General features: G+C 72.0%; 75 protein-coding genes, 5 tRNA genes and 2 pseudogenes. 62 read left to right on the forward strand and 20 right to left on the reverse strand.

Annotated features, from left to right (window positions below; all coding sequences use genetic code 11):
- Positions 1-111: 111 nt before the first annotated feature.
- Positions 112-2676 carry an aminopeptidase N gene (gene pepN, locus ACFWIC_RS23740; protein WP_380364226.1) on the reverse strand — a complete coding sequence of 855 codons (2565 nt, stop codon included), beginning with the start codon at positions 2674-2676 and terminating at the stop codon, positions 112-114.
- Between the two features lie 230 nt (positions 2677-2906).
- On the opposite strand from pepN, the gene ACFWIC_RS23745 reads away from it, so the two are divergent.
- Complete coding sequence (locus ACFWIC_RS23745) at positions 2907-3539, forward strand: DsbA family protein (RefSeq protein ID WP_329883936.1); 633 nt, start codon at positions 2907-2909, stop codon at positions 3537-3539.
- An 88-nt stretch (positions 3540-3627) separates the two neighbouring features.
- On the opposite strand, the gene ACFWIC_RS23750 is transcribed toward ACFWIC_RS23745, so the two are convergent.
- Complete coding sequence (locus tag ACFWIC_RS23750) at positions 3628-5034, reverse strand: amino acid permease (protein ID WP_380519974.1); 1407 nt, start codon at positions 5032-5034, stop codon at positions 3628-3630.
- 277 nt (positions 5035-5311) lie between these two features.
- Between ACFWIC_RS23750 and ACFWIC_RS23755 the strand changes: the two genes are divergently transcribed.
- The 4 genes from ACFWIC_RS23755 to ACFWIC_RS23770 all read left to right on the forward strand — a co-directional run bounded on the left by ACFWIC_RS23755 (position 5312) and on the right by ACFWIC_RS23770 (position 8816).
- Positions 5312-5926 carry a biotin transporter BioY gene (locus ACFWIC_RS23755; protein WP_380519975.1) on the forward strand — a complete coding sequence of 205 codons (615 nt, stop codon included), beginning with the start codon at positions 5312-5314 and terminating at the stop codon, positions 5924-5926.
- 135 nt (positions 5927-6061) lie between these two features.
- Positions 6062-6553, forward strand: a complete 492-nt coding sequence (locus ACFWIC_RS23760) for a ribose-5-phosphate isomerase (protein WP_329885115.1) — start codon at positions 6062-6064, stop codon at positions 6551-6553.
- A gap of 323 nt (positions 6554-6876) precedes the next feature.
- Complete coding sequence (locus ACFWIC_RS23765; protein ID WP_329885116.1) at positions 6877-8106, forward strand: PP2C family protein-serine/threonine phosphatase; 1230 nt, start codon at positions 6877-6879, stop codon at positions 8104-8106.
- A 515-nt stretch (positions 8107-8621) separates the two neighbouring features.
- Positions 8622-8816, forward strand: a complete 195-nt coding sequence (locus ACFWIC_RS23770; protein ID WP_329885117.1) for a hypothetical protein — start codon at positions 8622-8624, stop codon at positions 8814-8816.
- Positions 8817-8921: 105 nt separating this feature from the next.
- Here ACFWIC_RS23770 and ACFWIC_RS23775 read toward each other — a convergent pair whose 3' ends face one another.
- Positions 8922-9731, reverse strand: a complete 810-nt coding sequence (locus tag ACFWIC_RS23775; protein WP_380519976.1) for a DUF6348 family protein — start codon at positions 9729-9731, stop codon at positions 8922-8924.
- Positions 9732-9949: 218 nt separating this feature from the next.
- Here ACFWIC_RS23775 and ACFWIC_RS23780 point away from each other — a divergent pair, with 218 nt between their 5' ends.
- The gene (locus tag ACFWIC_RS23780; RefSeq protein ID WP_329951467.1) at positions 9950-10501 is read left to right on the forward strand and encodes a hypothetical protein; all 552 of its coding nucleotides are present in this window, start codon (positions 9950-9952) and stop codon (positions 10499-10501) included.
- 99 nt (positions 10502-10600) lie between these two features.
- On the opposite strand, the gene ACFWIC_RS23785 is transcribed toward ACFWIC_RS23780, so the two are convergent.
- Positions 10601-10671 (reverse strand) — tRNA-Gly (locus tag ACFWIC_RS23785).
- 144 nt (positions 10672-10815) lie between these two features.
- Between ACFWIC_RS23785 and ACFWIC_RS23790 the strand changes: the two genes are divergently transcribed.
- The 8 genes from ACFWIC_RS23790 to ACFWIC_RS23825 all read left to right on the forward strand — a co-directional run bounded on the left by ACFWIC_RS23790 (position 10816) and on the right by ACFWIC_RS23825 (position 20931).
- Positions 10816-10889, forward strand: a tRNA-Pro gene (locus tag ACFWIC_RS23790).
- Positions 10890-10988: 99 nt separating this feature from the next.
- Positions 10989-12476, forward strand: coding sequence for an MDR family MFS transporter (locus ACFWIC_RS23795; protein WP_329951468.1), 1488 nt, complete (start codon positions 10989-10991; stop codon positions 12474-12476).
- Positions 12477-12732: 256 nt separating this feature from the next.
- Positions 12733-14130, forward strand: coding sequence for a trigger factor (tig, locus tag ACFWIC_RS23800; protein ID WP_329885121.1), 1398 nt, complete (start codon positions 12733-12735; stop codon positions 14128-14130).
- 310 nt (positions 14131-14440) lie between these two features.
- Positions 14441-15058 (forward strand): ATP-dependent Clp protease proteolytic subunit, encoded by a 618-nt coding sequence (locus tag ACFWIC_RS23805; protein WP_380360698.1) that lies wholly within the window; start codon positions 14441-14443, stop codon positions 15056-15058.
- A gap of 50 nt (positions 15059-15108) precedes the next feature.
- Complete coding sequence (locus ACFWIC_RS23810) at positions 15109-15771, forward strand: ATP-dependent Clp protease proteolytic subunit (protein ID WP_329885122.1); 663 nt, start codon at positions 15109-15111, stop codon at positions 15769-15771.
- 296 nt (positions 15772-16067) lie between these two features.
- The gene (gene clpX, locus ACFWIC_RS23815) at positions 16068-17357 is read left to right on the forward strand and encodes an ATP-dependent Clp protease ATP-binding subunit ClpX (protein ID WP_329885123.1); all 1290 of its coding nucleotides are present in this window, start codon (positions 16068-16070) and stop codon (positions 17355-17357) included.
- Positions 17358-17507: 150 nt separating this feature from the next.
- Positions 17508-20147, forward strand: a complete 2640-nt coding sequence (locus ACFWIC_RS23820) for a valine--tRNA ligase (protein WP_329951469.1) — start codon at positions 17508-17510, stop codon at positions 20145-20147.
- Between the two features lie 262 nt (positions 20148-20409).
- Positions 20410-20931 (forward strand): hypothetical protein, encoded by a 522-nt coding sequence (locus ACFWIC_RS23825; RefSeq protein ID WP_329885125.1) that lies wholly within the window; start codon positions 20410-20412, stop codon positions 20929-20931.
- A 31-nt stretch (positions 20932-20962) separates the two neighbouring features.
- Here ACFWIC_RS23825 and ACFWIC_RS23830 read toward each other — a convergent pair whose 3' ends face one another.
- The 3 genes from ACFWIC_RS23830 to ACFWIC_RS23840 all read right to left on the reverse strand — a co-directional run bounded on the left by ACFWIC_RS23830 (position 20963) and on the right by ACFWIC_RS23840 (position 25346).
- Positions 20963-22495, reverse strand: coding sequence for a chitinase (locus tag ACFWIC_RS23830; RefSeq protein ID WP_380519977.1), 1533 nt, complete (start codon positions 22493-22495; stop codon positions 20963-20965).
- A gap of 160 nt (positions 22496-22655) precedes the next feature.
- Positions 22656-23816: a non-hydrolyzing UDP-N-acetylglucosamine 2-epimerase gene (gene wecB / locus ACFWIC_RS23835; RefSeq protein WP_380360687.1), complete on the reverse strand. Its 1161-nt coding sequence runs from the start codon at positions 23814-23816 to the stop codon at positions 22656-22658.
- Between the two features lie 96 nt (positions 23817-23912).
- Positions 23913-25346 carry a glycosyltransferase family 2 protein gene (locus ACFWIC_RS23840; RefSeq protein WP_329951472.1) on the reverse strand — a complete coding sequence of 478 codons (1434 nt, stop codon included), beginning with the start codon at positions 25344-25346 and terminating at the stop codon, positions 23913-23915.
- Positions 25347-25520: 174 nt separating this feature from the next.
- Here ACFWIC_RS23840 and ACFWIC_RS23845 point away from each other — a divergent pair, with 174 nt between their 5' ends.
- The 8 genes from ACFWIC_RS23845 to rodA all read left to right on the forward strand — a co-directional run bounded on the left by ACFWIC_RS23845 (position 25521) and on the right by rodA (position 34349).
- The gene (locus ACFWIC_RS23845; RefSeq protein ID WP_329951473.1) at positions 25521-26912 is read left to right on the forward strand and encodes a folylpolyglutamate synthase/dihydrofolate synthase family protein; all 1392 of its coding nucleotides are present in this window, start codon (positions 25521-25523) and stop codon (positions 26910-26912) included.
- Positions 26913-26914: 2 nt separating this feature from the next.
- A complete protein-coding gene (locus tag ACFWIC_RS23850; RefSeq protein WP_329951474.1) occupies positions 26915-27265 on the forward strand; it encodes a DUF4233 domain-containing protein in 351 nt (116 codons plus the stop codon).
- Between the two features lie 115 nt (positions 27266-27380).
- A complete protein-coding gene (gene ndk, locus ACFWIC_RS23855) occupies positions 27381-27794 on the forward strand; it encodes a nucleoside-diphosphate kinase (protein WP_329885131.1) in 414 nt (137 codons plus the stop codon).
- 311 nt (positions 27795-28105) lie between these two features.
- Complete coding sequence (locus ACFWIC_RS23860) at positions 28106-29131, forward strand: rod shape-determining protein (protein ID WP_327683829.1); 1026 nt, start codon at positions 28106-28108, stop codon at positions 29129-29131.
- Between the two features lie 89 nt (positions 29132-29220).
- Entirely contained in the window at positions 29221-30174 is a 954-nt protein-coding gene (mreC, locus tag ACFWIC_RS23865) for a rod shape-determining protein MreC (protein ID WP_329885132.1), read from the forward strand.
- Between the two features lie 3 nt (positions 30175-30177).
- Positions 30178-30822 (forward strand): rod shape-determining protein MreD, encoded by a 645-nt coding sequence (gene mreD, locus ACFWIC_RS23870; RefSeq protein WP_329885133.1) that lies wholly within the window; start codon positions 30178-30180, stop codon positions 30820-30822.
- A 60-nt stretch (positions 30823-30882) separates the two neighbouring features.
- Positions 30883-33153, forward strand: a complete 2271-nt coding sequence (gene mrdA / locus ACFWIC_RS23875) for a penicillin-binding protein 2 (protein ID WP_380519978.1) — start codon at positions 30883-30885, stop codon at positions 33151-33153.
- Positions 33150-34349: a rod shape-determining protein RodA gene (rodA, locus tag ACFWIC_RS23880; protein WP_329885135.1), complete on the forward strand. Its 1200-nt coding sequence runs from the start codon at positions 33150-33152 to the stop codon at positions 34347-34349. Before mrdA ends, rodA begins: the two co-directional genes overlap by 4 nt.
- Positions 34350-34443: 94 nt before the next feature.
- Here rodA and ACFWIC_RS23885 read toward each other — a convergent pair whose 3' ends face one another.
- Positions 34444-35097, reverse strand: coding sequence for a nitroreductase family protein (locus ACFWIC_RS23885; protein ID WP_329885136.1), 654 nt, complete (start codon positions 35095-35097; stop codon positions 34444-34446).
- A gap of 50 nt (positions 35098-35147) precedes the next feature.
- Entirely contained in the window at positions 35148-35654 is a 507-nt protein-coding gene (locus ACFWIC_RS23890) for a MarR family winged helix-turn-helix transcriptional regulator (protein WP_329951476.1), read from the reverse strand.
- Between the two features lie 138 nt (positions 35655-35792).
- On the opposite strand from ACFWIC_RS23890, the gene ACFWIC_RS23895 reads away from it, so the two are divergent.
- Positions 35793-36950 (forward strand): SGNH/GDSL hydrolase family protein, encoded by a 1158-nt coding sequence (locus ACFWIC_RS23895; RefSeq protein WP_380519979.1) that lies wholly within the window; start codon positions 35793-35795, stop codon positions 36948-36950.
- A gap of 111 nt (positions 36951-37061) precedes the next feature.
- Here ACFWIC_RS23895 and ACFWIC_RS23900 read toward each other — a convergent pair whose 3' ends face one another.
- On the reverse strand, positions 37062-38351 hold the full coding sequence (locus tag ACFWIC_RS23900; RefSeq protein WP_329885139.1) for a M14 family zinc carboxypeptidase: 1290 nt from the start codon (positions 38349-38351) through the stop codon (positions 37062-37064).
- 677 nt (positions 38352-39028) lie between these two features.
- Between ACFWIC_RS23900 and ACFWIC_RS23905 the strand changes: the two genes are divergently transcribed.
- A complete protein-coding gene (locus ACFWIC_RS23905) occupies positions 39029-40972 on the forward strand; it encodes a TIGR03960 family B12-binding radical SAM protein (protein ID WP_380519980.1) in 1944 nt (647 codons plus the stop codon).
- Between the two features lie 293 nt (positions 40973-41265).
- Here the strand turns inward: ACFWIC_RS23905 and ACFWIC_RS23910 are convergent, their stop codons facing one another.
- Positions 41266-41562 (reverse strand): hypothetical protein, encoded by a 297-nt coding sequence (locus ACFWIC_RS23910; RefSeq protein WP_380519981.1) that lies wholly within the window; start codon positions 41560-41562, stop codon positions 41266-41268.
- Positions 41563-41848: 286 nt separating this feature from the next.
- Here ACFWIC_RS23910 and ACFWIC_RS23915 point away from each other — a divergent pair, with 286 nt between their 5' ends.
- Positions 41849-43381: a YDG/SRA domain-containing protein gene (locus ACFWIC_RS23915; RefSeq protein WP_380519982.1), complete on the forward strand. Its 1533-nt coding sequence runs from the start codon at positions 41849-41851 to the stop codon at positions 43379-43381.
- A gap of 95 nt (positions 43382-43476) precedes the next feature.
- On the opposite strand, the gene ACFWIC_RS23920 is transcribed toward ACFWIC_RS23915, so the two are convergent.
- Positions 43477-44190 carry a creatininase family protein gene (locus tag ACFWIC_RS23920; protein WP_380519983.1) on the reverse strand — a complete coding sequence of 238 codons (714 nt, stop codon included), beginning with the start codon at positions 44188-44190 and terminating at the stop codon, positions 43477-43479.
- Positions 44191-44451: 261 nt separating this feature from the next.
- Between ACFWIC_RS23920 and ACFWIC_RS23925 the strand changes: the two genes are divergently transcribed.
- The 4 genes from ACFWIC_RS23925 (at position 44452) to ACFWIC_RS23940 (ending at position 47942) form a co-directional block, all read left to right on the forward strand.
- Complete coding sequence (locus ACFWIC_RS23925) at positions 44452-44778, forward strand: hypothetical protein (protein WP_380519984.1); 327 nt, start codon at positions 44452-44454, stop codon at positions 44776-44778.
- Between the two features lie 116 nt (positions 44779-44894).
- Entirely contained in the window at positions 44895-45062 is a 168-nt protein-coding gene (locus ACFWIC_RS23930; RefSeq protein WP_380519985.1) for a hypothetical protein, read from the forward strand.
- 162 nt (positions 45063-45224) lie between these two features.
- The gene (locus ACFWIC_RS23935; protein ID WP_380519986.1) at positions 45225-45509 is read left to right on the forward strand and encodes a hypothetical protein; all 285 of its coding nucleotides are present in this window, start codon (positions 45225-45227) and stop codon (positions 45507-45509) included.
- Between the two features lie 381 nt (positions 45510-45890).
- Positions 45891-47942 carry a hypothetical protein gene (locus ACFWIC_RS23940; RefSeq protein WP_380519987.1) on the forward strand — a complete coding sequence of 684 codons (2052 nt, stop codon included), beginning with the start codon at positions 45891-45893 and terminating at the stop codon, positions 47940-47942.
- Positions 47943-48289: 347 nt separating this feature from the next.
- On the opposite strand, the gene ACFWIC_RS23945 is transcribed toward ACFWIC_RS23940, so the two are convergent.
- Entirely contained in the window at positions 48290-49033 is a 744-nt protein-coding gene (locus tag ACFWIC_RS23945; RefSeq protein ID WP_380520001.1) for a GntR family transcriptional regulator, read from the reverse strand.
- A gap of 280 nt (positions 49034-49313) precedes the next feature.
- On the opposite strand from ACFWIC_RS23945, the gene ACFWIC_RS23950 reads away from it, so the two are divergent.
- The 4 genes and pseudogenes from ACFWIC_RS23950 to ACFWIC_RS23965 all read left to right on the forward strand — a co-directional run bounded on the left by ACFWIC_RS23950 (position 49314) and on the right by ACFWIC_RS23965 (position 52302).
- Entirely contained in the window at positions 49314-50615 is a 1302-nt protein-coding gene (locus ACFWIC_RS23950) for an FtsK/SpoIIIE domain-containing protein (protein ID WP_380519988.1), read from the forward strand.
- Positions 50615-50806, forward strand: coding sequence for a hypothetical protein (locus ACFWIC_RS23955; RefSeq protein WP_320440943.1), 192 nt, complete (start codon positions 50615-50617; stop codon positions 50804-50806). Before ACFWIC_RS23950 ends, ACFWIC_RS23955 begins: the two co-directional genes overlap by 1 nt.
- Positions 50807-50963: 157 nt before the next feature.
- Positions 50964-51641: pseudogene (locus ACFWIC_RS23960) on the forward strand (replication initiator); the annotation flags it as partial.
- Positions 51642-51726: 85 nt separating this feature from the next.
- Complete coding sequence (locus ACFWIC_RS23965; protein ID WP_380519989.1) at positions 51727-52302, forward strand: replication initiator; 576 nt, start codon at positions 51727-51729, stop codon at positions 52300-52302.
- An 84-nt stretch (positions 52303-52386) separates the two neighbouring features.
- Here the strand turns inward: ACFWIC_RS23965 and ACFWIC_RS23970 are convergent, their stop codons facing one another.
- Positions 52387-54000, reverse strand: a complete 1614-nt coding sequence (locus tag ACFWIC_RS23970) for a recombinase family protein (RefSeq protein ID WP_380519990.1) — start codon at positions 53998-54000, stop codon at positions 52387-52389.
- Positions 54001-54355: 355 nt separating this feature from the next.
- Between ACFWIC_RS23970 and ACFWIC_RS23975 the strand changes: the two genes are divergently transcribed.
- From ACFWIC_RS23975 to ACFWIC_RS24020, 10 genes are all read left to right on the forward strand, one after another.
- Entirely contained in the window at positions 54356-55156 is an 801-nt protein-coding gene (locus ACFWIC_RS23975) for a TIGR03936 family radical SAM-associated protein (protein ID WP_355401727.1), read from the forward strand.
- 396 nt (positions 55157-55552) lie between these two features.
- Positions 55553-59245, forward strand: a complete 3693-nt coding sequence (locus ACFWIC_RS23980; protein ID WP_380519991.1) for a ribonuclease E/G — start codon at positions 55553-55555, stop codon at positions 59243-59245.
- 219 nt (positions 59246-59464) lie between these two features.
- Positions 59465-59782, forward strand: a complete 318-nt coding sequence (gene rplU / locus ACFWIC_RS23985; RefSeq protein WP_329885143.1) for a 50S ribosomal protein L21 — start codon at positions 59465-59467, stop codon at positions 59780-59782.
- Positions 59783-59794: 12 nt separating this feature from the next.
- Positions 59795-60052 (forward strand): 50S ribosomal protein L27, encoded by a 258-nt coding sequence (gene rpmA, locus ACFWIC_RS23990; protein ID WP_209416555.1) that lies wholly within the window; start codon positions 59795-59797, stop codon positions 60050-60052.
- A 112-nt stretch (positions 60053-60164) separates the two neighbouring features.
- Positions 60165-61643 carry a GTPase ObgE gene (gene obgE / locus ACFWIC_RS23995; RefSeq protein WP_380519992.1) on the forward strand — a complete coding sequence of 493 codons (1479 nt, stop codon included), beginning with the start codon at positions 60165-60167 and terminating at the stop codon, positions 61641-61643.
- Between the two features lie 254 nt (positions 61644-61897).
- Positions 61898-63034, forward strand: a complete 1137-nt coding sequence (gene proB / locus ACFWIC_RS24000; protein ID WP_329885146.1) for a glutamate 5-kinase — start codon at positions 61898-61900, stop codon at positions 63032-63034.
- Positions 63035-63176: 142 nt separating this feature from the next.
- Positions 63177-63701, forward strand: coding sequence for a hypothetical protein (locus ACFWIC_RS24005; RefSeq protein WP_329885147.1), 525 nt, complete (start codon positions 63177-63179; stop codon positions 63699-63701).
- 101 nt (positions 63702-63802) lie between these two features.
- Entirely contained in the window at positions 63803-65125 is a 1323-nt protein-coding gene (locus ACFWIC_RS24010) for a glutamate-5-semialdehyde dehydrogenase (RefSeq protein WP_329951483.1), read from the forward strand.
- Positions 65126-65273: 148 nt separating this feature from the next.
- Complete coding sequence (locus ACFWIC_RS24015) at positions 65274-65861, forward strand: hypothetical protein (RefSeq protein ID WP_329951484.1); 588 nt, start codon at positions 65274-65276, stop codon at positions 65859-65861.
- A gap of 124 nt (positions 65862-65985) precedes the next feature.
- Positions 65986-67074: a hypothetical protein gene (locus ACFWIC_RS24020; RefSeq protein WP_329951485.1), complete on the forward strand. Its 1089-nt coding sequence runs from the start codon at positions 65986-65988 to the stop codon at positions 67072-67074.
- 78 nt (positions 67075-67152) lie between these two features.
- On the opposite strand, the gene ACFWIC_RS24025 is transcribed toward ACFWIC_RS24020, so the two are convergent.
- Positions 67153-68253 carry a M48 family metallopeptidase gene (locus ACFWIC_RS24025; RefSeq protein ID WP_380519993.1) on the reverse strand — a complete coding sequence of 367 codons (1101 nt, stop codon included), beginning with the start codon at positions 68251-68253 and terminating at the stop codon, positions 67153-67155.
- A gap of 299 nt (positions 68254-68552) precedes the next feature.
- Here ACFWIC_RS24025 and ACFWIC_RS24030 point away from each other — a divergent pair, with 299 nt between their 5' ends.
- The 8 genes from ACFWIC_RS24030 (at position 68553) to ACFWIC_RS24065 (ending at position 73303) form a co-directional block, all read left to right on the forward strand.
- Positions 68553-68699: a hypothetical protein gene (locus ACFWIC_RS24030; protein WP_329885152.1), complete on the forward strand. Its 147-nt coding sequence runs from the start codon at positions 68553-68555 to the stop codon at positions 68697-68699.
- Between the two features lie 185 nt (positions 68700-68884).
- Positions 68885-69043 carry a hypothetical protein gene (locus ACFWIC_RS24035; protein WP_327676842.1) on the forward strand — a complete coding sequence of 53 codons (159 nt, stop codon included), beginning with the start codon at positions 68885-68887 and terminating at the stop codon, positions 69041-69043.
- Positions 69044-69196: 153 nt separating this feature from the next.
- Positions 69197-69829: a nicotinate-nucleotide adenylyltransferase gene (nadD, locus tag ACFWIC_RS24040; protein ID WP_329885153.1), complete on the forward strand. Its 633-nt coding sequence runs from the start codon at positions 69197-69199 to the stop codon at positions 69827-69829.
- 18 nt (positions 69830-69847) lie between these two features.
- Entirely contained in the window at positions 69848-71743 is a 1896-nt protein-coding gene (locus tag ACFWIC_RS24045) for a LytR C-terminal domain-containing protein (protein WP_380519994.1), read from the forward strand.
- A gap of 128 nt (positions 71744-71871) precedes the next feature.
- The gene (gene rsfS / locus ACFWIC_RS24050; RefSeq protein WP_329885155.1) at positions 71872-72342 is read left to right on the forward strand and encodes a ribosome silencing factor; all 471 of its coding nucleotides are present in this window, start codon (positions 71872-71874) and stop codon (positions 72340-72342) included.
- The gene (locus ACFWIC_RS24055) at positions 72339-72986 is read left to right on the forward strand and encodes a histidine phosphatase family protein (RefSeq protein ID WP_329885199.1); all 648 of its coding nucleotides are present in this window, start codon (positions 72339-72341) and stop codon (positions 72984-72986) included. Before rsfS ends, ACFWIC_RS24055 begins: the two co-directional genes overlap by 4 nt.
- Positions 72987-73120: 134 nt before the next feature.
- A tRNA-Ala gene (locus ACFWIC_RS24060) sits at positions 73121-73193 on the forward strand.
- 37 nt (positions 73194-73230) lie between these two features.
- Positions 73231-73303 (forward strand) — tRNA-Ala (locus tag ACFWIC_RS24065).
- 169 nt (positions 73304-73472) lie between these two features.
- Here the strand turns inward: ACFWIC_RS24065 and ACFWIC_RS24070 are convergent.
- A complete protein-coding gene (locus ACFWIC_RS24070) occupies positions 73473-74462 on the reverse strand; it encodes a helix-turn-helix transcriptional regulator (RefSeq protein WP_380519995.1) in 990 nt (329 codons plus the stop codon).
- Positions 74463-74565: 103 nt separating this feature from the next.
- On the opposite strand from ACFWIC_RS24070, the gene ACFWIC_RS24075 reads away from it, so the two are divergent.
- The 8 genes from ACFWIC_RS24075 to ACFWIC_RS24110 all read left to right on the forward strand — a co-directional run bounded on the left by ACFWIC_RS24075 (position 74566) and on the right by ACFWIC_RS24110 (position 87655).
- Positions 74566-76038, forward strand: coding sequence for an MFS transporter (locus tag ACFWIC_RS24075; RefSeq protein ID WP_380519996.1), 1473 nt, complete (start codon positions 74566-74568; stop codon positions 76036-76038).
- A 206-nt stretch (positions 76039-76244) separates the two neighbouring features.
- Positions 76245-76317: transfer RNA gene (locus ACFWIC_RS24080), tRNA-Ala, on the forward strand.
- A gap of 151 nt (positions 76318-76468) precedes the next feature.
- Positions 76469-78100: a hypothetical protein gene (locus ACFWIC_RS24085; RefSeq protein ID WP_380519997.1), complete on the forward strand. Its 1632-nt coding sequence runs from the start codon at positions 76469-76471 to the stop codon at positions 78098-78100.
- 451 nt (positions 78101-78551) lie between these two features.
- Positions 78552-81461 (forward strand): leucine--tRNA ligase, encoded by a 2910-nt coding sequence (gene leuS / locus ACFWIC_RS24090; protein ID WP_380353931.1) that lies wholly within the window; start codon positions 78552-78554, stop codon positions 81459-81461.
- 433 nt (positions 81462-81894) lie between these two features.
- A complete protein-coding gene (locus tag ACFWIC_RS24095; RefSeq protein WP_380519998.1) occupies positions 81895-82686 on the forward strand; it encodes a hypothetical protein in 792 nt (263 codons plus the stop codon).
- 53 nt (positions 82687-82739) lie between these two features.
- Positions 82740-83585: a DegV family protein gene (locus tag ACFWIC_RS24100; RefSeq protein WP_380353935.1), complete on the forward strand. Its 846-nt coding sequence runs from the start codon at positions 82740-82742 to the stop codon at positions 83583-83585.
- 273 nt (positions 83586-83858) lie between these two features.
- Positions 83859-84983: a helix-hairpin-helix domain-containing protein gene (locus ACFWIC_RS24105; protein ID WP_380519999.1), complete on the forward strand. Its 1125-nt coding sequence runs from the start codon at positions 83859-83861 to the stop codon at positions 84981-84983.
- A 302-nt stretch (positions 84984-85285) separates the two neighbouring features.
- The gene (locus ACFWIC_RS24110) at positions 85286-87655 is read left to right on the forward strand and encodes a ComEC/Rec2 family competence protein (RefSeq protein ID WP_380520000.1); all 2370 of its coding nucleotides are present in this window, start codon (positions 85286-85288) and stop codon (positions 87653-87655) included.
- Positions 87656-87866: 211 nt separating this feature from the next.
- On the opposite strand, the gene ACFWIC_RS24115 is transcribed toward ACFWIC_RS24110, so the two are convergent.
- Positions 87867-88160: a hypothetical protein gene (locus ACFWIC_RS24115; RefSeq protein ID WP_329885164.1), complete on the reverse strand. Its 294-nt coding sequence runs from the start codon at positions 88158-88160 to the stop codon at positions 87867-87869.
- A 71-nt stretch (positions 88161-88231) separates the two neighbouring features.
- Between ACFWIC_RS24115 and holA the strand changes: the two genes are divergently transcribed.
- Complete coding sequence (gene holA / locus ACFWIC_RS24120; protein ID WP_329951496.1) at positions 88232-89230, forward strand: DNA polymerase III subunit delta; 999 nt, start codon at positions 88232-88234, stop codon at positions 89228-89230.
- A gap of 140 nt (positions 89231-89370) precedes the next feature.
- Here holA and ACFWIC_RS24125 read toward each other — a convergent pair whose 3' ends face one another.
- From ACFWIC_RS24125 to ACFWIC_RS24135, 3 genes are all read right to left on the reverse strand, one after another.
- Positions 89371-90057 (reverse strand): hypothetical protein, encoded by a 687-nt coding sequence (locus ACFWIC_RS24125; RefSeq protein ID WP_329885166.1) that lies wholly within the window; start codon positions 90055-90057, stop codon positions 89371-89373.
- Between the two features lie 503 nt (positions 90058-90560).
- Positions 90561-90830, reverse strand: a complete 270-nt coding sequence (gene rpsT, locus ACFWIC_RS24130; RefSeq protein ID WP_329885167.1) for a 30S ribosomal protein S20 — start codon at positions 90828-90830, stop codon at positions 90561-90563.
- 180 nt (positions 90831-91010) lie between these two features.
- The gene (locus tag ACFWIC_RS24135; protein ID WP_329951497.1) at positions 91011-91316 is read right to left on the reverse strand and encodes an antibiotic biosynthesis monooxygenase; all 306 of its coding nucleotides are present in this window, start codon (positions 91314-91316) and stop codon (positions 91011-91013) included.
- A 283-nt stretch (positions 91317-91599) separates the two neighbouring features.
- On the opposite strand from ACFWIC_RS24135, the gene lepA reads away from it, so the two are divergent.
- Together lepA and ACFWIC_RS24145 are read left to right on the forward strand one after the other, a co-directional pair.
- The gene (gene lepA / locus ACFWIC_RS24140) at positions 91600-93468 is read left to right on the forward strand and encodes a translation elongation factor 4 (RefSeq protein ID WP_329885169.1); all 1869 of its coding nucleotides are present in this window, start codon (positions 91600-91602) and stop codon (positions 93466-93468) included.
- A gap of 76 nt (positions 93469-93544) precedes the next feature.
- Positions 93545-94327 (forward strand): annotated as a pseudogene (locus tag ACFWIC_RS24145) (IS30 family transposase); the annotation flags it as partial.
- Positions 94328-94422 lie beyond the last annotated feature (95 nt).

Raw genomic sequence — 94422 nt, forward strand, 5'->3', positions numbered from 1 at the left:
CGGCCTCTACCAGAAGGCCACCGGCACCGTGCCGGACCGCTCCTACATGGAGATCACCGCCCTGCCCGTTCAGCACGTCCGGCCCCTCGGGTGCCGGTGCGGGAGCGGCCCTCAGACCCGGTCGCAGGCCTGCGCCCGCAGCGCCCGGGCCAGGTCGTCCCGGCGCTCCAGCACCAGCCGCCGCAGCGCGGGCGCCGCGTCCGGGTGGCCGGCGAGCCAGCCGTCCGCCTCGGCCAGCGTCGCCTCGCTCACCTGGGCCTGGGGGAAGAAGCCGCCGACGATCCGCATGGCGATCTCGATGGTCCGGTCGGCCCAGATCCGCTCCAGCAGCTTGAAGTAGGGCGCCGCGTAGAGCGAGGTCAGGTCGCGGTGCCCGGGCAGCGCGAAGCCGGCGATGTTGGCCTCGACCAGGGCGTTGGGCAGCTCGTCCGAGTCGATCACGGCGGACCAGGCGGCGGCCTTGGCCTCCGGGGTCGGCCGGGCGGCCAGGCACTGGGTGTGCTGGCGCCGGCCGCTGGCGGTGTTGTCGGTGGCGAGCTCCTCGGCGAGTTCCTCGTCGGAGGCCTGGCCGGCCGCCGCGAGCGCCAGCCAGAGCGCCCAGCGCAGCTCCTGGTCGACCTCCAGCCCGTCGATCCGGGCGGTGCCGGCCAGCAGGCCGCGGACCAGGCCCAGGTGCTCGGAGCCGTTGGCGGTCTGGGCCAGGAACCGGGCCCAGGCCAGCTGGTGGTCGCTGCCGGGGGCGGCGGCGCGCAGTTCGCGGAGCGCGCCGTCGGCGAGGAGGCGGCCGCCCTCGCCGCGCCAGGCCGGGTCGGCGTACAGGTCGACGGCGCTCTTGGCCTGGCTGTGCAGCGACTGCAGGACGCCGATGTTGGCCTCCTGGCCGGCGAACCGCAGGACGAGCGCGATGTAGTCGCGGGCCGGCATCAGGGCGTCGCGGGTGAGGTTCCAGACGGCGGACCAGGCGAGCGCGCGGGCCAGGTCGTCCTCGATGTCGCCGAGGCCGGCGCGCAGCGTCTCCAGCGATTCGGCGTCGAAGCGGATCTTGCAGTACGTGAGGTCGTCGTCGTTGAGCAGGACGAGCGCGGGCCGGGCCAGGCCGGTGGCCTCGGCCACGACGGTGCGGGCCTCGGTGACGTCGAGCTCGATCCGCCGGGTGCGGACGAGGGCGCCGTCGGCGTCCCGGTCGTAGAGGCCGACCGCGATGCGGTGCGGGCGGAGCACCTCGCCGTCCTGGTGGATGGCGAGTTCGGTGATCCGGCCCTCGGCGTCGACGGTGACCTCGGGGGTGAGCGCGTTGACGCCCGCGGTCTGCAGCCAGGCGGCGGCCCAGGACTTGAGGTCGCGGCCGCTGGTCTCCTCCAGGATGTCCAGCAGGTCGCCGAGTTCGGTGTTGCCGAAGGCGTGCCGCTTGAAGTAGCGCCGGGCGCCCTCGAAGAACGCCTCCGAACCGGCGTACGCCACCAGCTGCTTGAGCACCGAGGCGCCCTTCGCGTAGGTGATGCCGTCGAAGTTGAGCTTGGCGTCCTCCAGGTCGCGGATGTCCGCAGTGATCGGGTGGGTGGTGGGGAACTGGTCCTGTCGGTAGGCCCACGCCTTGCGCTGGTTGGCGAAGGTGACCCACGCACCCGAGTAGCGGGTCCGCGCGCCGACCAGGCCGTACGAGCCCATGAAGTCGGCGAAGGACTCCTTCAGCCAGAGGTCGTCCCACCAGCGCATGGTGACCAGGTCGCCGAACCACATGTGGGCCATCTCGTGCAGGATCACGTTGGCCCGGCCCTCGTAGGCGGCGTCGGTGACCCTCGAACGGAAGACGAACTCCTCGCGGAAGGTGACGCAGCCGGGGTTCTCCATCGCGCCGATGTTGTACTCGGGGACGAAGGCCTGGTCGTACTTGCCGAAGGGGTACGGGTAGTCGAACTGCTCGTGGAAGAAGTCGAGGCCGAGCTTGGTGACGCCGAGGATCTCGTCGGCGTCGAAGGAGGGGGCGAGCGAGCGGCGGCACATCGCCGAGAGCGGGATCTCCAGCACGGTGCCGTCGGCGAGGGTGCGGCTGTAGTGGTCGCGGGCGACGTGGTACGGACCGGCGACCACGGCGGTGAGGTAGGTGGAGATCGGCCGGGTCGGCGCGAACTCCCAGGTGCGCGCGGCACCGTCCTCGGTGACGTTCTCGTGCGGCGCGTTGGACCAGACGTTCCAGGCGGCCGGCGCGGTCACGGTGAAGGTGAACGGCGCCTTCAGGTCGGGCTGCTCGAAGGTCGCGAAGACCCGGCGGGCGTCGGCCGGCTCGTAGTGGGTGTAGAGGTAGGTCTCGCCGTCGACCGGGTCGGTGAACCGGTGCAGGCCCTCGCCGGTGCGGCTGTAGGCGCAGTCGGCGTCGACGACGAGGACGTTCTCCGCGGCGAGGCCGTCGAGGTGCACCCGGGCGCCGTCGAAGGCGGTGGCGGGGTCGAGGGCGCGGCCGTTGAGGGTGACGGCGCGGACGCCTGCGGCGAGCAGGTCGAGGAAGGTCGACGCCCCCGGCTCGGTGCAGCGGAAGGCGACGGTGGTGGTGGACCGGAAGGTCGCGGCCGCGGGGTCGGTGGCCGAGGTCACGTCCAGCCGGACCCGGTACGCGTCCACGCCCAGGATGCTGGCCCGCTGCTGGGCTTCGTCGCGGCTCAGGTTCTTGCCCGGCACGGCGGTACTCCTTTGTCCGGCTCGCACGGTGGTGCGGTCTTCGGCGGTGCGGTTGGTGCGGCGCTGTGGTGTCGCGGGGGCATCCTTTCACGCCCCTCACGTCGGTACCATTGCACAACTCGGGTCGGCGGCCCGGAATCAGCGGTGTCGGGCGGGCGTTGGCGCTGGGTGGGATGCCCCGTGCGGGCCCGCACCACCGACTTCCGGATCTCTCTCGAAGGACGACAGCCGTGACGACTGCCGCTGAGCGCAAGACCGCCGACTTCTGGTTCGACCCGGCCTGTCCGTGGGCCTGGATGACGTCCCGCTGGCTGATCGAGGTGCAGCAGCTCCGCCCGGTGGACGTGAACTGGCACGTGATGAGCCTGTCCGTGCTGAACGAGCACCGCGACCTGCCGGAGAAGTACCGGGAGCTGCTGGACAACGCGTGGGGCGCGGTGCGGGTCTGCATCGCCGCCGCGCAGCAGCACGGCGACGAGGTGCTGGGCCGGCTCTACACGGAGCTGGGCACCCGTTTCCACAACCAGGGACTGCCGCAGAACCGGGAGACCGTCGAGGCGGCGCTGGTCGCGGCGGGTCTGCCGGTCGAGCTGGCGGACGCGGCGGACACCGACGCGTACGACGAGGCCCTGCGCGCCTCGCACAAGGAGGGCATCACGCTGGTCGGCGAGGACGTCGGCACCCCGGTGATCGCGGTCGAGGGCGCCGACGGCGAGCGGGTGGCGTTCTTCGGTCCGGTGGTCACCCCGATACCGCGCGGCGAGGCGGCGGCGCGGCTCTGGGACGGCACCCTGCTGGTCGCCGGCACCCCGGGCTTCTACGAGATCAAGCGGACCCGTACGGCCAGCCCGTCCTTCGAGTAGGCCGCACCCGCGTACGACGAGGGCCCGGAACCGCGTTCGCGGCGGTTCCGGGCCCTCTCCGTGTCCTGCGGCCGGGTCGGCCCCGCGGTCAGCCGCGGGCGGCGTCCCGGCGCTGCTTGAGCAGGCCCGCCCCGCTGAGCAGCGCGACCAGCACGCCGGCCGCGTACAGCTGCTGGCGGTTGCCCTCGGTGGTGGTCATCAGGGCGAGGATGCCGACCACGGCGGCCATCGCCACCCAGGTCAGGTACGGGAAGCCCCACATCTTCACGGTGAGCAGCTCGGGCGACTCGCGCTCCAGCCGGCGGCGCATCCGCAGCTGCACGAGGCAGATGAAGAGCCAGACCACCAGGATGGCGACGCCGGTGGTGTTCATCAGCCAGGTGAAGACGGTGTCCGGCCAGAACTTGGAGGCCAGTACGGCGCCGAAGCCGAACAGGCAGGAGGCGATCACGGCCAGGCGCGGCACTCCGCCGCTGACCTTGGCCAGCGCCTTCGGGCCCTGACCGCGGGCGACCAGCGAGTAGGCCATCCGGGAGGAGCCGTAGATGTTGGCGTTCATCGCGGAGAGCAGGGCGATCAGCACCACGATCTCCATGATCGTCCCGGCGCCGGGCACGCTCAGGTGTTGCAGCACGGTGACGTAGGGGCCGTTCTCGACGACCGACGGGTCCTTCCACGAGACCAGGGTCACGACCAGCGCCATCGAGCCGATGTAGAAGATCGCGATCCGCCAGACCGCGGTGCGCACCGCGTTGGCGACGTTCTTCCGGGGGTCCTCGGACTCGGCCGCCGCGATGGTGACGGTCTCCAGACCGCCGTAGGCGAAGACGGAGGCGAGCAGGCCGACGATCAGGCCGTCGATCCCGTTGGGCAGGAAGCCGCCCTGGCCGGTGAGGTTGGCGGTGCCGGGGGCGCCGGGGCCGAGCACACCGGCGATGCCGAGCCCGCCGAGCACCAGGAAGGCGAGGATCGCGGCGACCTTGACGGCGGCGAACCAGAACTCGAACTCGCCGAAGTTCTTCACCGCGGTGAGGTTGCTGGCGCAGAAGAAGACCATGAACAGGGCGACCCAGACCCAGGCGGAGACACCGGGGATCCAGCCGTTGACGATGCGCCCGGCGGCGGTGGCCTCGGCGGCGACGCCGCAGCAGAGCATCACCCAGTACATCCAGCCGGCGGTGATCCCGGCCCAGGGGCCGATCTCCTTCTCGGCGTGCACCGAGAAGGAGCCGGAGGCCGGGCGGGCGGCCGACATCTCGCCGAGCATCCGCATGATCAGCATGACCAGCAGGCCGGAGAGGACGAAGGCCAGGATGATCGCCGGACCGGCCGCCGCGATTCCCGCGCCGGAGCCGACGAAGAGGCCGGCGCCGATGACCCCGCCGAGCGCGATCATCGAGAGGTGGCGCTGCTTGAGCCCGTGGGAGAGCTGCTGGCCGCCGGCCGGGGGAGCGGGCGTGGTCCCGGGCGCCGGGGGCGCGGAGGTACAGGCCATGGGGAAGGGATCCAGACTGTTCGACATGCGGTGCGAGTTGCCCAATATCCGGTGACAAGGCTGTCCATGCCAAGGATGCCCCGATCCGGACCAGTATGCGGACCGGATCGTGACGCAGACCTTCGCCGTCCGTCACGTTCCGTCGCTCCCGGAGGCCGGACCCGACAAGGCGGGTGGCCGGGGCTTTGTCCGGATCCCTGACGGTGCCCGGCGTGATCGACGCGTAGGTTCACAGGTGTTCACTCACCTGAACGGACGAACCGAGGAGACAAGCCCGATGGCCACCGCCAGCACCCCGACCGCCGGTACCCCCACCCTGAACCGTGCCGTCCTCGCCGATCTGCTGCCCGCCGGGGGCACCCGGCTCGGCACCCAGGCGCGCGACCTGGCCCTGGTGGCCGGCGGCGCCGCGCTCACCGGACTGGCCGCCCAGCTGTCGGTGAACGTCGCAGGCTCCCCCGTGCCGGTCACCGGCCAGACCTTCGCCGCCCTGCTGGTCGGCACCGCGCTCGGGGCCCGGCGCGGCATCGCCTCGCTCGCCCTCTACCTGCTCGCCGGCATGGCGGGCCTGCCGTGGTTCGCGCAGACCGCCTCCGGCTGGTCGATCCCCTCGCTCGGCTACCCGATCGGCTTCGTGCTGGCCGCGGGCCTCGTCGGCGCGCTGGCCCGCCGCGGCGCCGACCGCTCCCCGCTGCGCACCGCGGCGGCGATGGTCCTCGGCAGCCTCGCGATCTACGCCGTCGGCGTCCCGTACCTGGCCTTCGCACTGGACGTGTCGCTGGGCCGCGCCGCCGAGCTCGGCCTCTACCCCTACCTGGTCGGGGACGCCCTGAAGGCCGCGCTGGCGGCCGGCGCCCTCCCGCTGGCCTGGAAGCTGCTCGGCCGCCGGTAGGGGAACCGGGACGCCGGTCGGCGACCGCGTCGCCGGCGGGGAACCGACCGCCACCGGGAACCGACCTGCCGGTTCCGTCCGGCTCGTCCGGCCCCCTGCGGAGCCCGGGTCCACCCGCATGCCACACTCATGGGCATGCGCGTGTACCTGGGCTCCGACCATGCCGGATACGAACTCAAGAACCACCTCGTGGAGTGGCTGAAGGAGGCCGGCCACGAGCCGGTCGACTGCGGGCCGCACATCTACGACGCCCTTGACGACTACCCGCCGTTCTGCCTGCGCGCCGCCGAGCGCACGGCCTCCGACAAGGAGGCGCTGGGCATCGTGATCGGCGGCTCGGGCAACGGTGAGGCGATCGCCGCCAACAAGGTCAAGGGCGTCCGTGCGGCGCTGGCCTGGAGCGAGCAGACCGCCGCTCTCGGCCGCGAGCACAACAACGCCAACGTGATCTCCATCGGTGGCCGTATGCACACCCAGGAGGAGGCCACCCGGTTCGTCGAGGTCTTCCTCGGCACCCCGTACAGCGGCGACGAGCGGCACACCCGCCGGATCGACATGCTGAGCGTCTACGAGATCACCGGGGAGCTCCCGCCGATCCCGGCCCACCACCCGCAGCAGGAGGGCTGACCCCTCCCGCCCGTCCCCCCGCAACCCTCCCGGCGACCGGCCGCGCCCCGCAGGCGCGGCCGGTCGCCGTACGTTCGGGACCCGCGAGCCCCTGTGTGATCGGCCACAGCACCCGCCCCGGTGCACAGCGCGCCACAGTGCCCGCACGCGGGGCGCGTGCGCCGCGCGGGCGGTTCGTACGCCCAACCGGCGCACGCCTCCTGACGCACCGGTCGCCGCCCGCCGCAATCGGCCGAAACCCGCTGACGGGCCCGCGGCACGGCGAAGCCGCCCGTGTCCTGGCCGTCGACGCCGACCGCGACCGCTGGATATGGTCGGTCCCCATGGCTGGCAGACCGCCGGGCTCACCGCCCCAGACGACTGCGACGAGGCCCGGCGCCGCCACGGCGTCCGACCCCGTGACGGCCCGGTTGCGCAAGAGGCTCCGCCGGGTCCGCCGAAGGCTGCGCACCGCCGGGGTCGACTACTTCCGCGGCGGCGCCGCCGACTGGCCGGTGCTCTGCGCGCTCGCCCTGCTGGTGCCGCTGCTGATCCTGCTCAACATCTGGTGGCCCGCCTGGGCCCCGCCCACCGCCCTGGTGCTGCCGATCCTGGCCGCCGCCCTGCTGCTGCGCCCCGGCTCCCTGGTGGTGCTCTACGCGCTGGCCGCCCTGGGCCTCTCCGCCGAGTCGGTGATCCACACCGGGCAGCGGGTGGCCAGTGACAACCCCGAGGCCTACACCTACGGGGTCACCCCCGGCGCCGCCCTGGTGGTCGGCGCGGCCGGGGTCGGCGGTCTGCTGCTGGCCCAGTTCCGCAGCCGGGTCGGCGTGCCCTGGTGGGGCGGCTCGACCATGCTCTTCGACCTGCGCGAGCGGCTTCGGGTGCAGAGCCGGGTGCCCCGGCTGCCGGACGGCTGGCACGCCGACATGGCGCTGCGCCCGGCCGGCGGGCAGTCCTTCTCGGGCGACTTCGTGGTCGCCGACCGGACCGGCCCGGGCCGGCGGGTGCTGGAGGTCGTCCTCGCGGACGTCTCCGGCAAGGGCATGGACGCCGGCTCCCGGGCGCTGCTGCTCTCCGGCGCCTTCGGCGGGCTGCTCGGCTCCCTGCCCGCGCACGACTTCCTGCCCGCCGCCAACGGCTACCTGCTCCGGCAGTCCTGGGAGGAGGGCTTCGCCACCGCCGTCCACCTGGTGCTGGACCTGGACACCGGGGAGTACGAGCTGCTCTCGGCCGGACACCTGCCGGGGATGCAGCGGCTGGCCGGCGCCGGCCGCTGGGACCTCAAGGAGGCCGCGGACGGCCCGGCGCTCGGCATCTACGACGGCGCGAAGTTCGAGGGCGTGCGCGGGCGGCTGAACCGCGGCGACGTCCTGATGCTCTGCACCGACGGCATGGTCGAGGCGCCCGGCCGGGACCTCTCCGAGGGCATGGACCGGCTGATGGGCGAGGCGGACCGGCTGGTGCCGGGCAGCGGTCCGGGCACGGGCGGCGGAGCGGCCGCCCGGCTGATCGAGACGGTCGCCCGGGACATCAACGACGACCGTGCGGTGCTGCTGCTCTGGCGCGACTGACGGCCCGTCGCCCGGCCCCGGGCGAGGTCGCGGGCACCGTCGCGCGGAGGCACATGCCAACGGCAGCTGCTGTCAAGCCTGGGAGCTGATCTTCGGCCAATTCCGGTGCCCCGGCGGCAGAGCGGACCAGCGGGTTCCGGTCCGGCCCCCCGGACGTTTCCCGGCCGCTCAGCGGTGCCCCGCCGATGATTCGTCAGAACGTCTCGACTATCGTCTCGGTCGGCGGAAACTCGTCTCGCATCGCAGGATATCGGCGTTCGGCTGACAGTCAGACCTTTACGCAATCGGCACGGTCGACCACACTGAGTCCGGGCGGGACTGTTCAGGATTCGGGGGATGGGGGGCGTCACATGCGGCACGACGGGCACCGTGCGGCCGTACCGGGCTCCTCCTCCGGCCTCGACGTGCCGGGCGATCTGCCGTTCCGCCTCGGGACCGTCGGACAGGCCGGGGTCCGGCTTCGCAGGGGCTGTCAGCCGGTGGCACCCCGATACGAATCGAGGAAGTGAGTCCGGGTGGCACTCTCCGTCTCCGCTCTGGTCCTGTTCGGCATCGTCTGCTTCATCTTCATCCGCAACAAGCAGCTGAAGACTGGGCACTTCATCCTGGCCGCGCTGTTCGGGTTCATGCTCAACCAGAGCACGGCCGCCAAGCCGATCCAGGACTTCCTGGCGCAGGTCGCCAAGTCCATCTCCAACATCGCCAGCTGACCCGGGTCGGCCGACGCAGGCCGATCCGACGCGGCCGGTCCGACGCATGCCCCTGGCCGCGTCCGGGTCCGGACGCGAGCCGGTGGGCCGAGGAGCGGCCGTCCGTCAGCGGCCGGCGCGTCTCGCCTGCCGCCATCGGGCGAACAGGCCCTGCGGGCGCGCCGCCGCCACGGCCGCCGGCCGGGCCGCCGCGACCTCGCCGGCACCGGCCGGCGCGGCCGTCGGCACCGCCGTGCCCTGGGCCGTCAGCACCGCGAACAGTCGCGCCCAGCACAGCCGTTCGCCGCGTGGCCAGTCCAGCGCGCGCAGCGCCGCCGATGCCGCCTCGGAGACCTCTCCGTCGACCCGGACCTCGGCGACGTCGTCCCCCGCCTTGCCGCCCAGGAACAGCTTGACCCCGTGCGGCCTCCGTCCGCCCCGCCCGTCCGGTCCGCCCAGCGCGGGCAGCAGGGCGGGCGCCAGCGCCGGCAGGACCCGGTGCTCGGCCAGCCAGCCGGCCAGCCGCTCGTTGCCGAACCCGAACACCGCCGCCGGTCCCTGGACGGCGTGCCAGCCGGGCAGCTCGGGATGGTCGGCGTGGTCGCCGTGCCTGCCGCCGCCCTCCCGCAGCTCGACCATGGCCGAGGCGGTCGTGGTCGCCCACATCCGCACCGCGCTGTCGAGCTTCTCCTCCTCGGTCTTGCCGAGACCGGCCGTGCAGTCCCAGACCACCGGCGCGTCGGCCCGGCCGAGTTCCAGCACGTAGCCGAGGTCGACATGGCCGGCGCCCTCGCCGCCCGGGTGCTCGCGGACGGCGACCGCGGTCGTCCCCGGGCCGCGCACCACCTCGCCGTCGACGGTGAACTGCTGCCCGAGGCGCCCCATCTCCCGGACCACGGATCGCTGTATGACGGCCAGTCGGTCCTGAGGGCGCACGGGGACTCCTCCACTCTCGGGCTCCGAACGTCGCGAACCTCCGTCGAACTGCTTTCGAACGCCGCCGAGGCTATCGGCCCGGAGGCTCCCCGGGAAACCGCACCGCGGCCGCCGCCGGCCCGGGGCCGAGCCCCCACGAGGCGCGCTCCGGTCGCAGAAATGCCCCCTATGCACCATTTTGGGTAGCGGAAACCATCGGCCCCGCCGGGAGAACCCGCATGCCCCGCACCGAACTGACGCCGCCTCCTGTCCTGTTCGCCCCGGACCGGCCGACCCCGGGCGGCTCCGGCCTGGTCGCCGAGATCGAGGCGTACCTGGCCACGCTGCCCGCCCCCGCGCGCACGCCGGTCCCGTACGTCTGCCCGCTCGGCTCCGCGCTCCGCCCCTGGTACGCGGGGCACCGGGTGCCCCGGGCCACCCTGCTGGACCGGGCGCTCCGCCGCCCGCCCCGCCCCGCGCCGGTGACCGCCGCCGAGCACCTCGGCCTCGCCTCCCGGTACATCGCCGCCCACGGCTGGCTCCAGGGCGCGATGTGGGACGCGGACGGCCGGGTCTGCCTGCTCGGTGCGCAGGCCGCCGTCCTGGCCCACGGCTTCGGCACCCCGGCGACGGTCCGCACCGCCCGGGTCCAGTTGATGGAGGTCCTGCACGCCACCGGTCGTCCGGTGAACTCCCCGGACGAGTACAACGACCGGCCCGCCACCCGGCAGTCCGACGTCCACCGGCTGCTCGACCGGGCCGCCGCCCGGGCGGCCCGGCTGGGCCTCTGACCCGCGGTCGGGAGGGGGGAGGGCCCGCGCGCGGGGCCCGCCGGGGTACGCGAACGGCCCCGGAGCGATGCGGGGCATCACTCCGGGGCCGGACTTCTGAGCGGGCGACGAGAATCGAACTCGCGTGACTAGTTTGGAAGACTAGGGCTCTACCATTGAGCTACGCCCGCGCGATCCCCCGGCCGTTGCCGGACGGAAGGTCGGGAACAGCGTACCTGGTTCGGTCGGCTGCGTGCACACCACATTCGTTTCGGGGGCTCGGAATATCTCGCCGAACCGGCAGGGCACGGCGTGTACGCTTCCTCTCGGCACCACGGGGTGTGGCGCAGTTTGGTAGCGCGTCCGCTTTGGGAGCGGAAGGCCGTCGGTTCGAATCCGGTCACCCCGACAGTGCGCAGGGTCTCGTCGTCGACGAGGCCCTGTTGTCGTTTCCGGGTCCCGTCCGGCATCGTGGGTGGTTGATTTTTCATTTATCCAGGAGCCCTCGATGCGCAGCCCGACACGGACGAACCCGGCGCGGATGAACCCCAAGATCGCGGTCGGCGTCGTCTTCGTCGCCGCGCTGTTCATGTCGATCATGGACACCACGATCGTCAACGTGGCCCTGCCCGCGATCGGCCGCGAGTTCGGCACCGATCCGGCCGGAGTCGGCGTGATCAACGTCGGCTACCTGGTCAGCCTGGCCGTCTTCGTCCCGCTCTCCGGCTGGCTCGGCGACCGGTACGGCACCCGCCGGGTCTTCCTCCTCTCGCTGGCCCTGTTCACCGTCGCCTCGCTGCTCTGCGGTGCGGCCGGCTCGATGACCTCGCTCACCCTGTACCGGGTCCTCCAGGGTGCGGCCGGCGGCCTGCTCACCCCGGTCGGGATGACCATGCTCTTCCGGGCCTTCCCCCAGGAGGAGCGGATGCGCGCCACCCGGGTGCTGATGCTGCCGACCGCCGTCGCCCCCGCCGCCGGGCCGGTGCTCGGCGGCTGGCTGGTGGACGGCTGGTCCTGGCACTGGGTCTTCATCGTCAACGTGCCGGTCGGCCTCGCCGCCCTCGTCTTCGGCGTGCTCTTCCTGCCCGACTACCGCGCCGAGCGGGTCGGCCGGTTCGACGCGGCCGGTTTCCTGCTCTCCGCCGTCGGCTTCGGCGCCACGATGTACGCGCTCTCCGAGGGCGCGTCGGAGGGCTGGGGGAGCGCACGGATCCTCGTCTCGGCGCTCGGCGGGCTGTTCGCGCTCGTCGCCCTGGTCGTGGTCGAGCTGCGCCGCCCCGAGCCGATGCTCGACCTGCGGCTCTTCCGGGACCGGATCTTCCGCACCACCAACCTGCTCTCGCTCTTCTCCGGCGCGGCCTTCCTCGGCATGCTCTACCTCTTCCCGCTGCTCATGCAGGACGCGCTCGGCATGGACGCCCTGCACAGCGGTCTGATGGTGTTCCCGGAAGCGCTCGGTGTGATGCTCGCCTCCCAGGTGGCGGGCCGGCTCTACCCGCGGTTCGGCCCGCGCCGGCTCCTCGTCGCGGGCGCCGCCGTGGTGTCCGGCTGCCTCGCCCTGATGGCCGCGATCGGGCCGGAGAGCAACCTCTGGGCCGTCCGCGTGCTGCTCTTCGTCACCGGTTTCGCGATGGCGCACGTCTTCATGCCCTCGCAGACCGCCGCGTTCTCCACCGTCGCCCCGGCCGACACCGGCGCCGCCTCCACCCTCTACAACGCCCAGCGGCAGCTGGGATCGGCGCTCGGTGTCGCCGTCCTCGGCACCGTCCTCACCGCCGTCGGACCGTTCGCCGTGAACGCCTCGGGTACGCCCGTGGCGAACCTCGTCGCCTACCGCGCGGCCTTCCTCACCGCCGCCGGGCTGGCCCTGCTGGCAGCCCTGATCGCCTTGCTGGTGCGGGACTCCGACGCTGCGGCGACCATGCGTCCGGCCCCCGGCCGGGAGGGTGCGGGTCCCGCCCGGGAACCCGCCCCGGAGCCCGTCGGCAGGGCCTGAGCGGCCCCTGGCGGCGTCGCCCTGGCGTCCGCCTTTCGTGGTACCGGTAGGATGGGGCGCTGGCGGTAGTCCCTGCGGCGTCCACCCAGGTCAACCGCATGAGGGCGAGGAGTCACGCTCACCGTCCACCCCCCACGGGAGATGCAGCTCCAACCGCCCATCGCCCGTCTCGCCCGATCCGTCCGCTTACCGGCCCCAGGCCGGTGGCCGGGGAGGGCGGAGACAACCTGACCGCAAGCCCATAGGAGACCCAACCGTGAAGAGCGCCGTCGAGACTCTGAACCCGACCCGGGTTCGACTCACCGTCGAGGTGCCCTTCGAGGAGCTCAAGCCCAGCCTCGACGCGGCGTACAAGAAGATCAACCAGCAGGTCTCGGTCCCGGGCTTCCGCAAGGGCAAGATCCCGAACCGTGTCATCGACCAGCGCTTCGGCCGTGGTGCCGTGCTGGAAGAGGCCGTCAACGACGCCCTGCCGCGCTTCTACACGCAGGCCGTCGACGAGGGCAAGATCGAGGTCCTCGGCCAGCCCGACATCACCAACATCGAGGGTGTCGAGAAGATCGCCGACGGCGGTGACCTGAAGTTCACCGCAGAGGTGGACATCCGCCCGGAGATCACCCTTCCGGACTTCTCGACCATCGAGGTCACCGTCGACCCGATCGCGGTCACCGACGAGGACATCGACAAGTCCCTGGAGCAGCTGCGCGAGCGCTTCTCCTCGGTCAAGGACGTCGAGCGCGCCGCGGCCGACGGCGACACCGTGGTCGTCGACCTGGAGGCCAAGGTCGACGGCGAGGTGCCCGATGACGGCACCGCCGCCGGCGTGAGCTACGAGATCGGCTCGGGCCGTCTGATCGACGGCATCGACGAGGCCGTCATCGGCCTGGAGGCCGGTGGCACCGCCACCTTCTCCACCGAGCTCAAGGGTGGCACCCAGGCGGGCAAGACCTCCGAGGTCACCGTCACCGTCACCGCCGTCCAGGAGAAGGAGCTGCCGGAGCTGGACGACGAGTTCGCCCAGCTGGCCAGCGAGTTCGACACCCTGGAGGACCTGCGTGGCGACTCCCGCAAGCGCCTGGAGCGCATGAAGGAGTACGACCAGGCCACCCAGGCCCAGGAGAAGGTGCTGGACGCGCTGCTCGGCCTGGTCGAGATCGAGTTCCCGGAGAAGCTCCTCAAGGACGAGATCGAGACCCGCAAGCACAACCTGGAGCACCACCAGCTGGAGCCGATGGGCCTCGACCTCAAGACCTACCTGGAGACCCAGGGCAAGTCGGAGGAGGAGTACCTCGGTGAGCTGGAGGAGCAGGCGAAGAAGGGCATCAAGACCCAGTTCGTCCTGGACCAGATCGTCGCCGACGAGGAGCTCAACGTCTCCCAGGAGGAGCTGACCGAGCACCTCATCCGCCGTGCCGCCGGTTCGGGCCTGACCCCGGACCAGTTCGCGCAGCAGGTCGTCCAGGGTGGCCAGGTGCCGCTGCTGGTCGGCGAGGTCGCCCGCGGCAAGGCGCTGGCCACGGTGGTCGAGGCCGCCAAGGTCGTCGACACCGAGGGCAACGAGATCAACTTCGACGACGACGAGACCGACGAGTCGGCTCAGACCGTCGAGGCCCCGGCCGCCGAGGCCGAGGCCGAGGAGAAGACCGAGGCCTGACCTCCCCGGTCGCCCTGAGGCGCGACAGCGGGCCCGGACGCCGTACGGCGTCCGGGCCCGCTGTGTTCCCGGCCGCGCCCGCGGCGTTCCGTGCCGCGTTCCCGGTGCCGCCGGGCCCGTCGGGCGTGAACCCTGCGCTCACAGCGAACAGTTCTGCGTGAGGGATTCAGTGGCCCGGCCTGCGCGTTAGGGTCCATGGACAGCAACAATCACGACGTGATACCCGGAAGCTGTGCGACACCGTGACGGTCGCGGAGCGACCGTCCAAATCGACTGAGCAGGTGGCTAAGTGACGTACCCGCAGATGCAGATGCCCGGCCCGATGGCGCCGCACGCCGCCTCTGGTGACGTGCTGGGCGGCCTCGGCGACCAGGTCTACAACCGGCTGCTCAACGAGCGGATCATCTTCCTCGGCCAGCAGGTCGACGACGACATCGCCAACAAGATCACCGCCCAGCTCCTGCTGCTGGCCGCGGACCCGGACAAGGACATCTTCCTCTACATCAACTCCCCGGGCGGCTCGATCTCGGCCGGCATGGCGATCTACGACACCATGCAGTACATCAAGAACGACGTCGTCACCATCGCGATGGGCATGGCCGCCTCGATGGGCCAGTTCCTGCTGACCGCGGGTGCCAAGGGCAAGCGCTTCTCGCTGCCCAACGCCAACATCCTGATGCACCAGCCCTCCGCCGGCCTCGGCGGTTCGGCCACCGACATCCGCATCCAGGCCGAGCAGCTGCTCCGCACCAAGAAGCGGATGTCCGAGCTGATCGCCTTCCACAGCGGCCAGTCCTTCGAGCAGATCACCTCGGACTCCGACCGTGACCGCTGGTTCACCCCGGAGGAGGCCCTGGAGTACGGGCTGATCGACGCGATCATGCACAGCGCCGCGGACGTCCCCGGCGGCGGCGGCACGGGCGCCTGAGCCTGGCCCACGAGACCACAGCCACAACGCTCCGGAGGACAAGAACCCCCATGAACATCCCCAGCCTCTCCAGTGCCAAGGCGCGCGTCGAGGACATGCGAGCCGAGGGTCGCTACATCGTCCCGCGGTTCGTCGAGCGCACCTCGCAGGGCATCCGCGAGTACGACCCGTACGCCAAGCTGTTCGAGGAGCGCATCATCTTCCTCGGCTCGCAGGTGGACGACGTGTCGGCCAACGACATCATGGCGCAGCTGCTCTGCCTGGAGTCGATGGACCCGGACCGCGAGATCCAGATGTACATCAACTCGCCCGGCGGCTCGTTCACGGCCCTGACGGCCATCTACGACACCATGCAGTACGTCAAGCCGGACATCACCACCGTCTGCATGGGCCAGGCGGCCTCGGCGGCGGCCGTGCTGCTGGCGGCCGGCACCCCCGGCAAGCGGATGGCGCTGCCGAACGCCCGCATCCTGATCCACCAGCCGTACACGGAGACCGGCCGCGGCCAGGTGTCCGACCTGGAGATCCAGGCCCGGGAGATCTTCCGGATGCGCGAGCAGCTGGAGGAGATGCTGTCGAAGCACTCCAACAAGTCGGTGGAGCAGGTCCGCGACGACATCGAGCGCGACAAGATCCTGACCGCCGAGGAGGCCGTCGAGTACGGTCTGATCGACCTGGTCATCTCCACCCGCAAGGCCTCGCTGACCTCCTGAGGCCGGCAAGGGTCCCGCTCACCCGGCACCGGGCGGGCGGGACCGCGAGGACGGAGCTCCTGGGCGGGGCGTGCGGCAGGTCCGCGCGCCCCGCCCCGGCACACCGGCGGCTCCCGCAACGGCATCTGTTCGGTATCAATTCGCCCAGGGCGTAGGGCAGACCCGGCGAAGAGGACGGAATCAGCGGCTCGGCAGAGTACCGTCGGATAGCGAGACCGATTCGCCGTCGGCGTCGACGGTCCACAGCACCAGGCCCCGGAACCCCCGCGGGGCCCCTGGCGAAGGGGAAGCACCTCGTGGCACGCATCGGAGACGGTGGCGACCTGCTCAAGTGCTCGTTCTGCGGCAAGTCGCAGAAGCAGGTGAAGAAGCTGATCGCCGGCCCAGGCGTGTACATCTGCGACGAGTGCATCGACTTGTGCAACGAGATCATCGAGGAGGAGCTCGCCGAGACCTCCGAGGTGCGCTTCGAGGAACTGCCGAAGCCACGCGAGATCTACGAGTTCCTGGACCAGTACGTGGTCGGCCAGGATCTCGCCAAGAAGGCGCTGTCGGTGGCCGTCTACAACCACTACAAGCGGGTCCAGGCGGGTGAGGCCGGCCGCAGCGGCGGCAACGGCCGCGAGGACGCCATCGAGCTGGCCAAGTCCAACATCCTGCTGCTCGGGCCGACCGGCTCCGGCAAGACGCTGCTGGCGCAGACCCTGGCCCGGATGCTGAACGTGCCGTTCGCGATCGCCGACGCCACCGCGCTGACCGAGGCCGGGTACGTCGGCGAGGACGTCGAGAACATCCTGCTGAAGCTGATCCAGGCGGCGGACTACGACGTCAAGAAGGCCGAGACCGGGATCATCTACATCGACGAGATCGACAAGGTCGCCCGAAAGAGCGAGAACCCGTCGATCACCCGTGACGTCTCCGGCGAGGGCGTGCAGCAGGCGCTGCTGAAGATCCTGGAGGGCACCACCGCCTCGGTGCCGCCGCAGGGGGGCCGCAAGCACCCGCACCAGGAGTTCATCCAGATCGACACCACCAACGTGCTGTTCATCGTGGGTGGCGCGTTCGCCGGCCTGGAGCGGATCATCGAGGGCCGGGCGGGTGCCAAGGGCATCGGCTTCGGCGCCACCATCCGCTCCAAGCGCGAGGTGGACTCGAGCGACCACTTCCGTCAGGTGATGCCGGAGGACCTGGTCAAGTTCGGCATGATCCCCGAGTTCATCGGCCGCCTCCCGGTGATCACCAGCGTGCACAACCTGGACCGCGAGGCGCTCCTGCAGATCCTCACCGAGCCGAAGAACGCGCTGGTCAAGCAGTACCGCAAGCTCTTCGAACTGGACGGCGTGGAGCTGGAGTTCTCCCGGGACGCGCTGGAGGCGATCGCCGACCAGGCGATCCTGCGCGGCACCGGCGCGCGCGGTCTGCGGGCCATCATGGAGGAGGTGCTGATGTCCGTGATGTACGAGGTCCCCTCGCGTCAGGACGTCGCCCGCGTGGTGGTGACCGGGGACGTCGTCTCCAAGCACGCCATCCCCACCCTGGTGCCGCGCGACATGATCAAGCGGGAGCGGCGCGACAAGAGCGCCTGACCTGCCGCACGTCGTCGGCCGGGGGCCCCGGAACCGTTCACGGTTCCGGGGCCCCCGCCGTGCGGTCCGGGCCGCTCCGGGGGCCCGTCCCGGCGCCCCCGGGGGAAAGCGGTTCGTAACCCGGTTCCCGGACTACGTAAACTGTCCGTCGTGACCGACACCACGAACCAGCGCCCCGCGAGTACGCCCGCCGGGGACGAAGCAGCCACCCTCCCGACGACCTACGCTCCGGCGGACGTAGAGGGCGAGCTGTACGAGCGCTGGGTAGAGCGCGGTTACTTCACCGCCGACGCCAAGAGCGACAAGCCCCCGTACACGATCGTCATCCCCCCGCCGAACGTCACCGGTGCGCTGCACCTGGGCCACGCGTTCCAGCACACGCTGATGGACACGCTGACCCGGCGCAAGCGCATGCAGGGTTTCGAGGTCCTCTGGCTGCCCGGCATGGACCACGCCGGCATCGCCACCCAGAACAAGGTGGAGCAGCAGCTCGCCGAGTCCGGCCTCTCCCGGCACGACCTGGGCCGCGAGGCCTTCGTCGAGAAGGTCTGGGAGTGGAAGGAGAACTACGGCGGCCGGATCCTCGGCCAGATGCGCCGTCTCGGTGACGGCGTGGACTGGTCGCGCGAGCGGTTCACCATGGACGAGGGTCTGTCGCAGGCCGTCCAGACCATCTTCAAGCGGCTGTTCGACGACGGCCTGATCTACCGCGCCGAGCGCATCATCAACTGGTGCCCGCGCTGTCTCACCGCGCTCTCCGACATCGAGGTCGAGCACGAGGAGGTCCCCGGCGAGCTGGTCTCGATCCGCTACGGGGACGGCGCGGACTCGATCGTCGTCGCCACCACGCGGGCCGAGACGATGCTGGGTGACACCGCCGTCGCGGTCCACCCGGAGGACGAGCGGTACAGGCACCTGGTGGGCCGCACCATCAAGCTGCCGCTCACCGACCGGGAGATCCCGGTCGTCGCCGACGAGCACGTCGACCCGGAGTTCGGCACCGGTGCGGTCAAGGTGACCCCGGCGCACGACCCGAACGACTTCGCCATCGGCCAGCGCCACGACCTGCCGAACCTGAGCATCATGGACGAGCGCGGCGCGATCACCGTGCACGGCCCCTTCCTCGGTCTGGACCGTCTGGAGGCCCGCTCGGCCGTCGTCGGCGCGCTGCGCGAGCAGGGCCGGATCGTCGCCGAGAAGCGCCCGTACATGCACGCCGTCGGCCACTGCTCGCGCTGCCACACCGTGGTCGAGCCGCGGCTGTCGCTGCAGTGGTGGGTCAAGGTCGCCCCGCTGGCCCAGGCCGCCGGCGACGCGGTCCGTGACGGCAAGGTGGAGATCCACCCGAAGGAGCTGGAGCGCCGCTACTTCGACTGGGTCGACAACATGTACGACTGGTGCATCTCGCGCCAGCTCTGGTGGGGCCACCGGATCCCGGTCTGGTACGGCCCGGACGGCGAGGTCGTCTGCGTCGGACCGGACGAGGAGCCGCCGACCGGCGAGGGCTGGCACCAGGACCCGGACGTCCTGGACACCTGGTTCTCCTCCGGTCTCTGGCCGTTCTCGACGCTCGGCTGGCCGGAGCAGACCCCGGACCTGGAGAAGTTCTACTCCACCGACGTCCTGGTCACCGGCCACGACATCATCTTCTTCTGGGTCGCCCGGATGATGATGTTCGGCCTGTACGCGATGGACGGCCAGGCGCCGTTCAAGACGGTCGCCCTGACCGGCCTGGTCCGTGACGAGTTCGGCAAGAAGATGTCGAAGTCCTCCGGCACCGCCGTCGACCCGCTGGACTGGATGGACGCCTACGGCGCCGATGCCGTCCGCTTCACCCTCGCGCGCGGCGCCAACCCGGGCGCCGACGTGCCGATCGGCGAGGACTGGGTCAAGGGCTCGCGGAACTTCTGCAACAAGATCTGGAACGCGACCCGCTTCGCGCTGATGAACGGCGCCACCGTCGAGGGCCCGCTGCCCGCGCCGGAGGAGCTGACCTCGGTCGACCGCTGGATCCTCTCGCGGCTCAACGCGACCGTGGCCGAGGTCGACGCGCTCTACGACGACTACGAGTTCGCGAAGGCCTCGGACGCGCTCTACCACTTCGCCTGGGACGAGGTCTTCGACTGGTACGTCGAGCTCTCGAAGACCACCCTGGCCAAGGGCGGCGCGCAGGCCGACGCCTCGCGCCGGGTGCTCGGCGAGGTCCTGGACGTCACGCTGCGGCTGCTCCACCCGATCGTCCCGTTCGTCACCGAGGCGCTCTGGACGACGCTCACCGGGGCCGAGTCGCTGGTCGTCACCGAGTGGCCGAAGGACGCCGGTTTCCGTGACGCCGGGGCCGAGGCCGAGGTCGCCACGCTCCAGCAGGTGGTCACCGAGGTCCGTCGCTTCCGTTCGGACCAGGGCCTCCAGCCGGCGCAGCGGGTCCCGGCCCGGCTGGACCTGGAGGGCACCGTGCTCGCCGTCCACGAGGACGCGATCCGGGCGCTGCTGCGGCTGACCGTCCCGGAGGAGGGCTTCGCGGCCACCGCCTCGCTCCCGGTCGCCGGCGCCACCGTGGCGCTCGACCTGTCCGGCACCATCGACGTCGCGGCGGAGCGCAAGCGCCTCGCCAAGGACCTCGCGGCCGCCGAGAAGGAGAAGGCCCAGACGGGCGCCAAGCTCGGCAACGAGGCGTTCCTCGCCAAGGCGCCGGACGACGTCGTCGCCAAGATCCGGGTCCGGCAGGAGGCCGCCGGGGCCGACATCGCCCGGATCACCGCCCAGCTCGCGGCGCTGCCGCAGGGCTGATCCGGACGCGGATCCCGAGGAGCCGTGCCCCGCCGACGCGGGGTGCGGCTCCTCCGTTTTTCCGGACGTCGGGTAATCGTGCGTCCCAATAGCCCAATCCCCTTGCTCCCTTCCGGCGAATATTCATCCTGGACCGGGTGAGGTCCCTTTCCGCCCGAATTCATTCCGCTCTTGCCCGCGCGCGTTCGCGGAAGTTGGCAGGTGGGATGTGTACGGTGTGCTTCGAGTTCCGCAGAGCCGAGGAGCGACGGGAGGGTGTGGCGTGGTGGTGACCGAGGAGTTGGTCGACGAACTGCCTGCCGAGGTGGTCGAGGAGGCCAAGGCGAGGGCAGCGGTGCTGCTGCTCGCGTTCCGGCACGGGAACCAGCTCGCGTTCGACCACGCGCTGGACCGGCTGTTCGAGGAGCAGGCCGAGCGCGAGGTGACCACCCTGCTCGCCTGGATCGCCGCCGAGGCCGTCCGCAAGGCCTACGCGCCCGAGGTCGGTGACCGGGTGCTGCGCGCGATGGCCCGGCGGGCGCCGCGGGACACCGGCGCGGTGGAGGTCGACGAGGAGAGCGTGGACGCGGCCCGGCTGATCGAGGCGGTCGCGGCCGGTGAGGTGGCCGAGGTCCGCGGCCTGGTCGCGGCGACCCCGGACACCACGTTCCTGCTCGGCGGCCTGCTCCAGGGCGTCGCGATGATGCTGCCGCTGCTGCCGGAGGGCGAGCTGGCCGAGATCACCGCCGAGCTGCGGCGCCGGCACGGCGGCGCCGAGATCCCGGAGGCCCGGGCCGGGGGCTGAACCCCGGCCCGGGCCCGCCGGACGGGGCAGGTTACGGCATCGCGTGCAGGTGCGAGCCGACGGTGGTGGCGATTCCGCCGCCCGCCTTGGCGTCCCAGTTGGTCGACCAGGTCATGGCCCCGCCGATCCCGGGCCACTTGGTGTCGGGCTTGAAGGTGCCGCAGCCGGTGCCGGCGGCCAGGCAGTCCAGCGCGTTGTTGACCACGCTCGGGCTGACGTACCCGCCGCCGGCCGCGCTGGTGGACGCGGGGACGCCGAGCCCCACCTGGTCGGGCCGCAGCCCGCCCTTGAGCTGGATGCAGGCCAGTGCGGTGAGGAAGTTGACGCTCCCCTGCGAGTAGACCTGGCCGTCGCAGCCGAGCATGGCGCCGGAGTTGTAGTACTGCATGTTGACGATGGTGAGGATGTCCTTCACGTTCAGCGCCAGCTTGAAGTACTCCATCCCGGTCGACTGCATGTCGATGGTCTGCGGCGCCATGGTGAGCACGAAGCCCTTGCCGGCCTTCGCCGCCAGGCTGTGCAGGGCCTGGCCCATGTAGGTGGCGCTGACGCCGTTCTCCAGGTCGATGTCGACGCCGTCGAAGCCGTAGGTCTGCATCAGCGACCAGGCGGTGTTGGAGAAGTTGGTCGCGGACGCGGCGCTGTTGACCGAGACCGTGCCCTTCTCGCCGCCGACCGAGAGGATCACCTTCTTGCCGGCCGCCTTCTTGGCCGCGATGTCGGCCTTGAACTGGGCCTCGGTGTAGCCCCCGAGCCTGGAGGAGAGGACCGGGTCCAGGGTGAAGCTGAGCCCGCCGGGCGTGCTGGTGGCGTCGGCGAAGGAGACCGCGATGATGTCGTACGCGGCCGGGACGTCACTGATCCGCTGCACGGTGGCGTTGTTGTCGAAGTTCTGCCAGTAGCCGGTCAGCAGGTGCTTGGGCCCGGGCCGGGTGGGTGTGACGGTGGGCGTCGGCGTCTCGGTCGGTGTCGGCGTCTCGGTCGGCGTCGGGGTCGGGCTCGCGGTGGTGGGGGTGGGAGTGGGCTTGGGGTCGCCGGGGCCGAGCAGTGAGACGTCGTCGGCCAGGAACGCCGGCTGCCCGTACCAGCCGTGCAGGTAGACGGTGACGCTGGTGGTGCCGGCCCCGGTGGTGAAGGTGGTGCTGAGCTTGGACCAGCCGGTGCCGCCGGGGGTCCAGGTGCTCGGGTCGGTGCCGCCGGTGCCGCGGGCGCCCAGGTAGATGTACGAGCCCTGGACCCAACTGCTCAGGGTGTACGTCGAGGAGGGCTTCACGGTGACGGTCTGGCTGCACTCGCCGGTGGCGCTGTTGCCCGGGGTGGAGCGCAGTGCGGCCGAGCCGGAGTGCACGGTGGCGGTCTCCGTCGCGCCGGAGGAACAGGTCCAGCCACCGAGGTGGTTGGCGTCCTCGAAGCCGCCGTTGGTGATCAGTTCGGCGGCGTCGGCGGCGGCGTGCGCACCGGTGCCGCCGGCGAGGACCAGTCCGCTCAGGCCCACCGCGATCGCGCTGGCGCCGGCGAGCAGGGAATACACGGCGCGTGGGCGCCGGTGTCGGGCAAGTGGCATGACTCCATCTCCTGTGGGGGAGGCCGTCGGCTCCTGTGGGGGAGAGCCGTCCGGGTGTCGATGGTGCGCGTGTGGGAGCTACCGACAACTCAAGTCCCTGTCGGGGAAGGAGACTTGCCTCACAAGGTGGAGTAGACCAATCCGCCTGTCAAGAGGACGGTCAGGCGGCGGCCGCGACCTGCGGCGATGCCAGCCGCGCGGTCAGCCCGGCGATCCGGGTCGAGGCGAGTCCGTCGCCGTAGGGGCTGGGAGTGGCCGCCAGCCGGGCGAGCCGCTCGGGGGTGTCGGCCAGCCAGGCGCGGGCCGCGCCGCCGAGCTCCTCGCCCGGCCGCACCAGCGCGGCGAAGCCGGCGTCGACCGCCTCCGGCCGTTCGGTGGAGCGGCGGACGACCAGCAGCGGGCGGCCGAGCACGGTGCACTCCTCCTGCACCCCGCCGGAGTCGGAGACCAGCAGCGCGGCGTGCCGGGCCAGACCCAGGAAGTCGCCGTAGCCGACCGGTCCGGTGACGGCCAGTCGCTCCAGCAGGGCGTCCAGCCCGAACCGCTCGACGGCGGCGCGGGTGCGCGGGTGCATCGGGAACAGCACCGGGGTCCCGGCCCGGGCGATCCGGTCCAGCTCCCCGAGGACGGCGCCGAGCGCCCCGGCGGTGTCGGTGTTCTCCGGCCGGTGCACGGTGGCCAGCACGTAGCCGTCCTCCTCGACGCCGTGCCTGGCGAGCAGCGCGGCCCGGGTCCCGGCGTCGGGCAGCTGACGGCGGACCACCTCGACGACGGTGTTGCCGGTGAGGGCGATCCGCTCCTCGGCCAGTGACTCGGCGCGCAGGTTGGCGGCGTTGTCGGTGGTGGCGGCGCAGAGCAGGTCGGAGACGTGGTCGACCATCACCCGGTTGTGCTCCTCGGGCATCGCCCGGTCGAAGCTGCGCAGCCCGGCCTCGACGTGGACCAGCGGGATCTCCCGGGCGTTGGCGGCGAGCGCGCCGGCCAGGGTGGCGTTGGTGTCGCCCTGGACGACGACGGCGGCCGGACGGTCCTCGGCGAAGGCGGCGTCGAGCTGGCCGAGGGACTGGGCGATCTGCCCGGCGCGCGGACGGCCGCCGACCCCGGTGAGCAGTTCGGGGCGGGGCAGGCCGAGGTCGCGCAGGAAGCGGCCGGACATCGCCTCGTCCCAGTGCTGGCCGGTGTGGACCAGCCGGGTCGCCGGCCCGAGCTCGTGGATCAGCGGGGCGAGCTTGACCAGCTCGGGGCGGGTGCCGAGGACGACGGCGACGCTGCCGGGGGCGAGCGGGCGGGCGGCGGGATTCGGCGGGAGGCACGAGGACATGACGGGAACTCCGGGGTCGGGCCGGGCGGGCGGCGAGCGGTCGGGGCGGGCGAGCGGTCGGGCGGCGAGCCGGAAACGTCGGGTCGGCGGCCGGGGTCAGGATTCGAGGGCGGTGGGCGCGCCGAGCGCGACCTTCTCCGCGTTGCGCCTGGTCTTGGCCCAGCCGTTGCGGCCGAGCAGCACCCGGACGGCGGCCCGGGCCGCGACCGCGAACAGGTGGTAGGCGTAGAGCCAGACCAGGACGCCCCAGAGCAGACCGGTGAGCCGGCTGCGGTCGGGGTGGACGAGCCGGCGGTAGGCGAAGCCCCAGAAGAGCATCGGCAGGGTGGCCAGTACGAAGGCGAGCACCATCCAGGGGCCGAAGCGGAGCTGGAACTCGGCGGTCTCCTCGGGGAAGAGCACGAGGCCCGCCGTGGTGATCGCGATCGACACCGGGGTGAGCACGACCAGCAGCACGCAGACCACGGGCTGGAGGAAGGTGTAGAGCACCTCGGCCTTGCCGGCGGGCCGGTAGTGCGGGGAGCGCAGGACCCGGCCGGTGTAGCGCAGGCACTGCATGTTGCCCTGGGCCCAGCGGGTGCGCTGGGTGAGGAAGCGCCGGTAGGAGACCAGGGCCTCCTGGGAGACGGCGGCCTCGGTGACGTGGGTGAGCCGCCAGCCGGCCAGCCGCAGGTCCAGGCCGGACTCGTAGTCCTCCAGCAGGGCGCGCTCCGGCCACGGCCGGCCCGCGCGGCCCTCCTCGGCGGTCAGCGTGTCGAGGGCGGTGAGCCGGACGAACTGGCCGTTGCCGCCGAGTCCGACGCTTCCGGTGCGGCGGCGCAGCATCTGCATACCGGCGTTGTTGGCCTGGAACTCGACGTCCTGCATCCGGACCAGGGCGCGGGCGAACGCGTTGGCGAGCCGGCCGCGGCCGGGCAGCGGCAGCTCGTCGTCGGCGTTGCGCATCCGGACGCCGATCTGCACGGCGCCGGTGTCGGGGCGGCCGAGCGCCCGGTCGTTGCAGACCTGTTCGAGGGTGCCGTGGTCGAGCTGCCCGTCGGCGTCGACCACACCGAGCACGACCCGGGAGCGGTCGGTGCCGGCCGGCAGGCGGTCGGAGATCTCCCGGTAGGCGGCGTTGAGGGCGGCGCCCTTGCCGATCCGGGCGTGCGGGCGGCGGCGCTGGACGAGGTGGATCCGGTCGTCGTGCGCGGCGGCGGCCAGCACCAGCTCGCGGGTGGCGTCCTCGCTGTCGTCGTCGATCACCCAGAGGTGGGCGGCCGGGGCGACGGCCCGCAGGCCGGCGAGGGTCTGGGCGATCACGGCCTCCTCGTCGCGGCACGGGACCATCAGGTGCCACTGGAAGGCGGAGGGGTCGCCGGGCTCGGCGGCGGAGTTGTGCCGGAAGGCGTGCCGGGAGCCGGCCCAGTAGAGGAGGAAGCGCCCGAAGACGAGGGCCATGTAGACCAGCAGGGCCAGCGAGATCAGTCCGGCGATCCAGACGATGCTGTCCCGGCGGAGCTCGACAAAACTGCGCAGGGTGTCGGGCAAGGCGCTGTGCTCCTCGTGATCAAAGGCGATATGTCTCCTTGACGCGCGAATCGCTGCTCCATTGCGGCCTGATGTCGCTAAATCGATAGTAAACGCGAGAAACGGCCAACCCGGGGCAAAGTGGTCGTTCTCACCCCGTCGGGAGCGCCCGGCGCAGCTCCGTAGACTGTGGACGTGAGCGACAAGGCCGACCCGAACCCGTACACCCTCCGTCCCGCCGACGGCGCCGCCGGCGACGCCCTGCACGACGTCGAGGTGGAACTCTCCGAGCGCTGGCCGGAGAACAAGCTGGAGCCATCGCTCGACCGGATCGAGGCGCTGATGGACATCCTGGGCCAGCCCCAGCGGTCCTTCCCCTCCATCCACATCACCGGCACCAACGGCAAGACCTCCACCGCCCGGATGGTCGAGCAGCTGCTCAACGCCTTCGAGCTGCGCACCGGCCGCTACACCAGCCCGCACGTGGAGAGCGTCACCGAGCGGATCACCCTGGACGGCGCCCCGATCACCCCCGAGCGGTTCGTCGAGGTCTACCGCGACATCGAGCCCTACGTGCGGATGGTCGACGAGCGCCAGCCGGTCGCGATGTCCTTCTTCGAGGTGCTGACCGGCATGGCCTACGCCGCCTTCGCCGACGCACCGGTGGACGTCGGCATCGTCGAGGTCGGCATGGGCGGCTCCTGGGACGCCACCAACGTCATCGACGCCGCCGTCGCGGTGATCACCCCGATCGGCCTGGACCACACCGACAAGCTGGGCGGGACCACCGGCGAGATCGCGGTGGAGAAGTCCGGGATCATCAAGCCCGACGCCATCGCGATCGTCGCCCACCAGCAGCTCGACGCCGCCGAGACCATCCTGCGGCGCGCCGTCGAGGTCGACGCCACGGTGGCCCGCGAGGGCATGGAGTTCGGCGTGATCCGCCGTGAGGTCGCGGTCGGCGGCCAGCTCGTCACCCTGCGCGGCCTCGGCGGCGAGGAGTACGAGGACGTCTTCCTCCCGCTGCACGGCGGCCACCAGGCGCAGAACGCGGCGCTGGCCCTGGCGACGGTCGAGGCCTTCTTCGGCGTCGGCGGTGCCCGCGGCGGGAAGCTGGACGTGGACAAGGTGCGGCAGGCGTTCTCCGGCGTCGACTCGCCGGGCCGCCTGGAGATCGTCCGCCGCAGCCCGACGATCCTCCTGGACGCCGCGCACAACCCGCACGGCGCCCAGGCGGCGGTCACCGCGATCGGCGAGTCCTTCGGATTCACCCGGCTGGTCGGCGTGATCGGCACCAGCGGCGACAAGGACGTGGCCGGTCTGCTGGAGGTCTTCGAGCCGCTCCTGGCCGAGGTCGTCATCACCCGGAACTCCACCCACCGCGCGATGGACGTGGACGCGCTGGCCGCGCTCGCGGTCGACATCTTCGGCGAGGACCGCGTCCAGGTCGAGCCCCGGCTCGACGACGCCATCGCCGCCGCCGTCACCCTCGCCGAGGAGGAGGGCGACCTCGGCGGCGCCGGGGTGCTGGTCACCGGTTCGGTCATCACGGTGGGCGAGGCCCGCCTGCTGCTCGGGAGGAAGTGACGATGAGGACGCTCTGTTCCTCGACGCTGATCGGCGAGGCACTGCTGATCATGTTCGCCGGTCTGGTGGCGATGCAGCTCTCGGACGTCCCCGCGGGCACCGTCTGGACCGTCAGCGGCATCGCGATGGCCCTCTGCGTGCTGCTCTGCGGCATGATCAACAGGCCCGGCGCGGTCGCCGTCGGCTGGGCGCTCCAGGTCGGGCTCATCGCGAGCGGCTTCGTCCTGCCGACCATGTTCGGCCTCGGCCTCGTCTTCGCCGGCCTCTGGTGGTGCTCGGTGCACTACGGCCGGAAGATCGACGAGATCAAGGCCGCCCGGACCGCCGCCGCCGAACCGGCGCCGGCGGCCTAGACCGGACCTCCGACGGGCGGCCGGGCATTCGCTCACGCAAGGTAACCTCTGCGGTAGTCGCACTCCGCACGTCGAACGGCGTGCGATCCGTACCGATTTCCCCAGGAGACGCACCGTGTCCCAGCGCACTCTCGTCCTGCTCAAGCCCGACGCCGTCAAGCGAGGCCTGACCGGCGAGATCATCAGCCGCATCGAGCGCAAGGCCGGCTGGCGCCTCGCCGCCGTCGAGCTGCGCACGTTCGACCGGGCGACGCTGGAGCAGCACTACGCGGAGCACGTCGGCCGCCCGTTCTACGAGCCGCTCCTGGAGTTCATGACCTCCGGCCCGTCCCTCGCCCTGATCGTCGAGGGCGAGGAGGTCGTCGCCGGCATCCGCATGCTGGCCGGCGCCACCAACCCGCTGGAGGCCGGGGCCGGCACCATCCGGGGCGACTACGCGACCATCACCCGCGAGAACCTGATCCACGCCTCCGACTCGTCCGAGTCCGCGGAGCGCGAGATCAAGATCTTCTTCCCGGCCCACGCCTGATCCGGACGGGCGCCAGGGACCTTCGGGCGCCCCGGTCGGGACCATTGGCCCGGCCGGGGCATTCTTATCGGGAAATAGGGAACCAGGGGGGCCGACACGGCGTCCCAATGCCCGGAGAAGCGATCACGCTCCGGACAATGGACGGTACGCCCCACGTCGACGTCCGTGCCGGCCGGCGTGACTACGATGGACGCGACTCAAGGGCCCGGTAAGGCAGCTCAGCTGGTCTCCGCCCAAGCGTGGGCGCGCGCATTCCGTCCACCTCCATGACACCGAGCCCGGGAAGGCACCCACACCCCATGGCGAGCAACCTGTCGTTCATCGGCCGCGACTTGGCGATCGACCTCGGAACTGCCAACACGCTGGTGTACGTCAGGGGCAAGGGGATCGTCCTCAACGAGCCGTCGGTGGTAGCGGTCAACACCAACACCGGGGGAATCCTGGCCGTCGGTTCCGAGGCCAAGAAGATGATCGGACGCACCCCGGGCAACATCGTGGCCATCCGCCCGCTCAAGGACGGCGTGATCGCCGACTTCGAGATCACCGAGCGGATGCTCCGCTACTTCATCCTCAAGATCCACCGCCGCCGCTTCCTCGCCCGCCCCCGCGTCGTCGTGTGCGTGCCCTCCGGCATCACCGGGGTCGAGCGCCGCGCCGTCATCGAGGCCTCCCTGCAGGCCGGCTGCCGCCAGGTGCACATCATCGAGGAACCGATGGCCGCCGCGATCGGCGCCGGTCTCCCGGTCCACGAGCCCACCGGCAACATGGTCGTCGACATCGGCGGCGGCACGACCGAGGTCGCCGTCATCTCGCTCGGCGGCATCGTCACCGCGCAGTCCATCCGGGTGGCCGGCGACGAGCTGGACAACGCCATCGTCCAGCACATCAAGAAGGAGTACTCGCTGCTCCTGGGCGAGCGCAGCGCCGAGCAGATCAAGATGAGCATCGGCTCCGCCTTCGGCCTGGAGGGCGAGAAGGACGAGCACGCCGAGATCCGCGGCCGCGACCTGGTCAGCGGCCTGCCCAAGACCGTCGTCATCTCCGCCGCCGAGGTCCGCGAGGCCATCGACGAGCCGGTCAACTCGATCATCGACGCGGTGAAGACCACCCTCGACCAGTGCCCGCCCGAGCTGGCCGGCGACGTCATGGACCGGGGCATCGTGCTCACCGGCGGCGGCGCCCTGCTCCGCGGCCTGGACGAGCGGCTGCGCCGGGAGACCGGCATGCCGATCCACATCGCCGAGAACCCGCTGGACTCCGTCGCGCTCGGATCCGGCAAGTGCGTCGAGGAGTTCGAGGCACTCCAGCAGGTGCTCGACGCCGCACCGCGCCGCTAACAGAACCGAAACGTCCGAACTGAGCGGGTCCCCGCCCGGGTCCACAGCCCGGGCGGAGGGGCCAGGTACGAAGGGGCAGCACCAGCACCGTGAGGGACACACGAGAGAGCCGGCTGCTGCTCATCCTGCTGGTGGCCGTCGCCTTCGCGTTGATCACCGTCGACATCAAGGGCGGTGAGAGCTCCCCGCTCGGCGGGGCCCGGCGAGCCGCGGCCTCCGTCCTCGGACCCGTCGAACGGGGCGCCGCCACCGCCGTCGACCCGGTCGCCGACACCGTCCGGGCCTTCCGCGACGCCGCGGCCCACAGCGGCCGCACCGACCAGCTCGCCCGCGAGAACACCGAACTGCGGCAGAAGCTGGCCTCCTCCGACATGGCCGGCGGGCGCACCCAGCAGCTCGACGACCTGCTGCGCACGGCCGGCGCCGGCGGATACACCGTCAAGGCCGCCCAGACCATCGCGATCGGCCCGGCCCAGGGCTTCTCCTGGACCATCACCATCGACGCCGGCAGCGACGACGGGCTCACCCGGGACATGACCGTGGTCAACGGGCAGGGCCTGGTCGGCCGGATCACCACCGTCGCCCCGACCACCGCCACCGTGCTGCTCGCCTCCGACCCCGGCTTCTCCGCCGGCACCCGGCTGGAGGGCACCGGCGAGATCGGCTTCGCCTCCGGCGGCGGCAGCAGCGCCATGAAGGTCTCGCTGCTCAACGGCAAGGCCCAGGTGAAGGAGGGCGACCGGCTGGTCACCTTCGGCTCGCAGAGCGGCCGCCCGTTCGTGCCCGGCGTCCCGGTCGGCAAGGTGGTCCAGGTCGAGGCCAACCCCGGTCAGCTCACCAAGACCGTCCTGGTCGAGCCGTTCGTCCAGTTCACCCGGCTCGACCTGGTCGGCGTCGTCGTCGTCCCGCCGCGCACCGACCCGCGGGACGCCGTCCTGCCGCCCGCCCCCGCGGCGGCCGGTCAGGGCCAGGCCCCGGCGGCGCCCGCCGCCCCCGCGGCCCAGGCCGCCGTCCCGCCCGCCAAGCCCAATGGGGGGAACTGAGCCATGCGCCTCGCCCGCATCCCCGTCTCCGCCGCCCTGATCCTGCTCGGCCTGATCCTCCAGGTCAGCGTCTTCGGCCGGCTGCAACTCCCGGGGGCCACCCCGGACATACTGCTGCTCGTCGTGGTCGGCCTGGCCATGGTCTACGGGCCGACCGGCGGCTGCCTGGTCGGCTTCGCGGCCGGCCTGCTCGCCGACGTCGCACCGCCCTCCGACCACGCCATCGGCCGGTACGCGCTGGTGCTCTGCCTGATGGGCTACGCCGCCGGGCTGCTCCGCCCCGAGCACGGCCGCCAGCGCTCGGTCTCCAGCGCGCTGCTCGTGGTCTCCGTCGCCGCGATCGCCTCCACCCTGCTGTACGCGATGGTCGGCGCCCTGGTCGGCGACACGGCCGCCCGGCACGTCGGGCTCGGCTCGCTGGTGCTGACCGCGATGCTCTACGACCTGCTGCTGGCCCCGTTCGTGGTGCCCGTCGTGATGGTGCTCGGCCGCCGCTTCGGCAAGGACCCGGTGGCCGCCGCGGGCCCCGGCGACGACGAGGGCGGCCCGGGTCTGGGCACCCTGGCCCGCTACCGCACCACCCGCGACGCCGCGTCCCGCCCGATGTACAAGAAGAAGCGCCTGCTCGGCGCGGGCAAGCGCCCGTAGTCCGGCCCCGGCCCCCGATCCGACCAGACCGCCCTCGCGATTTCCTGGAGCGCACGAGACGTGAGCAACATCCCCGAGACCGGCCGAACCCGGCGGGTGACGATCCGTCTGGTGGTGCTGCAGATCCTGGTGCTGTCGCTGCTCGCCACCCTCGGCGGACGGCTCTGGTACCTCCAGATCCGCAACGCCAAGGAGTACACGGCCAAGGCGACCGGCAACCACATCCGCGAGGTCGTCGAACCGGCCGTCCGCGGTGAGATCCTGGACGCCTCCGGCCGCATCCTCGCGGGCAACGAGACCAAGCTGGTGGTCTCCGTCAGCCGCACCTCGCTGCTCCAGCAGAAGGACGGCGGCAAGGCGGTGCTGACCCGGCTCGCCGAGGTGCTCGGGATGCCGGCCAAGGACGTCCAGGAGAAGGCCCGGCTCTGTGACGCCAAGACCCCGCAGCCCTGCTGGAACGGATCGCCCTACCAGCCGATCCCGGTCACCAAGGAGGCGACCACCCAGCAGGCGATGCAGATAATGGAACGCCGCGAGGACTTCCCCGGGGTCACCGCGCAGCCCACCGCCGTACGCCACTACACCGGCGTCGAGGGCGCCAACATGGCCCAGGTGCTCGGGTACCTCTCGCCGGTCACCGACGAGGAGGTCTCCAAGACCGCCGACAAGGCCGGGCTGGACCGCTACCTCCCGGCCGACCAGATCGGCCGGGCCGGGCTGGAGTCGGTGTACGACCGCGACCTGCGCGGCACCGCCGGCATCACCAAGCTGGAGGTCGACAACCTCGGCCGGGTGATCGGCACCGCGGACAAGGCGCCGCCGCGCACCGGCGACAACCTGGTGACCAGCATCGACGCCAGGGTGCAGAAGGTCGTCGAGGACAACCTGGCGCAGGCGATGGCGGACGCCCGCAAGACCTGGGACAAGAACACCAAGCGCAACTACGACGCGGACTCCGGCGCCGCGGTCGTGATGGACGTCAAGACCGGCCGGATCGTCGCGATGGCCAGTGCCCCGAGCTACGACCCGAACATCTGGCAGGGCGGCATCTCCGGCAAGGACTACCAGGGGCTGACCAGCAAGGACTCCAACTACCCGCTGCTGAACCGGGCCATACAGGGTCAGTCCGCCCCCGGCTCCACCTTCAAGGTGGTCTCCACGGCCGCCGCCGCCCAGGCCGGCTACGCGCTCAACGGCAACTACGCCTGCCCGAGCAGCATGACCATCGGCGGCCGCGAGTTCAAGAACTTCGAGAGTCAGGGCCACGGCTCGATCACGCTGGCCCAGGCGCTGGAGGTCTCCTGCGACACCGTCTTCTACGGCCTCGCCTACGACCAGTGGCTGGCCGACGGCGGCATCAAGCCGAAGAAGGAGACCGGGGACTGGTTCTACAAGACCGCCCACCAGTTCGGCCTCGGCGCCAAGACCGGCATCGACCTGCCCTCCGAGGCGACCGGCCGGGTGCCGGACCGGCAGTGGAAGCAGTCCTTCTACGACAACAACAAGGACGCCTGGTGCAAGCAGGCCGAGAAGGGCGGCAAGGAGTACTCCGACCTGATCGCCAAGGAGAACTGCGCCGACGGCTACGTGCTGCGTGCCGGTGACGCCGTCAACTACGCGATCGGGCAGGGCGACACCCTCGTCACCCCGCTGCAGATGGCGCGGATCTACTCGGCGCTGGCCAACGGCGGCACGCTGTGGCGGCCGACCGTCGCCAAGGCCGTGATAAGCCCGAGCGGCGAGCTGGTCCGCGAGATCGCCCCGCACGAGGACGGCAAGCTGCCGACCGACGCGAAGACGCTGCAGTACATCGACGACGCCACCAAGGGCGTCGTCTCGACCGGTACCGCCGCGTGGAAGTTCACCGGCGCAGGCTGGCCGCAGGGGAAGATCGAGCTGCACGCCAAGACCGGCACCGCCGAGGTCGAGGGCAAGCAGACCACCTCGTACCTGACCACCTACAGTCGCGACTACGCGGTCGTGATGACGATAAGCCAGGGTGGCACCGGCTCCGGCGGTTCCGGTGACGCGGTCCGCCGCATCTACCAGGCGCTCTACGGCGTCGACGACAAGGGCGGTGTCGACAACGGCAAGGCCCTGCTGTCCACGCCGCAGGCCGAGCTGCCGAAGTTCAACGCGGACGGCACCGCGATCATCAAGCCGGCGTCGTTCGGCGGGGACCCCGCCGGCGCGTTCGGCGACCCGGGCGTCACCGGCGGCTCGCCGCGGGTCTTCCTGGACCCGGCGCAGCCCTCCGGGACGGTCGTCGTACCGGTCGCGGCGGTCGCGGCCGTCGAACCCACCCGCTCCACCGGAAGGGGCCGGGCATGAGCTCCTACGGCTCGTACCGTCAGCTGCGGCTCGCCCCGCAGCGCCGCGGGGTCCCCAGGACACTCGCCAAGGACTCCCCGATCTGGCGGATCGACTGGATACTGCTGCTGGCCGCGGTGGTCCTCTCGCTCGGCAGCTCGCTGCTGGTCTGGTCGGCCACCCGCGGGCGGGACTCGCTCACCCACGGGGACCCGCAGTACTTCCTGTACCGGCACCTGACCAACGTCATGATCGGCGCCGTGCTGTGCGCGGTGGTGATAGCGATAGGGAGCCGGCGGTTCCGGACGGTGGTGCCGTTCCTGTACGTCGGCGTCATCGTGCTGCTGCTGGCCACGCTGAGCCCGCTCGGCTCGACCATCAACGGCCAGCACTCCTGGATCCAGCTGGGCGGCGGCTTCTCGGTGCAGCCGGCCGAGTTCGCCAAACTGGCGATCGTGCTGGTGATGGCGGTCGTGCTGTCCGAGCAGGTGGACGCGGGTGAGCGGGAGTTCCCGGCGAACCGGGCGGTCTTCCGCGGCCTGGTCTGGGCGACGCTGCCGATGGCGATAGTGATGCTGATGCCGGACGCCGGCTCGGTGATGGTGATGGCCGTCATCGTGCTCGGCATCCTGCTCGCCTCGGGCGCGGCCAACCGCTGGGTGTTCGGGCTGATCCTGACCGGGGTCGGCGGCTGTGTGGCGATCTGGAAGCTCGGCGTGCTGAGCAAGTACCAGATCGACCGGTTCGCGGCCTTCGCCAACCCGGCGCTCGACCCCTCCGGCGTCGGGTACAACACGGCCCAGGCCCGGATCGCGATCGGCTCGGGCGGGCTGACCGGCAAGGGGCTGTTCCACGGGACGCAGACCACCGGGCAGTTCGTGCCGGAGCAGCAGACCGACTTCGTCTTCACGGTGGCCGGCGAGGAGCTGGGCTTCCTCGGGGCGATGGCGATCATCGTGCTGCTCGGCGTGGTGCTCTGGCGGGCCTGCCGGATCGCCCGGCACGCCACCGACCTGTACGGCACCATCGTGGCGGCCGGGGTGGTCGCCTGGTTCGCCTTCCAGGGGTTCGAGAACATAGGGATGTGCCTGGGCATCATGCCGGTGGCCGGCATCCCGCTGCCGTTCGTGTCCTACGGAGGGTCGTCGATGTTCTCGACCTGGGTGGCGATCGGACTGTTGCAGGCGGTGCAGAGCCAGCGGCCGATAGCGGCCTGACCGGCGCGTCGCCGGAGGGTGGGCGGCGTGCCGACGGCGGGGCCGGTCCGGGGTGGTCCCGGGCCGGCCCCGCCGTCGTCGTCGGGGGCGGTGGTCACCAGGCGTCCCAGTGCGTGATCCGGTCGGTGGGCACGCGCGGGCCGGGGCGGAAGTCGGTGCCGACGGTGTGGGCGAGCGGGACGAGAGCGACCTGCGCCACCGTCTCGTAGGGGATGCCGAGCAGGTCGGCGGCCTCGCGCTCGTAGTGCAGGTGCGGGGTGGTCCAGGCGGTGCCGAGGCCGCGGGAGCGGGCGGCCAGCATGAACTGCCAGGTGGCGGGGAGGATCGAGCCCCAGGCGTTCGCCTGGCCGACGTGGGAGTCGAACTCGTGCCGGCCCTCGATCCGGACGCAGGGCACCACCAGGACCGGTACCTCGTGCAGACGGTCGAAGAGGTGCTGGGCGCTCTCGGCGAGGCGCAGCCGCCGGGCGGTGTCCTCGGTGGTGCGGTCCAGGCCGGTGCGGACGACGGGTCGGCGGGGGTTGACCAGGCCGAGCCGGTAGAGGTCGGCGAGGGCGGCCCGCCGGGCCGGATCGGTGACGATCACGAAGTCCCAGCGCTGGCGGTTGCGGCCGGTGGGGGCCTGGGTGGCGAGCGCGAGGCACTCCTCGACCAGTTCCCGGGCGACCGGGCGGGTGAGGTCGAGCCGCTTGCGGACGGCGCGGGTGGTGGTGAGGAGCTGTTCAGCGGTCAGGTCGGGATACGGCACGGCCGTGGCCTCCGGTCGGGATGGGCCGACCGGCCGCGCGGGGCGGGGTCTCAGTCGGCCGGCGGGACGTCGAGGAGCTTGCGGGTGAGGCGGACCAGGGTCGCCCGCTCGTCCGGGGTGAGGGCGGCGAAGGCGTGGTCCAGGACGGGGGCCATGGCGCGCTCGGCGTCGGCCAGGGCGGCGGCCCCGTCGGGGGTCGGGGTGACGGCGTAGGCGCGGCGGTCCCGGGGGTGGCGCTCGCGGCGTACCAGGCCGGCGTCCTCCAGGGCGTCCACGCAGCCGACCATCACGCTGCGGTCGATCCGCAGCTGCTCGCTGAGCTCCTGCTGGGAGCAGCTGCCGACGGCGTCGAGCATCTTGAGCACCAGGTGCTGGGCCACCGTCAGCGGGTTTCCGGAGAGCTGCTCGTCGATGGTCCGGGCGACCACGGTGGTGGCGCGGCAGAGGGCGACGTCGGGGCGGTCCTGGGTGAGCGCGGCGAAGTACCGCCGGCGCTCGCCGCCGTCGTCCGCCCGGCTCGGGGACGCGAGGCGGGCGGTCCGGGGGGCGCTGGCCATCGGGACTCCTTCGGTGGTGGACGGCCAGCATAACGCTCCTGAGAGATTGTTTGACGGTAGATGATTTCCGCTGCTACTTTCCGATCGTACGTGATTGAACATCAGATTGTTGTCCAACAGACTAATTTGGGGGTCGGGATGGCCGGGGGCGACGACGCGGGCACGGCGGCGGGCGACGGCGACGGGGGAGGCGCGGCAGCCGGCCGCGACGGGGCGACGGCCCTGGCGACCGGCGCGAGGCGGAGGGAGGAGTGGCTCGACCCCGAGGACGCACGGCTCGGCTGGGACGGTGTCTGCGGCTTCGAACGGGTCGGCGGCACCGTCCTGCCGCTGCGGATCCCGCAGGAGCGGATCGCCACCGCCCTCTCGGACAACTTCGCGCGGCTCGCCCGGATCCCGGCCGGCGTCCGGTTCGCCGTCCGCACCGACGCCACCGAACTGCTGCTGGACCTCGACGCCGAGCCCGGCGCCGCGCCGGTGGACGTCCTGGCCGACGGCGTACTCCTCCACCGGCGCCACCTCGACCCCGGGCGGCGCCGCCTCGACCTGGCACTGCCGGGCGGCCCGACGGAGGTGGAGGTCTGGCTGCCGCACCTGTCCCGCACCCGGCTCGCCGCGGTCGGCCTCCGCGGCCACCGGCTGCTGGCCCCCGTCGGGCGCACCGGCCCGCGCTGGATCGCCTACGGCAGCTCCCTCACCCACGCCATGTTCCCCGAGGGGCCGTCCGCGAGCTGGACCGCGCTGCTCGCCCGCCGCCACGGCTGGCGGCTGCGCAACCTCGGGTTCGCCGGCGAGGCCTACCTGGACCCGCTGGTCGCCCGGGTGATCCGCGACACCCCCGCAGACCTGGTCACCCTGGAGATCGGCACCAACGCCTACATCCGCTCCGTCTTCACCGCCCGCAGCTGGGGTCCCGCCGTCTGCGGCTTCGTCGAGACGATCCGGGACGGGCACCCGGACACGCCGATCGCCGTGATCGCCGCGCTCCCCTCGGTGGAGCGCGAGCGGGTGGTCAACGCGGCCGGGCTGACCCTGGCCGACGTCCGCGACCTGACCGGTACGGCCGTCCGGGTGCTCCAGCGGCTGGGCGACCGCCGGCTGCACCTGGTGGACGGCCGGGACGTGCTGCCGGTCACCGAGGCGGACGGCCTGTACGCGGACGGCCTGCACCCGACACCGCAGGGGGAGTACCGGCTGGCCGGCCTGGTCGACCCCCACCTGCGGCCGCTGGTCGGCGGGTTCCGACCGGCCCCGACCGGACCTGGCCGACTCCGACCGGCATCGACGGGCCAGTGATCGGCCGGGCCCGCGATCGGACCGGTACGGGCCGGCCCGTACCGCGATCGGCCCGTACCGCGATCGGCCCGTACCGCGATCGGACCGGCCTGCGATCGGACCGGTTCGCGATCAGACCGGCAGCAGCAGGTCCGCGGCGGCCAGTGCCGCCCGGGCCTGGTGGGAGACCTGGGCGTCGACCGGCACCCAGCGGGTGCCCAGCCGGTGCAGGCCGTCCAGGCTCGCCGCCACGATCGCCCGGGCCCGCGCCCTGGCCGCGTCGGCCGCCGGGCCCCCGGAGTCCGCCAGCAGCCGCAGCAGCATCGAGGCGACCCGCAGCGGCAGCCGCGCCGCGACGATCCGGGCGGTCGTCACCCGGGACACCGACAGCGGCGCCACCGACCACTCGGTGCGCCACTCCTCCAGCAGCAGCGGGCAGACCTCCAGGTTGAACTCGATCGAGCGCAGCAGCGGCCCGTACGCCACCCCGGCGTGCGGCGGCACCTGCGGCAGCATCCCGACCAGCTCCTCGACCCGGTCGCCCAGCGTCCGGGCGGCGGCCCCCACGGCGGCGCGCGCGTCCGGGTACGGACGGGAGTCGCCGACCGCGTCGATCGCCCACATCGGCACCTCCAGCACGGCCGTCACCCCGCCGTACCGGCCCGCGTACGACCAGGTCGACAGCTCCGGACGGTCCGGCAGCGCCTGCGAACCGCCGCCCGGCGCCGGCATCACGTACGCCCCCGGGGCCGGGCTGTCCCAGCCGACCGCGTCGTAGGAATCGACGTCCAGCGGGATGCCGGCCCGCGCCACCGACCGTGCGAACCCCTCCGCCAGGCCCGGCAGCGGCCGGGTGAGCTGCACGAACGCGCCACCGAAGTCCACACCGTGCAGCGAACACTGCAGCACCGGGCGCAGCTCGTCGATCAGGCCGGTCAGCGCCCGGCTCTCCGGCATCGGCGGCCGGTCGCCGTCCGGGGCCGGCGGCAGCTCGGGCTGCTCGTCGAACGCCGGCCGGAAGAAGTGCTCGTAGTGCCGGGCCGGGGTGAGCGGGCCGTGCAGCCAGCCCTCGTTGAGCGCGGCGCCGTCCGGGTCCAGGCAGAGCAGCACGTGCCAGCCGACCCCCGGGCGGGGCGGCAGCTCCAGCACCCGCTCGGCCAGCCGGACCGCGGCGGCCATGCCCACCGGCTCGTTCGGGTGCGGGCCGCCGACCGCCAGGACGGTGTGCTCCCCGTCGTCGACGGAGAGCAGCACCAGCGGCCGGCCGGCCCGGGAGCGGCCCACCTCGCGGACGCGACAGCGGTCGGGGTGGCGGCGGGCCAGCCGCTGGGCGGCCGCGACCGCGCGGGCGACCGTCGGGTAACTCTCGATGTCCTGGCGCGGCGGTCCGATCCGGCGTACCCGTGGGCCCGTGTCGGTCATGGCTCTCCTGTCCTCGGGCACGCCCGTGTGCGGGCGGCGCTGTGGCCTGTCCTCGGGGGCTGTCCTCGGGGTCGTTTCGACGGGGGAATGCGGTGGGAAATGCGGTGGGGAATGCGGTGGGGGCCTGTGGTGGGGAATACGAGGGGGCACTGCGGGGGCCGACCGGTGAAGGCCGATCCGTGGGGGCTGTTCGGCGAAGGCTGTGAAGGCTGTACGACGGAGACCGGTCGGTGAGGGCCGGTCGGTGAGACCCGTCTGCGGGACATACCCCGGTGGGGCGTCCGGATACCGCGCGTGGACGGGGCGCCTGCGCCGGGGCCTGCGCCGGGCCGCCCGCGGGGTCAGCCGCCCGCGGCTCCGGGCGGGAGGACCACGGTCCCGGGCAGGAGGCCGGGGCCGGTTGCCTTGTGCATGGTCAACTCCCTTGCCTCGACGGCGTGCAGGACCCTCCGGCAGAGCCTTGCCAGTAGCGCACGCGTCCTTCGAACGTGTCAACCACCGTCGACGCCGCGCCGTAGGGCGCCGTTCACCCGCCGGAGCGGCCCCGGCCGCGGAGCGCGGCACGGGCCGGCCGGGATGAGCCTGCCGCGATTCGGCTACCCTTGAGGGTCACCCCTCCCAGCCGTCGCCCATCGGTGAGCACGGCGGCCATCAAACGTCGTAAGGGTTCCTAGTACATGACTGTCGAATCGGTCTTCCCACGCCTGGAGGCCCTCCTCCCGCACGTCCAGAAGCCGATCCAGTACGTCGGCGGCGAGCTCAACTCGACCGTCAAGGACTGGGACGCCTGCGACGTCCACTGGGCGCTGATGTACCCCGACGCCTACGAGGTCGGCCTGCCCAACCAGGGCGTCATGATCCTCTACGAGGTGCTCAACGAGCAGGAGGGTGTGCTGGCCGAGCGCACCTACAGCGTCTGGCCGGACCTGGAGGCGTTGATGCGCGAGCACCGCGTCCCCCAGTTCACCGTCGACGCCCACCGGCCGGTGCGCGCCTTCGACGTGTTCGGGCTCTCCTTCTCCACCGAGCTCGGCTACACCAACATGCTCACGGCCCTCGACCTGGCCGGCATCCCGCTGAACGCCCGGGACCGGACCGACGAGGACCCGATCGTGCTGGCCGGCGGCCACGCCGCGTTCAACCCCGAGCCGATCGCGGACTTCATCGACTGCGCCGTGGTCGGCGACGGCGAGCAGGCCGTGCTCGACATCACCCGGATCGTCCGGGCCTGGAAGGAGGAGGGCCGCCCCGGCGGTCGCGAGGAGCTGCTGCTGCGCCTCGCGCGCACCGGCGGCGTGTACGTGCCCGCCTTCTACGACGTCGAGTACCTGCCCGACGGCCGGATCGGCCGCGTCGTGCCGAACGCCCCCGGCGTCCCGTGGCGGGTCTCCAAGCACACCGTCATGGACCTCGACGAGTGGCCCTACCCCAAGCAGCCGCTCGTCCCGCTCGCCGAGACCGTGCACGAGCGGATGTCCGTCGAGATCTTCCGCGGCTGTACCCGCGGCTGCCGTTTCTGTCAGGCCGGCATGATCACGCGCCCCGTGCGGGAGCGAAGCATCACCGGCATCGGCGAGATGGTGGAACGCGGGCTCAAGGCCACCGGCTTCGAGGAGGTCGGCCTCCTGTCGCTCTCCTCCGCCGACCACACCGAGATCGGCGACATCGCCAGGGGCCTCGCGGACCGCTACACCGAGGACAAGATCGGCCTGTCGCTGCCGTCCACCCGCGTCGACGCCTTCAACATCGACCTCGCCAACGAGCTGAGCCGCAACGGCCGCCGCTCAGGGCTCACCTTCGCCCCCGAGGGCGGCAGTGAGCGCATGCGCAAGGTGATCAACAAGATGGTGTCGGAGGAGGACCTCATCCGCACCGTCGCCACCGCCTACGGCAACGGCTGGCGCCAGGTGAAGCTGTACTTCATGTGCGGCCTGCCCACCGAGACCGACGACGACGTGCTCCAGATCGGTGAGATGGCGAAGAACGTCATCCAGAAGGGCCGCGAGGTCACCGGCCAGAACGACATCCGCTGCACCGTCTCCATCGGCGGGTTCGTGCCCAAGCCGCACACCCCGTTCCAGTGGGCCCCGCAGCTGTCCGCCGAGGCCACCGACGCCCGCCTGGCCAAGCTGCGCGACTCCATCCGCGGCGACCGCAAGTACGGCAAGAACATCGGCTACCGCTACCACGACGGCAAGCCCGGCATCGTCGAGGGCCTGCTCTCGCGCGGCGACCGCCGGATCGGCGCCGTCATCCGGGCGGTCTACGAGGACGGCGGCCGTTTCGACGGCTGGCGCGAGCACTTCTCGTACGACCGCTGGATGGCCTCCGCCGAGAAGGGCCTGGCCGGCACGGGCGTGGACGTCGACTGGTACACCACCCGTGAGCGCACCTACGAGGAGGTGCTGCCCTGGGACCACCTGGACAGCGGTCTCGACAAGGACTGGCTCTGGGAGGACTGGCAGGACGCCCTGGAGGAGGTCGAGGTGGACGACTGCCGCTGGACCCCCTGCTTCGACTGCGGCGTCTGCCCGCAGCTCGACCTCGACATCCAGATCGGCCCCACCGGCAAGAAGCTGCTGCCGCTGACGGTCGTCGGCGGCCCTGGCCAGCAGAAGTAGGCATCGGCGTGAGTGACACGGTGGACGAGCTGTGTGACTTACTTCACAGCCTTCCGGAGGGTGAGCGGGAGCTCGTCCTGGGCGTGCTCGGCCTGACGCGCGCCCCGGACGGGCCCACCCCGGCCCCCGGGAAGGCCCGGCAAGGCGGCCGGAGGACCCCTCTGCCCGCCGCCCGGAGTGCCCCGGGCATCGAGACCTCGATCGAGTGGATCTGAGGCCTTGGAGCGACGCACAGAGCCCTCCCCGATTCTCTCGGGGAGGGCTCTGTGCGTTCGCCGCGAGTCGATGGAGTCCTATCGCGTGGTGGACGTGGTGGTCGAGCCTCGTCCGATCAGTGCGGTGAGGACATTGAGCGCTGCCTTCTGGCGTTGGGTCCTTCGCGACCAGACGGCGGGGCAGATGACGCCGAAGAACAACGACGTCACCAGCACCAGTCCCGGTGCTGCCGAGATGACAGCGATCGTGACGTTGCCCTGAAGGCCGGCAGCGATCGGCCCTGCGCTGGTCGCGGCGACGCCCGCCGGGGCCAGCCAGCGGGAGGCGGCCCAGGGGGGTGCGGTGCCCGCGACCTGGACGCTTCCGGTAGACACGGGACTCCCCGTACCCTCGTGCATGTAGTTCTCCGGATGTTCTAGATGGGGCTACGAGTGATGACGGCTTCCTGTTCGCGCAGGGAGCCGTCGCCTCTTTGGGGGCGTCCGACTCGGCCGACAGCGGCAACGATGCCAGAGCCTCACGCTCTGGAATCCCGCAGAAAACAGTGCGGGACTCGGCTACATTTACTTATGTCCAGGTCAGAAGCGGGATGGCCGCAATTGATGTGACCTGCATCACTCGATCTTAGGAGAGGGATGTGACGAAGCTCACAGTGATGAGGTGTCGCGTAGGCTCCCTCTGAACGAGACCGGTCACCTGGTCTCCTTTGCGCGCGAGCTCCGTGAGCTGCAAGAGCGGTCCCAGGGCACTGTGGAATCGGCGATTGTGCTCGGCGCATCGCGTACAGCTGTCTATGAGGCGCTGCGGGGTTCCCGCCTGCCAAGTGTCAGGAACCTTGACCTGATGGTCCAGGCATGGGGTGATGGCGGCCCGTCGGAGCGGCAAACGTGGCGCGAGCGGCGGCGTTCGGCGGAAGAGGGGCTGGCGGAGGCGGCTAGGCAGCGAGGTAAGGCCACGGCAGGGCGCACACCCGAGGAGGAGGATTTCACCCGGAGGTTGCGTGATCTTTGGGGCAGGGCCGGCGGCCCGTCGACCGAGCGAGTGGCGCGTCACTGCGCGCTCAGTGCCCGGACGCTCGACTCGTACCTGGACGGGCGGACCATCCCGACGGAGCAGCGGCTCCGCGAGCTCTTCGATGGGTTGTCAGAGGTCTGCGATGACGACTCCGGGTGGTTGGCTTCTGCTCGCGAGAGCTTTCTCGGCGAAGTGCTCTTCAGGGCGCGTGTCGCGCGAAAAGAGGAGAAGGACAGAGTCAGGGAGCTGACCTCCGCTCTCCCCTCAGGGCAGCCCGCCGTCGTGTACAGGCCGCTCCCTGACGGCATCGGGACAGTGCCGGGTGTTCGCCTGGGGCAGCTGTTCGACAGCCGGGCCACGCTCTCCCGCGCTCGTGTGCATCGTGCGCTGCAGGCAGGGATTACAGGAACGGCCGACCGGGGTGCCGAATCAATTGTGGTCAGCGGCGGGTACGAGGACGACGAGGACTACGGCGATGTGATCGTCTATACCGGGCAGGGCGGGCGAGACCCTCATAGTGGCGAGCAAGTACAGAACCAGGAACTGACGCTTGGCAACGCGGCCTTGGCGACAAGTGCGGCCACTGGCTCACCAGTCCGGGTTGTTCGTTCGGCGGACCGTGGGTATCGGTACGACGGGTTGTTCAAGGTCGAGGACTACTGGTCGGAAGACTCTCGCTCGGGCTTTCGAGTCTGGCGCTTCCGTTTGGTCTCGCTTCCCCCAGGTGGACAGGTGTCGGTTGCTGCGGGTGCGGCAGTGGACGCAGTCGCCGGCGAGGAGGTGACTCCGAGTCGAATGGTGACGGCGGTCCAGCGCATTGTTCGGAGCACTGCGGTCGCCAACTACGTCAAACGCGTACACGATTACGCATGTCAAGTGTGTGGTGTCCGACTGGAGTCCCCGCGCGGCGCCTATGCAGAGGCGGCCCACATCGTTCCCCTTGGGGTTCCGCATCGCGGCCCGGACACCGTTGGCAACGTCCTCTGCCTCTGTGCGAACCATCACGTGCTCTTCGACTTTGGCACGCTGGTGATCAACGACGATCTGACCGTGGTGAACCGATCTGACAGTTCCGTTGTCGGCCGACTTCGGGAGGCAGCGGGCCATGAGGTCGACCGGAGCCGACTTAGAGAGCACCGTGTGAGGCACGGATTCTGGTCGGACGGCGACCTTCACTGAACGAGTGGATCTTGAAGCGGTCTTCTCGGTTCCGTCGAGTACGCCGCTTGTGCTCTATCGGGCGTCGCTGCCTTCTGGGTGATGCTCGACTTCAGTCAGTTACCCCCTACGAGTGACAGGTGGGCGGTGGCCGCCCCGGACAGGCTGGCCAGGAGCGCCTTTCCCTTCTCGGCCGTGCCGAGCGACGGGCGGCCGATGATGCCGTTCCGGGTGTACCCGGCCATGCCCAGGGTGAGCAGGTGCGGGCGCTCTGGGGCGTTGTGGTCGTCGCCTGCTACGCCGTCCCGGACGAGTTCGGGGGCGCCGTGGAGCAGCAGGGAGACCTCCAGCTCGCCGCCGTGCATGTCCTCGGCGCCAGTGCTCTCCAGGCCGGCGGCTTCGCGGGCCCGGTGCCAGTCCTCGCGGACCGGGAACAGGGCGAGGCGCGGGCCCTCGGTGTTGGCCTCCTGGACCACGTTGGAGAGGACGTAGTTCCCGCCGTGCCCGTTCACGATCAGCAGGCCAGGAACGCCGGACGCCCGGAGCGACTTCCAGATGTCGTTGATCACTGCGTAGAGCGTGGCGGCGCTGATGCTGACGGTGCCGGGCATGTGTGCGTGCTCGTGGGAGCAGGACAGCGTGATCGGCGGCAGGAGGAACAGGTCGTGGTCGGCAGCGATCCGCTGGGCGATCAGGCTGGCGACGACGGTGTCCGTGGTCAGGGGCAGGTGGTCGCCGTGCTGCTCGAAGCTGCCGACCGGCAGTACGGCGATCCTGGCGCCGCGTCGGCGTTCGTCTGCGGAGGTGGCGGCCGTGATCAGTGCGTCCATGGGCCCAGCCTCTCCCATCGGGCCGTCAGCGGTCGAGAGGGCTCCCACTGCTCATCAGGGTCAAGCGGCCAGGAAAGATCGTCTGGGCTCTGGTGAGCCCGAAGGGCGGTGCGGAATGAGCGGGCGTTCCGGGGTTTCGTCGCGGTGCTTCTACTGCGGCGCGGGGCTGGGGAAGGCGTTGATCCGAAGCATCGTGGTGAACGGACGGACGGTCAGTGTCCACCGGTGGCACCCGCGCCGTGCGGGGGAAGTGGCGGGGAGATGACCGCGCCTGAAGAGCACGGTGGATCGGGACTGGAAGCGGGCTGTCAGTACCCGTTCCCGGTGATCGTGGAAGTCCGGGGCATCACCGCACCTGCGTGCTTCAGCAAGCTGACGGACGCGATGGCCGCGCTGCTGCGGACGCTCGCCGTGCTTCCACTGAGCCCGGACCAGCACGGCTACTTCGCCGAGCTGTTCGGACCGTCGGAGGCGCAGACGGTCGGGCAGCGGCTCGCGACGCAGGGAGAGGTGCGGGCCCTGGCCTTCCTCGACCTGACCCCGACCCTGGTCCGCCTGTACCCCGCTGGTCCTGGAGCGGCTCGGTGATCCGGAATTTGCGGGCCTGGCGGAACCGGGTCTCGACCTGGTGGCTGCTGGACGGCCAGTTCTCCTGGCCCGTTCGGGCAGTCTCACCCGGGCGCCGAGCTGCACATCCCGACGTCATGGCGTGGTGCGACGAGCCCGGCTTCACCGACGGCCAGCGAGCGCAGTTGATGCGGCGGATCCGGCGGGAGGAGACGGGCCGCGGCGATCCGCTGATGGGCCTGACTGAGGCGGAACTCTTCCGGGGGATCTTCGCCTGCGACGAGCCGGGGCGGGACCGCACATGACCTGATCAAGAACAACCGAACACGTGCCGGACCACCCCGGAACCTTGGCGGGAGAGGGGTGGTCCGGTGGGTCGGAACCCGATGCCGATGGTATCGGGCTCCTCGGCATGTCAGTGCACGGATGGCCCGGTTCGGTTCTTGACCAGGGGAGTTGAAGAACAGTTGGACGGGGACGACGACTTCGGTGCGGAGTTGGCGGCGAGCCTCGACCCTGACTCGTGGGTGTGGCTTCCGGGCGTGGACTACGCGGCCGGCTGGCGGGTGGCGAGGCAGACCGCGGGCGAGCTGAACTCGCTCTTGGTCGCGTGCGGTGTGGACCGTGGGCAGTTGCGAGCTATCGCCGACACCGACGCTCGGGGCGGTGCGCTGGTTCGCCTGGAAGGCGTTCTGGACGGGTGTATGAGCCTCAAGGAACTGCTCTGCCTCGCGGCCAACGCACGCCCATGAAGACTGGCCTGAACAGCACGGGCCTCGTCCGTGCTGACCGGCAGCTCGCGATTGGTCGCTTGGAGGTGGCAGAGGGCTGCGGACACTCACTTGGCAAGCCGTGGCATCCGTAACGCGCTGACCCGCCTACCTCCCGCTGCTACGTCGCCGGCATCCGCGACCAGTCGCTGGCCACAGGCGAGAGCTTCTCCGGCGGAGTGCTGTGGAAGCCAGGACCTCGTGGTAGACGGGGAACTGTCGGCCTTGCCGTGCTGCCAGGGCAAATATTTTATAGATCGGGATCTTTGGCCACGGCAATGGCTAACCAGTCATGCCCGACTGAAGAGGCTGTCGGTGTCTGCCAGTAGCCTCTGAGATGTTGAGAGTCACAGGGAGGCGCCCATGTCAACGCAGCACCAACTCAAGCCTTGGCGCGAACGCGCCAACACTATCGGCTATATTTCAGGTGGAACCGAAGCTCAAGCGTTCCTCCTGGAGCAGATCCTGAAGAATCTTCCATGTGCGCCGGATGACGTAATCACGTGGAAGAATCCTGCAGGGAAAGGCTTTTCCGCCAGATGTGACGATCTGTGCCGGAGTCAGCTCTCTTCTGCTGGCCTTGTGGAGCGCGCAGTCGACGGCAGGTGGAATGCCAGTGCGTTCGCTAATGAGTGGGCATCGAATAAGAGCCCTGCATATTTGGCGGCTCAACTCCACGATAATGTTAAGTACTTTGGCGAACTGCTTGCGGAGATCGGGGATTCGACGACGCAGAACGATCTCCTTGAAGCGGCGAAGTCATCGTATGGATTGAACTGGTCGAGTCTTGACCAGGTGCGTCGGCGCACGGGGTGGCTTCGAAGTCTCGGAATGGTCGAGCTCTGGGGCCTCAGGATCGTTCGGACTGAGGCTGGAGACGCCTTTCTTGCGAGCATCGAGACGTGCTCTTCGGTCGAAGCTCTAGGGCAGGATCGAAAAGAAGAGTCAATCCGCATCGACCCCGATGTCGAACAGTTTCTGACGGATCTCCCGAAGATGGATCAAGAAGGTCATAGGGGGCGAAGGGCCCTCATCGGCTACATTCCAAAGGGGGCGAAATCATCTGGGGACTCGGAGGGTGAATCGCTCACGCCGTCCTCCTCTCTCCGGAAGCTTATTGGAATGCTGGGTGACGGCAAGACAGTTGACGAGTTTCAAGGCGTTTGTGGAGATCAGCTCGGGATCAGCAAGGCATCCTTTCAGATGATGATGCATACGCTCCGGCACGCGGGAATCATCGAGCAGACGTCTTTGAATAATTTCTCGGCCACCACACAGGCCTATTGGCTAACCGATGCCGGAAATGAGAAGGCGCTAGTTGGTCACCTTCATGCGAGATATTCATTCTTCGGGGAGATCTTGAAGCATCTAAAGGATCCCGCGACGACTTCGTTTCTGACCGGTGTGGCCAAAGAGCGCTACGGATACGCGCAGGCATCCAATGGTGAGATCCGTCTCCGACTCGGGTTTTTGCAGGATGCTGGCCTGGTTGAAAGGGTTGACTGGCAGCGATTCCGCACCACTTCAACCGGAGAGCAGTTTAAATCATTTCTCAGTATGCAGCCGGAGGTGACTGAAGGTGATTCCGTCGGCCAGGATTCGCATGCCAAAGTGCAAAGCGAGGGGAATCTCCTCGAAGTTCTATTGTGCGACCTGGAGGCATTCGGGAGGGACGGAAATGAGAGTAAATCGTTCGAAGTTGCAGTAGCGAGGGCTTTCCAGTATCTCGGCTTCCATACAGAGCATCTGGGAGGCCCAGGACGTACGGATGTCCTTGCTGTGGCACAGCTGGCTCAGGGGGACCGGTATAGGGTGATTGTCGATTCTAAGTCGTCCGGAAACGGTATCGTGGCGGAATCAAGCGTCAAATTCGATGCATTGCGTGACCATAAAAGGAAGCATGGCGCCGACCATGTTGTGGTTGTTGGCCCGGACTTTGCCACAAGGCTGAAGAACTGGGCCGTTGAGAATGAAGTCGCCATGCTTACTCTGGAAGATCTTTCCTCAACGCTTAAGCGGCATTCCGTGAATCCGATTTCAATTACGGATATGCGTGAGGCGTTTGCGCGACCCGATAATCACCGCGATGAACTTGACGGGCTCTACGACTCCACGGAGCGCCGTTCTATGATCTTGCAGCGGATTCTAGATCTATCTGTGCAAGAGGCTATTGATGACGACCCGATTGCGGCTGGTTACGTTAGCCCCGAGAATATGATCTATGCCTTGCGGAAGGAGATCTCGCCTCGCCCTTCGAGTAGTGAGATCGAAGAGCTTCTTGCCTTTCTTACGAGTCCTCTGGTTGGGGCTCTGGAAGAAAGTCGAGGGCGTTACAAGCTTGCGGATTCTCCACATAATGTCGCGCTACGGCTTCGGGGATTGGGCTCATCTATTGCGACAGGTGGCGAGAGGTAGGGGTGCACAGGCCACAGGGGTGGCGGAGCGGTTCTGGCCGGCGTCCTGTCTGGTCTGGGGTCGAGCATGATCGGGGGCCGTAAGCTGCTGCGGCTCGGTCAGGGCTTTTAGGCCTGACCGCAGTTTGGCCGATTGGCCCCCGGTCTTGCTCGACGCGGGCCCCGGGCCTGAGAGGTGGGTAGAACCGCGGAGCCGCCCGGCATCAGCCGTCGCGCGGCAGCCGGCGGGGCGGGGCGCTTCTCTGTGGGCGGGCCAGGCGCCCGGCCCGGAACGGCCGCAAGGCCGCATGCCCGGCCGGGGTGGCTGGGGCCGCCCCCTTGAGTAAGTAGAGAAGGTTTGCGACAGAGTCAGTGGGCGGCTTCGGCGGGCTGGGACTCGATGGCGTAGGTGAGGGCGGCGGTTTCGGCGTAGAGGCGGGTCTCTTCGAGGACGAGGGGAAGACCGGTGGCCTGGTCGTAGGTGATGCGGTGGGTGACCAGAAGGACGGCGGCCTCGGAGAGCTTCAGGGCTTCGCGCTCGTCGGGATGGGGGGCGCGGGCGGTGGCCCGTTCGCGCCAGGCGATGTCGTGACCGGCGGCGGCGAGTGTTGCGTACGCCTCGGCCGGGGTCGCGGCGGGCTGCTGGGCGAGGGGGGTGGCCTCGATGCGTTCCATGGGGAGCAACAGGCGGTGAAGGGCGCGGCCGCCGCCGATGGGGTCGGTCAGCAGGCGGTCGCAGTCGAGCATGAGTTCGTCCTGGTCCATCTCCAGCAGTGGTGCGGTGATCGCGTCGGTGCGGGTCCGGTAGACGGTGGGCTCTTCGGCGTGGCCGAACCAGGTGTCGGTGGGCGTCGAGTAGGTGTTGCCCTGGCTGGTGACGGTCCGGTCCAGGGTGCCGGTCGGGCCGTGGACGGTGGGGCGGACGAAGGTGCCGCGGCCTTGCTTCACGTCCAACTGGCCCTCGCTGCGGAGCGCGGCGACGGCGAGCCTGACGGTCGGTCGGGAGACTCCGTACCTCTCGGCGAGGTCGGTCTCCGCGGGCAACTGCGTACCGGGTGGCCACTCCCCGGCGGCGATGGACTGTCGCATCGACGCCGCTACCTGCTTGTGCAGTGTCTCGTTGCGCGATCACCCCCGTTCCCGCGTCGGCCCCGGCGGCCTCCCGGAAGGGCGGAGAGGCCTGATGAGCGGCGCGACGCGGGTGAAGCTGCGCGGCCCTGCTGCGCGAACTCGGGGACCTGGCCGAAGAGGTCGACCCGTTCGGCCGGGACGACGACGGTGCCCTGCTCTTCGACCACATCGCCGTCCTCGCCACCAAGGCCGTCGGCCAGGCGCGCGACCTGGAGACCGAGGCCCACAACACGGCCTCGGAGAGCGGGGGACGGCGGTGATCGTGCTCCAGCTTCTCTGGGTGACGCTGCTGGCGGTGGTGCTGATCCTGCTCAGCGCGGCTCCGGGCCTGCGGCGCCGCCATCCCTACGTGTGGTGGTGCCTGCTCGGCTATCCGGTCGCGGTCGTGCGGATCCGGGTGACGTGGCGTCGCCTGACCACCAACCTCGGCCTCGCGGTGGCCAAGCGCGCGGGGCGGGCGCTGATCGGGGACATGGTCGTTCGCGGCGACCCGCTGTGGCCGGTCCCGCCCCGTCTGGGCATCCCGAAGTTGAAGCGGGGCGGCCTCGACGTCGCGGTGCGGCTCCACCCGGGACAGGTACCGGAGCACTTCGTCTCCGCCGTGGAAGCCCTCACGCACACCTGGCGGGTCCATGCGGTCCGGGCCGTGTCGGACGAGCGCGGGTTCGTGACCCTGTCCGCGCTCGCATGGGACCCGCTCCGCGCACCCGTCGTGCCGTACCAACTGAAGCAGCGTGTGCTGCGGGCGGTGGTCGGCCTGCTGGAGGACAGCCGGGCCTGGGTGGTCGACTTCCGGCGGGCGCCGCACTGGCTGATCGTCGGCGCGACCCGTTCCGGCAAGTCCACCCTGATCGCCTCGCTGGTGAAGGAACTCGCCCCGCAGCGGGTTGCCCTCTTCGGCATCGACCTCAAGGGCGGCATGGAACTGTCGCTCTTCGAGGACCGGCTGTCGGCGCTGGCATCCACCCGGGCTGAGGCTTCACGGCTGCTGGCCGAGCTGGTGGCCGAGACCGAGGCCCGGATGCGGTTGTGCCGGTCGGTCGGGGCGCGCTCGGTCTGGGACCTGCCGGCCAAGCTCCGCAAGATGCCCGTCGTCCTGATCGTGGACGAGGTCGCGGAGCTGTACCTGGTCGCGACCAGGGACGACAAGGCGGAGGTCGGGGAGATCTCCACCAACCTGCTCCGGCCCGCCCAGCTCGGCGCGGCCCTCGGGGTCCATCTGGTTGTCGCCGGACAGCGGGTCGGTTCGGACCTCGGCCCCGGCGTCACCGCCCTGCGTGCCCAGCTGGCCGGACGCGTCTGCCACCGGGTGAGCGATCCGGGGACGGCGGAGATGGCGCTCGGCGACCTCAACAAGGACGCCCTCGAAGCCGCGCAGCAGATCACCCTCGCCGAACAGGGCGTCGCCATCACCGCCGACACCGACGGCCGATGGACCAGGGCCCGCTCCATCCACGTCACTCCCGACCAGGCCCGCCGGGCGGCCAGGAAGTACGCCCGGCTCGCGCCGACCTGGCCGGGCCTCCAGCAGGCGGACGAGCCGAGCGAAGGGGTCCACGCCTGATGGACATGACCGCCGTGCTGATCGCCTTCCTCGTCGTCGTCACCTACCTCCTGGTCCGCTCCGGCGAGCTGCGCCTCTGGCACGTCCTGCTCGTCGGCGTCCTCGGTATCCACCTCGACCGCGTCGGCTGGGCCGACCCCGTCGTCCGCGCCGTCACCTGGATCGTCCAGGGCCTCGCCCACACCGCCTGAAAGGCGTGATCACCGTGCCAGCCCACCCAACCTTCACCGGCGGCCCTGCCCTCGACCGCCGGACCGGCTCCATCCACCACCACGCCACCCCCGGCCGAGCCAGCGCAGCACTGGCCCGGCCGGGGCCCGGCGAACCCTGGCCCTGGAGACACCCGCCATGACCCGCAGCAACCCGTACAACGACCCCACCGCACGCCGCGCCTTCCTCGACTGGGAGGCGCGGCTGCGCCAACTGTCCGACGTCGAAAGGGACTTCGTCCGGCTCGGCGAGCTGCCCGATCTGAACCGCTGGCTGGATCAGGTCCGCGCCACCGGCGGCTGCGCGGAACCGGTCCACCTCAGGGGGCACAGCACAACCCTCGACGCCGGGACCGGGGAGGTGCTGCGCCACTACTCGACCGAGGCCGAACCCGGCGGCCGGCTCTCGGTCCGCTGCCGGAACTGTCGGGCCTCCCGATGCGCCACCTGCTCACGCGAGCACAGCGGCGACACATTCCACCTGGTCCGCTCCGGCCTCACCGGGGGCAAGGGCGTCCCCGACACGGTTCGGACGCACCCGCGGCTGTTCGTCACCCTGACCGCCCCCTCGTTCGGCGCGGTCCACCGCGCGGGGGAGTGCCACCGGGCCCGTCGCCGGTGCTGCGAACACGGCGGTCGGCACGGCTGCGGCCGACTCCACCCGGACACGGACCCGCTCGTCGGACAGCCGCTCTGCACCGACTGCTACGACTACCCCGGCCACGTCCTGTGGAACGCCATGGCCCCGGCGCTCTGGAAGGCCTTCCGCGACAACCTCTACCACCACCTCGCCACCCGGGCGGGCGTCGGCCGGACGGAGGTACGCGCCCTGGTGCGGGTCTCCGCCGCCAAGGTCGCCGAGTACCATGAAAGGGGACGGCGGGCGCCTTACGGACGACGCCGTGGCCGCCTATGTCGCCAAGTGCACGAGCAAGAGCGTGGAAGCCGCGGGAGCGGTCGACCGCCGGATGGAGTCCCTGGCGGAGATCCGTGCCCTGCCCGTCAGCCTGCACGTCCGGGCACTCATCGCCACCGCCTGGCGCCTCGGTGGCCTTCCCGAACTGCAACACCTCCGCCTCCGGGCCTGGGCCCACATGCTCGGCTACCGGGGCCACTGCCTCACCAAGACGAGGGCCTTCTCCACTACATACGGGCAGCTCCGGGCCGCACGCGCCGAGCACGCCAGCGACCTGTACGCCGACTGGGACAGCGAGACCGTGGTCGAGAGCGCATGGCGGTTCGCGGGAACCGGGCACACCCCGGCCGAAGCGCTCATCGCCGCCGGCATCGCCGAAGACCTCGCCACAACCCGGGTAGTCGCGCGCGAAGACGCGGAAAGTCAGGCCGGTCCGGTGGGGCATGGTGACCGGCCCGGCACCCGTACCCCGAGGCTCCGTCGAGCGGGCCGGGACTCCGGGGCAGACGAAGGTGCCGGTCATCAGGAGCGAGATCGTCATCGTCGACGACGACGGCAATGAGGAGCCCTACGACCCCGCCAAGCACTGACGACGCCAGCCCCCGGCCTCGACGACCGGGGGCTGCCGCACGACCGGCCGCTCGTGTCAGAGCTTGCTCGCGAAGTGGTCCTCCTTGACGATCAGCCGGTCCCGGTAGTCCTTGGGAATCATGAGGCGCAGCTTGACGGCGGGAGCCCGCTGACCCTTGACCTTGATTCGGGTGACCTCGCACCGGACGCCCACCCTCAGGAGGTCTGCGGCCATGGCTTCGGTTCCGCCTTCCTCCCACTGCTGCCGGAACGTCTTCCCGTTGGCCACGTTCACCCACCGGTCCTCGGTGCTCTCGGGGTCGATCTCTCCGAGTTCGGTGATCAGCCTGTCCAGCGTCTCCTCCGCCTGCTCGCGCGTGAACCGGGTCTTGGAGTACCGGCCGCCGGGCTCCAGCTCCTTCATGTAGTAGGCGATGGACTCCTGGAGCTGCGCCACCTGGGCGCGTGCCTCCGCACCCCGCGCGTACTCGCGCACCTGCACGGGCTCGTCCCCGATGACCGACAGCACGTCGACGACGAGCTTGGCGTTGATCGCGTCGGGGTTGGTGGCGCCCAAGCCCCCACCCTTGCAGCCCTGGCACCGCAGGTACTCGTACATCCGGTCCTTGACGCGGTTCCGCTGTTCGAGCATGTTCGTCTTGCAGTCGACACAGACGAAGACCCCGAGGAACTTCGTGGCGCCACCGGGCCGACGCTGCGGCTGGCTCTTGCTGCGCTTGTCGAGATCCGCCTGGAGCTCGTTGAACTCCTCCTCGACGAAGACGGCCTCCGCGACCCGGATGGGCTTCCCGGCCTTGTCCAGGAGGAGCTTGGACCGGCGGGCGCCGCCCCTCTTCTCCTCCTCCGCCCGGTAGCCCATCAGGGCAGGGTTGCGGAGCTGGCGCAGGAGGGTCGTGGCCGTGAGGCCGTCGCTGACGAGGCCCGCGCGCTTCAGCAGCTTGACCATGCGGGTGGCGGAGACGCCTCGACGGGCCATGCGTCGGCACCAGTGCAGGGCCTTCCGCGCGTCCGGGTCGACAACGAGGACCACACTGCCGTTCTCGTCCTCGGCCGTGGTGTATCCGAAGGCAGGCTTTCCGACCAGCCAGGAGGACTGGGTCTTGGCGTAGTCCCAGAGGCTCGCGACCCGGGTGCTCGTGTTGGTGGCCTCAATCTCCGCGATCCCGCCGATGAGCGTGACCAGGATCTTGCCGACGACCGTGGTCAGGTCGATCGAGTCGTTCTTGGAGATCAGGTTCTTCCCGTACTTCAGCGCCCAGTCGATCATGGTGTTCAGGTCGGACAGCCGGCGGATGAACCGGTCGAGCTTCCAGAACAGGAGCACGTCGAACTCCGGAGCCCGGTTGTTCAGCCAGTCGCCCAGCTGCTTGCGCTTCCACGGCGGCACCTTCGTGGCGGACACGTTGAGGTCGCTGGCGACGCCGACCACGCGGCAGCCCCGGTTCAGGGCCTCGCGGCGGAGGTCGAGCTCCTGGCGGACGGGAGAGGTGGTGTCTTCCGTCAGGACGGACAGCCGGACCGAGATCAGGGCCCGGGGTGCGTCCGTCGGTAGGGCGGCCTCGGCTCTCTTCAGCTCCCCGAGCAGGAGCAGATCCGCAGTGGTCCACTCGGCCTCGACCGTGTACGCCCTCTGCTGCGCCGCACGTGCCGTACGGGTGCGCTTCGCCATGACGGTGACCCCTTCGACGGTTTTAGAACCGCCTCCATTTAGCCGCAGATGGACACGAGCATCCAGATCGGCCCCACCGGGAAGAAGCTCCTCCCGCTGAGCGTGGTCGGCAAGTAGCGGCACCCGGGACGCCCCCGCCGGACCTGTCCGGCGGGGGCGTCCCGTCGTCTCCGGACGCCGGACCGGACCCCCCTGAGCAGGAACGGAGCGAGGGGGTGGCGGGGACGCGTACCCTTTGGGGTGACAGAGTCCGGACAGTGGCGGGAAACCGCCGTTGCGACGGACGGGGACAACTGACTAAGGACTGAGCGACCTGGCACGCCGCACGCCCGACGGTCCGCCGCCCGCACCGACCGTGCAGCGGATCCGTCTCCGCTACACCAAGCGCGGCCGGCTCCGCTTCACCAGCCACCGCGACTTCCAGCGCGCCTTCGAGCGCGCCCTGCGCCGGTCGGCCGTGCCGATGGCCTACTCGGCCGGCTTCACTCCGCACCCGAAGGTGTCGTACGCCAACGCCGCGCCGACCGGTGTGGCCAGCGAGGCGGAGTACCTGGAGATCGGCCTCGCCGCACTGCGCGACCCCGAGGAGCTGCGCGCCCAACTGGACGAATCGCTCCCCGCGGGTCTGGACGTCATCGACGCCGTCGAGGTGCGGACGCCGAACTTCGTGGAGCGCCTGGAAGCCTCCGAGTGGCTGGTCCGTCTGGACGGTGTCACCCCGGAGGAGGCGGCCCGCGCGATCGCGGCGTTCCTGGCCGAGGAGCGGGTCGAGGTCGAACGCCTCACCAAGAACGGCGTGCGTGTCTTCGACGCGCGCGGCGCGGTGGCGGCGCTCGAAATCGCCTCGCCGCAGGTCGACGGCGGTGCGGACACGGACGGCGAAGGGGGCCGCGATGTTCGGACCGGCCGTCCCTGTGCGATACTGCGCCTGGTAGTACGACAGGCCACACCCGCCGTACGACCCGACGACGTGTTGTCCGGTCTCCGTGTGACGGCCGACCTGGCGCCGCCGGTCCCCGCAGAGGTGACCAGGCTGGCGCAGGGGCCGCTAGACGAGGAGACCGGCACGGTGACCGACCCGTTGGCGCTCGACCGCGCCGCGGCCACGGCCGGCCCTCTGACGGCCGGCGAGCCGCGCGCAACCGCGTCCGCCTAGCGGGCGGAGGCCGGGTCCAGTTCACACTGGGCCCGCTGGTCCTCCAGGCCCCCGCTGCTCCCCAGGGGAGCGAGCGTCGTCGAAGCACAGGCCGGCCTCTTGTGGCCCGCCGACCCCGATGGTCGGTGGGCCCGAGGACCCCGTCCGGGAGCCACCCGGGGTTGGGGAACGGCGCAGCTTGGGAAAACCTCAGAAGACTGGTCAGACCAGAAGACTTTCGACACCCCGCGAGTGCGGGGCGCCGAGCGAGACTACGAGCCCCTGTGCGGCCTCGCGTCCGCGCGGCGGCACCGTGAAAGGGTCCGGCCCGAGCATCGTCATGATGCCGGCCGGCGCCACCGGTGCCCCGCCGTGCCAGGATGCGGAGCCCGGGGGCCTGACGGGAGATCCACCCGCATGCTCGATAACACCGATCCGCAGCAGTCCGCGGCAACGGAACAGAACGACACCACCGTGACCGGTGGCGACGGCGCGTCCGCCGCGCCGCCGCGTCGGCGCCGCCGCGCGGTGTCCCGCCCGGCCGGAACCCCGCAGGGCGCGGCCTCGGCGGTCGCCGAGACGGTCATCCCGGCCGATGCCGAGGTGAAGCCGGTCGAGACGCCGGCCGCCGCCGAGACGCCCGCCGCCGAACCGGCGGCCGAGAAGCCCGTGCGCGCCCGTCGGACCCGCAAGCGGGCCGAGGCGCCCGCCGGTGCGCCCGAGGCCACCTCGATCGTCGTCACCGCGCCGGACGCCGGTGCGAGCGCCGTCCCGGCCGAGGCCGAGGCCCCGGCGGCCGAGAAGCCCGCCGGAAGGGCCGCGAAGGCCGAGAAGCCGGCCGGGAAGGCCGCCGACCAGGCGCCCGCGGCCGAGAAGCCCGTGCGGGCCCGCAGGACCCGCAAGAAGGCCGAGGCCGCTCCGGTCGAGGCACCGGCCATCGAGGACCAGCCCGCCGCCGAGCAGCCGGCCGTCGCCGAGGTGGCGCCGGTCGAGGCCGCTCCGGTGGAGGAGGCGCCCGCCGCGCCGGCCCGCCGTCCCCGCCGCCGCCGTGTGGTCGAGGCGGCCCCGGTCGTCGAGACCCCGGTCGAGCCGGCCGTCGAGGAGCCGGTGGCCGAGGAGGAGCCGGCCGAGGAGCCGGCCGTCGAGGTGAAGCCCGCCGTCGCGGAGCCCGTCGCCGCGGCGCCCGCACCGGTCGCCGAGCCCGAGCCGGTCACCGGCCGGGTGCGCCGCCGCGCGGTCCGCCCGTCCACCGCGATCTTCCAGGCCCCGGTCTTCCAGGAGCCGGCCCCCTACGTCGCCCCGCCCGCGGCACCCGCGGCGCAGCCCGCCGCGGCGGCTGCCCCGGTCGAGGCCCCGGCCGTGCCGGAGGAGCGTGGCGAGGAGGACGAGTTCGAGTACAGCGGCGTCGGCCGCCGTCGTCGCACCCGCACCCAGGTCCGCGTGCAGTCCTCGGGCCGGCAGCGCAGGGCCGCCGCGGAGAAGCCGCCCGTCGAGCGTCCGGCCGCCGTCGAGCGGCCCGCACCCGTCGTCGAGCGTCCGGCCGCCGTCGAGCGTCCCGCGCCCGTCGTCGTCGCCGAGCCGGTCGAGACACCCGTCGTCGAGGCCCCCGCCACCGGCCCCGAGGCCGAGGCCGAGGACGAGTGGGAGGACGGTCGCCCGTCGCGCCGCCGCCGCCGGGGTGGCCGTCGCCGCCGCCGCGGTGAGGCCGAGGAGACCGAGGCCGAGGCACCGGAGACCGTGCACCCCGCCGACGCTGCGCTCGCCGCCGCCGAGGACGAGGAGGACGACGAGGACGACCTGGCCTCCGGCCTGTCCTCCTCCCGCCGTCGCCGTCGCCGTCGCCGCCGCAGCGGTGAGTCCGGCGCCGTCGAGGCCGCCGAGACCACCGAGGACGGCGTCCGCACGGTGGTGAAGGTGCGCGAGCCGCGCCGCCGCTCCACCGAACCGTCGTTCGACCCGGACGAGGTGCAGTCCATCAAGGGCTCCACCCGTCTGGAGGCCAAGAAGCAGCGCCGCCGCGAGGGTCGCGAGCTGGGCCGCCGTCGGGTGCCGATCATCACCGAGGCCGAGTTCCTGGCCCGCCGCGAGTCGGTCGAGCGCGTCATGGTGGTGCGCCAGAACGGGCAGCGGACCCAGATCGGCGTCCTTGAGGACGGCGTGCTGGTCGAGCACTACGTCAACAAGGAGCAGGCCACCTCGTACGTCGGCAACGTCTACCTGGGCAAGGTCCAGAACGTGCTGCCGTCGATGGAGGCCGCCTTCGTCGACATCGGCAAGGGCCGCAACGCGGTCCTGTACGCCGGTGAGGTCAACTTCGGCGCGCTGGGCGGCCACGGCGGCCCGCGCCGGATCGAGTCGGTGCTGAAGTCCGGCCAGTCCGTGCTGGTCCAGGTCTCCAAGGACCCGATCGGCCACAAGGGCGCCCGCCTGACCAGCCAGATCTCGCTCCCCGGCCGCTACCTGGTGTACGTGCCCGAGGGCTCGATGACCGGCATCTCCCGCAAGCTGCCGGAGAACGAGCGCGCCCGTCTGAAGCAGATCCTCAAGAAGATCGTCCCGGACGACGCGGGCGTCATCGTGCGCACCGCCGCCGAGGGCGCCTCCGAGGAGGAGCTGACCCGCGACGTCCAGCGGCTGCAGCAGCAGTGGGAGGACATCCAGAAGCGGGCCACCAGCGGGAACGCCCCGGCGCTGCTGTACGGCGAGCCGGACATGACCGTCCGGGTCGTCCGCGACATCTTCAACGAGGACTTCACCAAGGTCATCGTCTCCGGCACCGAGGCGTGGAACACCATCCACGACTACGTCTCCAACGTGGCGCCGGACCTCGCCGGGCGGCTCCAGCGGTGGACCTCCGAGGTGGACGTCTTCGCCACCTACCGGATCGACGAGCAGCTGATGAAGGCGCTGGACCGCAAGGTCTGGCTGCCCAGCGGCGGTTCGCTGGTGATCGACCGCACCGAAGCGATGATCGTCATCGACGTCAACACCGGGAAGTTCGTCGGCCAGGGCGGCAACCTGGAGGAGACGGTCACCCGGAACAACATCGAGGCGGCCGAGGAGATCGTGCGCCAGCTGCGGCTGCGCGACCTCGGCGGCATCATCGTGATCGACTTCATCGACATGGTCCTGGAGTCCAACCGGGACCTCGTGCTGCGCCGCCTGCTGGAGTGCCTGGGCCGGGACCGGACCAAGCACCAGGTGGCCGAGGTCACCTCGCTGGGCCTGGTGCAGATGACCCGCAAGCGGGTCGGCCAGGGCCTGCTGGAGTCCTTCTCCGAGCCGTGCGTCCACTGCAACGGCCGCGGCGTGATCGTCCACATGGAGCAGCCGAGCTCCCACGTCCACGGCAACGGCGGCGGCGCGCTCGCCGTCGAGGCCGGCGCGGGTGGCGGCAAGCGCCGTCGCCGGGGCAAGGGCGGTGCGGCCCACGAGGAGCCGCAGGCCGTCGAGGCCCTGGAGATCGAGGAGACCGAGGAGACGCTGGAGGCGGCCGAGGACTTCGACGCGCCGGTGCGCGAGGAGATCGAGGGACAGCTGGCGATCGAGGTGCCGGGGACCGAGGTCCCCGCCGCCGAGCCGGTGGCCGTCGAGACCGTCGTCGAGGCCCCGCAGGCCGTCGAGCCGGCTCCCGCCGCTGCGCCGGCCGGTCGTACCCGCCGCCGTGCCGTGCGCAAGGCCACGGCCCCCGCCGGGGCCCCGGGCGGTGCGGAGATCGTCGTCCTGCAGGCCAAGGCCGAGGCGGCGCTGCAGTCGGCCTTCGCGGCCGCCGAGAAGCCCGCCGAGGAGGCCCCGGCCGAGCCGGTCGCCGAGCCGGCCGAGCCTGCCGCCGCGCCTGTCGCCGTCGAGCCGGCCGCCACGGAGGAGGCCGCCGAGGCGGTCGCCGACGGGACGGACGCGGACACGGAGGCCGTGACCGAGGAGCCCGCCGAGGAGGCGCCGGCACCGAAGAAGCGGGCCGCCCGCAAGACCGCCGCCAAGAAGACCGCCGTCGCCAAGAAGACGACGACGGCGGCCAAGAAGACCACCGCCCGCAAGGCCGCCACCAAGCGGACCAGCGCGGCGGCCAAGAAGGCGGCGGCCGCCGAGGGTGATACGGCGGCCGAGTAGTGCCCGGCCCGGGGCGGACCCAGTCCGCCCCGGGCCCGTACGTGCCGGTTTGCTCCCGAGGCGGCCGGTCCGTATTCTTGACCATCGGCGTGTCTACGCCTTGCTCCCGAGCACATCACCTTCCGGGCCCTCGTCAGAGGTGTCGGGGAGAGGCCCCTGTGTCCGTACCCAGGCGGCTGGCATCAGGAGCTCCGACCGAGTTAGGAAAGTAGGTACCGCATGTACGCGATCGTTCGCGCAGGCGGCCGCCAGCACAAGGTCGCCGTCGGCGACGTGCTGGAGATCGACCGTATCGAGGCCAAGTCGGGTGACTCGGTGGAGCTCTCCACCATCCTGATCGTCGACGGTGACGCTGTCACCTCCGACCCGTGGGTGCTGGCCGGTGTGAAGGCTCACGCCGAGGTGGTCGACCAGACCAAGGGCGACAAGATCGTCATCCTGCGCTACAAGAACAAGACCGGTTACCGTCGCCGCCAGGGTCACCGCCAGCAGCACACCGCTGTGCGGATCACGAGCATCGACTCCGTCAGCAAGTAAGGGGATAGCGAGATGGCACACAAGAAGGGCGCAAGCTCTACCCGTAACGGCCGTGACTCGAACGCCCAGCGCCTCGGCGTCAAGCGCTTCGGCGGCCAGGTCGTCTCGGCCGGCGAGATCCTCGTCCGCCAGCGCGGCACCCACTTCCACCCGGGTGCCGGTGTCGGCCGCGGTGGCGACGACACCCTGTTCGCGCTGACCGCCGGTGCTGTGCAGTTCGGCACCCGCCGCGGCCGCAAGGTCGTCAACATCGTGGCCACCGAGGCCTGAGTCACACCAGACTCACAATGAGGGGTGGGCCGGAATGATCCGGTCCACCCTTCGTGCTTTACCGCAGGTAGCGACATCGCACCGCACACTCTTCGTACTGGAGGCACACCCCATGACCACCTTCGTGGACCGCGTCGAGCTCCACGTCGCCGCGGGTAACGGGGGCCACGGCTGCGCCTCCGTACACCGGGAGAAGTTCAAGCCGCTCGGCGGCCCGGACGGCGGAAACGGCGGCGAGGGCGGCAGCGTCATCCTCACCGTCGACGCGCAGGTGACCACCCTGCTGGAGTACCACCACTCGCCCAAGCGCAAGGCGACCAACGGCAAGCCCGGCGCCGGCGGCCACCGCACCGGCGCCGACGGCCACGACCTCGTGCTGTCGGTCCCGGACGGCACCGTCGTGCTCGACCGGCAGGGCAACGTGCTCGCCGACCTGGTCGGCCACGGCACCAGCTTCGTCGCCGCCCAGGGCGGCCGCGGCGGCCTCGGCAACGCGGCGCTCGCGTCGTCCCGCCGCAAGGCGCCCGGCTTCGCGCTGCTCGGCGAGCCCGGTGACGCCCGTGACATCGTCATGGAGCTCAAGTCCGTCGCCGACGTGGCCCTGGTCGGCTACCCGAGCGCCGGCAAGTCCTCGCTGATCTCGGTGCTCTCCGCCGCCAAGCCGAAGATCGCGGACTACCCGTTCACCACCCTGATCCCCAACCTCGGCGTGGTCACCGCCGGCGACACGGTCTACACCATCGCCGACGTGCCCGGCCTGATCCCCGGCGCCAGCCAGGGCAGGGGCCTCGGCCTGGAGTTCCTGCGGCACGTCGAGCGCTGTTCGGTGCTCGTGCACGTGCTCGACTGCGCCACCCTGGAGCCCGGCCGCGACCCGGTGAGCGACCTGGAGACCATCGAGGCCGAGCTCGCCGAGTACGGCGGGCTGGAGGACCGGCCGCGCCTGGTCGCGCTCAACAAGATCGACGTGCCGGACGGCCAGGACATCGCCGACCTCACCCGCACCTCGCTGGAGGAGCTCGGCTACCGCGTCTTCGAGGTCTCCGCGGCCTCCCGCAAGGGCCTGCGCGAGCTGAGCTTCGCCGTGGCGCAGATCGTCACCGAGGCCCGCGCCGCCAAGCCGCTGGAGGAGTCCACCCGGATCGTGCTCCGGCCGACCGCCGTCGACGACGCCGGCTTCACGATCACCGAGGAGGACGGCGCCTTCCGCATCCGCGGCGTCAAGCCGGAGCGCTGGGTCCGCCAGACGGACTTCTCCAACGACGAGGCCGTCGGCTACCTGGCCGACCGGCTGGCCCGCCTCGGCGTCGAGGAGAAGCTCTGGAAGGTCGGCGCCCACGAGGGCGACACCGTCATCATCGGCGCGGAGGACAACGCCGTCGTCTTCGACTGGGAGCCGACCATGGCTGCCGGCGCCGAGATGCTCGGCCGCCGCGGTGAGGACCACCGCATGGACAGCCCGCGTCCCGCGGTCGACCGCCGTCGTGACAAGCAGAAGAACCGGGACGCCGCCGAGGCGGAGTTCCTGGCCTTCGAGGCGCTCTCCAGCGGTCGTCCGGCCGCCCTGGAAGGCAACGACGAGGAAGAGTAGCCGGTACCGGCCCCTACGGCCCCTGTCTCCCGAACGGGAGGCGGGGGCCTGCTCGTTGACGGGGGGTCGGCGGAAGGCGCGGCCTCCGGGTCGCCGTCCGGCCGCCTCCGGGCCGTCGTCCGGATCGCCGTCCGGTTCGCTGTCCGGCGGCTGGAACGCGCGGCGGACGGTCCGTACCGATCGCGTAGATTGCGGGGGTGGCGGCCGGGCCCGGCCCCGCCGTAGCGCACCACACCGGAAGGGCGAACAGCGAGATGAGCGAGGACTCCCTGCGGACGGAGGTGCTGACCGCACGCCGGATCGTCGTCAAGGTCGGCTCCTCCTCACTCACCACGGCGGCCGGGGGCCTGGACGCCGACCGCGTCGACGCCCTCGTCGACGCCCTCGCCAAGGTGCGCGCCCGCGCCGACGCCCCCGAGGTGGTCCTCGTCTCCTCCGGCGCGATCGCCGCCGGCCTCGCCCCGCTCGGACTGGAGCGGCGCCCCAAGGACCTCGCCCGCCAGCAGGCCGCCGCCAGCGTCGGCCAGGGCCTGCTGGTCGCCCGCTACACCGCCTCCTTCGCCCGCTACGGCCTCCGGGTCGGCCAGGTGCTGCTCACCGCCGAGGACGCGAGCCGCCGCGTCCACTACCGCAACGCCTACCGGACCCTCGACCAGCTGCTGGCGATGGGCGCGATGCCGATCGTCAACGAGAACGACACCGTCGCCACCGCCGAAATCAAGTTCGGTGACAACGACCGGCTGGCCGCGCTGGTCGCCCACCTGGTCCGGGCCGACCTGCTCGTCCTCCTCTCCGACGTGGACGGCCTCTACGACGGCGATCCCAGCCGCCCCGGCACCAGCCGGATCGCCGAGGTGTCCGGCCCGCACGATCTGGACGGCATCGAGATCGGCAGCGCGGGCAAAGCGGGCGTCGGCACCGGCGGCATGGTCACCAAGGTCGAGGCGGCCCGGATCGCCACCGGCGCCGGGATCCCCGTGGTGCTCACCGCGGCCAGCCACGCCGCCGACGCCCTGTCCGGCCGGCCCACCGGCACCCTCTTCCGGCGCACCGGCAGCCGCTCCTCCGACCGGATGCTCTGGCTGGCCCACGCCAGCAGCCCGCGCGGCGCCCTGCACCTCGACGCCGGAGCCGTCCGCGCCGTCGTCTCCGGCGGCGCCTCGCTGCTGCCCGCCGGGGTGGTCGGGGTGGACGGCGAGTTCGCCGCGGGCGATCCGGTGGACCTTCTTGCCGAAAACGGCCACATCGTGGCGCGCGGACTGGTCAACTTTGATGCGAGGGAGTTGCCCCGCCTGCTCGGCCGGTCCACCCGAGACCTGGCCCAGGAGTTCGGCGCCGCCTACGAGCGGGAGGTCGTCCACCGCGACGACCTGGTCGTCCTGCGCGGCTGACCGGCCGTGGGCCGGCCGGCGGAAGGCGGGCGGCTCCGCACGGGGAGCACGTCCGGCCGCGGGCGAGGAGGGGCGCAGCCGTACGCGTCGGGCCGGGGCCGGCGGGCACGACGACACGACATCGCCGAACAGGAGGCCGCCGGTGGAAAGCAGGCGCGAGGCAGCGCTGACCGGAGGGACGGCAGGCCGGCGGCTGACCAGCATCGACGGCGGCGGGGGCGACGCTCCCGCGGGTTCGTCCGGTCCGCCGTCCCAGGGGCCGGGCACGGTGCGCCCGCTCCGGCCGGACCGGCGTGACGAGACCGAGCCGCCCGTCGTGCCCGAGCAGGCCCGGCTCTGGCACGTGGTGCTGAGCGTCGCCGGGCAGGTCACCCCGCTCACCGCGCTGCGGGCCGGGCTGGAGCGGCTGGCGCACGACCACTCGTTCTTCCTGACCGCCCGCTACGCCGCCGACCACGCGGAGATCCGGTACTGGGAGCAGGCCCGGGACCTGCACGACGCGGCCGCGATCGCGCTGCGGCTCTGGGGCGAGCACAAGGTGACCGCCGGCCTGCCGCCGTGGGAGATCGTCGGCCTGGAGGTGGTGGACCGGGCGACCTACCACAAGCGGGTCGCCGAGGGGTTCGGCGGCGCGCAGCCGCACCTGGGCGGAGTCCACCCCTACTGACCGCCCCCGGCGGGACACCCCGGGGGCCGGGTCGGGCCGGGGGTGTCTCACCGGGCGAAATACCCGGCGGGCGGGGTCGGGGCAGTCGCTACCCTTGGCGCATGACCAGCGATCTCGCCACCGCCGACAGCCCCGTCCTCGCCGTAGCGCGCCGTGCCCGGGAGGCGGCCGCCGCGCTCGCCCCGCTGCCGCGCGGGGCGAAGGACTCCGCGCTGCAGGCCGTCGCGGACGCCCTGGTGGCCCGCGCGGCCGAGATCACCGCCGCCAACGCCGAGGACGTCGCCCGCGCCCGCGCGGCCGGCACCCCCGAGTCGGTGATCGACCGGCTGACCCTCACCGAGGAGCGGATCGCCGCGATCGCCTCCGACGTCCGCGACGTGGCCGGTCTGCCCGACCCGGTCGGCGAGGTGATCCGCGGCTACACCCTGCCCAACGGTCTGGACGTGCGCCAGGTCCGGGTGCCGCTCGGCGTGGTCGGCATCATCTACGAGGCCCGGCCGAACGTCACCGCGGACGCCGCCGCGCTCTGCCTGAAGTCCGGCAACGCGGTGCTGCTGCGCGGCTCGGCCTCCGCCTACCGTTCCAACAGCGCACTGGTCGCCGTCCTGCGCGACGCCGTCGCCGGGGCGGGGCTGCCCGCCGACGCCGTCCAGCTGGTGCCGGGCGAGAGCCGGGACTCCGTCCAGGAGCTGATGCGGGCCCGCGGCCTGGTCGACGTGCTGATCCCGCGCGGCGGTGCCTCGCTGATCCGCGCCGTCGTCGAGGGTTCGACCGTTCCGGTGATCGAGACCGGGACCGGCAACTGCCACGTCTACGTGGACGCGCAGACGGACCTCGCCATGGCCGTCGGCATCCTGCTCAACTCCAAGGCACAGCGCGTCAGCGTCTGCAACTCGGCGGAGACCCTGCTGGTCCACCAGGACGTCGCCGACGCCTTCCTGCCGCTCGCCCTCGCCGCGCTCGCCGAGGCCGGGGTCACCGTGCACGGTGACGACGCGGTCCTCAAGGCCGCCGAGGGCACGGCCGCCACGGTGCTGCCCGCCACCGACGAGGACTGGGAGACCGAGTACCTCTCCTACGACCTGGCCGCGGCCGTGGTGCCCTCGCTGGACGCCGCCGTCGCGCACATCCGCCGCTGGTCCTCCGGCCACACCGAGGCGATCGTCACCACCTCGCAGGCCGCCGCCCGCCGTTTCACCCAGCTGGTCGACTCGACCACGGTGGCCGTCAACGCCTCCACCCGGTTCACCGACGGCGGCGAGTTCGGCTTCGGGGCCGAGATCGGGATCTCCACCCAGAAGCTGCACGCCCGCGGCCCGATGGGGCTGCCCGAGCTGACCAGCACCAAGTACATCGTCACTGGTGACGGGCATGTGCGGGGCGAGGCGACGCAGACCGTGGGGGGCACGGCCGACGCCGTCTGACCGGCGTCCGGAGCGGTCTCCGGCCCGGGGCCCGGGCCGGAGACAGGCAGCGCCCGGGGGCCGGTCCGGGCAGGCCCGCGTCACACGGGTGATGGACCAACTGCGAGGAGCCACAGACAAATCGCCCTCCCGGTAATACGCTGAATCCGTGGCTGAGGATGTGGGGGGCTTGCCGTACCCCGACGGCGCCGACCACGGTGGTGCGGACGACGAGTTCGCCACCGTGGTCTTCGATGAGGCCTTCGTGCGGTCCGCTGCCGTGCACGAGCCGACGGCCAAGGAGCGGCAGCTCGCCGCTGCCGAGGCCCGGTTCGAGCCGGACGCGGCCGGTCCGGCCTGGGGCTACGAAGCCCCGGTCGGTGACGGGGTGCCGCTGGAGCTCCGCCCGTACCCGGGCGGACTCGACGACGATCACCGCTATCCCGATCCGTGGACCGGCCCGGGCCGGTCCACCCAGCGGCGTGCGCGCCGCTGGGGCCGGGTCGGCTTCGACCCGCTCGGCGCTCGGCGCGGCCGTTACGTCGCCCAGCAGCGCTGGCACCGGCCGGTGGCCTGGGTGCTCGCCGTGATCATGGGCGTGGGCCTGATCGCCATGGCGGTCGCCGCCGTCTACCAGGGTGTGGGCGGCCCCGGGGGCGCGCCCAGGCGGCCCGAGTCCGGGAACAGCAGCCCGGGGAACGACCCGGCGCCGCCCCCGGCTGAGCCGTCGCTGGTGGTCACGGCCCCGGCGGGCTGAGCCGCCGACCGGCGGGACGGCGGCCCGTTGCGCCCCGGGGCGGCTGCCACTGGTCACGGAGAGCTTCCGGTGTTCTGTGTCAGAGGCCTCGTGGCGGGGCGAGGGTGCGCCTTACCCTGGTGTCATGGGTGACCCGCGTGAGCCTCCGGAGGGTGCGCCCGACGGTGGTTCCGGAAACGACGACGAATACCGGTCCGTGGTCTTCGACGAGTCGTTCGTCCGCGCTGCCCGGATCCAGGAGCTGTCGGCGCGGGAACGGCTGGCCGGCGCGTACGGCAGGGCCACCCGGCCCAAGGTCCGCCTCGGGCCGCTGGGCACCGTGCCCCGCCAGGCGCTCGCCCTGCTGCTGGTGATCCTGCTGGCCTTCGGCGCCGCCGTCTACTTCGGAGTGAGCTCGCCGACGCGCCCCGCGGCCCGGCCCGAGGGAAGTCAACTGACCGTCAGCCTGGTGGCGTTGAGTCCGGCCTCGGCGGTCCGGGCAGTCGCCGACCCGGCCGACCCGTTCGCCGGACTGCCGCCCGGCTACGGCGACGGCGCGGTCGGGCTCGGGACGCCGGCCGGGGCCGCGACCGGGCACTTCTCCCGGATCGAGGTGACCAAGGCGCTCGACACCGTCCAGCGCTACCTGGTCGCCTCCTCGCTCGCGCCCGCCACGCTGGTGCAGGGCGCGACCGCCGACGTCCGGGCCTTCGTGACGCCGGGCGAGCAGGCGCAGTTCGACGCCAGCGTGGTCCAGCCGACCGACGACCGGCACCACGCGCTGACCGGCTGGCTGGTCCGGTTCGACCCGGCGCAGGTCGCGCTGGCCGCCGACACGGTGAAGGTCGCGGGCGCGATGCGGATCGACGAGGCGGACAACGGGACCCTGGAGATCGCCACCGACCACACCTTCGTCTACGCGCTGAAGGCGGCCGGTGCGCCGAGCGGCGCGCCGGTCACCCTGGAGACCGTGCGGCGACAGCTGAGCTTCGAGTTCGACCGGACCGACCTGGCGTCGGCGCGGCTGAGGCTGGTGGACTCGGTGCTGCAGGCCGGGCCCGCGCCGTGCGACGGCTCGCTGGCCGGCGCCGTCCAGCCGGTGCTGGCGACCGCGGACGCCGCCGCGCCGCCCACGCCGCCACCGGCCTCGCCGTCCACGGTGCCGCCGCCCGTCGATCCGGGCAACCACGCCCGGCCGGCGTGGCAGATGTGCGGGGTGCTCGCCGGGAGCTGAGGCGGGAGCCGTCGGGCCGGGGCAGCGGGACGGCCCCCGGCGGGTGCCGAGGGCCGTCCTGGTGTGCGGGGGAGCGGGTCAGCTGCCGTCGCGGGAACCGTCGCCGTTGCTGCCGTTCCCGTTCCCGTTGGCGCCGTTTCCGTTGCCGCCGCCGTTGCGGGTGGCGCCGGTGAAGGTGTCGCGCAGCTTGCCGCCGACGGTGGCCGCACCGCCCGCCACGTCGCGGATCAGGCCCATCAGCGGGTCCTTGCTCTCCTTCACCGTGGTCGTGTAGTGGTCGGCGGCGGCCTTCCACTGGTCGCCGACCGAGGTCTCGGAGTCGTCGGTGCGGCGCGGGTAGGCGCCGGCCAGGATCGAGCGGTACTCGTCGCCCTCCGCCCACTTCTTCAGCTGCGCGACCCGGACCACCGCGAACGGGTGGCTCTGCGGCAGCACCTGGAGCAGCTTGAGCACGCCGTCGCGCAGGTCCCCGGCCTTCTCGTACTCCTCGGCCTGCTCCAGGAAGGCGTCGACGTTCATCTCGGCCAGGTTGTGGCCGCCGGCCAGCTTCATCAGGGCCCGCATGGACGCCTGGAGGTCCTGTCCGGCCAGCAGGCCGGCCCGGTCGCTGGAGAGCTCGGCCTTGCGGAACCACTCCTTGAGCGCGGTGATGATCGCCATGATCGCCAGGTTGCCCAGCGGCACCCAGGCGATCCGGGCGGCGATGTTGGTGAGGATCAGCAGCATCGTCCGGTACACCGCGTGGCCGGACATCGCGTGACCGACCTCGTGGCCGATCACCGAGCGCAGCTCCTCCTCGTCCAGCAGCTCCACCAGGCCGCTGGTGACCACGATGATCGGCGTGTCGATGCCGATGCAGAACGCGTTGACCGCCGGGTCCTGGGTGACGTACAGGTCCGGGACCTTGTCCAGGTCGAGCACGTAGGCGGCGTCGCGGACCATGGCGTGCAACTCGGGGAACTGGCGCTCCGAGGTCTTCACGGCGGTGGCCAGGAACATCAGGCGGATCGAGCGCTCGGAGACCAGACCGGCGAGCTTCCTCAGCACGTCGTCGAAGCCGGTCAGCTTGCGCAGCGCGACCAGCGCCGAGCGGTCCGCCGGATGCTCCCAGGCCCGGGTGGAGATCTCCGGGAACCGCTGGCGGCGACGGCTCGGGGTCTTCGCGGTCGTGTCGGTCATGTGTGAGTACCTCCTGGTCGACGGCGGCCCCGGCCGCTGGCCGGCCCCCGCTGCTCTTCGCCTACAACGACTGTCTCTGCAACGTCCGCGGTTGCGTACTCGTCCCCGCCGACACCCTACGTGCGCCCGGGCGGGCGCCCGTGGCGGGCCCTGGGCGGGGCCCGGGTGCGTGCCCGGCGACGCGTTTCCGGGGCCGAGGGGGCGGTGGGCGGCGCCGGTGTGAGGCCGGTTTACCCTGAATGCCCGGGAGAGCCGAGCCAGACCTGGCCGCGGCACCGAGCAGTCCGAGGAGCCCGCAGATGTCCACCGAAGCCCTTGTCAGCCTGGCCGCCCCGATCTCCTCGGAGAACGGTCCCGGGATCTTCCTGCGGATCATCGTGGTGGCCTCGTTCGTCGGGGTCGGCCTGCTCGCCTGGCTCCTGCTCCGGGCCGGCCGCAACAACTGACCTGCCGCGGACCGGCGGTCGGCCGTGCATCGGCGCGGGGACGTCCGCGGGCGCGGGCTCACGGCGGTTCAGACGCGGTGGGCCGCCGAGCGGTTGCCGTGTAACCCCCCGTACGATGACGGACGGGCCCTCACCGGCCCGACGACACCTCCTGCCCGTCACCGAGCCGAGAAGGTCCGCCGACCATGAGCACTGCCGCCGCACTCCCCGTCCTGAACCTTCTCGCGAACGAGGGCGAGGGGGGCAACCACGACAGCCTCAACCCGTACCTGACGGGTGGCGCCGCCCTGTTCGTCCTCCTGCTGCTGCTCTTCGTGACCACCCGCTTCAACAAGGACCGCTAGGCCCGCAGGCAGGACCGCCGGGCGCTCGACCCGGCGGCCGACGGCCCGGGGGAGCGTCCGGCGGAGTAGCCGGCCGCTCCCGTACGTGTGCCCGGAGGGCCCGGCCCCCAGGCGTTCCCGCACCGTAACGGGCGTCGCGTAAGGTGTGGCGCCATGGGAGAGCAGACCGGGAATTCCGGCGGATCGGCGCCGGTGAAGAGGCGCCTCGGTGTGATGGGCGGCACCTTCGACCCGATCCACCACGGACACCTCGTCGCCGCCAGTGAGGTCGCCAGCGCGTTCCACCTGGACGAGGTGATCTTCGTCCCGACCGGACAGCCCTGGCAGAAGAGCGACCGCCACGTCACGCCCGCCGAGGACCGCTACCTGATGACGGTCATCGCCACCGCGGAGAACCCGCAGTTCTCGGTCAGCCGGATCGACATCGACCGCAAGGGACCGACCTACACCGTCGACACCCTGCGCGACCTGCGGGCGCTGCACCCCGACGCCGACCTGTTCTTCATCACCGGCGCCGACGCGCTCGCCCAGATCCTCTCCTGGCGGGACTCCGACGAGCTCTTCTCGCTCGCCCACTTCATCGGTTGCACCCGGCCGGGGCACACTCTGACGGACGCCGGGCTGCCGGTGGGCGGGGTCTCCCTGGTGGAGGTCCCGGCGCTGGCCATCTCTTCCACGGACTGCCGCAACCGGGTCGCCAAGGGCGAACCGGTCTGGTACCTCGTCCCGGACGGCGTGGTCCGCTACATCGACAAGCGTGCGCTCTACGCGCCGCACCGGACCTGATCCCGGAGGGGCCGACGGATGAGCGATCGCAGGGGACCGCAGGGGCAGCCGGGGCAGCCGGAAGACTGGCCCGCCGGGCAGTACCAGCAGCAGTACCAGCAGGCCTACCAGCAGCAGGAGCCGCTGTACGAGCCGTACGAGCAGCCCGAGCAGCAGTACGACCAGTACGGCCGGCCGGTGCAGCCCGCGCAGCAGGCGTACCCGCAGCAGGACGACTGGTCCACCGGGCAGTACCCGCAGCAGTACCAGCAGGGCTACCCGCAGCAGGGCGGCTACGGCGGGCAGCAGCAGGAGCCGGCGTACGAGCCGTACGAGCAGCGTGAGCAGCAGCAGTACGACCAGTACGGGCAGCCGGTGCAGCCCGCGCCGCAGGCGTACCCGCAGCAGGGCGGCTACGGCTACCAGGACCCGTACCAGCAGCAGCAGGTCTACGACCCGTACCAGCAGCAGGCCCAGCAGCCGTACGCGACCGCGCAGATGCCGGTGGTGGCCGAGCCGGAGCAGACCGCGCCCGAGGCGCCCGCCGCCGTGCCCGCGCCCGCCCCGGTGACGCCGCGCCCCCGGCTGCCCCGGCCGACCGCCGCCGAGCCGGCCCCCGCCCGGCCCGAACCGCCGTCCGAGCAGGTCGGCGGCAGCCGCGCCGCCAAGGGCAAGGCCCCCAAGGGCGACTACCCGACGGGCGAGTTCACCTTCGTCGACGACGAGGAGGGGGAGGACTCCGAGGACGTCATCGACTGGCTGAAGTTCGCCGAGTCCCGCAGCGAGGTTCGCGCGGAACGCCGCCGCAAGCTGCGCAACCGGCTGGTCGGCGCCGGCGCGGCGCTGGCGCTCGTCGGCGCGGGCGTCGGCGGCTACCTCTGGTTCACCGGTGACAAGGAGAGCGCGGCCGTCGCCGCCGGACCGCGCCAGGTCAACGTGGTCCACCTGCGCGACCTGCAGGGCAAGGTGTCGAGCGCGCTGCTCGTCAACGACGCCGCGGGCAAGAAGGGCACCGTCCTGCTGCTCCCGGACACCCTGCGGCTGCCCGGCCCGGGCGACCCGCCGATCACCACCGTCGGCCAGGCCATGGACAGCCTCGGCGCCTCCGGAACCCGCGACGGCCTGGCCACCGTGCTCGGCGCCCCCGTCGCCGGCACCTGGCGGCTGGACACCCCGTACCTGGAACTGCTGGTCGCCCAGCTCGGCGGTGTCCGGGTGGACACCGACGCGGAGACCCGCGAGGGCGGCAGGCCGGACGGCAAGGTGCTCTCCGCCGCCGGGAAGAACACCCTGCTGAACGGGAAGGCGGCCGTCGCCTACGCCACCCTGCAGAACCAGGGCGAGAGCCGTGACGCCCAGCTGGCCCGGTTCGGCCAGGTGATGGACGCGGTGGTGCGCACCATGCCCGTCGAGTTCAAGGACGCCAAGGACGACGTCCACCGGATGAACGCGGTGCTCGACCCCTCGCTGCCCGAGGACGCCCTGGCCGGTGTGCTCACGCAGCTCGCCCAGCTGGCCAGGAACGGTCAGTTCGGCGCCACCGCACTGACCGTGAAGCCGGACGGCACGCTGGACGAGGCCACCGCCGGCAAGCAGGTCAAGGACGTGCTGGGCGGCACCGTCAAGGCGGCCACCTCCGCCGACGCGCCGGCCCGCGTCTCCGTCCAGGACGCCACCGGGAACGACCAGGCGGCCGCCGCCGCACAGGTCCAGGTGGTCAACGCCGGCCTCACCTTCGTCCCCGGCGGGGCCAGGACCGCGCCGCAGCCGGCCAGTGAGATCCGCTACACCGACGACGCCCGGCAGGCCGCCGCGAAGTCGCTGGCGACCAGCCTCGGCCTGCCGGAGACGGCCGTGAAGAAGGTCGCCGAGGCGCAGAACGCGGACCTGCTGGTCGTTCTCGGCAAGGACTACGCCCCGCCGAAGACGCAGTAGGCACCCGGCTCGCGTCGGGCGGCTCCGGAAAACGGTTCCGGGGCCGCCGGGGCGGCGTGAGATCCTGGAAGGCGATCCCGGCGCCCCGCGCTCCGGGGCGCCCCAAGCCTCCGAGCCGGAAGAACACCGTGACCGTCACTGACCACAGCCAGGAACTCATCAACGTCGCCGCCCAGGCGGCGGCCGACAAGCTGGCCCACAACATCATCGCGTTCGACGTCAGCGAGGTGCTGTCGATCACCGACGCCTTCCTGATCGCCTCGGCCAACAACGACCGCCAGGTCCGTTCCATCGCCGAGGAGATCGAGGACCAGCTGCGCGAGAAGCTGGACATCAAGCCGGTCCGCCGGGAGGGCGAGCGCGACGGCCGCTGGATCCTGCTCGACTACCTGGACATCGTGGTGCACGTCCAGCACTCCGAGGAGCGTTCCTTCTACTCGCTCGACCGGCTCTGGAAGGACTGCCCCGAGCTGCCCCTGCCGGAGGACGCCCTGGCCTCCCGCAACCGGCCCGACGCCCACACCGACGCGGTCGGCAACGCCGTCACCCCGGCCGAGCAGGCGCCCGCGGACGACTTCGGCGCCGAGGACTACAGCTGAGCCGGGACGCGCGGGGCCCGCGCATCGTCTTCTGGCGGCACGGCCAGACGTCCTGGAACCTCGAGTCGAGGTTCCAGGGCACCACGGACATCGAGCTGACCGGGCAGGGCGTGCTGCAGGCGCAGCGGGCCGCCCGGCTGCTCGCCGGCCTCCGCCCCGACCTGCTGATCTCCTCCGACCTCAAGCGGGCCCGGCGCACCGCCGAGGAGCTGGCCAAGGTCACCGGCCTCGACGTGCAGCACCACGAGGGGCTGCAGGAGACCTACGCGGGCTCCTGGCAGGGCCTCACCAACGCCGAGATCCGCGCCCGGTTCCCGGAGGAGTACGCGGCCTGGGCACAGGGCGAGCCGGTCCGGCGCGGCGGCGGTGAACTCTCCACGGAGGTCGCCGACCGCTCGGTGCCGGTGGTGCTCGACGCGGCCGACAAGCTGCCCGAGAACGGCACCCTGGTCGTCGTCAGCCACGGCGGCACCATCCGCACCATGCTGGGGCGGATGCTCGGCCTGGAGCCGGAACTCTGGGAGTGCTTCGGCGGGCTGTCCAACTGCTGCTGGTCCGTGCTGGGCCGGGGCGCGCGCGGATGGCGACTGCTGGAGCACAACGCCGGCACGCTGCCGGAGCCGGTGATCGGCGACGACACCTGAGCGGTGCGCGGAGGGGGCGTGGAGTGGTCTACGGGGAGCGGATTTCGCAGTTCCGGGCCTGACCGGTTAGAGTCTTCCTCGTTCGCACGGAGGAAACGCAACCCGGTCAGGGAAGCGGGAAATCCGGTGAGTGCGGGGCTGTAGCTCAGTTGGTAGAGCGCTTGCATGGCATGCAAGAGGTCCGGGGTTCAATTCCCCGTAGCTCCACTCCGCACCTGCGGTCCGCGAGGGCCGTGCGTGTCGCGGGGCTGTAGCTCAGTTGGTAGAGCGCTTGCATGGCATGCAAGAGGTCCGGGGTTCAATTCCCCGTAGCTCCACAGACGACGAGAAGGCCGCCACCCACCGGGTGGCGGCCTTCTCGTCGTGCGCTGCGTCCGGGCGGCGCTCGCCGCGTGGGCCCTGTCCGGTCGCCGGTCGCCGGTCGCCGGTCGTGGCGGTCGTGGCGGTCGGGTGGGTCGGGTCGGTCGCTCGGCTCGCTCGGCTCGCTCAGCTCGTTCCGCCGGAGCGGTCGGGACAGGTGTCGGAGTGGTCGCACGGGTTGGCCCAGCCGCCGGGCGGCAGGGTGGCCAGCCGCTCGATCCGTTCGCGGTCCGCCGGCCCGTCCGGCGTGTAGACCACCACGAACGTCTCGGGCACCCCCGGGATCGTCAGGTAGGTCGCGTTCAGCCGCAGCACCCCCACGTCCGGGTGCCGGAAGACCTTCAACGACGTCCGCTGCGGCGCCACCTCCTGCCGGGCCCACAGCTCCCGGAAGTCCTCGCTCACCGCGGCCAGCGCCCGCACGTGGTTCTCCCAGACCGGCTCGCCGACATGCTTGCCGTACGCGTTGCGCAGCACCGCGACCATCTGCGGCAGCGCCTCCTCCCGGTTCAGGAAGGGGTTGCAGCACGTGGGGCTGGTCACCGTGCACCAGAGGCTGTTGAACCAGCCCTCGTCCGTCCGTGCCCGGCTCGCCGCGAACAGCGCCTCGTACGGTCCGTTCCAGGCCAGCACGTCGAACCGGGTGTTGGAGACGGCGGCGGGGAGCGGCACCAGCGCGTCCAGGATCACCTGGGTCGACGGGTCCAGGACGGGCGGCTCCGGTTGCGCCGGCGGACGCACCGCTACCTCGGCCAGCCGGAGCAGGTGCTCGCGCTCGGTCGCGTCCAGCCGCAGTGCCCGCGCCACCGCGGTCACCACCTGCTCGCTGGCGTTGATCGGACGCCCCTGCTCCAGCCACGTGTACCAGGTCACCCCGACGCCGGCGAGCTGTGCGACCTCCTCCCGGCGCAGCCCCGGCGTGCGGCGGCGCAGCCCCGGCGGCAGGCCGACCTCCTCGGGGGCCACCCGGGCCCGGCAGGCCCGCAGGTACCGGGCGAGCTCGGACCGGCGGCGGCCCCGGCGGCCGGGCGCGGCGCCGCCGGCGGTGGAGGCGGGAGGAGTGGTGGGGCGTTCGGTCGTGAGCCCGGCGGCGCCGCGGTCGTCCAGGACGGTCATACCCGCCATCGTGCCGCAGCCCGCCCGGGCCGGACAGGGTGCTGCCGGTACCAGGATCAGCAGGCTCTAACCACCGGTACCGGCGCTCGGTGACGCTCGGTCCATGACGGATCTCCAGACCCGGCGCGGCCCGTCCGGCGCCGCCCCACCCGCCGACCCGCTCGGCGCCCCACCCGCCGCAGCGCCGGGCACCCGGCCCGGGCTGCTCCTCGCGCTCGTGCTCTGCGGCCAGTTCACGGCCGTCCTCGACACCGCCGTCGTCAACGTCGCGGTGCCGACCATCCGCACCGACCTGGGCGCCTCCGGCGCCGCCCTCCAGTTCGTCGTGGCCGGTTACACCGTCGCCTACGCGGTCCTCCTGATCACCGGTGCCCGGCTGGGCGCCCGGTACGGCTACAGCCGGCTCTTCCAGCACGGCCTGGCCCTCTTCACCGCCGCCTCGCTGGCCTGCGGGCTCGCCCCCTCCACCGGCTGGCTGATCGCGTTCCGGCTGCTCCAGGGCGCCGGCGCGGCCCTGATGGTGCCCCAGGTGATGAGCCTGGTGCAGCGGACCTTCACCGGACCGGCCCGGACCAGGGCGCTCGGGCTCTACGCGGCCGTGCTGGCCGGGGGCGTGGCGGCCGGTCAGGTGCTCGGCGGGATCCTCGTCAACGCCGATCTGTTCGGTTCGGGCTGGCGCCCCGTGTTCCTGGTCAACGTGCCGATCGGGCTGCTGCTCCTCGCGGCCGGTGCCCGGCTGCTGCCCGACCTGCCCGGGGACCGCGACCGCGGCTTCGACGTCCCCGGCCTGGCCGTGCTGGCCGCAGCCCTCGGCCTGCTGGTGGTGCCGCTGGTGCTCGGCCACGAACTGGGCTGGCCCGCCTGGGGCTGGGCGATGCTCGGCGCCGGCACCGCCCTGGTCGTCGTGTTCGTGGTGGTCGAACGGCGGATCGCGCGGCGCGGCGGGCAGCCGCTCATCTCCGGCCGGGTCCTCGGAGCGGCCGGTCTGCTTCCGGCGGCCGGCGCCCTGTTCATGATCATGGCGGCCTTCGCGGGCTTCATGTTCGCCTTCGCCCTGCACCAGCAGACCGGACTCCACTACAGCGCGCTGCACGCCGGACTCTGCTCGGCGCCGATCGCGGTCGGCTTCGGCGTCGCGAGCCTGCACTGGCAGCGGCTGCCCCGTCGGCTGCACGGCGCCCTGCCGGTCCTCGGCACCGCGCTCCTCGCCCCCGGCTACGTGCTGCTCGGTCTGATGCTGGGCGGTGGTACCGGGGTCGGTGCGGGCGCGCTGCTGCTGACCGCCGTGCTGGGGCTGGTCGCGGGCTGTTCCTACGCGCCGCTGTTCGCCCGGGCGCTCGGCCGGGTCGCCCCGGCGGACGCGGCGGATGCCAGCGGGGTGATGGTCACGACCATCCAGCTCGGCCAGGTCGCCGGGGTGGCGCTGCTCGGCTCGGTGTTCCTCGGCTCGGTCGACGTGCCGGCACCCGCCCGGGACTCCGGGTACGCCCTGCTCGTCACCACGGTCGTGGCCGGCGTGGGAGCGGCGCTCGCGGCCTTCTTCGCGGTGCGGGTCCGGCGGGCGTCGGCCGAGTAGCGCGCCCGGTCGCGCGCCCACCGCGCGCTCACCGCACGGGCCGGCCGCGCGGTGGGCCGGCGCGGTTGCCCTGCGCCGTGGACCCGTGCGGCGGGCCTGCGCGGTGAGCCCGGAGAACGGATTCGTGGAGCACCCCTCCGACCGTGTAAAGTAGGCGATGTCGCCGAGGGAAACGGAACGAAACCCCCGGTGACACTGCAAGTCAAGGGGCTGTAGCTCAGTTGGTAGAGCGCTTGCATGGCATGCAAGAGGTCCGGGGTTCAATTCCCCGTAGCTCCACAGAAGTCGAAGGCCGCCTCCCGGATCGGGAGGCGGCCTTCGGCGTTCTCCGGGGTCGGGGCCGCCGGGCGGGGCCGGGCCGGCGCGGGGCGACCGCGGCTTTTCGCAACGCCGGGGCGTGCGGCCCCGGCGGACCGCTACCGTCGGAGCCATGGCGGATCTGGAGCGCAGACGCAACGAGGAACTCGCCCGGATACTGCACCAGCTCGGCTGGAACCCGGAGCGGCTGGCCCGCGAGGTCAACCTCGCGCTGCCGGCGCGGCTGGCGATCAGCTCCACCGCCCCCTACAAGTGGCGCGACCGCGGCATGGTCCCGCGCAGTCCGCACGACCAGGCCGTCTGTGAGGTACTCAGCCGCACCCTCGGTATCGCCGTCACCTACGAGCAGCTCTGGGGCCGGATGGGCGGCCACCGGGGCGCCAAGATCCTCTCCCCGCGGCTGCTCACCGACCCGTGGACGGCCGACACCGCGCAGACCGCGCTGCGTGAGGCGGCCACCGATGCCGGACCGGTCCGCCTGGCCGACCTCTTCCGCGACTCGGACCTCGCCGAGGCGGCCCGCCGGCTGACCACCCCGCCGCCGCCCGTCGCCGGCGGTGACGGCGTGCTGCGCATCGCTCCCGGCCTGGTCGGTGAACTCGACCTCGGGTACCGCAGCAAGCTCCGGTTGGAACGCTCCTGCGGCGGCGGACTCGTCCTCGGACCGGCGCGTGCCGAACTGGCCATGGTCGCCAAGCTGTTGGAGCTCGGCGCCTACGACGAACCGCTCGGCCGGGCCCTGTACGGCGCGGCCAGCCGACTGGCCGGGCTGGCCGGCTGGGCGGCCTACGACCTCGGCCACGAGGCCGCCGCCCAGCGGGCGTTCGCGGCCGCGCTGCGGGCTGCGCACGTGAGCGGCGAGCACGGACAGGGGGTGGCGGTGGTGGGCGGCCTGGTGGTGCTGGCCACCCAGGGGGCGGGCGGACGCGGGCCGGACGTGGTCACCGTGCTGGCGGAGGCGGTGGCGGCGGCCGGGGACGCGCTCGGTCCGGCCGACCGGGCGCTCCAGTTCGGACGGATCGCGCGCGCGTACGGACGGCGGGGCCACGGGGACGCCCTGGCCGAGGCCGCGGAGCGGGCCTTCACGGAGCTGGGCGCGGTCGGGGTGGGCACCGCCGCCGGTGCGGGACGGGCGGTCGCCGGGGGCGCCGAGGCGGACGGGTACGGCGGGGGTGACGGGCTCGGCGGAGGTGACGGGGTCGGGACGGCCCACGGGGTCGGCGGAGTTGCCGGCCCGGGTGAGGTGCGGGCCGATCTGGCGGGCATGGTGGGGGAGGGGTACCTCTTCCTGGGCGACCACCGGCGTGCCCAGGCCCTGCTGGCCGAGGCGGTGGCGGGCCTCGGACCCGACCGGGCGCGGGCCCGGGCCCTCCTCATGGTCAGGCTGGCCGACTCCCGGCGCCGCACGGGTGACACGGCTTCGGCGATCGCCACGGCAGACGAGGCCCGGGCGCTGGCCGCAGGGATGCAGTCGGAGCGGGTCGCGCGGGCGCTGCGCGACATCGACGCGGCGTTCCGGGCGGCGACGGCGACGGTGCCGTCCTCGGCGGCGACCGCCGATCCGGCGGAGACGGCGACGGAGGCGGCGACGGAGGCGGCTTCGGTCTCGGCGGATGTTCCGGGGGTGGCGGAGGTGCCAGGGCCGCGTGACGGTGGTGCGGTCGGCGGTACTGCCGCGGGCGCCCGTACCGGAACCACCCGTGGGGGTGCGGAGGAGACCGCCGGAACCGCCGTCGCGGTCTGAAGCGCAGTCCCGAACCGCAGTCCTGAAGCGCTGTCCCGACCGGCGTCCGACCGCCCGCCGGGCCGCCGCCCGAAACGTGGGCCCGATCGGCGTCCGGACGGACCGCCCGGAACACCGCCCGGGCCGTCCGTCCGGAATACCCGCCCGGGCCGCTGCCGCGGGCGCTGCGGATCCACCGGCGGGAACGGCCGGGAGGGGGCTGACCCCCTTGCGGTACCCTGAGCCCATGCGAACCGTGCGCCTGCTCCTTAGCCGGCCGCGCTGACCAGGACCGGCCGCGCCCTCGGGCGGAGCCGGAGTCGGCGTGGCGTCCCCTCCTGCGAGGGGCTTTTTTGTTTTCCGCCCGGGTGTTCGCCCGGTCTCCGCCCGGGTTTCCCGGCCCGGGCGCCGTTCGCCGCAGCCGGCCCGGCGCGCCGGTTCGCCAACTGACATCGATGGAGCTTGAAGGACCATGAGCGAGACGACCCCTGCGTCCGGCGCGGCCGAGACCGCGACCGAGCCGTTCCGGTACAGCGCCGCCCTGGCGGCGGAGATCGAGTCCCGCTGGCAGGACATCTGGGAGAAGGAGGGGACGTTCCACGCCCCCAACCCGGCCGGTGACCTGGCCGACCCGGCAGCCGGTGACGTCGCCGCGAAGCCGCACAGCTTCATCATGGACATGTTCCCCTACCCGTCGGGCGCGGGCCTGCACGTCGGCCACCCGCTGGGCTACATCGCCACCGACGTCTTCGCCCGCTACCAGCGGATGACCGGCCACAACGTGCTGCACACCCTGGGCTACGACGCGTTCGGCCTGCCCGCCGAGCAGTACGCGGTGCAGACCGGCACCCACCCGCGGATCTCCACCGAAGCCAACATCGCCAACATGCGCCAGCAGCTGCGCCGGCTGGGCCTGGGCCACGACCCGCGCCGCTCGATCTCCACGATCGACCCGGAGTACTACCGCTGGACGCAGTGGATCTTCCTGCAGATCTTCAACTCCTGGTACGACGCGCAGGCCGGCAAGGCCCGCCCGATCACCGAGCTGATCGCCCGCTTCGAGGACGGCTCGCGCGAGGTACCGGGCGGCCGGGCCTGGGCGTCGCTGAGCGCCGCCGAGCGCGACGAGGTGCTGGGCGAGTACCGGCTGGCCTACGCCAAGGAGGTGCCGGTCAACTGGTGCCCCGGCCTGGGCACCGTGCTGGCCAACGAGGAGGTCACCGCGGACGGCCGCTCCGAGCGCGGCAACTTCCCGGTGTTCAAGTCCAACCTGCGCCAGTGGATGATGCGGATCACCGCCTACTCGGACCGGCTGATCTCGGACCTGGACCTGCTGGACTGGCCCGAGGCCATCAAGCTGCAGCAGCGCAACTGGATCGGACGCTCCGAGGGCGCCCGGGTCGACTTCGCCGTCGACACGCCGACCGGTGACGCCGAGAAGATCACCGTCTTCACCACCCGTCCCGACACCCTGTTCGGCGCCACCTACATGGTGCTGGCCCCCGAGCACGACCTGGTCGACGCGATCGTGCCGGCGTCCTGGCCGGAGGGCACCCGGGAGGAGTGGACCGGCGCCGCCGCCACCCCCGCCGAGGCCGTCGCCGCCTACCGCGCCGCGGCAGCCGCCAAGTCCGACGTCGAGCGCCAGGTCGAGGCCAAGGTCAAGACCGGCGTCTTCACGGGCTCCTACGCCGTCAACCCGGTCAGCGGCGAGCCCGTACCGGTGTTCATCGCCGACTACGTGCTGATGGGCTACGGCACGGGCGCCATCATGGCCGTCCCCGCCCACGACCACCGCGACTTCGCCTTCGCGCGGGCCTTCGAACTGCCGATGCGCTGCGTCGTCGAGCCGACCGACGGCCGCAGCGAGGACCCGCACGACTGGGACGACGCGTTCGACACCTACGACTCCGTCATCGTCAACTCGGCGCACGCGGACGGGACCGAGGACGGCATCTCGCTGAACGGCCTGGGCGTCGTCGACGCCAAGGCCGCCGTCACCGCCTGGCTGGCCGGGCGCGGCATCGGCGAGGGCACCGTCAACTACCGCCTGCGCGACTGGCTGTTCAGCCGCCAGCGGTACTGGGGCGAGCCCTTCCCGATCGTCTACGACGAGGACGGCGTCATGCACGCGCTGCCCGAGTCGATGCTGCCCGTCGAGGTCCCCGAGGTCGACGACTACTCGCCGCACACCTACGACCCCTTCGACGCCACCTCCTCGCCGAAGACCCCGCTGTCCCGCAACGAGGACTGGGTCAACGTCGAGCTGGACCTGGGCGACGGCGTCAGGAAGTACCGCCGCGAGACCAACACCATGCCCAACTGGGCCGGTTCCTGCTGGTACGAGCTGCGCTACGTCGACCCGACGAACGGCGCCGACGTCGTCGACCCGGCCAACGAGCGGTACTGGCTGGGCCCCACCGAGCAGAAGCCGGGCGGCGGCGCCGACCTGTACGTCGGCGGTGCCGAGCACGCCGTGCTGCACCTGCTGTACGCCCGCTTCTGGCACAAGGTGCTGCACGACCTGGGCCACGTCTCGTCCGTCGAGCCGTTCCACAAGCTGTTCAACCAGGGCATGATCACCGCCGACGTCTACCGTGACGAGCGCGGCTTCCCGGTGCCCGCCACCGAGGTGGAGGAGCGCGACGGCGCCTACTCCTGGCAGGGCGAGCCGGTCAAGCGCGAGGCCGGCAAGATGGGCAAGTCCCTGAAGAACGCCGTCGCCCCGGACGAGATCGCCGACGAGTACGGCGCGGACACGCTGCGCCTGTACGAGATGTCGATGGGCCCGCTGGACGTCTCCCGTCCCTGGGACACCCGCGCGGTCGTCGGCTCGTACCGCTTCCTGCAGCGGCTGTGGCGCAACGTCGTCTCCGAGACGACCGGTGAGCTGGTCGTCGTGGACGAGCCGGCCGACGAGCCGACCCTGCGCGCGCTGCACAAGGCCATCGACGGCATCCGCGGCGACATGGCCGGGCTGCGGTTCAACACGGCCGTCGCCAAGGCGATCGAGCTGAACAACTTCCTGGTGAAGCGCGGTTCGACGCCGCGCGAGGTGGCCGACCAGCTGGTGCTGATGGTCGCCCCGCTGGCCCCGCACATCGCCGAGGAGCTGTGGCGCCGGCTGGGCCACGTCGAGTCGCTGGCCCACACCGACTACCCGGTCGCGGACCCGGCGTTCGTGGTCGACGAGTCGGTGACCTGCGTCGTGCAGGTCAAGGGCAAGGTCAAGGCCCGGCTGGAGGTCGCGCCCTCGATCTCGGACGCCGAGCTGGAGGCGCTGGCGCTGGCCGACCCGGCGGTCGTCGCGGCGATCGGCGGGGCCCAGGTGCGCAAGGTGATCGCACGGGCGCCGAAGCTGGTCAACATCGTCACCGGCTGACGTCGGTCGGCCACGCCCGGTCGGCCTCGGCCGGCGGACCTCGCCGACCGGGTGACGCCGATCGGGTGACGTCGACCGGCGTGAGGACGTTCGGACGGCGAGCTGTGGGCGGGTGTCCCTTCGGGGGCGCCCGCCCCGCGGCGTTCCGGGGCCGGCCCCGCCGGGCGCGCGCAGGCAGAGCGAGTACGGGCAGAGCGGGTATGGGCAGAGCGGGTGTGGGCAGAGCGAGTACGGGCAGAGCGGGTATGGGCAGAACGGGGGCCGGAGCGGCCTGGTGCTCTCGGGGTGATCCCGGATCTGTCCCTGATCTCGGGCCCGCCGGGCCCGATCGGTCTCCTCCCCGGCGAGTACGGGGGCTACGGTGGAACCCTCGGTGGTCCGGCCCGCGTTGGGACCGGTGGGGGCCGGTTCGGCTGGCGGAAGGTGGCTCGTGATGGACGTGCTCGGCGTGATGGTCGGACTGGCCCTGCTGTTCGGGCTCGTGGTGGCTGCGCTCGTCGTGGTCGGCGTGGTGAAGGCGGCCCGCGCGGTCGGCGAGAAGATGGAACGCCAGGAGGCCAAAGCCCGGCGTGCGGTGGAGAACGTCACGCTCAAGGCCAAGACCTACACCCAGACCGGCCCGCAGGGCCAGATCTCCGCGGTCCGGCTGGGCTTGCGGACCTCCCTGAGCGGCACCCGGCAGGTCCTGGAGGGCGGCCTCACCCAGGACGGCCAGCTCACCGAGTCGCTCGCGCTGCTGGCCCGGCTGGACACCCACGCGGCCGAGCTGGACGGCGAGCTGCGGACGCTGGAGCGCGAGCCCGACGTCGGCCGGATCGCGGCGAAGCTGCCCGAGCTGCGGGAGCGGGCCGAGCGGATCACCCACTCTGCGGAGACGATGCGCTGGGCCGCCCAGGACCGGATGCACCGGTTCGCGGACGACGAGCTGGGCCGGTTGAGCCAGGAGTGCGAGAACGAGGCGGGGGCGCTGCGCCACTGGGACGCTGCTGCGGGTGCTGCGGGTGCTGCGGGCGCTGCCAGCGGGGCGCGTTCGGGCGCGGCGAGCGGCGGGGCGGCCGGTTCGGGCGCCGCGCGTGAGGCCGCGCGGGACGGGGCGGCCCGGAACGCGCTGCCGGACGGAACGAGCGGTCGGCCGAGCGCGGAGGAGCTGCTGGGTCTCTCCGACCCGCTGGCCAAGCTGGCGCACCGGCTGCGGAAGCCTACGGCCGGTCCCTCGGCGGGCTGAGCACGGCGTCCGGGCGCTGTCGCCCGGGCCATGCGGGGGGTAACCTCCGCCTCATGCCCGCCGACCTCGCGCTTGTCACCGATTCCACGGCCTACCTGCCCCAGGAAGCGGTCGACAGGCACAGCATCACGGTGGTCCCGCTGAGCGTCGCGGTCGGTGACGACGTGTTCGCGGAGGGGGTCGAGATCTCTCCCAAGGACGTCGCCGAGGCGTTGCGGGGGAAACACCGGGTGACCACCTCACGGCCCAGCCCGGAGTCGTTCGCGGCCGCCTACCGGTCGGCCGCCGAGAACGGCGCGCAGGGGATCGTCTCGGTGCACATCTCCGGCGAGCTCTCGGGGACGGCGGAGGCGGCCCGGCTGGCCGCCGCGGAGTCGCCCGTCCCGGTCCGGGTGGTGGACAGCCGACTGGTCGGCATGGCGCTCGGGTACGGGGTGCTCGCGGCTGCCGAGGCGATCGCGGCCGGGCGCGGCCTGGACGAGGCCGCGGAGGCCGCCACCCGGCGGACGGCCGTGAGCAGCGGTTTCTTCTACGTCGACACGCTGGAGTACCTGCGCCGGGGCGGCCGGATCGGCGCCGCTCGGGCGCTGCTCGGTTCGGCGCTGGCGGTCAAGCCGCTGCTGCACCTGGACGGGGGGCGGATCGAACCCCTGGAGAAGGTCCGGACGGCGTCCCGCGCGATCGCCCGGCTGGAGGAGATCGCGGTCGATCGGGCGGGGGAGCAGGAGGTCGACATCGCGGTCCACCACCTGGCCGCGGAGGACCGGGCCGAGCCGCTCGCGGAGCGGCTGCGCGGGCGGGTACCGGGGCTGCGCGACCTGTACGTGGGTGAGGTCGGTGCGGTGATCGGTGCGCACGTCGGACCGGGGCTGCTGGCGGTGGTGGTCTCACCCCGGTGAGTCGTGGTGGGCTCCGGTGAACCTCGGTGGGCCCGGTGGGCCCGGCGCGGGTGGCTCCGTCCGGCTCCCGTGAGTCGCGGCCAGGGGGTTGCTGCGAACGGGCCGGTGGCGGAACGCTTCGTAGGCTCGGGGGCCCGTGGAGCCGGCGTACCGTCAATGCGCACATGGTCAACTACCCCCTGTGGGTGACATCTTCTTTCCACAGCCCCCCGGTTTTCCACAGGGCTTCGGCAATTTCCGCGCGACTCCGCAGCGACTCCTACCGTGCTCCGCATGACGAGCATGCGCATCGGCGCGACAAGGCGCCGCCGGATTCAGCACATCACCGAGACCGCGGGGTTGCGGATGGCGGCACTGCTGCCGGCCGCCGAGGAGCCGCCCGAAGAGCTGTCGGTGTACGAGAGGCCCGCGGCCCGGGCGCGGGCGCGGGCGGCGGAGCGCGCCGGAGCCTCCCCGGCCGGTGGGCCGCCGAGCGGCGGGCCCCTGCACGCCGGCCTCTTCGCCGGCGACCTTCCCATCGGTGACTTTCCTGCGGGTGGCTCCCTGGCCGGTGGTGAACCGGCCGGGACCGGGCCGCCCCGCGGGCGACCGGACGCGGCACCCGTTCCACCGCCCGGTGTGCCGCCCGTCGGGCCGGGCGAACCCCCGTCCGACAGCCTGCCGACCGGGCCGCCCGGCGGGAGCCCGGCCGTCGTACCGGCGGGCGCGTACCCGTGGGCGGGCGCGGCCCACGCCCTCGACCGGCGGGCGGTGGCGGGACTGCTCGTCCTGCTGCTGCTCGCCGTGGGCTACGGAGTCCAGCACTTCTGGCTGGCCAGGCCGCAATCCGTCGACGTGCCGACGGTGGCGGTCGCCTCGGTGGGGCCCGGCACCCCGCTGTCGGGCCTGGCCGGTCCCGAGGCCGGTGGCGGCCCCGGGACGGGCGCTGCGGACAGCGGCACCGCCGCGGGCGCGGGCGCGTCCGCCCCGGTGGTGGTCGACATCGGCGGCCGGGTCCACTCGCCGGGGCTGCACACCCTGCCCGGCGGTTCCCGGGTCGCGGACGCCCTGCGCGCGGCCGGCGGCCCGCTGCCGGGGACGGACACCAGGAACCTCAACCTGGCCCGCGTACTGACGGACGGTGAGCAGATCCTCGTCGGCGAACCCGGCCTCCAGCCGGCCGCCGGTGCGGCGACCGGGCCACCGCCGGCCGGTGCGCCGAAGCAGCCCGTCAGTTTGAACCGCGCCACCCTCGAACAGCTCGACACCCTCCCGGGCGTCGGTCCGACCCTGGCCCAGCGGATCATCGCCTTCCGCACTTCGCACGGCGGCGCGTTCCGTTCGATCGACCAGCTCCGGCAGGTGAGTGGCATCGGGGAGCGGACCTATACGGAGATCAAACCGCTGCTCACCCTCTGACGACCGTCCGGACCGCTCCCACCGGCGGCTCCCGTACCCACCCCTGCCCGGAAGGAGGTGCCGTCATCGCCACCACCGCCCTCACCCCCGTCACGAGGAAGAGCCCGACACCGACCACGACGCGGCCGAGCGACTTCCGCCTGCTCCTGCCCGCCGTCTCCGCCTGGGCGGTCTCGGCTGCGGCCCTCGGGATGGGGCCCGGTCACGGGGCGGTTCTTCTCCCGGCCGCAGGGGCGGCCGGACTCCTCGGGCTCGTCCTGCTCGTCCGCCCCCCGGGCACCGGCCGCCGCCGTTCCGCCGCCGTGACACTGGCAGCCCTGCTGCTCACCGGGGCCGCCGCCGCGGGCGCCACCTTCCTCCACACCGCCGACCTGCACCGGGGCCCGCTGCCCGAGCTGGCCCGCGCCGCCCTTCCCGCCCCGGACGTCGACGTCGAACTGACCGTCACCGGCGATCCCCACGTACACACCTCACGGACCGGGGGATCCGGCACCGGACAACGTCTGCTCACCGTGGACGCGGTCGTGGACCGGGTCGCCGTCCCGGACGGCCTCCTCCCCGGCCCGGGCCCGCACACGGTCCGTACCCGCACACCGGTCACGGTGATGGTCCGAGGGGACGGGGCGGACACCTGGGAGCGCCTGCTGCCCTCGACCGAACTGGCCGTCGCGGCGACGGTCCGCCCGGCGGGGGAGCAGGACGACGCGTCGGCGGCACTCCTGATCGTGCACGGCGAGCCGCGACAGCTCGCGCCGCCGAACGTCGCGCAACGCATCGCCGGCCGCCTGCGGTCCGGGTTGCGCGCGGCGACCGACCACCTCCCGCCGGACGCGCGAGGGCTCCTGCCCGGTCTGGTGGTGGGGGACACCTCGCGCCTGCCCGACGAGCTCCGGGAGGCGTTCCGGAGCACCGACCTGGCCCACCTGGTCGCCGTCAGCGGAGCGAACCTCGCGATCGTGCTCGGCGTACTGCTGGGCGCGCCGGGCCGGGCCGGAACCGCCGAACGGCGCGGCCTGGCCGCCCTGTTCGGGATCCCGCTGCGCACCAGCGCGCTGCTCGGAGCCGTTGTCACGCTGGCCTTCGTCACGATCTGCCGCCCGGAACCCAGCGTGCTCAGGGCGGCGGGGACAGGACTGCTCGGACTGCTGGCGCTGGCCACCGGCCGCCCCCGCCAGGCGGTGCCGGCCCTGGCGGGCACCGCCCTGCTCCTGGTCCTCCTCGACCCGTACCTGGCTCGCTCCTTCGGCTTCCTGCTGTCGGTGCTCGCCACCACCGGACTGCTGGTTCTCGGCCCGCACTGGGCGGACGCCCTGCGGGCCCGTGGCTGGCCGGACCGCCTCGCGGGTGCCGTCGGGGCGACGGCTGCGGCCCAGGCGCTCTGCGGGCCGGTGACGGTGCTGCTCTCCGGGCACGTCAGTCTGGTCGGTGTCCCGTGCAACCTGCTGGCCGAGCTGGCGGTGGCCCCGGCGACCCTGCTCGGGTTCACTGTCCTCGCGGTCGATCCGCTCTCCCCGGCGCTGGCCAGGCTGCTGGCCGAACCGGCCGCGGTGCCGGCCGGCTGGCTGGCCGCGGTGGCCAGGCACGGAGCCGAGCTTCCGGGGGCCCGGTTGTCCTGGTCGGGCGGCCTCGTCGGCACGGCCACGCTCGCCGTGGGGACGGTCGCGTTCTGCTGGACGGTTCCGCTGCTGCTGCCCCGCCGCGCCGGCCCGGGGGGACGGCGAGCGCCGCGCGGCAGGCTCCGGCCGGTGGTGACGGGCGTGCTCCTGCTGGCCCTGCTCGCCGTGCTGTTCCGGCCACCCCTGCTCGCCAGGGTCGCGACCGGCTGGCCGCCCCCGGGCTGGCGGCTGGTCATGTGCGACGTCGGGCAGGGGGACATGCTGGTGCTGCCCGTCGTCGGGGAGGGCCACGACCCGCCGGACAGTGCCGTGGTGGTGGACGCCGGGCCGGATCCCCGGACGGCCGACCGGTGCCTGCGCGACCTCGGGATCACCCGGGTGCCGCTGATCCTGGCGACCCACTTCCATGCCGATCACGTCGAGGGGTTGCCCGGCGTGCTGCGGGGCCGACGGGTCGGGGCGTTGGAGGGGACGGTGCTGGACGACCCGCCGGGCGAGGCCGCCAGGGTGGCGGCGTGGGCGGCGGCGGCCGGGGTGCCGCTGATGCGGGCGGGGCGCGGGGAGCGACGCTCGGCGGGGTCGGAGGTGTCGTGGGAGGTGCTGTGGCCGGACGGAGCGGAGCCGCTGGTGGCCTCAGGCGCGAACAACGCGAGCGTCGCGGTGCTGGTGACGTTGGCGGGCGGGTTGCGGCTGGCCCTGCTGGGCGATCTGGAGCCGCCGGCGCAGGAGGCGCTGCTGAGCCGGCTCAGTGCGGCCGGTGGCCGTGCGCGGGTGGACGTGCTGAAGGTGGCCCACCACGGCTCGGCCCATCAGGACTGGTCCCTGACTGCGGCGTTGAGCCCTCGGCTGGCGTTGATCTCCTGTGGTGCGGGCAATCCGTACGGCCACCCGTCGCCTCGGACGGTGGACCGGTTGCGCGCGTTGGGGGCCACGGTGCTGCGGACGGACCGCGTCGGTGACATCGCGGTGACGGGGGACTCCCCGGCCCGCCTCGGAGCCGTCGTCCACGCGCAGGGTCCGCACGCGGCCCCGGGGCGGCGTGCCCCGCCGGGGTGATCCCCCGGAGCTCCGCCCTCCTCCCAACCCCGAGCGGGGCTGCGGGCCAGGGGAGCGGGCCAGGGGCCAGGGAGGAGGTGGGGAGGGGGCGGGGGTGGGGGGAAGCCCGGGGAGCACGTTGTTGTTCGCGATCGCCTCGCACAGGAAGTCGGACCCGCCGACTTCCTGTGCGAGGCCACCGGTGGAGGCCGTCCGCGAGGGGCAGCGGCGGTCAGCCCTGCTCCCGCCAGCCCTCGTGAGTGGCGGCGAGGGCGTCGAGGGCGCGGAGGCGGTCCGGGGTCCAGCCGGAGTCCGGAGGCTCCAGGACCACCAGCCACTGGGCGTCCTCGGCGTCGTCCTCGCCGGCGAGAGCGTCGCGGACGATTTCGAGTTCGCCGAGGTCGGGGTGGTCGAAGCCGAGCTCCTCCGCGGCCTCCTCGGCGGCATCGCGGTCGGGCAGGACGAGCAGTTGCCGGGCGCCGGGGTCGAAGCCGCCGGGCTGGTCGGTGGTGGGATCTTCGGTCACCGGGCCATTGTCCCGTGAGCGGCGGACGGGTGGGCCAGCGGTGTCCGTACCCCGTGGGATGCTGGTAGGCGATGGCCAGGAAGAGTGCACCCGACGACCTGCTCGCCCCGCTGACCCTCGCGGTCGGCCAGGAGGAGCTGCTGCTGGATCGCGCGGTCGCCCAGGTGGTGGCCGCGGCGAAGGCGGCGGACCCGGACACCGACGTGCGGGATCTCGCGCCAGGGAGCCTCCAGCCCGGCAGCCTGGCCGAGCTCACCACGCCCTCGTTGTTCGCCGAGCGCAAGGTGATCGTGGTCAGGGCCGCGCAGGACCTCTCCGCCGACTCCGTGAAGGAGGTCAAGGCGTACATCGAGGCCCCCGCCGAAGAAGTGATCATCGTCTTGGTCCACGCGGGCGGCGCCAAGGGCAAGGGTCTGTTGGACGCGGGGCGGAAGGCAGGAGGCCGGGAGGTCGCCTGTGCCAAGCTGGCCAAGGCGAACGAGCGGCTGGCGTTCGTCAAAGGCGAGTTCCGGACGCTCGGACGCTCGGCGACGCCGGAGGCCTGCCAGGCTCTGCTGGACGCGCTCGGCAGCGATCTGCGTGAACTGGCGGCCGCGTGCAGCCAGCTGACCTCGGACGTCGAGGGCACGATCGACGAGACCGTGGTGGCCCGCTACTACAGCGGCCGGGCCGAGGCGACCGGCTTCGAGGTGGCGGACCTCGCGGTCACCGGTCGGGCCGCCGAGGCGCTGGAGCGGCTGCGCTGGGCGCTCGCCGTGGGGCAGCCGCCGACCGGTATCACCTACGCGCTGGCGTCAGGTGTGCGGAGTATCGGGCGGCTGGCGACGACCGGACGGAACATGCGTCCGGCGGACCTCGCACGCGAGCTGGGCATGCCGCCCTGGAAGGTCGACCGGGTGCGGCAGCAGATGCGCGGCTGGACCGGTGACGCCGTGGCCGTGGCGCTGACCGCGATCGCGCAGGCGGACGCCGCCGTCAAGGGCGGCTCCGACGACCCGGCCTTCGCACTGGAGCGGGCGGTGGTCGCCGTGGCCAGGGCCGCCCGGGCAGGCTCCCGCCCGTCGTACTGACCACGTCCACCGGGGGATGCTCGTAGGGCTCGTAGGGCCCGGGGGCCAGGACGGCCGGAGAGGGACGGCCGGGCCGCTCGGCCAACGCGGGCGCCCCGGCCTCCGGGACACACCGGCCGCCGCCCCGGCGCCCCTCCCGGTTACTTGCCGCCGATGGCCTTGAGCATGTCGCGGGTGTCGTCGAGGATGGTCCGCCGGACGGTCTCGCGGTCCAGTGTGTGGTTCTTGCCGACCTGGTAGTTGTCGGTCCAGTAGAACGAGTACGTCATACCGCCGTCGCGGACCTGTAGGTAGTAGTTGATGTCGTGCAGACTCTTGTCGGAGCTGGTCGGCTCGTCCCCGTAGGCGAAGTAGGCCTCTTCGCCGAGGTTCGGCACGTCGGTGATCTCGTACTTCTGCTGCTCGAAGTAGTGCCGGGTGGCGGCGAACTCGGGTGAGGAGTCGACGGCCTTGTGCAGCTCGACACGGATGTCGAGGGTGGCGTAGTCCGGGGTGTCGCTGTCGCTGACCGTCCGCTTCACCAGGGCGTAGCACCGCATGATGTCCATGGACTCGCTGCGCCCGGTGTGCTCCAGCGGATAGTTGTCCACCATCTTGTACTTCTGCCGGAACCCGGTGAGCTTGCCCGCCTCGCAGATCTTGTCGACGGGGTGGTAGCCGCGGAGGCTCTGCGCCGAGGAGCCGCCGTCCACGAGGCTGGGCACGACGGCGACGGCGCCGGCCCAGGCGGCCGAGGCGATGATCGCACCGACGAACGCCCAGACCGCGTTCCGGCGCAGGTTCCCGCCCTTCCGGTCGCCCGCGGCACCGGCTGCGCCGCCGGGCACGGTGGGGGTCCCGGGCGGGGTGGGTGCGCCGGGCGAGCTCGGCAGCCCGGGCGGCGGACCGAAGCCGGGAGGGCCGCCCGGTGCGGGGACCGTCGGCGGTGACGAGGGCGGTGGCTGCTGCGGGAAGCCGGCGAAGCCCGACCCGCTCTGTGGCGGTGGCGGTGGCGGCGGTGGTGTCCCCAATGTGAGCCCCCCTTGGGCCTGCGACGAAGGTGCCGGAACCAGACCTTATCGGTCGGGCCGCAGGACGCGACAGGAGTCGCAGCGGCCCCGCCCGACCGCTGTCACCGGGCTCCGGAAACGACTACTGCCCGCCCGGTGTGTACCGGGCGGGCAGCAGTGGAAGGGCCTAGGAACCGGCACTTCTGGTGGCGCTCTGTGCACCGCACCCGCGTGGCGAACGCAGGCCGCGTGCGGTGCGAGTCGTTCTGTGCTCCTCGGGCGTCCGGGTAGAGGGCCGGTGCGTCCCGAGGGGAGGGGCCGTCGATGCGGCCCCGAGGGCGTCAGGCCTGGACGGCGGTGTTGACGCGCTTGGTGATGGCCGACTTCTTGTTGGCGGCCTGGTTGGCGTGGATGACGCCCTTGCTCACGGCCTTGTCGAGCGCCTTGGAGGCGGCGCGGGCCAGCTCGGCGGCCTTCTCGGTCTCGCCGGCGGCAGCGGCCTCACGGGCCTTGCGCAGAGCGGTCTTCAGCGAGGACTTGACGGCCTTGTTGCGCAGGCGCGCCTTCTCGTTGGTCTTGTTGCGCTTGATCTGGGACTTGATGTTCGCCACGAAGGAGCCTCAGTCTTGTCTGGAATGAAACGGTTGGAACGGGCTGCACCGCGCGGCCGCCGGACCAGCTGAGAGGGCATGCCGGGGCCAGGTGCAGCGGCCAACGCTACCAGGGGCGCACCGTCCGCCCCAAACCGGGCGGCGGTCCGTACGGCGGTCCGGTCCGGTTCCGGGCGTGGTCTAGGCACGCAGGACCGGTTCGCCGTAGTGCTCCACCTCGGGGAACGGCCGGTAGTGGTGGTGCAGCGACTCGCGCCACCGCTGGTACTCGGCGGAGCGGCGGAACCCCTCGGTGTGGTCCTCCAGTCTCTCCCACTCCACCTGCAGCAGGAACCGTGAGCCCCGCCCCTCGTCCAGGCAGCGGCGCAGTTCCAGTGAGCGGAAGCCGGGCTGGACGGAGATCAGCGGTCGGGCCTCGGCGAAGGCGGAGAGGAAGGCCTCCTCCTGGCCGGGCAGGACGTCGAGCAGTGCGCTTTCCAGGATCATGCGACGTCATCCTGCCCGGGCCCGGTCGCCCGGGGGAGAGCCGACGGCCGAGGTCCGCAGGAGAGGCCCGTGGAACGCGCCCGGCGGAGGCGTGGACCGTCCCCGGAGGCGCCCCGGAGGCGCCCCGGCAGGGGCGAACCGGACGGCGGCGCGCGTCCTGCTCGCGGGAAGTGGGAGGATGGGAGGAACTATCTCGATCGGACGACCGTCCGGTCGCCCGGGAAGCCGGTCAGCGATGACCCGGACACCCCCGGCCCCCGGACCAACGGAGAATCGGACCAAGGTGCCCGCGACCCCCAGCAATGTGCCAGAGCCCAGCCGTACCGACCCGGCGCTGATCCGCAACTTCTGCATCATCGCCCACATCGACCACGGCAAGTCGACGCTCGCAGACCGGATGCTGCAGATCACCGGTGTGGTCGACCCGCGGCAGATGCGCGCCCAGTACCTCGACCGCATGGACATCGAGCGCGAGCGCGGCATCACGATCAAGTCGCAGGCCGTCCGTCTCCCGTGGGCGCCGAAGACCGGCGTCAACACCGGCAGCACGCACATCCTCAACATGATCGACACCCCGGGCCACGTGGACTTCACGTACGAGGTGTCCCGCTCCCTGGCGGCCTGTGAGGGCACCGTCCTGGTGGTGGACGCGGCCCAGGGCATCGAGGCGCAGACCCTCGCCAACCTGTACCTGGCGCTGGAGAACGACCTCACGATCATCCCGGTGCTCAACAAGATCGACCTGCCGGCCGCGCAGCCCGAGAAGTACGCGGCGGAGATCGCGCACATCATCGGGTGCGACCCGGGCGACGTGCTCAAGGTCAGCGCCAAGACCGGCCTCGGCGTCGAGGAGCTGCTGGACCACATCGTCGACAACATCCCGGCCCCGGTCGGCGTGAAGAACGCCCCCGCCCGCGCGATGATCTTCGACTCGGTCTACGACTCCTACCGCGGCGTGGTCACCTACGTCCGTGTCGTCGACGGCCAGCTCACCAAGCGTGAGCGGATCGCGATGATGTCGACCGGCGCGACGCACGAGCTGCTGGAGATCGGCGTCATCTCGCCGGAGCCGAAGGTCGCGGACGGCCTCGGCGTCGGTGAGGTGGGCTACATCATCACCGGCGTGAAGGACGTCCGGCAGTCCAAGGTCGGTGACACGATCACCTCGATGCACAAGGGTGCGACCGAGGCGCTGGGCGGCTACAAGGACCCGCGCCCGATGGTGTTCTCCGGCCTCTACCCGCTGGACGGCTCGGACTACCCGCTGCTCCGCGACGCCCTGGACAAGCTGCGGCTGAACGACGCCGCGCTGGTCTACGAGCCGGAGACCTCGGTCGCGCTCGGCTTCGGCTACCGCTGCGGCTTCCTGGGCCTGCTGCACCTGGAGATCATCCGGGAGCGCCTGGAGCGCGAGTTCAACCTCGACCTGATCTCCACCGCCCCGAACGTGATCTACCGCGTGGTGATGGAGGACGGCACGGAGCACACCGTCACCAACCCGAGCGAGTTCCCGACCGGCAAGATCGCCGAGGTGTACGAGCCGGTCGTGCGCGGGACCATCCTGGCGCCGAACGAGTTCGTCGGCGCGATCATGGAGCTGTGCCAGTCCCGCCGCGGCAACCTGCAGGGCATGGACTACCTCTCCGAGGACCGTGTCGAGCTGCGCTACACGCTGCCGCTCGCGGAGATCGTCTTCGACTTCTTCGACTACCTGAAGTCCAAGACCCGCGGTTACGGCTCCTTCGACTACGAGCCGATCGGCGAGCAGTCGGCCGACCTGGTGAAGGTCGACATCCTGCTGCACGGTGACGCGGTGGACGCGTTCTCCGCGATCGTGCACAAGGACAAGGCCTACAACTACGGCGTGATGATGGCCGGCAAGCTGCAGAAGCTGATCCCGCGCCAGCAGTTCGAGGTGCCGATCCAGGCCGCCATCGGCTCGCGCGTGATCGCCCGAGAGACGGTCCGGGCGATCCGCAAGGACGTCCTCGCGAAGTGCTACGGCGGTGACATCTCGCGTAAGCGCAAGCTGCTGGAGAAGCAGAAGGAAGGCAAGAAGCGGATGAAGATGGTCGGCCGGGTGGAGGTCCCGCAGGAGGCCTTCATCGCCGCGCTGTCGACGGACGCAGAGGCGCCGAAGGAGAAGAAGTAACGACGGTGCCGTCGAGGGGCCCGGGACGTGACTTGGGTTCTAGGAGTCGTTGCAACACCCCAGCTCAGGGGATGCATTGGACTTCGAGATCCGTAAGGCCCGGACGGCTCAGGGCCCGGTGAAGCTCGCAGCTGAGAGGGCGGCATACTCCCGGCTCATGCAGCAGGGTTACGGCAACGCCGAAGCGTGCCGGATCGTCGGCATCGATACGCGGACCGGCAGGAAATGGCGTAACGGCCGTAGCGCCGAGCGTGGGAAGAAGGCGGCACCACCGATTCGTACGGTGGTGCCGCCTTCCGGCGCCTCCAGATATCTGCGCGAGGACGAGCGGATCCACATCGCCGACCGGCTGCGGGAGAAGGCGACCGTGCGGGCGATCGCCGCCGAGCTGGGACGCAGCCCGTCCACGGTCAGCCGGGAGATCCGCCGCAACCGCACCGACGGCACCCGCGGCCAGTGGCACTACCGTCCGCACGCCGCCCAGGCCCGGGCCGACGCCCGCCGGCCCCGCCCCAAGCCCCGCAAGATCACCTCGAACCCGGCACTGCGGGACGCCGTCCAGGCCATGCTGGACGAGCGGTGGAGCCCGGAGCAGATCTGCCACGCTCTACGGGCACAGTTCCCCGACCGGCCGGAGATGCACGTGGTCCACGAGACCGTCTACCAGACGCTCTACGTCCAGGGCAGAGGCGAGCTGCGACGCGAGCTCGCCTCTGCCCTGCGCAGTGGCCGTGCCCGCCGCAGGCCACAGCGGCAGGCCAACTGCCGCCAGCCGCGTTTCACCACGCCGATGGTGATGATCAGCGAACGTCCCGCCGAGGCCGAGGACCGGGCGGTCCCCGGTCACTGGGAGGGGGATCGTGCGACACGAAGTTGCACGAATTTGAGTGGGCTGACCGAATGGAGAGGCGGCTGATGGTGGGGCCGTAGGTGCAGTCACGGGTCCGTGTCCGT

The organism is Kitasatospora sp. NPDC127035, assembly GCF_042726075.1.
Taxonomy (GTDB): Bacteria; Actinomycetota; Actinomycetes; order Streptomycetales; family Streptomycetaceae; genus Kitasatospora.

Bases quoted from the DNA above. Each gene is read 5' to 3' on its own strand.
- ACFWIC_RS23750 (WP_380519974.1), bottom strand. From the start codon at position 5,034: ATGGCCTGTACCTCCGCGCCCCCGGCGCCCGGGACCACGCCCGCTCCC.
- ACFWIC_RS23755 (WP_380519975.1), top strand. From the start codon at position 5,312: ATGGCCACCGCCAGCACCCCGACCGCCGGTACCCCCACCCTGAACCGT.
- ACFWIC_RS23760 (WP_329885115.1), top strand. From the start codon at position 6,062: ATGCGCGTGTACCTGGGCTCCGACCATGCCGGATACGAACTCAAGAAC.
- ACFWIC_RS23765 (WP_329885116.1), top strand. From the start codon at position 6,877: ATGGCTGGCAGACCGCCGGGCTCACCGCCCCAGACGACTGCGACGAGG.
- ACFWIC_RS23780 (WP_329951467.1), top strand. From the start codon at position 9,950: ATGCCCCGCACCGAACTGACGCCGCCTCCTGTCCTGTTCGCCCCGGAC.
- ACFWIC_RS23795 (WP_329951468.1), top strand. From the start codon at position 10,989: ATGCGCAGCCCGACACGGACGAACCCGGCGCGGATGAACCCCAAGATC.
- ACFWIC_RS23805 (WP_380360698.1), top strand. From the start codon at position 14,441: ATGCCCGGCCCGATGGCGCCGCACGCCGCCTCTGGTGACGTGCTGGGC.
- ACFWIC_RS23810 (WP_329885122.1), top strand. From the start codon at position 15,109: ATGAACATCCCCAGCCTCTCCAGTGCCAAGGCGCGCGTCGAGGACATG.
- ACFWIC_RS23830 (WP_380519977.1), bottom strand. From the start codon at position 22,495: ATGCCACTTGCCCGACACCGGCGCCCACGCGCCGTGTATTCCCTGCTC.
- wecB (WP_380360687.1), bottom strand. From the start codon at position 23,816: ATGTCCTCGTGCCTCCCGCCGAATCCCGCCGCCCGCCCGCTCGCCCCC.
- ACFWIC_RS23850 (WP_329951474.1), top strand. From the start codon at position 26,915: ATGAGGACGCTCTGTTCCTCGACGCTGATCGGCGAGGCACTGCTGATC.
- mreD (WP_329885133.1), top strand. From the start codon at position 30,178: ATGCGCCTCGCCCGCATCCCCGTCTCCGCCGCCCTGATCCTGCTCGGC.
- rodA (WP_329885135.1), top strand. From the start codon at position 33,150: ATGAGCTCCTACGGCTCGTACCGTCAGCTGCGGCTCGCCCCGCAGCGC.
- ACFWIC_RS23890 (WP_329951476.1), bottom strand. From the start codon at position 35,654: ATGGCCAGCGCCCCCCGGACCGCCCGCCTCGCGTCCCCGAGCCGGGCG.
- ACFWIC_RS23895 (WP_380519979.1), top strand. From the start codon at position 35,793: ATGGCCGGGGGCGACGACGCGGGCACGGCGGCGGGCGACGGCGACGGG.
- ACFWIC_RS23900 (WP_329885139.1), bottom strand. From the start codon at position 38,351: ATGACCGACACGGGCCCACGGGTACGCCGGATCGGACCGCCGCGCCAG.
- ACFWIC_RS23905 (WP_380519980.1), top strand. From the start codon at position 39,029: ATGACTGTCGAATCGGTCTTCCCACGCCTGGAGGCCCTCCTCCCGCAC.
- ACFWIC_RS23920 (WP_380519983.1), bottom strand. From the start codon at position 44,190: ATGGACGCACTGATCACGGCCGCCACCTCCGCAGACGAACGCCGACGC.
- ACFWIC_RS23925 (WP_380519984.1), top strand. From the start codon at position 44,452: ATGACCGCGCCTGAAGAGCACGGTGGATCGGGACTGGAAGCGGGCTGT.
- ACFWIC_RS23930 (WP_380519985.1), top strand. From the start codon at position 44,895: ATGGCGTGGTGCGACGAGCCCGGCTTCACCGACGGCCAGCGAGCGCAG.
- ACFWIC_RS23940 (WP_380519987.1), top strand. From the start codon at position 45,891: ATGTCAACGCAGCACCAACTCAAGCCTTGGCGCGAACGCGCCAACACT.
- ACFWIC_RS23955 (WP_320440943.1), top strand. From the start codon at position 50,615: ATGGACATGACCGCCGTGCTGATCGCCTTCCTCGTCGTCGTCACCTAC.
- ACFWIC_RS23970 (WP_380519990.1), bottom strand. From the start codon at position 54,000: ATGGCGAAGCGCACCCGTACGGCACGTGCGGCGCAGCAGAGGGCGTAC.
- ACFWIC_RS23980 (WP_380519991.1), top strand. From the start codon at position 55,553: ATGCTCGATAACACCGATCCGCAGCAGTCCGCGGCAACGGAACAGAAC.
- rplU (WP_329885143.1), top strand. From the start codon at position 59,465: ATGTACGCGATCGTTCGCGCAGGCGGCCGCCAGCACAAGGTCGCCGTC.
- rpmA (WP_209416555.1), top strand. From the start codon at position 59,795: ATGGCACACAAGAAGGGCGCAAGCTCTACCCGTAACGGCCGTGACTCG.
- obgE (WP_380519992.1), top strand. From the start codon at position 60,165: ATGACCACCTTCGTGGACCGCGTCGAGCTCCACGTCGCCGCGGGTAAC.
- proB (WP_329885146.1), top strand. From the start codon at position 61,898: ATGAGCGAGGACTCCCTGCGGACGGAGGTGCTGACCGCACGCCGGATC.
- ACFWIC_RS24010 (WP_329951483.1), top strand. From the start codon at position 63,803: ATGACCAGCGATCTCGCCACCGCCGACAGCCCCGTCCTCGCCGTAGCG.
- ACFWIC_RS24020 (WP_329951485.1), top strand. From the start codon at position 65,986: ATGGGTGACCCGCGTGAGCCTCCGGAGGGTGCGCCCGACGGTGGTTCC.
- ACFWIC_RS24025 (WP_380519993.1), bottom strand. From the start codon at position 68,253: ATGACCGACACGACCGCGAAGACCCCGAGCCGTCGCCGCCAGCGGTTC.
- ACFWIC_RS24030 (WP_329885152.1), top strand. From the start codon at position 68,553: ATGTCCACCGAAGCCCTTGTCAGCCTGGCCGCCCCGATCTCCTCGGAG.
- ACFWIC_RS24035 (WP_327676842.1), top strand. From the start codon at position 68,885: ATGAGCACTGCCGCCGCACTCCCCGTCCTGAACCTTCTCGCGAACGAG.
- nadD (WP_329885153.1), top strand. From the start codon at position 69,197: ATGGGAGAGCAGACCGGGAATTCCGGCGGATCGGCGCCGGTGAAGAGG.
- ACFWIC_RS24045 (WP_380519994.1), top strand. From the start codon at position 69,848: ATGAGCGATCGCAGGGGACCGCAGGGGCAGCCGGGGCAGCCGGAAGAC.
- ACFWIC_RS24070 (WP_380519995.1), bottom strand. From the start codon at position 74,462: ATGACCGTCCTGGACGACCGCGGCGCCGCCGGGCTCACGACCGAACGC.
- ACFWIC_RS24075 (WP_380519996.1), top strand. From the start codon at position 74,566: ATGACGGATCTCCAGACCCGGCGCGGCCCGTCCGGCGCCGCCCCACCC.
- ACFWIC_RS24085 (WP_380519997.1), top strand. From the start codon at position 76,469: ATGGCGGATCTGGAGCGCAGACGCAACGAGGAACTCGCCCGGATACTG.
- leuS (WP_380353931.1), top strand. From the start codon at position 78,552: ATGAGCGAGACGACCCCTGCGTCCGGCGCGGCCGAGACCGCGACCGAG.
- ACFWIC_RS24095 (WP_380519998.1), top strand. From the start codon at position 81,895: ATGGACGTGCTCGGCGTGATGGTCGGACTGGCCCTGCTGTTCGGGCTC.
- ACFWIC_RS24100 (WP_380353935.1), top strand. From the start codon at position 82,740: ATGCCCGCCGACCTCGCGCTTGTCACCGATTCCACGGCCTACCTGCCC.
- ACFWIC_RS24105 (WP_380519999.1), top strand. From the start codon at position 83,859: ATGACGAGCATGCGCATCGGCGCGACAAGGCGCCGCCGGATTCAGCAC.
- holA (WP_329951496.1), top strand. From the start codon at position 88,232: ATGGCCAGGAAGAGTGCACCCGACGACCTGCTCGCCCCGCTGACCCTC.
- ACFWIC_RS24135 (WP_329951497.1), bottom strand. From the start codon at position 91,316: ATGATCCTGGAAAGCGCACTGCTCGACGTCCTGCCCGGCCAGGAGGAG.